The sequence below is a fragment of the Arthrobacter sp. YC-RL1 genome, from assembly GCF_001454985.1.
GTDB classification, from domain to species: Bacteria; Actinomycetota; Actinomycetes; order Actinomycetales; family Micrococcaceae; genus Glutamicibacter; species Glutamicibacter soli.
Genome location: NZ_CP013297.1, coordinates 398,254 through 513,596 on the forward strand (window position 1 = coordinate 398,254; position 115,343 = coordinate 513,596).

Below are 115,343 nucleotides of genomic sequence, written 5' to 3' on the forward strand. Positions count from 1 at the left end.
GCGCTGGTTCCGGCTGCCGGACTTCGCGAGCTCTGGAACGAGGACATGGCGCTGTCGGCGGCCAGAGCACCGGAAGCGTACTGCCGTTCGCTGGCCCGGCGCACGGCCCAGATCAGTGCGGAGCATGCGTTCACGCTGCTGGCGCTGGCCGCCAGTTCGACGCAGTCCGAAGCCATCGCAAGGCTCACGGTCCACCGCAATACGCTGATCCAACGAATGGACCGGATCAAGCAGGTCACCGGCAGCGACCCGCGGGTTCCCGGCGAGCTGATGGCCTTGCTCAACTCCATCTACGCCCGGGTCCGGCTGGGCGAAATGCACATATTCCAGTATTCGAAGCAGCTGAAGTATGGGCTTCGGCCTATAGGACTTGTGGAGGAATCTCCATAGGGTTAATGCATGACCTCAACACCGAACTCTTCGCCGGCCACTGGGTTGCAAATCGCCGTGGTGCCGGATTCCTTCAAAGGCAGCGCTCGCGCCAGCGAGGTCGCCGAAGCCATCAGGACCGGATTCCTCGCAGGTGCCGGCAGCCTGGGCCGTGAAATCTCCGTGACCGCGGTGCCCTTCGCCGACGGAGGCGAGGGAACCCTGGAAGCGCTGATCGACGCGTGGGGCACCGAACCGGTTCCGGTGCAAACCGCTGATGCCTTAGGCAGACCGGTGCAATCACGGCTGGGGCTGTCTGCCGACGGGAAGATCGCGGTGGTCGAAGCAGCCGAAGCAGCCGGCCTGCCGCAGGTTGCCGATGCGCCGCGCCAGCCGCTGTCGGCCACCACCTACGGGCTCGGCGCGCTGGTATCCAAGGCGCTGGACCTCGGGGCCGAGCAAATCATCCTCTGCCTGGGCGGCTCCGCGACCACCGACGGCGGCACCGGTTTGCTTTCCGCTCTGGGCGCCAAGTTCCTCGACGCCGACGGCAACCAGCTGCAATCGGGAGGCGGCCCGTTGAACGAGCTGCACAGCATCGATGTCAGCGGGCTGGATCCGCGCGCCGCCGGGGTAGTGTGGCAGATCGCTTGCGATGTCACCAACCCGCTATTGGGCGAGAACGGCGCCGCAGCGATCTTCGGGCCGCAAAAGGGTGCTTCCCTGAAGGATGTCGCAACCCTCGACGCCGGGCTGGGCCGGCTGGCCGATGTGCTGGAAACCGCCACCGGCCGGGTGCTGCGCGACCGAGAAGGCATGGGCGCCGCCGGAGGCCTGGCCTTCAGCCTGGGCAGCTACTTCGCGGTCGACCTGGTCCCCGGGTGGGAGCTGGTCGCCCGGGTGCTGGACGCCCACCGCATCATGGGCGGCGCGGATCTGGTCATCACCGGCGAGGGCCGGCTGGACTCGCAGTCCCTGCAGGGCAAGGTGGTATCCGGGGTACTGCAGGCCGCCGGGGGAGACGTTATCGTGATCGCCGGATCGGTCAGCCTGGAAGACCAGGTTTTGGCCGACGCCGGAATCCTCGCGGCCTACTCGATCGCTCCGGGCCCGGCGAGTTTGGCCGAGCTGTCCGCCGACGCGCTGAAGCTGCTGGAGCGCACCGCGTTCAGCGTCGCACGGACCTACCTGCGCTGAAGCGCTCGCTGTCGCTTTGCGCAAAACCCTTGCCACCGTCGAGGACCGATGCCTAGCGTGGGAGGCAGCGCGGCAACCGCCGCGCCCCCGTCGGCGAAAGGGCCAGCATGGCAACCGTGAAAGTCGGAGAAGAGAACACCACCGATATCGAGCTGTACTACGAGGACCACGGCTCCGGGCAGCCGGTGGTGCTGATCCACGGCTACCCGCTGGACGGATCCTCCTGGGAGCTGCAGACCGCGACGCTGCTCGGCGCCGGCTACCGCGTCATCACCTACGACCGCCGCGGCTTCGGCAAGAGCTCCAAGGCGGCCGTCGGCTACGACTACGACACCTTCGCCGCCGACCTGCACACGCTGCTGGAAACGCTTGACGTGAAGGACGCAGTGCTGGTGGGCTTCTCCATGGGCACCGGCGAGGTAGCCCGCTACCTTTCCACCTACGGCTCGGCCCGCGTCGCGAAGGCCGCCTTCCTCGGCTCGCTGGAACCGTTCATCCTGCAGACCGATGACAACCCCGAGGGTGTGCCGCAGGATGCGCTGGACCCGATGGCCGAGGCCGCCAAAACCGACCGCTACGCGTTCTTCAGCAGCTTCTTCGAGAACTTCTTCAACACCGAGACCTTCCTGGGCAACCGGCTGAGCGAAGAGGCGCTGGCCGCGAACAAGGCCCTGGCCTATGCCGCCTCGCCCTACGCCTCGGTCGCGGCCCAGTACACCTGGACCACCGACTTCCGCGCCGACATCCCGAAGATCGACGTGCCCGCGCTGATCGTGCACGGCACCGCCGACCGGATCCTGCCCGTGGACGTCACCGGCCGGCGCTTCGCCGAGGCGCTGCCCGCCGCCGAGTACCACGAGGTGGATGGCGCCCCGCACGGGCTGCTGTGGACCCACGCCAAGGAGGTCAACGACCTGCTGCTCGGCTTCCTCTCCCGCTAGCCGCAAGGCCCGCCGGGCCCGGGCACTGCGTGCGCCAATATGACGTCGTGCGACGGCTGGATGCTGCCGCGCGCCGTCGCGATCTGGGCCCGGCGCGGGTTCCAAACTCCCAATATGACGCAGTTTTGCGGTGCGTTCCGCCGCGTGACGGGGCGGTTCCCTCCGGCTTCGGCGGCGTGCTTGAATCGGTGCACACCATCCAGAGCGGCTGAGAGACCTGGCTCCGCGACGCCGCAGCAAGCCTGTAATCCGCAGGGAGTGCTAACGCCAGGTTCGATGGAGCCCGGGCCGCGTCCCGGTATCCCTCGGAAGTCCAATTCCAAGGAGCCCGATCATGACCGTCACCGCATTGCCCCGCGTCCCGTACACCGGCACCGCCAGCGAGGCCGAACTGGAGCGCTGGCGCGCCGTCGCCCGCCAGGTTGCCGGCACCCTGGCCGCCGACGCGCTGGCCCGCGACCGCGCCAACAAGCAGCCCTTCGCCGAGGTGAAGCTGCTGCGCGAGGCAGGGCTGCTGGAGCTGCTGGTCCCGGCCGAGTTCGGCGGCGCCGGCGGGCACTTCGAGACCGCCTTCGAGGTCATCCGCATCCTGGCCGCCGCCGACGGGTCGATCTCCCAGCTGCTGGCCTACCACTACATCAACCAGTCCTCCATCGCGTTCTACGCCCCGGCAGAGGCGCAGGCCGACTGGTGGCGGCGCACCGTGGAGGGAAGCTGGCTGTGGGGCGACTCGGTCAACCCGGTGGACCCGAACCTGGTGCTGACCCGCGAGGGCGATGGCTACCGGCTGAACGGGGCCAAGCGCTTCTCCACCGGCTCCGGGGTGGGCGAGGTCATCGTCGTCAACGCGGAGGTCGAAGGCAGCGGCGAGCTGCTGGCCTTCGTGGTCCCGCGCGAGGCCGAAGGACTGCGCATCGTCGACGACTGGGACTATCTGGGCCAGCGGCTGAGCGCCTCGAACTCGCTGGTGTACCGCAACGTGCGCATCGAGCCGTCCGACGTGCTGGGCCCGGTCACCGACGAGCCGGTGGCCACCCTGCTCACCCCGGGCATCCAGCTGGCCTTCGCGAACTTCTACCTGGGCATCGCGGAGGGCGCGCTGGCGCGGGGCCGGCAGATCCTGCTGGGGCGCACCAACGCCTGGTTCCTCTCGCAGGCCGAAACCTATTCGCAGGACGTCGTCTTCCAGCGCACCGTGGGGGAGCTGAAGGCCCGCACTGCCGCGGTGGCCGCGCTGGCGGAGAAGCTGGGCCGCCGCTTCGATCAGGTGCTGGGCGGGGCAGTCAGCCAGCCGCAGCGCGCCGAGTTGGCGGTGGCGATCGCGGAGCTGAAGGTCGTGGCCAGCGAGGCCGGCGTGGAGGTCGCCAACCGCATCTTCGAGGTCACCGGATCCTCCTCCACCAAGAGCAACGTCGGGCTTGACCTGTTCTGGCGCAACGTGCGCACGCACTCGCTGCACGACCCGGTGGACTACAAGAAGATCGAGGTCGGCGCCTACTTCCTGCGCGGCGAATCGCAGCCGCTCTCGCTGTACACCTAGACACTGGACGCCTACGCCACCCTGCCTGCAACACCGATTGGAACACCAGATGATCGCCCTGTCCACATCCCGTCTGGCCGGGCTGCGCGAACGCTTCGCCCCGCACTTCCAGGCCATCGCCGACGGCGCCGCCGAGCGCGACCGCACCGGCGCCCTGCCCTACCGCGAGGTCGCCGACCTCGCCGCCGCCGGCTTCGGCGCGATCCGCGTGCCCGTCTCCCACGGCGGAGCCGGCGCCACCCTGCCCGAACTGTTCGAGCTGCTCACCGAGCTGGCCGCGGCCGACTCCAACATCGCCCAGGCGCTGCGCGCGCACTTCGCGTTCGTGGAGGACCGGCTGGTCGCCGCCCCGGGCCCCGGCCGCGACACCTGGCTGGCCCGCTTCGCCGCCGGCGAGCTGGTCGGCAACTCCTGGACCGAGGTCGGCGCCGTGAAGGTGGGCGAGGTGATCACCAAGGTCAGCCCGGACGGGGCCGGCGGCTTCAGCATCACCGGCGCCAAGTACTACTCCACCGGCTCGATCTTCGCCGACTGGCTGGACACCTACGCGCAGCGCACCGACACCAAAACCCGCGTCATCGCCGCCGTCCGCCGCCACCAGCCGGGTGTGGCCCTGGCCGAGGACTGGGACGGCTTCGGCCAGCGCACCACCGGCACCGGCACCTCCACGTTCACCGGCGCGGCGGTGGAGGAGCTGATCGAGTTCGACACCCGCTTCAAGTACCAGACCGCGTTCTACCAGCAGGTGCTGCTGGCGGTGCTCGCCGGCTCCGCCAAGGCCGCCGAACGCGAGTTCGCCGCGCAGCTGGCGGCCCGCAAGCGCACCTTCAGCCACGCCGCGGCCAACATCGCCGGGCAGGATCCGCAGCTGCTGCAGGTCATCGGCGAGGTCTCCGCGGCCGCCTTCGCCGCGGCGGCCACCGTGGAACGCGTCTCCCACGCCCTGCAGGGCGCCTACGAGTCGGCGATCGCGCTGCACTCCGGCGGCTCGATCCAGGAGGACGAGGCCGCCAACGACGCGGCCGAGCTCGCCTCCGCCCAGGGTCAGGTGGTGCTGACCCCGCTGGTGCTCACCGCGCTCACCCACGCCTTCGACGCGCTGGCCGCCTCCGCCACCAGCGTGTCCAAGAACCTCGACCGCCACTGGCGCAACGCCCGCACCGCCGGCAACCACAATCCGTGGGTGTTCAAGGCGCGGCTGATCGGCGACCTCGCGGTCAACGGCACGCAGCTGCCGCGCGTCTGGGCAATCGGCGCCTCGAAGTAATCCACAATCCGCAGCTGCGGCGGCCGGCCCTCCCGGCGCCCGCCGCACGCTGGGGACATGCAGACCTCCACAAGCACCGAAGCGGTCGGGAAACTGGCCGAGGCCCGCAGCCTCATCGCCGCGGCCTGGGCGGACGTGGCCGACGCGGACCTCCCCGCCGGCCACGCCGCCTACTTCGCGCTGCTTGTCGAACAGCTGGGCCAGGAGTTCGCCCGCGCCCAGCTCTTCGCCGCCGACCTGCTGCGCCGCACCGGCGCCCACCAGCTGGACGCCGACTCCTTTCAGGTAATCGCTGACGCCAGCGAGCACCCCTCCGCCGAGGACCTCGCCCGCGCTGCCGGGCGCACCACCATGGGCCGCACCCCCTACAAGAACACCGCCGGGCTGCTGCACAACTGGCTGGGCATCCCGCTGGGCACCGCCCGCGACCGCCTGGCCCAGACCGACTGCCTCATCGCCCAGGTCACCACCGCCGGCCACCGCGCGCAGCCGCTGCTGCCTCAGCTGGCCGCCGAATTCACCGCCCCGCGCTCCGACCCGCGCCTGGTGCTTTCCGCCTCCCGCCTGATCCACGGCGCCCAGAAGGACTTCGGCCCCGGCCCCGCCGGGGAGCGGGCCCGCGCCGGCATCCAGGCCGAGGCCGTCGCGCTGATCCGCGAACAACCCGCAACCGCCCGCAAGCACGTCGCCGACCTGATCCACCAGCTCAAATCCGGCAAGCGGCCGCTGGGCGCGCTGCTCTCGGAGATCGGCCTGTTCAAGCTCGGCCGCCGCAAGGGGCTGGAAAACTACCTGCTGCGCATGCTGCCCTCGCAGGCCGAGGTCCTCGACGCGCACCTGCGCAAGGTGGACAACCCCAAAACCGAGGCCGGCAACCGCGAGGACCTCCACCGCCAGGCCGCCGAGGATCTCGCCGCCGAAAACGGCGACCCGGACGACTGGGACAACTCCGAGACCATGCCCGACTGGGCGCAGGACCCGGAAGCCGCCGCTGCCGAGGCGGAGGACCCGGACCACGAAGACCCGGGCCCCGACGACCCCGACGACCCCGATGCCGCCGAATCCACGCAGTCGCAGCCGGAACCCGGCGGAGAAGCTGCCGGGGATGAACCGCCGGCGGCCTCCGCGGCCGCCGAGCTGCTGGTCCCGTTCGAGGACATGCGTCCCGAACTTCGCCACCTGATGGGCCTGCTCGCGACGCTCAAATCCACCGGTACCGGAAAGCGCCAAGGTGCCGCCGCCGAGGTCGGCATCATCATCGACTACGACAAGATGGTCGAAACGGGGCAGGACTTCGCGGTGACCATCACGGGCAAGCCGATTTCCGCAGGCGAAGCCAGGGCCGCGGTCTGCAATGCCGGCATCTACCCGGTGGTGCTGAACGGGCGCGACCGGATCCTCAACCTCGGTCGCTCGCAGCGGCTGTTTTCCAAGAGCCAGGCCAAGGCCCTGCGCACCGCACGACGCGGCTGCGCCTTCCCGGGGTGCACCATGCCCGCCGAACGCTGCGAACTCGACCATTTGGACGCATGGGAAAAGGGAGGCCGGACGGACATCGACCGCGGCGACCTCTACTGCACGGTGCACCACATCGGGCGCCACTGCGGCTTGTTCCATGCAGTCAAGGTCGAAGGCAGCAGGCCCATGGTGCTGCTGCCCAAGAGCGTGGACCCCGAGCAGCGGCTTCACATCAACACGCACTTCCTCACGCCTGCCGAGTCGAAACGCGCCTTGGCCTGGGCCGCCGAAGCGACCCAGCTCTGGAAATCCGGAAAGCTGAAAGTGACCATCGCCGAGGCCTGAGCGCATCTCGGGCGATCGAAACTGCGAGCCGTAAAATCGTCGGGTTCAAAGGTTGTTTTCGGGCGTACAGTGAAAGAACGGGTATTCGGTTTTTCACATCAAAGGAGATGTCCAGCCATGCAAGCTGACGTCAAATTCAAAATGCCGTTTAACTTCGTCCAGGTGTTGATCGCCGCCTTTGGCGCCATGGCCCTGAGCGTGCTCACGTTCTTCATCGCGGAGGCCGCCGGGGCATCCATGAAATTCTCCGACGGGATGTTCCGAAACCTCGATTTCATCCACGTCATCCGGTTCACCGTGCCTCCGATCGTGGTGCTCGGCTTCTTGACCTTCCTCATCGCACGCGGCCGTCCGGGCTTCTGCCGCGTCGCCCAGGTGATCGGGCTTGCCCTACTGCTCCTCTCGGCCGTGACGCAACTGTTCTTCGCCGAAGATGCAGGAAGCGCGGTTGCGGTCGCCGTCATGCACGTGATCGTCGGCGCCAGCTGGTACATCGCGGTGAACAACTCCAACAGGAGGGCCAACGAGCGAGCCATGGCAGGGTGATTGGGCTTGGCACGTTCTGGGGGCGTGTCAATTTGCGGATATTTCTGTGCGGGACGGGTGTTGTAGAAGTCACCCGGCCCAAGGGTTTTGGCTGGATGTGTTCGACTATAGAATCGTTGAGAACTGTCAACGATATCTTAGGGAACGTCAATGGCCCCGCAGGGAACCCCAAATAGCCCATTCAACTTCATCCAGGTAGCGATCGCCGCGCTCGGCGCTGGGTACCTCAACGTCATCATCTTTTTCATCGGCGGCTCGGCCGGAGCCTCCATGCAGATCGGTGAAACTTCGCACGATGTCGTGCACTTCGCCCAGGTTCTGGGTTACACCTGGGCTTCGGTGATTGTCCTTGGCTTCGTGGTGTTCCTGCTCGGCCGCGCCAAGAAGGGCATCACCAAGGTGGCCCAGTGGATCGGCCTGATCATCGCCGTGGCGTCGATCGCCTTCCCGATCATGAATTCCGCCGACGTCGCCACCGCCATCACCCTGAGCCTCATCCACATCATGACCGGTGTGGCGTGGTTCTTCGCCGTGCACTACGGAAACAAGAAGCTGCATGCCGAAGCGCAGGCACTCGCCATCGCCTAATTCAGGCCGCAAGAAATATCGGCATCGGAGGCTAACTCCGGTGCCGATATTTTTGCATCCGGGGTACCTACGGCTTGCCGTGGACCAGATAGACCAGCATCGCGATGATCTTGTGCACAACCACGATGGAGAAGACTCCGGCCAGCAGGAAGAAGCCGATGCCCGCCATGGATAGCACGGTTAGTCCCCATGAGTTGACGGTGATTGCACCAATCAGCAAGAAGTAAGGCTGGGCACTCATGGAAGCAATGCCAAGAACCCAGAGCACGATGGCGAACCAGAAAAAGACCAGCGTGTCATAGCCGGGCTTGCGAGTGGAAGACATGAATTACTTTTTTGGATCTCTGCACCGCATGGCCTGTCCAGGCAGTGCAGCTTCAACGCTAGGCGCGGGCATCTTCGGTAGCCAAACTCTTTTCACCGCATGTCAGCGGACGTTTCTGGACTCGCTGTCCCGGTGTGCTTAACAGGCCGTCACTTTTCACCTTCCACGACGGCCCGGGCTTGGCGTAGCAGCGGCTCGTCGACCATCTGCCCTTCGAATGTGAAGACCCCGGCGTGCTGCGCGGCGGCATCGAGAAGGCGCCGCGCCCTTGCCACCTGTTGTTCGGACGGGGCGAAGGCATCGCGGATGACCTGCATCTGGCTGGGATGGATGCTGGCCTTGGCGGTGAAGCCGCTGGCAGCGGCGTCGGCGGCCTCGACCCGCAGCCCGTCCAGGTCCGCGATGTCCAGGTAGACCGAGTCGATGGATCCCTTGCCGTGCGCTGCGGCCTGCAGCAGCACCTGCGCGCGGGCGAAGCGGGAGACGTCCCGGTAGCTGCCGTCGGGGTGGCGCGATGAGGTGCCGCCCAGCGAGGCGGTCAGGTCCTCGGCGCCCCACATGAGCGCGGAGACGTTGGCGGCCGCCGCAATCTGCGCGGCGGCGTTGATGCCGCGGGCGGTTTCGCACAGCGCGATGACCTCGAAGGGATCCAGCTTCAGCACCTGCTCGGCGGATTCGCACTTGGGCAGCATGATCCGGGTGTACCCGGCCTGCTTGACCGCGCGCAGATCGGCGACGATGTAGTTGGTGTCGAACGGGTTCACGCGCACGATGGTGCGTTCGGGGTCCAGCGAGCTCTCAAGCACCGCCTGCCGGGCGGACTCCTTGTGCTCCGGGGCGACGGCGTCCTCCAGGTCCAGGATGACGGTGTCGGCGCGGTCGGCGGCCTTGGCGTAGCGGTCGGGCCGGTCGGCCGGGCAGAACAGGATCGCAGGTCCGAGTTTCATTGCTCCTCCTTGCTCAGTGCCGCCTCGTGGGCGGCCTTGGTCCACATCAGGCAGGTGCGGGTGGCGGTCGCGACGACCACCCCGTCCTGGTTGCGCCCGGTGTGCCGCATGGTGGCGATGCCCTGGCCGGGGCGGGATTTCGAGGGGCGGACCTCGACGATTTCGGTTTCGGTGTACAGGGTGTCCCCGTGGAACACCGGGTGGGGGAAGCTGACCGCGTCCAGCCCCAGCTGGCCGATGATGGTGCCCTCGGTCAGCTGCGGCACCGACTGGCCGATCATGGTGCCCAGCGTGAACAGCGAGTTGACCAGCGGCTTGCCGAAGGGCTGCGTGGCAGCCCAGGCAGCGTCCAGATGCAGCCCCTGGTTGTTCATGGTCAGCGTCGTGAACAGCACGTTGTCCGACTCGGTGATCGTGCGGCCGGGCCGGTGCTCGTAGAGCTCGCCCACGTTCAGTTCGTCCAGGTACAGCCCGCGCTGCACGATGCGGTTAGCCATTTTCGTCCTTTCGCGTATGCTCATCATCGGCGCTCGGCTCGATGGTGGCAAGGGTCTGCTTGGTGGTGACCAGGTCGCCGGGCTTCAGCGCGGGCATGCGCACGATCCCGTCGGCCGGCGAGGCCAGCTGGTGCTCCATCTTCATCGCCTCCACGATCAGCAGCACCTGCCCGGCGGCGACCGCGTCGCCGTCGGCCGCCTTCACCGCGATCACGGTGCCGGGCATGGGGGAGGTGACATGCGGGCAGACGGTCGCGTCGGCTTGGGCCTGGCGGATCTGCTCGCGCCGGCCCAGGCGGCGCACCGCGGTGCTCCAGCCCTCGGAACCCAGCCAGAGGGTGTCGCCCTCGCGCGCCCAGGAGATGTCGGCCAGCTGCCCGTCCAGCTGCACGCCGTTGGGGGTGTCGAGCAGCTCGTGGGCCTCGCCGTCCACCACCGCTGTGCCGGCGGACAGCGACACCTCGTGCACCCGGTCCCCGGCCTCCAGCTGCATCCGCCGCGGTGCCGGGGCGCCGGGCCGCCAGCCGTCGGCCGCCCAGGGGCCGGTGCCGGGCGCCGGGCTGAGCAGGTGCGCGGCGAGCGCGAGCTGCGCCGGACCGGGCCGGCGGAACTCGAAGCTGCGGCGCTCGATCAGCGTGGTGTCCAGCTTGCCGGCGACGACGTCGGGGTCGGCCAGCAGCAGGCGCAGGTACTCGATGTTGGTTTTCACGCCCAGCACCACGGTGTGCGCCAGCGCCCGGTCCAGGGCGCGCAGCGCGGCGGCGCGGTCGGGCCCGTCGGCGATCACCTTGGCGAGCATCGGGTCGTAGTGCGGGCTGATCTGCTGGCCCTCGCGCAGCGCGGCGTCCACGCGCACGGCGCCGGGCAGCCGCAGCTTTTCCACGGTGCCGACGGAGGGCAGGAACCCGGCGGCCGGGTCCTCCGCGTAGAGCCGCGCCTCGATCGCGTGCCCCTGCAGGCCGACCTCCTCCTGGTTGAAGTCCAGCCGCTGGCCGGCGGCGATGCGCACCTGCCAGGCGACCAGGTCCAGCTTCTGCCCGCGCACGCGCACCACCTGCTCGGTGACCGGGTGCTCGACCTGCAGCCGGGTGTTCATCTCCATGAAGTAGAACTCGTCCGGGTTCGCGTCGCTGAGCAGGAACTCGACGGTGCCGGCCCCGACGTAGCCCACCGAGGCGGCGGCCGCGACCGCCGCGGCGCCCAGCTTCTGCCGCAGCCCGGGGCCAACCAGCGGGGAGGGCGCCTCCTCGATGACCTTCTGGTGCCGGCGCTGCAGCGAGCATTCGCGTTCGCCCAGGTGCAGGACGGTGCCGTGGGCGTCGGCCAGGACCTGCACCTCGATGTGCCGGGGGCTGGGGACCAGGCGCTCCAGGAACAGGGTGTCGTCGCCGAACGCCGAGGCAGCGGTGCGCCGGGCGCTGGCCAGCGCCTCGGGCAGGGCCTCGGGGGAGTGGACCGCCACCATGCCCTTGCCGCCGCCGCCGGCCGAGGGCTTGATCAGCAGCGGGTAGCCGACGCCCGCCGCGGCGGCGGACAGCGCGGCGTCGTCGAGCCCGGGTTCGGCGATGCCCGGGGTGGTCGGCACCCGGTGGGCGGCGACGTGGTTCTTCGCGCGGATCTTGTCGCCCATCAGGTTGATGGCGTGAACCGGCGGGCCGATGAAGGTGATGCCGACGGCCTCAAGGGCGCGGGCGAAGTCCACGTTCTCCGAGAGGAAGCCGTAGCCCGGGTGCACCGCCTGCGCGCCCACGGCCCGGCAGGCGGACAGGATCGCGTCGATGTCGAGGTAGCTCTGGGCGGCCGGGGCGGGGCCCAGGCGCACCGCCACGTCGGCGGCCGCCACGTGCGGGGAGCCGGCATCGGCGTCGGAGTAGACGGCGGCCGAGCGGATGCCCAGCGCGCGCAGGGTGCGGATCACGCGCACGGCGATCTCCCCGCGGTTGGCGACAAGTACTGTGTTGAACATGGTCACATCCTGAACAGGCCGAAGGTGGTGTCCGGCAGCTGCCCGGCGCAGGCGTCCAGCGCCAGGCCGAGCACGCGGCGGGTGTCGGCCGGGGCGATGACCCCGTCGTCCCACAGCCGGGCGGTGGAGTACCAGGGGCTGCCCTGGGTTTCGTACTGCTCGCGGATCGGCGCCTTGAAGGCCTCCTCGTCCTGGGCGGGCCAGTCCTGCCCGGCGGCTTCCAGCCCGTCGCGCTTGACGGTCGCCAGCACGCTGGAGGCCTGCGCCCCGCCCATCACGGAGATGCGCGCGGCCGGCCACATCCACAGGAAGCGCGGGGAGTAGGCGCGACCGCACATGGAGTAGTTGCCGGCGCCGAAGGAGCCGCCGATGACCACGGTGAACTTGGGCACCCGGGCGGTGGCCACCGCGGTGACCATCTTCGCCCCGTGCTTGGCGATGCCGTCCGCCTCGTAGTCGCGGCCCACCATGAACCCTGCGAGGTTCTGCAGGAACACCAGCGGGATGCCGCGCTGGTCGCACAGCTGGATGAAGTGCGCGCCCTTGAGCGCCGACTCGGAGAACAGCACCCCGTTGTTCGCGATGATGCCCACGCGGTGCCCGTACAGGGTCGCGAACCCGGTGACCAGGGTGGTGCCGTACTCGGCCTTGAACTCGTGGAACCCGCTGCCGTCCACCAGCCGGGCGATCACCTCGCGCACCTCGTAGGGGGTGTTGACGTCCACCGGGACGATGCCCGCCAGCTCGGCCGCGTCGTAGAGCGGCTCGGCGTACACGGCGCTCCGGGGCTCCGGCTCGGGCAGGGTGCAGATGATGTCGCGCAGGATCTGCAGAGCGTGCTCGTCGTTCTCCGCCAGGTGGTCCACCACCCCGGAGGTCTTGGCGTGCAGCTCGCCGCCGCCGAGCTCCTGTGCGGTGACCACCTCGCCGATCGCGGCCTTCACCAGCGGCGGGCCACCCAGGAAGATGGTGCCCTGGTTGCGCACGATCACCGTCTCGTCGCTCATCGCCGGCACGTAGGCGCCGCCGGCGGTGCAGGAGCCGAGCACCGCCGCCAGCTGCGGGATCTTGGCCGCGGAGAGGTTCGCCTGGTTGTAGAAGATGCGCCCGAAGTGCTCGCGGTCCGGGAACACCTCGTCCTGCATCGGCAGGAAGGCGCCGCCCGAATCCACCAGGTACACGCAGGGCAGCCTGTTCTCCAGCGCGATCTCCTGCGCGCGCAGGTGCTTCTTCACGGTCATCGGGAAGTAGGTGCCGCCCTTGACGGTGGGGTCGTTCGCCACCACCATCACGTGCCGGCCGTGCACCAGCCCGATGCCGGCGATCATTCCCGCGCCCGGGCTGGCCCCGTCGTACATGTCCTCCGCGGCCAGCGGCGCGACCTCCAGGAAGGGCGAGCCGTCATCCAGCAGCCGGTCCACCCGGTCGCGGGGCAGCAGCTTGCCGCGCTCCACGTGGCGTTGGCGCGACTTCTCCGAGCCGCCGCGCGCGGCCCGGGCCAGGCGCTCATGGAGCTCGTCGACCAGCGGCTTGTACTCGCCGCGGCGGCGGGCGAAATCCTCGGAATCCGCGTCAACGTGCGTGGGCAGGGTCTTCATCGTGCTCCTTCGGGGTCGTGCGGTTCGCTGTCCAGCCGGGCGGGAACCGGCAGCTCTTCGGGGACGGCCGGGTCGGCCGCCAGGATGCGCAGGGCCATCTGGATGAAGTTCAGCTGCACCTGGGCCAGCGGCAGCCGCCCGCCGGGGCGGTACCAGTGCGCCACGCCGGTGCCCATCTCCATGATGGCCAGCCGTGCCATGCCCGCATCCGGGGCGTGGAACAGGCCCGCGCGCTCGCCGTCGGCCAGCGCGTCGGTGAACAGCTGCTCGTATTCGTCGCGCAGGGCCTGCATGGCAGCGCGGTGCTCGCCGGACAGCGAACGCATCTCGTATTCGGCCACGCGCGCAGTCTGCGGGTTGGTGGCAGTGAAGCCGACGTGGAAGGCGACCAGCGCGGCCAGCCGTTGCGCGGGGTCGGCGTCCTCGATGGCGTCCTGCGCGCCGTCGATCATCGCGTCCAGGCAGTTGCGGATCACGCCCAGCAGCAGCTCCTGCTTGCCGCCGACGTAGTGGTAGAGGGTCGCCGAATTCAGCCCGACCGCGGCGCCCAGCTCCCGGATCCCGGTGGCCGCGAACCCCTGCCGCGCAAAGCAGGACACCGCCGCCTTGTGGATCTGTCCCAGTTGCATGCCGCTCCCAATCGATCGATTGACCCCCAGTACACCGCACGCCGCCACGTGATGTCAATCACTTGATTGGGTTTTGCTGTTGAAGCGACGATTCTTGACAGCGAATATGCTGGAGCCCATGGAACAACGTTGGCGGTGGCCGTACCGCGGCTGGCTTCGGGAGGGCGAATGAACCGGATCGACGTGCGGTGGAACGTGCGCGAACAATGCGCAGAACTCGTGGTCGACGGGCGCAGCCTGGAGGAGATCGACGACCCGGAGCGCGCCTGGGGGGGTGTCGCCCTTTGCCCGGAGATTTCTGCGCAGGCCGCTGAAGGAGACGCTTGCGACCTACCGCGCGGACTTCAGTCGTCGTGATGACCGGATGAGCGGGAGCGAAATCGAACTCCACGTCTGCTGCGCCTGCGGCGATCTGGGATGCGGTAATCTGGCGGTCGATCTGGACCTCGGCCCGGAGCAAGTGACATGGTCGCGGCCGCACTGGGCGGCTGATGACGACGAGCCCGAGGAACCAGAGGAGTCTGTGCCCGGGGATCCGCTGGAACTCATGCCGCAGGAGCTGGTCTTCGCGCGCGCCGAGTACGACCGGGCACTGGCGAAGATCGAGGCCTATCTGTCACGGCCCGGGTGGCGCCAGATACCCAAGGACGACCTGGAAAACATCGTGCTGCGCCGAATTTTTGCCTGGGTTTCCGGCCGCGAAGGGCGTCGCTGGCAGGAATAGCGCGAAGGGCGCCGGAACCCTCGAGGTCCCGGCGCCCTGTCAGTCGCTTAGCCGCGCAGCCACGCGGTGGTGGCAGCCGGCAGCCTGCCGTCCACCAGCTCCCCGCTAGCCAGCAAGGGCGCGGAGGGTAGTTGCTGCGGCTCGGCGCTGAAGTTGGTGATGCAGATCCAGCCGTTCGGGCGGCTGAATGCCAGCACCCCCGGTGCGGAGGGCAGCCAGGCCAGCGATTCGCCGCTTTGCAGCTCGCGGCGCAGCGCCAGTGCGGAACGGTAGAGCTCCAGGGTGCTGCCGGGCACCCCGTCTTGGGCGGCGACCGACAGGCCTGCGAACACGGCCGGCTGCGGCAGGTGCGTCCCGCCGCCGCCAAAGCCCAGCGAGCTTCCGGTAGTTGCCCATGGCAGCGGTACGCGGCAGCCGTCGCGCCCCAGGTCCACGTCGCGGTTGCGGAAGAAGGTGGGATCCTGACGCTGCTCGTCGGCGATCTCGTGCACCTCCGGCAGGCCGAGCTCCTCGCCCTGGTAGAGGTAGGCGCTGCCGGGCAAAGCCAGCTGCAGCAAGGTGGCGGCGCGGGCGCGGCGCAGGCCCAGCGCGGTGTCCGCCACCGAGGCATCGGCGCCCCGGAACAGCCACTTGCGGGCGGCCTCCGGATCGCCGGCGGGTTCCAGTGCGTAGCGGGTGGCATGGCGGACCACGTCGTGGTTCGAATAAACCCAGGTGGTGGAGGACCCTGCAGCCGCGGCCTGGTCGAGGTTGAAGGTGATGATGTTCTTGAAGGCCTCGGGGAGGAAGTCGGCCTGCAGCAGGTCGAAGTTGAACGCCTGGCCCAGCGAGGTGGAGCGGGCATAGGCCGGGCGGCGTTCCGCGTCGGTCCAGGCCTCGGCCACGGCGATGCGTGGTGGGGTGTACTCATTGAACAGCGCGCGCCATTCGGCGTAGATCTCGTGCACCTCGTCGCGATCCCAGATCGGGTGGCTTCCGTCCCACGGCATGGCGTCCAGCTGCGCCTTGGTGGGCAGGTCGCGCTCGGCGATGTCCTTGGTCAGCGCGTGGGCGACGTCCACGCGGAAGCCGTCCACCCCGCGGTCCGACCAGAAGCGCAGAGTGGTGAGGAAGTCCTCCCGGACCTCAGGGTTCGCCCAGTTGAAGTCCGGCTGTTCGGGGGCGAACAGGTGCAGGTACCACTGACCGTCGCCCACCGGTGCCCACGCGGGGCCGCCGAAGACCGATTCCCAGTCCGCTGGCGGTAGTTCCCCGTTGGCCCCCAGCCCGTCGCGGAAGATGTAGCGTTCGCGTTCCGGCGAGCCCTTGGGGGAGGCCAGCGCGGCCTGGAACCACTTGTGGCGGTTGGAGGAGTGGTTCGGCACGATGTCCACGATCACCTTGATGCCGGCTTGGTGCAGGGCGGCGGCCATCGCGTCGAAGTCCTCCAAGGAGCCCAGCCGCGGGTCGACGTTGCGGTAGTCGTCAACGTCGTAGCCGCCGTCGGCCAGTGCCGAGGGGTAGAAGGGGGAGAGCCAGACCGCGTCGATGCCCAGCTCCTTGAGGTAGGGCACGCGCGAGGTGATGCCAGGCAGGTCGCCCAGGGAATCGGCGTTGGAGTCCGCGAAGCTGCGCGGGTAGATCTGGTAGACGGCGGCCTGGCGCCACCAACTGGCGTCGATGGTGGAGTGCTTTTCGGTTTCCTGCATGGTCATGGGTTTTCCTTTACTTGATTGCGCCCTGGGTCAGGCCTGACATGACCCAGCGCTGGGTGAAGAGGTAGGCGATGATGCTCGGAGCCATCGCCAGCAGGTAGGAGGCGAACGAGACGTGGTAGTTGTTGGAGAACTGGGTCTGGAATAGCTGCTGGACCACCGGCAGGGTCTGGTTGGCCTGTTCCGCGATGATCAGCGAGGGCATCATGAAGTCGTTCCAGGAGCCTAGGAAGGCGAAGATCGCGACGGTCGCGCTCATCGGGGCGATCAGCGGGAAGATGATGCGCCAGAACGCGGTCCAGGTGCTGGCCCCGTCCATGCGGGCGCTTTCCTCCAGCTCGGCGGGCAGCCCGCGCATGAATGCGGTGAACAGCAGCACGTTGAAGGACAGCCCGAACATCACGTGCAGGATCGCCACGCCGAAGGGGTTGTCCAGGCCAGCCAGGCCGGTGAGCTTGACCTGGGACAGGGCCAGCACCGGGAAGGGCAGGAACATCGCGCCGAGCAGGTAGTAGAAGCTATAGCGGTAGAACTTGCGGTTCCAGTTGCGGTGGATCGCGTAGGAGGCCATGGAGGCCACCAGCACCCCGCCGCAGACGGAGATCAGCGTGATGAACAAGGAAATGGTGAATGCCCGCGGGAAGTTCACCAGCTCCCAGGCCGCGGTGAAGCCCTCCACGGAGAACGGGTCGGGCCAGGAGAAGGCTTTGCCGTCCACTGCCTGCCCGGCGGACTTGAACGCCATGGAGACGGTGACGAACAGCGGCATCAACACACTGAAGGCGCAGGCGGCCAGTATGGCGGTGGCTGGCCAGTTGGTCTTCTCGCGGCCGATGCGGGCGCGGGAGGGACGGGTCAACCGCTGTTGCAGGGTACTCACTTGGACTCCTTGGAGGTCAGGCGCAGCTGGATGAGCGCGATCAGCAGCGAGATGAGGAAGAAGACGGTGGCGTTGGCCATTTGGTAGGCGTAGTCGCCGCGTTCGAACCCGGTGAAGATCGTCATCGCGATGGAGCGGGTGGCAACACCCGGGCCGCCATTGGTCAGGCCGACGATGATGTCATACGCGGCGAGGAAGTTCTTGAACCCCAGGATCATGTTGATGCCGATATACCCGGCCATTAACGGCAAGGTGACGTGGCGCAGCTGGCCCACGGCACCGGCGCCGTCCAGCGCGGAGGCCTCGTAGAGGTCGTAGGGGATCGCCATGAGCCCGGCGATGTATATCAGCATGGCCGAGGGGATCGCCTGCCAAGCGGTGACGATGACGATCGAGATCCATGCCAGATCCGGGTTGGCCAGGATCGAGCTGCCCAGCGTTTCCAGTCCCATCGCCTGGCCGGCGGCGGGCAGCGTGTTGGAGAACAGGAAGTTGAACACGTAGGCGATTACGATGCCGGAGATCACCATGGGCATGACGAACACGGTGCGCAGCACCACTCGGGCGCGGATCTGCGCGGTCAGCCCTAGTGCCAGTAGGAAGGCCAGGGCGTTGGTCAACAGCACCGTGATCAGCGAGAAGCCGATGGTGAAGGCGTAAGCGCCGAGCACAGCGGGATCCGTGACCAGAGCCGCGTAGTTGCGCAGCCCCACCATCTCGAACTCGCCGAAGCCCACCGAATCGGTGAAGCTGAAGAAGATGCCCATGATCGCCGGCACGGTAATCGCCAGCGTGAAGCAGGCCAGAGCGGGCAGCAGGAACAGCAGGTGCATGCTGGGCCGGCGTCGCGGACGGGCCGGGCGGGGCGGGCGGGGCGCTGCGGCCGGAGGCGCGCTGACCGGGGATTCAATTAGTGCCATGGTGCGTTCCTAACTGCGTCGGGCCAGCCGGGCCCAGTCGGCGTCGAGGGTGGCCAGGGTCTGGTGCACGTTGCCGCCGGTGGCCACCGACTGCATGTAGTTCTCGAAGGGGATGGTGCGCGGGATGGCGGTGGACACGCCCTGGTAGATGCGGCCGGCATCAATGTACGGTTGCATCTGCGCCAGGCGCTCGTCGGTAGCCGGCGGGGAGTCGCTGCGCACCCCGAAGCCCAGGGCAAGCTCGTTGTAGGCGTTCTGGATTTCGGGCTGGCACAGGAACTCCAACAGGGCCCGGGCCTCCTGCTGGTGCTCGGACTGCTCCGGGATCCATAGGGCCAAATCGATGTTGGCGCGGACCTTCAGGTCCGCCGGGTCCTCGGTCATCGGCAGCGGGAACGTGCCGATGGACGCGTCCGGGTTGCTCTTGGCGATTTCCGGCAGCGCCCAGGGGCCCTGTAGGTACATCGCTGCCTTGCCCTGGGCGAAGGCGAGGTTGCCATCGCCGTAACCGCGGCTGGTCGCATCCTCGTTGGAGTATCGGGCCAACTGCTGCATCCGGGTGAGCGGTTCGGCGAAGAAGGCGGAAAAGGAGAGCTCTGAGCCCGGGGTGAAATCCGCCCCGGCCTCGCGCAACGCGGCGAACAACGCACCGATGTCCACCGCGCCACCCAGCGAATAGTCGGCCAAGCCCTGGCTGGCGGTCCACGCGTCCTTAAAGGTGGAATAGATCGGGGTGATGCCCAGGTCCTTGAGCTGCTCGCACAGCTCGACGAGCTCCGAGTACCGTTGTGGGATCGGCAGATTGTGCTGCGCGAAGATCTCCTTGTTGTAGAGCACCGCGGCGCCCATCATCGAATACGGCAGCACCGAGGTGCGACCCGGGTAGTCCGGGTACAGGGCCAGCAACTCCGCGATGAACGGCGCGTTCATCTTCACCTGCGGCAGGTCAGACAGGTCGCTGAGCGCGCCGCGCTCCTGGAAGCGGGCCATCTCGAAGTTGTAGTTCAGACAGCCCAGATCCGGCGGATCCTGGCGGGCGAACGCCGCCGAGAGCCCCGCGGTGACTTCGTGGACCGCGGTGATCGAGTCCTGAGAGGTGTTGAACTGCTCCAGCAGCGTGCGGAAGTGCGTGACGACCTCCGGCTTGGACTGGTTGAAGCGGATGGTGGAGCGCGCTTGGGCCGGACTGCACCCGGGTAATCCGGCCAGCGCCACGGTGCTGGCCAGCGCGCCGAGGAAGGTGCGGCGGCCGAAATGCCTTGGTATGCTCATGGGCTCCTCCGGGTGGGGTGATGTGGTTCACATGCTGATCGGATATAAATTTAGCATCTAAATAAAGTCGAGTCTATACTCGAGATTGTGAATTCCAGCGATGCACCAATAGCCCAGCAACCCGGCGCCCACCAGCTGCGCCGGAGCAACTCGCGAAAGATCCTGCATGCCGCCTGGGACCAGGGTCCGGTAACCGCCAGCGAGCTGATTGAAGCCACCGGGCTCACCCGCGCCACCGTGCTGAACCAGGCCAAGGAGCTCGTCGCCGCCGGATGGCTGCGCGAAGCCGCCGACACCCGCAGTGCTGGCGAGTACTCCAAGGGACGCCCTGCCCTGCGCTATGAACTGGACGACAGTTCTGGGCTGATCGCTGGCCTGGACGCCGGCCAGCATCGCATCACCCTGGCCCTGGCCGACCTCACCGGCGCTGAACTGCTGCGCGAGGAGGTCCGCACCGATCCGGAGGTCGGCGCCGAACAACGCATCACAGCGGTCATCGGGTTGCTGCAGCGCACCCTGGGCAGTCTGGGAGTGCAGCGCTTCGCCGCCCTGGTCATCGCCGTGCCCGCCCCCGTGGACTCCGCTGGGCGCTCGCCGGAACACCCTGAAGGCTTCTGGCAGCGGATGAACCCGAATTGGATTACAGCGCTGGAGCCCTACGCCCAGCTGCTGGCGGTGGACAACGACGCGAACCTGGCCGCGGTCGCGGAAATGCGCGCCGGCGCCAGTGGCTCCTTCGCTGCGCTGATGGTCGGAGAACGCTTGGGCGCGGGCATTGTCGTGGACGGTGCCCTGCTGCGCGGAGGCCAGGGTTTTGCCGGGGAAATGCGCGCGCTGTCCTACGTTAGTGGGGTCGGCAACGCGCTGGGCCTGGGATACCTGGCCCGCAAGGAAGCACGGGAGGCACTGGAAAATGGGCGCGTGAGCACCCTGCGCCGCGAGGGCCTGGACGCGCGGCAGGTTTTCCGCGTGGCCGCCGCAGGGGACTTGCTGGCCGGGGAAATCCTGGAGTCACTGGGCGAACGGCTGGCCCGGATCGCTGCGGTGACCGCCGGATTCCTGGGGCTGGAAAGGATCGTTTTGTGCGGGGCCATGGCCGAATACCTGGACCCGGTGCTGTGCATCGCGCACCGCGAGCTGGCCAAGGATCCCGAGCTGGCCGCTGTGCAGCTGGCGGCCTCCAGTCTGGGCGCGGATGTCGCCCTCAAGGGCGCGCTGGCCAACGCCCTGGACCTGGTGCGTCGCGCCGCCCCCTTTGCCAAGTGAACGCACCGGCCGCGCCCACCCGTGAGAACCGCCGTGCCCGCGGGGCCGTCGCCGCGCTGTTTTTGACCAACGGGGCATTGTTCGCCAACATGGCGCCGCGGTTGCCCGAGTTCAAGGCGCAGCTGGGGCTGGACGCCGGGGCCTACGGACTGCTGGTCGCCGCCTGGCCGACCGGGGCGATCATCGCCGGGCTGGCCGCCGGATCGCTGATCCGGAGGTTCGGATCGGCCGCGGTCGCGGTGTTCGGCACGCTGGCCACCGGGCTGGCGGTGCTGGGCGCAGGCTCGGCAGGAAGCCTGGTCCTGGTGGCGGTGGCCTTCGTCGTCGGCGGGGCCATGGACGCGATCACCGACGTCGCGCAGAACGCGCACGGCCTGCAGGTACAGCGGCGCTACGGCCGACCGATCCTGAACTCCTTCCACGCGCTGTGGTCCGTCGGCGCGGTGCTCGGCGGCCTGATGGCGGCCGGAGCCATGGCGCTGGGCCTGCCGCTGGCCGCGCACTTCACGATTTCCGCGCTGCTTTTCGCCGCCGTGGCGCTGACCGCGTTCAAGTTCTGCCTGCCGGCGCGCGGGCCCGTCGAACCGGTCGGGGAGCAGGCCGCCGACGCCGGGCCGGTGCGGGTCTTCACCCGCGCCCGCATCGTGGTGGCGATCGCGGCGCTGGTGCTGATCGCCTCGGCCGGGATCATGGTGGAGGACGCGGGCAACTCGTGGGCCACGCTGTACCTGGGGTCCCTGGGCGCGCCGTCCGCGCTGGCCGCCGCGGGCTATATCGCGCTGGTCGGGGCCCAATTCATCGGCCGCATCCTGGGTGATGGTCTGGTGCACCGCTTCGGCCAGCGGCTCGTCGCGCAGCTCGGTGCGGTGCTGGTGGCCGGCGGCATGGGCCTGGCGCTGGCCTTCCCGAGTATCCCCGGAAGCCTGCTGGGTTTCGCTGCCGCCGGATTCGGGGTGGCCATGCTGGTGCCGGCGGCCATGGATCAGGCCGACAAGATCCCGGGCCTGGCCCCGGGCACGGGCCTGAGCGTGGTCTCCTGGCTGATGCGCCTGGGTTTCCTGCTCTCCCCGCCGCTGGTGGGCTTCATCGCGCAGGCCTTCTCGCTGCGCGCTGGCCTGCTGGTGGTGCCGGCCGCCGGGGTGATCGTGCTCTTGTGCTCGCCGGTGCTGAATGCGCGCCGATCGAAGGGCCGACGGTAGTGGCAGATACCGTTGGCTGTTGTGGCAACATGACTTGAAGTATGTGACCTGGACTCACGGACGAAGCGACTCGAGGCGTTGGGTAAATCGGTAAGGGTCTCGTCATGGTGTAAGCCCTCGATGCTTTGATACTGGTCCATGCTCAGTTCACGCACCTGTGCAAGGAACCCGACAAGGTGACGTCGTGTATCTTCGGTGCTCGGGTATAGGGAAATATAGTGAAGTATAGTGAAAAGTTATACATGTATATATTTTCTTATACTAGGGATGTGAATGATGGAAGCGGAGCTCAATCCTTATCATCCGGGCGCGGGGATGGTGCCTAGGGTTTTGGCTGGTCGCAGCGGTGACATCGATGCTTTTGACGCTCTCATCGCACGAGCAAAACGTTTCTCACCCGTACGTCCCATTATTTTCAGTGGGTTGCGCGGCGTTGGCAAGACGGTCCTGCTTAATCGAGTTCGAAGTCTCGCTGAGCATCACCGTTTTCATGTTGTTCAATTCGAGGCTAGGCCTGGCGATGCAGGTGGCAAGGCTGCACGCAGGGAATTGACCGCAGGCTTTGTGAAAATCTCCGCACGCTTTCGCTCTCAGATATCGAAAGACTTGGTCAAACGCATGCTTGGAACCGTTTCTTCGTTTTCCGTGAGCCTTGGCATTGAAGGGGTCTCTCTGGGAATTGAACGCGACGTAACGCGTGCGTCAAGCGGATTAATCGATCTTGACCTCCAGGACACCATCGAAGACATTTCGCGTTTGCTTCGAAACGAGCGAAGCGCATTGATGATCTTCATTGATGAGATGCAAGAGTTGGACAGTGAGCTCTTGGAATCGCTACTCACCGCCCAGCATTTTGCCTTGCAAAGAGAGCTTCCGTTCTATGTCATAGGCGCTGGACTTCCTAACCTGCCAACAAAGCTGACTGATTCAAGAAGCTATGCCGAAAGGCTCTTCGAATATCGGGGGATTGGAAAGCTCGATGACGCAGCAGCACGAGAATCCTTAGCAGGACCAGCTCGCCAGATGGGGCAAACTTATACCGATGAGGCGCTCGACATATTGGTAGCCGAAGCAGGGAACTACCCTTATTTCTTGCAAGAATTCGGTAGTGCAATGTGGACGGTGGCAACGGCATCGCCGTTCACATCGCAGAACGCCGAAGCTGCTACTGCTCTAGGTCGGGCGAAACTTGATTCTGGTTTCTTTCCTGCTCGTTGGGAACGGGCAACCCCGGCGGAACGAGACTATATGAAGGCAATGGCCTTGGATGGTGACGCAGGTTCACGGAGCTCCGACGTTGCCAGCCGGCTCTCGAAAACCCCGCAAGCGCTGGCGCCAGTCAGGGCTTCGCTAATAACCAAGGGTATTATCTATTCGCCGCAACGAAGCTTCATCGCCTACACCGTTCCGGGGATGGCTAACTTTATTGAACGCTATCGCAGACTCCTCGAGGATTGATCGTCAGTAGTACACCGCCAGCGGTCCCTCCGGCCCGGCGATCACGCGCACCGGGGTCTCGAAGACGTCGGTGAGGATCTCGTCATCCATGATGCGCTCCGGGGTGCCGAACTCGACGACCTTGCCCTGCTTCATGGCGCAGATGTAGTCAGCGTAGTGCCCGGCGAAGTTGATGTCGTGCAGCACGATCACGATGGTGCGGTTCAGCTCCGCGGCGGCGCGCTTGAGGTGGCGCATCATGATGACCGAGTGCTTCATGTCCAGGTTATTCAGCGGCTCGTCCAGCAGCACGGTGTCGGTGTCCTGCGCCAGCACCATCGCCACGTAGGCGCGCTGGCGCTGCCCGCCGGAAAGCTCGTCCAGGTAGCGGCCTTCCAGCTCGGAGAGGTCCAGGAAGTCGATCGAGCGGGAGATGATCTCCTCGTCCGCCATGGTCAGCCGGCCCTTGGAGTGCGGGTAGCGGCCGAAGCCCACCAGCTGGCGCACGGTCAAGCGGGTGACGAAGTGGTTCTCCTGACGCAGGATCGAGACGATCTTCGCCAGGTCCTTGGAATTGGTCTTGGAGACGTCGTAGCCGGCGACCTCGATGTTGCCCGAGTCGATGCCCAGCAGGCGTCCGACCATGGTCAGCATGGTGGACTTGCCGGCGCCGTTCGGGCCGACCAGCGCGGTGATGCCGCCGGCGGGGATCTGCAGGGTGACCGGGCCGATCGAGACCTCGGAGGAGTACTTCTTCTGGACGTCGTTGAGGGTAATCACAGCCGGCCCTTTCGCAGGATGAAGATGAGGAATGTAATGCCGCCGACGGCTTCGATGATGATGCCGACCACGCCCTGGGCGTAGAAGACGTTTTTCATGATGAAGTAGGACCCAGCCAGCACCACGAAGCCGGCCAGGAAGGCCATCGGGTAGATGAAGCGGTGATCGTAGGTGTCGGCCAGCTGGTAGGCCAGGGTCGCGACCAGGAAGCCCAGGAAGGTCAGCGGGCCGACCAGGGCGGTGCTCACAGCCATCAGGATGGAGACGAAGAACAGGGTGACCATGACTTCGCGGCGATGGTTGATGCCCAGGTTGATGGTGGTTTCCTTGCCCAGGGCCAGGATGTTCAGCTTCTTGGAGCTTGCCACCAGGTAGCCGCCGGCGACGATGAGCAGCGGGATGGCCAGCGGCATGTAGCTCATGTCGGCATTGGTCATGGAGCCGAACAGGCGTGCGGTGAGCACGTCGAACTCGCTCGGGGTGAGCATGCGCTGCATGAATGTCGCCACCGAGCCGAGCCCGGTGCCGATGATGATGCCCACCAGCAGCATGATCTGGATATTGCCCAGCTTCCCGGACAGCAGCCAGCCGTACAGCGCCACGGACAGGGCCACCATGATCGCCACCTGCAGCGCGAACTGGCCGACGCCGGTGAAGAAGGTGATGCCGGCGACGCCGAGGAAGAACACCGCGCCGGTCTGCACCACGCGGTACAGCGCCTCGAAGCCCATGATGGACGGGGTGAGCAGGCGGTTGTTGGTGACGGTCTGGAAGGAGACGGTGGCGATCGCCTGGCAGGCGGCGACCACTGCCATGGTCAGGATGCTTCCGGCGCGCATCTTCGCGATGATCCAGAAACCCTCGGAGCCCACCGGCATGGGGTTGTCCCAGGCCAGCAGCCCCGCGCCGAAGACCAACGCGAGGGCGATCATGATCCCCAGGGTGATCCAGTAGCGCTTGCGCACCTTGGAGGTGGGCATCGCGCCGGAGGCCCGGGAGGAGTTGTGGCCGGCAAGTTCCGGCAGTGAAATCAGATTAGCCACGTTTGCGCTGCCTTAGAAGCATGATGATGAAGACGACGGCGCCGACCACACCCAGGATCAGCGACACCGGGATCTCGAACGGCATGATGATGGTGCGGCCCACGAGGTCGCACACGGTGGTGATCGCGATGCCCAGCAGGCACACCCACGGCAGGTTGCTGCGCAGGTCGTCGCCGCGCACCATGGACACGAGGTTCGGCACGATCAGCCCCAGGAACGGCAGGTTGCCGATCACCACGGTCACCACGCCGGTGGCCACCGCGATCAGCGCGGTGCCCAGCAGCATGACGTTGCGGTAGTTCAGCCCCACGTTGGTTGCGATCTCCTCGCCCAGGCCCGCCACGGTGAAGCGGTCAGCGACGATGAAGATCGCCACGGCCACGGCGGCCACGATCCACAGCACCTCGTACTGCCCGCGGATCACCGAGGTGAACGAGCCTGCCAGCCAGATGCCCAGGGACTGCAGCTTGTCGGTGGTCAGCGCCAGGAACGTGGAAAACGCCCCGACCACCGAGCCAAGCATGATGCCCACGATGGGCACGGTCAGCGAGGCCTTCAGCGAGACGCGGCGCAGGAAGAGGAAAAAGAGCATGGTGCCGGCGAAGGCGAAGACGATCGCCACTGCCATCTTGGAGAGGATGGAGGCCTGCGGGAAGAGCACCAGCATCACCAGCAAACCCAGGCCCGCCCATTCGGTGGTGCCGGTGGTGGTCGGCTCGACGAACCGGTTCTGCGTCAGCAGCTGCATGACCAGCCCGCTCATCGCCATCGCCGCGCCGGCCAGCACCAGGGCGATGGTGCGCGGGATGCGGGTGATGGCGAACATCTCGGCGCCGTCCTGCGCGCCGAAGACGTCGTACACGCCGGTGAACAGGGAGAACGCCAGGAGGACGAGCACACCGATGATGCCCAGGAGCAGCTGCCAGCTCAAGAGCCTGCCCTTGGTGCGAGGTGTGGACAACGTGGTAGTCATGAAGCCGCCGATGAAAGTGTGGTGGTGGTGCAAAGTGGCGGGACCGTCGCCGGGCCCGCCACTTCTACGCTGTGATGCGCGGTTGGATTACTTCGCCGCTTCCAGGGCGTCGGCGAATTCGTTGAGGAACTCGGTGTAGGTCTGGATGCCTTCGTTGGTGTAGGTGTCCGCCGGCATGACGACGACGTTGCCTTCCTTGGCGGCGGTGACGTTCTTCAGCGCCTCGGAGTTCTCCAGCAGTTCCTTGGCCGGCTTGTAGCCCTCGGCGTCGGCCTCCACGGCTGCGTCGCGGTCCATCAGGATGATCCAGTCCGGGTTGGACTTTGCGATGGCCTCGACCGAGACGTCGTCGCCTTCGTGGTCGGTGGAAGCTTCGTCCAGCTTCAGCGCCGGGGTCAGGCCCAGCACGTCGAACAGCGGGCCGACGGTGCGGCCGGTGCCCGGCGCGGAGTAGCCGAACTCGCCGCCGGAGGTGATCAGGCCCATGACGGTGTCTTCAGGGTTGTAGGCGTCGGTGACGCGTTTCTCGGCGGCCTGGAGGTCCGCGACCAGCTTGGCCGCTTCGTCCTGCTTGCCGAAGATCTCGCCCAGCACGGTGGTCTGGCGCTCCAGCTCGGCGTCCAGCGGCTCGCCGTCGCGTGGGTCGAGGTTCACCAAGGTGGCCTTCGGGGCCAGTTCCTTGAGCTTGTCGGCGTGCTGGGTGAAGCGCTGGCCGTTGATAATCAGGTCGGGCTGGACCTCGACGACTGCTTCCAGGTTCGGCTCGCGGTGGCTGCCCAGGTCGACGATCTTCTCGTCCTTGGTGTAGGCGATGGTGTCCGGCATCAGCGCAACGGCGCCAGCCTTCAGCTCCACGCCCCAGTCGGAGAGGGTCTCGAAGGTGCGGTTGTCGGTGGCGACGACGGAGGCCGGCGGGGTGGCGATGTTCTTCTCGCCCTCGTTGTCCGTGATGGTCACGGTCTTGGCTACGGCGTCGGTGTCGCCGGAAGCGGCCGAGGTGGTCGAGCCGCAGGCGGTCAGGGACAGGGCTGCGATGCTCAGCAAGGCTGCTGCGCGAAGCTTCATGGAGGCCATGGTTTCCTTCGTGTCGAAGCAACCGTAAAGGTTGCTGGAACAAGTGATCTAAGTATTAGCTTAGCCTTAGCTGCAGGAAATACGTTAAGCCGTTGTCCTGTTGTGTGGGACACATAAAATAGGCCTGCATTGGCTAATTTCGGGCGAAAACCCCGGTTTTCCGGGCATTAATAGACGCACCTAAGATTCATGGTTGATAATTGCAACCGAAAAAAGTTAGCTATTTGTGACTTGCCGTGGCGACCAATGGGCCGAATTCTGGCTCAGGCCGGCTGAAACGCCATGGAATAAGCTTCTTGGTATGGAAGATTCTCTGAATAAAGTCGCCTGGCCCGTAGCCACCGAACGCCTGACCCTGCGCAGGCTCGAATCCGAGGATCTGGAGGCCACCTGGCGGTATCGCCAGCTTCCGGAAGTGACCCGATGGATCACCTCCGCTCCCGGAACCCTCGAGGAGTACCGCGTGTATTTCCACGAGGAGGGCCGCATCGAGCGCGATGTGGCAGTCGAGGTCACCGAGGACGACGGCAGCAAGGTGTTGATCGGCACGGTCATGCTCAAGGTGCATGATGCCTGGGGACAGAGCGAAATCCTTGACCAGACCCGCCACGTCGAAGCGGAGATCGGCTGGAGCTTCGACCCTGCCTACGGAGGCAAGGGCTACGCCACCGAGGCCGTCCGGGCGGTGCTGGAGCTGAGCTTCGGCGCGCTGGGGCTGCGCCGCGTTGTCGCGGAGAGCTTCGCGGCCAACGACCCGTCTTGGAAACTCATGGAACGGGTCGGCATGCGCCGCGAGTCCTACAACCGCCGCAACGGGCTGCACCGCAGCGGCGAGTGGATGGACGGCGTGGTCTACGCGATGCTGGCCGACGAGTGGGGAGAACTGGTCACCGCCTAGGGTAGGTCACCTGGCATTCCGGGCCGATCACCGCGCCCGGGCTGAGTTCGGCTTCCGTAGCCGACTCGACGATATGCAGCACCCTGGCACCGCGGGCCATCAGGTGGTCGGCGATGATGCGCCGGTGGCAGCGCCACCATACGGCCTCGGAGCACATCAGCGCCATGCGCTCGGAGCCTGCCTGCGCCACCAGATCCCGCGTGGCGGCGTCGAATTCCCGTCCCAGCGCATGATCCGCGTAGTTGTGGAAGCTGCGGTTCTCCCACCAGGCATTGGTCTCGAACGGCACCGTTGTGCTCACCGGGCGCCGTCCCTCCAAGGCCGGATCGGCGCGCAGCCCGATGCCGTATTCCGCCAGCGAGGCGCCCAGGGCGTCGGCGTTGAACTGCGGGTATCTGTTCGAACCGCGAAGCTTGCGCACGTCGATGACGGTCTGCACCTCGTTGGCGCGCAGCAGTTCGATGAACTGCTCGATGCTGCGTGTCGAATGGCCGATGGTCAGGATCGTTGGTTCGGCCATGATCTAGTCGTCGAGCAGCCGAAGCGCCTGGCCCTTGTGCGCCGCGATGTGATCGGTCTTGTCGCTCTTGATCTCGTATTGCGGATCCTCCGAGGACGCCCGGTGGGTGTGCCCCTTGTAGTCGAAGTCCCGGTGGTGGACCTTGACGATGCGGCCCGAGACGCGTCCTGCCTCGGAATTCCACGAAACGTGGTCGCCGACCTTGAATGTGCGTGCCATGGGAACCTCCTTGGTGGTTACGGCCATTGAATCAGCCGGGCGCGGAGGCAGCAACCGTTCATGAGGATTGCCCAGATGCAGTCCGTACAGGAGCCGGGAGTTCGGCCCGAGGTGCGCCGCGCACCACCAGGTCCATGGAATAGTGGGCCGAATCGCGAGGTTATGCGAAGTGGAGACCAAGCAGGAAGGAAGGTTTATGACCGAATCACCACGAGTAGTCATCATTGGCGGCCACGGCAAGATCGCATTGCTGGCCGCCCCCAAATTGAAGGCCAAGGGGTTCGCGGTGGACGCGCTGATCCGGAACCCGGAACATGCCTCGGATGTCGAGGCCGCATCGGCCAACCCCGTGGTGCTCGACATCGAACGTGCGGGGATGGACGAGCTGGCCGAGGTGTTCAACGGTGCGCAGGCCATCGTCTTTTCGGCAGGCGCTGGCGGAGGCAACCCCCGGCGCACCAACGCCGTGGACTTCGAAGCTGCAACGCGGGCGATCCGCGCGGCCCAGCAAAGCGGCGTAAAGCGATTTGTCATGGTGTCCTACTCGCGCGCCCTGGTCGATGTCGACAACCTCGACCCTGCGCATTCCTTCTACCCTTATGCCCGCGCCAAGCACGATGCGGACCAAGCGTTGCGCGACTCGGATTTGGACTACACGATTCTCGGCCCCGGAACGCTGACCTTGGGTCCGGCGACGGGCAAGGTCGATGTCGCCGACGCGTCGGGCAAGATCGATGGCAGCGACCCGGCCTCGGCCGATACCTCGCGCGAGAACGTCGCCGAGGCGATCGCGCTGGTGATCGGCAAGGGCCTGCTCATTCGCCAGACGGCGAACTTCTTCGACGGGCAGACGCCGATGGAGGAAGCCTGGAGCTAGCGCCCTTGCAGCCAGGTAGAGCTGATAAACTCCTAGGCCTCCTCGCGAAGCCGCAGGAAAACCCTCCGTCCGCTGCTGTGCTTCTCGAATTTTCATGATGAGCGACGAGACACCTTAATAAAAACGAGTCTGGGTGGGCTTTATGCCCACCCAGACTCATTTGGTAATTGCTAGATGCGTTTAGCGCGTCTGAATCTCGGTAGCCTGAGGACCCTTAGGGCCAGCTTCAAGCTTGTATTCAACGGCTTGGCCTTCTTCAAGGTTTTTGAAGCCGAAGCTCTGGATCGCACTGTAGTGTGCGAAAACGTCGGCGGATCCGTCTGAAGGAGCGATAAAGCCAAAGCCCTTTTCCGAGTTGAACCATTTAACAGTGCCAGTAGCCATGTGTATTCCTAAATCTTTGCCAGCGGTGAGACCGGGGTTTAAGCATGTGCCGCCTGGGCAGCACGCAGTAAGTCTGGGATGCATCAAATGATTTTTCATCGAGCCCAAGTGGGCTCTTCGACCAGAACATCGAATTCTGAGTCCGGGTATACAGAAACTTCGATCCAGATGCATGTGTGAGCGGTCGGATAGGTCCTATAGAAACCAGGTGTCCAACCGAATGCCCGACATAAGAAGTCGGGACGAATATTTCAAGAGACGCGACTCGCTCATATGGAAGTTTCTTCCGAGGAGGCGCTTATTAAAAATCCAAAAAAGAGGCGATACAACTTTTGCTTAGCGGCATAGCATCCACGAGTGAGCCTACCATGCTTAGCACGGTTGACTCATTCAGGTCGGCGGTTAGGCGGATTCGGTGAGCATGCCTGGAGCCATCTTCAGCGTTTCACCTGCTGAACGAATGCTGTTTACGAGAGCCGGTACCCGGAAATCATGGGGCACTCGAACGGGTCGCGGCCCGAAAGCCCGACCTTGTTCAAGTAAGAGATGACCTGGGCGTAGGACTCGCGGACGCTGGCCACGGTGTAGGGGATCCGGTGCTCGGCGCAGTAGCTGCGCACGATCCTTGAAACCCCTGCCAGATTGGCGCGCGGCATCGAGGGGAACAAGTGGTGCTCCACCTGGTAGTTCAACCCGCCGTAGACGTGCGAAAGCACGCTGTTGCCGAAGCTGGAGCGAGCCAACACGTTGCGTCCCGTGAGCACCTGGCGCGAGAAGAAGTCGATGCGGGCGTCCGCGGGCACCAGCGGCATGCCCTTGTGGTTGGGCGCGAACGAGGCGCCCATGTAGATGCCGAAGACAGCCAGCTGCACGCCGAGGAAGGCGAAGGCCATGCCCATCGGCAAGAGGAAGAAGACGGCGCCCAGGTACAGGGCAATGCGCAGGCCGATCGAGATCAGTTCGCGGCGGCGGTGCTTCACCCGCCGGCCGACGAACAGGTACTTGATCGACTGCAGATGCAGGTTCAGCCCTTCCAAGGTCAGCAGCGGGAAGAACAGGTAGCCTTGGCGCTGGGTGATCCACTTGAGCAGGCCGCGCTGGCGCTTCGCGTCGGCCGGCTGGAACGAGATAGTGTCCCATTCGATGTCCGGGTCCTTGCCGATGGTGTTCGGAGTTGCATGGTGTTTGCTGTGCTTGTTCATCCACCGCTGGTAGCTGATGCCGACCACGAAGTTGGCCAGGAAGCGGCCGAGCTTGTCGTTGGTTTTGCCGGAAGCCAGGATCTGGCGGTGCGCCGCTTCGTGGGCCAGGAAGGCGAACTGGGTGAGCAAGAGGCCAAGCGCGGCGGCCATGAGCAGCTGGAACCAGCTCTCGCCCAGCAGCAGCATGCCTGCCACGGTGCCCGCCAGCAACGCGGCAAGCACGATGCCGATGCCCAGGTAATGCCCGGGCCGGCGCCGGATCAGCCCGGCATCGCCGACCAGTTTCTTGACGTGGAAAAAGCTTTGAGGATCACCGGGTTTCACGGTGGGAGCTGGAGATACCAGCAGAGAACTACGAGGCAAATAATGTCCTTGTTTGAAAGTGCTCGCTATGTCGTGGAGGTGTGCTACCAGACCGAGCCTGTAGTTCAAAGTCTACGCGGACCTACGCTGATCCCAGCGACAGTTCCGTAGTCTTCATTCTTCCTTGGGAAATGTACCGGACCGAAGCGGTCAGCCACTGACCGGATTACACATCCACAGAAGGTGCTATCGCTTGCTTCTCTTCTCATGCCAGCCCATGGGCGATCTTCTGGTTCTTCGGATTCTATTCAGCGTTGAGTGCGAGGGATGCTGCTATGCGAGTGAGGGCTTCCTCATCGCTGGTTTGGAGCAGCTCAGCCATCATTCCGACCATCGCTTCTCCGAGTCGTGCAAGGATAGCGACGGCTTGAGCGTTACCGCCTTCGAGCTCGGAAGCGATGATCAGGAATGCTTCTCGGTCTTGGCGAACGAGGGAGGTGAGTAAGGCGATGCCTAATGCTGCTTCAGGGCTGTTGCCCATGCGATATTCCTGTCAGTGAAGATGAAATCGGATGATTCTTCAGTACTTGCGGCGTAACGTCAGCAGCTACTCGAGCCTAACAGGGTATTGAAGACTACAAATCCTCGTGCCTCTCCGAGATGTACCTGTGCGTTACCTCCGCGGTGCAGCCGATTAACTACTTTCAGGTCTAGAGTTCCACAAGTGAGCGAACCAAAGAAACCACCGCCTACCGGAGACCTCTCGGGGCGTAAGTTCAGCTACCGTGGAGCCACCTACGATGTGTTGCGCTTCAATCCAAACAGGAACGCTAAAACGGTCTACTACTCACCTTTTAAGCAAGTTTCAGCAACTCTGCCGATATTGGGAGCCAATGTATGTTTGGAAGCAAGAGCGACCAAACGGGCCCAGGGATTGGTTTATGTCCTTACGACAGACGACAAGGATGAGTTCTTTGGCATCTGGTGCTTCGCCGAGGACGTCATCTACCATGAATGAATCCACGCCAGCACTGCATCACTCCTGTAAGAGATCGAGACAGAGGTAGGGCATCGCTGCATTCTGAAGTTTGCAATGGAGCTGCCAGTCGTCTTGAGGCCGCCATTCGGGTCTCTCGGACCGGCTTGAGAAGAACCATGACACGAATGGCGGACCTGATCGTTCCATCAATCATTCGAGCCTTGTTTTCGCCGGTGCAAATGAACAGCTCATGAAGCCGCGGCCATGACGTGACTTCTTGCGCTCCGCTATTCAACGAAGGCCAGCTGGCAGAACTCGGCCTTGGTCCTGATATCCAAGTTCGTGACTAGCTCGGATAGCTAGTCCCGTGCCTTGGGAAGTTCGTAGTATGCATTCGAAGGGTCCTCGATCTGCACTGCTCATTGGTAGCTGAGATGGAGCGGCACTTCAAGACCGGGAGACCTGTGCTGGTTCGGTCAGGCGATGATACAGCCAACGTCGACGCCTTTTCGCTCTACTGGGCGGCCCGAGAAGACAGTGATGGGCGCAATCCCCGCGGAATGTAGGAATTGATATCCAGCAAACTTCTAGCTGCACACATAATTGGCCATATCTACCGTTCAATTCGCGGATCGCTCCGATTGGAGGGATTGCCCGGTGGGGTTAGGTTGGACTTGGAAACCCGCACATCGTGACAATTGCGCGTTGATTTCTTTTATCTGTTAGTGCTGACGTGAAGAGATCCCCGCTGCATCAGCAGCGGGGATCTCCATGTCATCACTCGCACCTTCATGAGGTACTTACGAGTCTAGGACGGGATTCTGTGCGGCAACTAGGCTGGGACTCCCTGTTTGCTAGGCGCGCGTCCCGGCGTCGGCCGGCTGACGGGTGATGGGCCAGCCGGTGATCTGCTTGGGACGCGGCGGGGCGTAGGTGCGTACCTTGGAGGTGCTCAGCCCCATGCGGACAAGTGATTCGGCGATGGTGACCGCGGCGCGGACTCCGTCGACGATCGGCACGCCCGTGGCCGCAGCGACCTGCTCCTCCAGCTCGGCCATGCCGCCGCAGCCCAGGCAGATGACCTCGGCCTTGTCCTGCTCCACGGCGGCGCGGGATTGCTCGACGATGGCTTCCACCGCGCGCTGCGGGTCGGATTCCAGCTCCAGCACCCCCAGCCCGCTGGCGCGCACCGAGGCCAGCCGGTCGGTGAGCCCGGCCAGCTTCAGCCGGTCCTCGATCAGCGGCACCGCGCGGTCCAGGGTGGTGACCACAGAGTACTTGTGGCCCAGGAATTGGGCGGTGGACGCGGCGGCCTCCGTGATGTCCACCACCGGAACGTCCAGCAGCTCCTGCAGGCCCTCGCGCCCGTGCTCGCCGTAGCCGGCCTGGATGACCGCGTCGAAGGGCTCGGTGTAGTTCGCGACCTTGTCCATGACGGCCAGCGCGGCCAGGTAGCTTTCGAAGTTGCCCTCGCAGCTGTCGGCGCCAAAGTCAGGGGTCAGCTCCACGATTTCGGTGCCGGGGGAGGCGACCTGGCGGGCGGAGTCGCCGATGGCGTGGGTCATGGATGCGGTGGTGTTCACGTTCAGTACAAGAATGCGCATGGTCGGCTCCTAGTGCTTCGGGGTGACGGCGATGGCTTCGCCGTCCAGGTCGACGAGGTTCTGGTGGCGCTTGGCCAAGGCCAGGTAGGTCAGCGCGCCGGCGCCCGATCCCAGGAACCAGGCGAAGGCGCCGAGAACGTGCAGGGCCGGGACGAACGCGAGCAGCAACGCGATCACGGAGCTGATGGCCAGGGCGGCAATCGCGCGGAAGTTGAAGCCGCGGGTGAAGTAGTAGGTGCCGTCCGGCTCGGAGCGGTACAGGTCCATGACGTTGATGCGCGCACGGCGCACCAGCCAGTAGTCCGCCATGATGATGCCGAACAGTGGGCCGAGCAGCGCGCCCAGGCCGCCCAGGAAGTAGTTGATGATCTCGGGTGAGTTGTACAGGTTCCACGGCAGGATGGCCAGGCCGATCGCGCCGGAGATCAGCGCCGCCTTCCGGAAGTCCAGGTGCTTGGGGAACAGGTTGGTCAGCGCGTAGGTCGGGGCGACGAAGTTCGCCATCAGATTCACCGCGATGGTCAGCACCAGCAGCGCGCCGGAGGCCAGCAGCAGCAGGAAGGTGTTCGGGATCGCCTCGACCACGTCGGACGGCGAGCTGATGATGTCCCCGTTGATGGAGAACTGCGTGCCGGTCAGAACCACGACGATGGCGCCGAAGAACAGCATGTTCAGCGGGATGCCGAAGAAGTTGCCGCGCACGATTGCCTTCTTGGAGACCGCGCCGCGGGTGAAGTCGCAGAAGTTCAGCACGAAGGTGCCGTAGATGGAGACCCACAGGGCGGCGGCGCCGAACATGCCGACCCACATGTCCAGCCCGGACTTGGGGGTGCTGGTGTGCATGGAGACGTTGAATCCGGATTCGAAGAGCATCCAGATCGCCAGCGCCAGGAAGGTGACAAGGATGATCGGGCCGGCGAATGCCTCGTACTTGCGGATCATCTCCATGCCGTAGCTGACGATGACCAGCTGGATGCCCCACAGGGCCACGAAGCAGATCCAGCCCAGCGTGTTCAGGCCGAGGAAGCTGGTCTCGGTCAGGCCTGCGGCGCCGGGCGCCAGGGCGATGACCATGACGGACAGCACCTGGGAGGCCAGAAAGGTCTGGATGCCGAACCAGGCGATGGCAACAGCCCCGCGCAGCAGCGCAGGGATCTGGGCGCCGTTGATGCCGAAGGCGATGCGGCTCATGACCGGGAACGGGACGCCGGTCTTCTCGCCCATGAACCCCGAGAGGGTCAGCAGCGCGAAGAGCAGGACCGCGCCGATGCCCAGCGCGCCCAGGATCTGCCAGCCGCTCATGCCCAGGGCGAAGAGCCCGATGGCGAAGGCGTAGTTGCCCAGCGAGTGAACGTCGTTGGCCCACAGGGTGAAGATGCTGTAGGCGCTCCAGGTGCGTCCGGACCGGGTGGTCGGGGCGAGATCCTGGTTGTAGAGCGAGGGGCTGAGCTCATAGGGGTTGGCGGGATCGATTCCCGACCGGTTGTGCCCGGTTTCTGCCGCAAGGGCAGGCGAAGCTTGAGGCGTATTCTGCGCCATGATGGACATCCTTTAACAGGGGCCGCGGCCGGAAGGCGGGAAGTGCCTGGATGATGGCGGGGCGGCGGGATCTACTGGTAGGCGTGCGCGGCGGGTCTGAACGCGTGGGTTCGACGGCGGCGGGAGGGGCGCTACGGGTAGATCGGCATGCCGAAGTTCGAATAGAACTCTGCCGGCGTGCCGGAGAACGGCAGGACCGGAAGCGAAGTTTCGCCGACCGGGTTCATGCTGTGCTCCGTGCTGAAGTGATTCTGCATGGCTGCTCCTGAGTATTGAATCTGACTCCGAGATATGTGCCAATCGTGCTTGGTGAATTAACTGTATGTGATGGGTCACATTACCGCAATAAAAAATACAGATTCCGCAATGCGAGATAACTGGACGCGGGTGAAATATTTCGTTTCGCACTAGTGGGGCGCGGGGGCGCGGCGCCCTGATGCAAGAAATTCATCAGGTCGGGCTGAGGGGTGCCATCGGCCCCCTCGTGCTGCGGGCCAAATTTGGAAAAATCTCGGAGAAATTTGTTCGCCTCGTGGAAAAAAATCAGTTTTTTCGCGCGTCGGCCCGGGCGGTTCGGAGGTGCACGGAGACTTATTTAGCGCCGGCTGCCCGCGATGTTTCGCGGGGTTCCGGGTAGCGCTTGACAGTGACGCGGATCTCGCCCTACAGTTTTCATAAAGCAAAACCCAAATTCCATAAAGCGGAATCTTGGGGCACGGTCTCGAAGGGAAAAACCAGTGTCGTACACTCTGAACTGCTCGATCCTGCTCACCGAACTCCCAGTCCTGGAGCGCGCCGACGCAGCCAAGGCTGCCGGCTTCGACAGCGTCGAGTTCTGGTGGCCCTTCGCAGAGGCCGTGCCGACCGATAAGCAGGTCGACGAATTCGTTGCTTCCATCAAGAACGCCGGCGTGCAGCTGGACGGACTGAACTTCTTCGCCGGCGACATGCCTGCCGGCGACCGCGGCCTGGTCTCCTGGAAGGGACGCTGCGGCGAGTTCAAGGACAATGTGGAAGTGGTCGCCGCCATCGGCGAAGCCACCGGCTGCACCTCCTTCAACGCCCTGTACGGCAACCGCCTGGACGGCTTCACCGCGGCGGAGCAGGACGAGCTGGCAGTGAAGAACCTGCTCGCCGCCACCTCGGGAGTCGCCAAGATCGGCGGCACCGTGCTGATCGAGCCGGTCTCCGGCACCGAGGCCTACCCGCTGAAGACCGCCACGGACGCACTCGCTGTGGTGGACGCGGTCAAGGCGGCAGGCGGCCAGAACATAGCCCTGCTGGCCGACTTCTACCACCTGGCGGTCAACGGCGACGACGTGGCAGCCGTCATCGAGGCGCACGCCAAGGACTTCGGCCACATCCAGATCGCCGACGCCCCGGGCCGCGGAGCTCCGGGCACCGGCAACCTGCCGCTGCTGGACTGGATCAGCCGCTCCCGCGAGCTGGGCTACGCGGGCAAGGTCTCCCTGGAATACAAGCAGGACGCCGCCACCGCCTTCGACTGGCTGAAGACCGCTTCCGCCAGCGACTAAGCACCCATCGCACCACCGCAAATTTTTTGGAGTAGAAACATGTCGCAGAACGTAGCATTCATCGGCCTGGGAATCATGGGCCTGCCAATGGCGAAGAACCTGGTCAACGCCGGCTTCACCGTCACCGGCTTCAACCGCAGCCAGGGGGCCATCGACGCCCTGGTCGCCGCCGGCGGCAAGGGCGCCGGATCCGTCGCCGAGGCCGTGGAGGACGCTGACGTGGTGATCACCATGGTGCCGGACTCCCCGGACGTGGAAGCCGTTGTCTCCGGCAAGGACGGCGTCTTCGCCAACGCGAAGGCCGGCGCACTGTGGATCGACACCTCCTCGATCCGCCCTGACGTCTCGGCCAGCCTGGCCGCAGACGCCCGCGCCGCGGGTCTGCGTCCGCTGGATGCCCCGGTCTCCGGTGGCGAAGCCGGCGCGATCGGCGGCGTGCTGTCCATCATGGTCGGCGGCGAGCAGGCTGACTTCGATGCCGCCGCGGCGGTGCTGGACGCGGTGGGCAAGACCATCGTGCTGGTCGGCCCGTCGGGCTCCGGCCAGACCGTGAAGGCCGCCAACCAGCTGATCGTCGCCGCTAACATCCAGGCGCTGAGCGAGGCAGTGGTCTTCCTCGAGGCCTACGGCGTGGATACCGACGCGGCCATCAAGGTCCTCGGCGGCGGCCTGGCCGGCTCGGCTGTGCTCGACCAGAAGGCCCAGAAGATCCTGGACCGCGAATTCGCCCCGGGTTTCCGCCTGGCCCTGCACAACAAGGACATGGGCATCGTCACCTCCGCCGCCCGCGAGGCCGGCGTGGTGCTTCCGCTCGGCGCACTCGTCGCCCAGCTGGTGACCTCCACCGTGGCCAGCGGCGACGGTGCGCTGGACCACTCGGGCCTCTTCCGCGGCGTACAGCGCCTGTCGGGCAAGGTCGAGGAAACCGTCGGCGCCTAGCCGACCGAAAAACTTCCTGCGGCGGACTCGCCGGGCACCTTCAATCCCTCGGATATCCGGCCGCGCGCCGATCCCACAGATGCTGCTGACTTGCTGCCGGTGATGACACGGCACCGCACGAGAAAACATCAGCGGCGCGCACTGAGCTCTGTTCCAGTTCAGTGCCGGATTCCGATGCTCAAGGGCGCGAAGTCATGGTGACTCATGCGCCCGGGTGTCCGCCGCAGGACACTACCTCTCCCTCTCTCCAAGACCCGCCGCCGGCGTTCCCGCTCAGTTCCGCCGGCACCGGGCACCCGAAAATTCCTAGGAAGTGAAACCCATGGCAAAAATGCGCGCTGTAGACGCCATTGTGCTGATTCTGGAAAAGGAAGGCGCTACCGAGGCCTTCGGCCTGCCAGGCGCAGCCATCAACCCGCTGTACTCGGCGATGAAGCAGCATGGCGGCATCCGCCACACCCTGCACCGCCACGTCGAGGGCGCCAGCCACGCGGCTGACGGCTACTCGCGGGCCACCGGCAAGATCGGTTTGTGCCTGGGCACCTCCGGCCCTGCCGGCACCGACATGATCACCGGCCTGTACGCCGCGATCGCCGACTCCATCCCTATGCTGTGCATCACCGGACAGGCGCCGACCAGCGTGCTGCACAAGGAAGACTTCCAGGCAGTGGATATCGAGTCCATTGCCAAGCCGGTCACCAAGTACGCCTCCACCATCCTGGAGCCGGGCCTGGTTCCGGGGACCTTCGCCAAGGCCTTCCAAGTCATGCGCTCCTCGCGCCCCGGCCCGGTACTGCTGGACCTGCCGATCAACGTGCAGCTGGCGGAAATCGACTTCGACATCGACGCCTACGAGCCGCTGCCGGTTGAGAAGCCCAAGGCCACCCGCGGCCAGGCGGAGAAGATCGTCGACCTGCTGACCAGCGGCACCAAGCCGATCATCATCGCCGGCGGCGGCGTGATCAACGCCAATGCGTCCGGGAAGCTGGTCGAGCTGGCCGAAGAGCTGAACATCCCGGTGTCCCCGACCCTGATGGGCTGGGGCGCCATCCCGGATGACCACCGCCTGCAGTCGGGCATGGTCGGCATCCAGACCCACACCAAGTACGGCAACGCCACTTTCCTGGAGTCCGACGTGGTGCTGGGCCTGGGCAACCGCTGGGCCAACCGGCACACCGGAGCGCTGGACACCTACCGCGCGGGGCGCAAGTTCATCCATGTGGACATCGAGTCCACCCAGATCGGACGCGTGTTCTCCCCGGACCTGGGCATCGCTTCGGACGCCGGCGCGGCGATCGACGCGATCCTGGAGGTCGTGCGCGAGCGCAAGGCCGCCGGATCGCTCCCGGACTACTCGCAGTGGGCCGATGCGGCCACCGCCCGCAAGGGCACCGGCCACCGCAAGACCAACTTCGAGAACATCCCGATCAAGCCGCAGCGCGTGTACCAGGAGATGAACGCGGCCTTCGGCCAGGACACCACCTATGTGTCCACCATCGGCCTGAGCCAGATCGCCGGCGCGCAGATGCTGCACGTCTATGGTCCGCGCAAGTGGATCAACGCCGGACAGGCCGGCCCGCTGGGCTGGACCGGACCGGCCGCCCTGGGCGTCGTGCGCGGCAAGCCGGGCGAGCGCGTGGTCGCCCTTTCCGGAGACTACGACTTCCAGTTCATGATCGAGGAGCTCGCCGTGGGCGCGCAGTTCAAGCTGCCGTACGTGCACGTGGTCGTGAACAACTCCTACCTGGGCCTGATCCGCCAGTCGCAGCGACCGTTCGAGATGGACTACCACGTCTCGCTGGGCTTCGACAACATCAATTCCCCCGAGACCAACGGCTACGGCGTGGACCACGTCAAAGTCGCCGAGGGCCTGGGCTGCAAGGCAGTGCGCGTTCAGGACCCTGCCAAGCTGGCCGAGGGCTTCGCCCAGGCCAAGGACCTGGCCGACGAGCACCAGGTGCCGGTGGTGGTGGAAGTGATCCTGGAAAAGGTCACCAACATCGCGATGGGCGCGCAGCTGGATGCCGTCAATGAATTCGAGGACCTGGCATTGGAGCCTGGCGATGCGCCAACCGCGTTGGTGCCGCTGGGCGGCAGTGTCACCGTGGATGCCTGAAGGCCAGTCGTCACTGCCTAGTCACCACGAAGTTTGGCGCGGGACACCGGTTCACCAAAAGGGTGTGTCCCGCGCCACAACCAATTAGACTCGTTTAGAGCCTGAATCACGAAGTACAGATTTCAAACGAGTAGGAACGCCTCATGAGCATCAACGAAGCTGTTGAACACGACGCACGTTCATCCGCACAGGCCCAGTACGATCTGGTGCTGCGCGGAGAACGCATCTTGACCACCGCGGGGATTTCCGCGCGGGAAATCGGCGTGCGCGACGGCAAGATCGTCGCGATCGAACCCCTGGGCAACAACCTGCAGGGCGAACGCGTGATCGACGTTGGAGCCGATGAGGTGCTGCTCCCGGGCCTGGTCGATACCCACGTGCACGTGAACGAGCCGGGCCGCACCGAGTGGGAGGGCTTCGAGTCCGCCACCAAGGCCGCCGCCGCGGGCGGTGTCACCACCATCATCGACATGCCGCTGAACACCATCCCGCCGACGGTGAATCTGGAAGCGCTGGAGATCAAGAAGGCCGCGGCGCAGCCGAAGGCCTACGTGAACATCGGCTTCTGGGGCGGGGCGATCCCCGGCAACAAGGAGAACCTCCGCGAGCTGCACGACGCCGGCGTCTTCGGCTTCAAGTGCTTCCTGCTGCACTCGGGCGTCGACGAGTTTCCGTCGCTGACCGTGGACGAGATGGAAGAGGACATGGAGGTCCTGAAGTCTTTCGACTCGCTGATGATCGTGCACGCCGAGGACTCCAGCGCCATCGACCACGCCCCGGAAGCCCAGGGCGACCAGTACGACCGTTTCCTGAAGTCGCGTCCGCGCGGCGCGGAGAACGTGGCGATCGCCCAGGTGATCGAGCGCGCCCGCTGGACCGGGGTACGCGCCCACGTGCTGCACCTGTCCAGCTCGGATGCGCTGGCGATGATCAAGACCGCGAAGTCGGACGGCGTGAAGATCACTGTGGAAACCTGCCCGCACTACCTGACGCTGCTGGCCGAGGAGATCCCGAACGGCGCCACCGCCTACAAGTGCTGCCCGCCGATCCGCGAGGCCTCCAATCGTGAGCTGCTGTGGAAGGGCCTGGAAGAAGGCATCATCGACTGCATCGTCTCGGACCATTCGCCCTCGACCATCGACCTGAAGGACGTGGAGAACGGCGACTTCGGCGTGGCCTGGGGCGGCGTCGCCTCGCTGCAGCTGGGCCTGCCGCTCATCTGGACCGAAGCGCAGAAGCGTGGCATCGCCCTGGAACAGGTTGTGCAGTGGATGGCGGTGAAGCCTGCCGAGCTGGCGGGCCTGAAGCACAAGGGCTCCATCGCCCTGGGCAATGATGCGGACTTCGCGCTGTTCGCCCCGGAGGACGCCTTCGTGGTGGACGTGGAGAAGCTGCACCACAAGAACCCGATCTCGCCGTACCACGGCAAGACCCTGGCCGGCGTGGTGCGCCGCTCGATCATCGCCGGCAACGACGTGGACTTCGCGACCCCCCGCGGGAAGCTGATCCGCCGCGGCGAAGCCTAGAACCGCAGAGAGTCGCAACACCCCAGGATGCCGCCGGTGGCCGGCGGCATCCTGGGGTGTTTTTGCTGGAAACCGGCTGGAATTCCGGGCCGCGTTCTCGCACCCGGAAATCCGCCCCGCTACGGTGGAGGAAAAGGAAGGAACGGCACATGGCGGCAAAAGAGGAGATTGAACACCACCGACGCACCGTGGATCGCATGTCGCGGCCGGGCGAGGCGCTGGCGCAGGACTCGGAGAACATCACGGTGTCCAATCCCGAATGGTTCTACCAAGACGGGGGCGACACCATGAAGCCCAAGCCGGAGCGCCGCAAGCTGCACGAACGGCTGAAATCCGACTATCGCCGCAAATGGCCCAGGGCCAAACAGGAGCGGCGTGCTGTCATCCTGGCTGGCGCTCCGGGGGCGGGGAAGAGCACCTTGCTCAAGGAGCTGCTCGGCGAGCATCTGGAGGATTATCTGGTGCTGGACGCCGATGAATTCAAGGAGCTTCTGCTGCGCCAAGCGCAGGCTGACGGCAGCTATGAAGCGACGATCAAGCCCGATGAGGTCAAGCGGCGTGAGACGGCGGGGGAAGAGTTCTTCCCGTTGGAGCTGGCGACCTTGGTGCATGAGGAATCCTCCCAGCTCTCCACCCAGTTGCGCAGCCAGTGCATTGCCGAGGGAGTGAATATCGTGGTGGACAAGGTGCTGCACTCGGCGGATGGAGCGAAGCAGCTGATGGCCGAGCTGGACGAGGCAGGCTACCGTGTCGAGATCGTGGAGGTGCGCGTGCCGTTCGAGGTCTCGCAGCAACGCATCACCCAGCGCTGGGAGGAAGCCTACGAGGCCTCGCTGCACGGCGAGGATGACTTGGGCGCCCGCTGGGTTCCCTACCAGTTTGCGCGCAAGGTCTTCGACGCCCCGGGGGACAAGTCCAAGCCCGAGATCATTGCCGAGAAACTGGCCTTCCAGTCGCCTGCGGTGCTGCGCTACCGCGCGTACCGCACTGCCGACAGCGACACGGCAGATGCTGATGACTTCGGCTCACTGGAAGTGGACATGTCCAGATCCGGTTACGGAGCGGAACTGGCAGCCACGCCGCAACCCTAGCCGCGCGCCACTCTTCCTGAGTATTTCGGCAATGCCATTGATGCGCTTCACCGGATCCTGCTTCAATGTCGGCAAAAGGACACGAGCAGTCGAAGATCTCGCGGAGGTTTGGAAATGGTCAAGTCAACCGGGGCATCTGGTCACCCGTTTGAAGGTCGCCCGGACGTGGATGAAGGAACGGCCACGGATACGCGGCGCAAGTACAAGAATGCCCCTGAACCGGAGGACGACTCGAAACCGGATTCGCCGGTCCAGCTTCACGGCAATTCGTGGAAGTACATTTTCAAGCGTTCGCTGAGCGAGTTCTCCCGCAACAAGTGCACGGACCTGGCCGCCTCACTGACCTACTTCGCGATGCTCTCCATCTTCCCCGGCCTGCTGGCTTTGGTCTCGCTGCTGGGATTGGTGGGTCAAGCCGAAACCACCACCAAGACCATGATCGATATTCTCGATCGGTTTGCCAGCGACCAAGTGGTTGAGACGCTCCGGCAACCGATTGAGCAACTGTCCGCGGCGCCGTCGGCAGGACTGGCTTTTGCCGTCGGTTTGATCGGTGCGCTGTGGAGCGCCTCGGGCTATGTGGGGGCATTTGGCCGTTCCATCAACCAGATCTACGACGTGCAAGAGGGCCGCCCGGCGTACAAGCTGAAGCCGATCATGCTGCTGGTGACCTTGGTCTTGCTCCTGTGCGCGGCGTTGCTGATCATCTTGCTCGTCGTCTCGGGACCAGTGGCCCAGACCATCGGAGATGTCGTCGGGCTCGGGGAAACCACGATCATGGTCTGGAATATCGCCAAATGGCCGGTGATTGTGCTGGCGGCGGTGCTCATGATCGCCTTGCTCTACTACGGCACGCCGAACGTGCGGCAACCAAAATTCCGCTGGATCAGCCTCGGATCGGCTATTGCACTGCTGATCCTGGCCATTGCCACCCTTGGATTCTTCTTCTACGTCGCCAACTTCTCGAACTACAACAAAACCTACGGCGCCATTGGCGGCGTAATCGTGCTCCTGTTGTGGATCTGGATCGGCAATCTGTCGTTGCTCTTCGGCGTCGTGTTCGATTCGGAAGTGGAGCGCGCCCGGCAGCTTCAGTCCGGGATTGCCGCAGAGAGCTCAATCCAGCTTCCTCCGCGGGACATCAAGGCCAGCGAGAAGCAGCTGTCCAAGGAGGAGAAGGACATCCGCGAGGGCAAGCAGCTGCGGATCGCTGCAGAGCTGGAACGCGAGGAAGACCTGGACGAGGCCTCCGACGGCTCGAAGCCGGATACCGGCACCCCCCGGGAGTGAGCGCCGATGGATCTTCCCGTCACAGCGCGTGGCCGAAACCTGTCCGCCGGAGTGTTCCTGGGGCTCGGAAGCGTAGCGTTCCTGGACGAAGTGGTCTTCCACCAGCTCTTGCACTGGCACCACTTTTACGACAGGTCCAGCAGTTCCATGGGCCTGGTGTCCGACGGGCTGTTTCACGCGTTCAGTTGGTTTGCGACCGTCGCGGGCTTGCTGCTGATGGTGGGGCTGGTCCGCGATGCCAAGTTCGCCAAGCTGACATTTGCCGCCGGCATGCTCACCGGAGCGGGATTCTTCCAGCTGTATGACGGCTTGGTCCAGCATAAGCTGCTGGGCCTGCACCAGATCAGGTATGGAGTTCCGCTGCTTCCCTATGATGTGGTGTGGAACGTGGTCGCCGCCGTGATGCTCGCAGCCGGGATTGCCCTCTGGGCCATGACGAGTCGAATGCAGCGCAGGCACGAATCGTGACTAAGGCCGTGGATCAAACGTGGGCCACGGATCCCGCGCAGCTCATCTGGGTGGCGGCAGTTATGTCGGCCATGGTGCTCTACGGGCTGGCGCATAAAAAGCTTCGGGAACAGGGGAGCACTTGGCCAGCGCACCGTACGGTATCCTGGTTTGCCGGTTGCCTGCTGGTGTTGGTTTCCGTGTATGGTCCTCTGGCCCAGCTTGCGCACCATGATTTCCCCGTGCACATGGTCGTCCACGTGTTACTGGGAATGTTGGCCCCCTTGATGCTGGTGCTTGCAGCGCCGGTCACGCTGACCCTGCGGGCGTTGCCGCATGCCACCGCCCGACGGCTTGGACGGCTTCTTTCCGGCAAAGCGGCTGGTTTCGTGGCGAACCCCTTCGTGGCGGCGATCTTGAATGTCGGCGGACTCTGGTTGATCTATAGATCGCCGCTGTTCGTACTGATGCACCACAACCTGCTGGTGGGTGCCTTCATCCAGTTGCACGTGCTGTTGGCGGGTTATCTGTTCTCCTATGCAATTCTCGGCGGGCCGGATCCCGCGCCACACCGGCGAAGCCCCGGAGAACGCGCGGCTGTGATGGTCATGGCCATTGCTGCCCATAACATCTTGGCCAAAAGCCTCTACGCGATGCCTCCTGCAGGCCTGCAAGTAACCGACGCCCAGACGGGCGCACAGATCATGTACTACGCCGGCATGCCCGTCGAGATCGCTCTCCTCATTGGCCTCTGCCTCCCGTGGATTCTGGGGAACCGGGCGAAGTCACATCGCAGGAAGACCGCTGGCCAGCTCTGAGATAGGCATTCATGCCCCCTGAAGCATCAAAAGGACAACCCTCCTGCATTCAACAGGCTACGGAAACTCGCGCCGGACAGCTTGTCGTCCAGAGAGGTCGCGACGATGGATGTCCCGACGTATTTCGTCAAGCAGCCTTCAGTGCATGCACCCGGAACCACATCCGGCTCCGATACCTCCGGACGAGTCAGACGAGGATTTGTATGCGCAGCCGGTGCAGATCTTGATGCAGCGGGCCGAGGGACTTGCGGGCCAGCCCATGACTTCGTGAGCATTCCCGGGGAGCCGGCGCAGAAATACGACGTGAAGCTGCGATTCAAGCCTGCGGAGGTCATCTGGCCGGACCCGACGAAGGATTGCCGGATGACGAAATACAGCCTCAGCGGAATGTCGATTTTCTGTGTCGGCGAAGCCGTCCTGCGGGTGAACATGCCCCATGTGCACGGCGGCCAGGCGATCCGGTTCCTGATGCCGTCCAACCCCGACTTCTACAGGGAGTTCGAGCTGGACGACCAGTACGATGGCCACATGAGCGAACTGCCCGAGCTGAACCTAGAAGCCGCAGAGAAAATGTGGCTCGCGTACCTGTCCGCCCGCTCCATCGCGCCCGAGGACGCGCCGGGCTATGTGGTCGAATGCTACGGCGACAGCGCCGAGCTGGCCGACGAGCTACTGCATGAGGTCATGTACGGAACCAAGCGTGCCACCTCCTCGCTGGCCAAGGAATATAAGCAGCATGGCGAACCCGAACCCAAGGCGGGGGACCGCTGGATAGTGTGCGACGGTTCGGGCGAACCGCGGATCATCCAGCGCGTGGTTTCTGTGCAGCGCTCCAGCTTCTTCGACGTGCCCGCCGAGTTCGCCGCCGCCGAAGGCGAAGGGGATCTCTCGCTTGAATATTGGCGCCGGGTGCACAATGAGTTCTGGACGCGCACCCAGGCGGAGCTCGGCTGCGAATGGTCGCCGGAACAGACCACTCAGCCGGGCGAAGAGCTGCTGCTGGAGCGTGATGAGATCTGCTGGCCGCCGGAATTCGCGGATTCGTCCTCGTCGTGAGGCAGCTGGCCTACTGGATCGGGCTGTAGAGCAGCGCGCCGACCACGGCGATGACCAGGATGACCAGGGTGGACAGCAGTGCCAGCACCAGTGCGCGTCCGCCGGACTTCACGATCGACTTCAGGTGCACTCCCAGGCCCAGCGCGAACATGGCGGCAGCCAGCAGGATGGTCTGCGCGGTGGAAGCCAGCGACAGGAACGACGCGGGCAGGATGCCGGTGGTGCGGATCAGCATGGCGACCAGGAACAGCGCCACGAACAGCGGGACCAGCGGCGGCTTCTTGCCGCCCTCGACGTTGTGCTTGCGACTCATGTAGAGGGACAGCCCGGCCATGATCGGGGCGAGCATGACCACGCGGGCCAGCTTCACCGTGACTGCCACGCTCAGTGCGGTGGCGCCCACGGCGCCGCCGGCGGCGACCACCTGGGCCACCTCGTGGGTGGAGGCGCCGATGAGCACGCCGATGTTCGTCTCGCTCAGGCCCAGCAGCACGCCCAGCGCAGGGGTCAGCGGGATCATCAGGGTACCGAAGAGCACCACTAGGCCGATGGCGGTGGCCACCTGGTCCTGCTTGGCCCGGGTGGCGCCCTCGGCGCCGGCCACGGCGGCCGCGCCGCAGATGGAGAATCCGGCGGCGATCAGCAGACGTTGGGGTAGCTCAATGCCCATGCGTCCGCCGATCCATACGGTAGCCAGGAAGGTGACGCCCACACAAAGGACCACGATGACCAGCACGCCCGGGCCGAGGGCCAGGATGGCGCCCAGCGAGAGCTGGAACCCCAGCAGCACGATGCCGGTACGCAGCAGCTTTTTCCCGGAGAAGGTGACGCCGGGGCCGAAGACCGCCGGCACGGGCGCCAGGTTGCGCCACAGTGCGCCGAGCAGGATCGCGATCAGCAGCGCGCTCATGCCCGGCACCAGCCGGGCCGCGGCAAGCGACACGCCGCCCATTGCCAGGCACAGAATGATACCGGGAAGGAAGCCGCCGATCCGTGTCATGACGGAAGGTTTCGGCTGCGCATCATCGCGTGCCGGGGCGGGGGCGGGGTCCGCCGACATATTTGTTCGCTCGGGTTTATCAAGTGCCATGTAATTGACTTTGCCATGATTCGGCTCCTGCCGGTGATGCCTATATCGCTATCACGGTCATATCGCACTCATATGGGATGTTAATTGCAGGCGGCGGGCACCGAGGAATAGTCTCAATGCCCGCCGGTCCCGCAAGCTCTGGACGGATCAGACGCGGATCGCGTCCACTATCCGCACGCGTGCCGGCATCACACCTGTCAGCGCGCCTACCGCAACGGAAACCCCCATGCCCAGCAGGGGGCACTGACCAGGAAGCCCGGCATTTCGTCCAGGCCGGTGGCCAGCACCGAATTGATCAGCCTCGGGTTGCTGACGATTGCCATGGAGATCAGCACCCCGAGCCTGCCGGCCACCGCGGTGGCCGGCACTATCAGCACGTTCTCGGCCGATCCGGCATCGATGTCCATGCACATGGACAGACGTTCGAAGACCACCCCATGCTCGGGGACGTCGCAGGAGATTTCGCTGCCCGACCCACCGCCGGGCTGCCCTCCGTCGTCCAAGGAGCCCATGCCCGGCTCGATGCCCTGGATCGTGGAGTCGGATTCCAGCTCGGAGCCCGGCGCCGCCTCAAGGGTTTCCTAGGCGGAGTCCACTACGGACAGGTTCTTGCAATCGAATGGTTCGGTACCTCCCTCGATGGAGATCTCGGCGCTCTGGGTGCGTTCCGTGAGCCGGTAGCGGTCCAACGGGTTGATGGTGCCGACTGCCTAGAAGTTCTCCGGCTGCATCTTGCCCAGGGCTGTGCCCTTGGTGACCTCGTCCTCGAGCGCGATGGCGAGTTTGCCGACCTTGCCCGTGGCTGTGGCGCGCACGTCGTGGTACGTCACCACGGCTTTGGCCGGCGTCTGGTGTTGTTCGTCCGCGGACTTCGAGCCGTTGTCAGCGGACCTGGCGGTGTCCGTGGCCTCGGGCTGGATTTCGGCGCGGATCTGGAAGATCCGGGCGCCCTTGCTCACGTTGTCGCCGGGCTTGACGAAGGCCCATTTCACGACGCCGTCCACCGGGGCGTTGAGCGTTTGGGCTTCATCGAGCTTGATGGTCCCGGTAATGGCCAGGGTGTTCTCCACCGTGGCCTTGCCGACCGTGACGGTTTCCGCCGGCACTTCACCAGTGGGATCCAGCTGATCGTCGTTGGCCGAACTGCTGCCGGTGAAGGCGAGGCTGACAAGACTGACGGCGATCACCGAACCGGTCAGCAGCCAGGAAATGGGCAGGACAAAGCGCCTGAAGCCGCGGCGTTGGCTCATTAGACACTAGTTTCCATTCTTCGATGAATAGCGCAACTGCCAAGCGATACCAACGAACGAAATGCCCAACTTCAATCTTATAAGTTGGATTATTACCGCTTGGGTCAAAGCTAAATAGAGAACTCGCCCTCAGCGAATGTTCGGAATGTGAGTCGGGTGCGTTGCCGTGACGTCGAGTACCCGGTTCCCGGTGGCCTGCTCAGTTGCGCCAGACAGACCCTACGACATATTCGCGCGGGAGTGGCCGCCTGCCACCGCAGCCTGCCTGCCCTGCCGGGGCATGCACGATAGCCGCCAAGCGCTCAGGCACTGGGAGATCTGGGAGCTGCCGCTGTTGCCGTGCGCGCCTGAAGCGTGAGCTCCACCCGGGCGCCGCCGTGGTTGGACAGTTTCATCGTGGCGCCCAGGGCCTGCGCCTGTCCGCTGGCGATGGTCAGCCCCAACCCGATGCCGCCACCCTTGGAGACGAAGCGTTCAGGACCGGTGTCGAGGATGCTGCGCGGAAAACCCGGCCCGTGGTCCAGCACGCTGACGCTCGTGCCCCGGGTGCCGACCAGGATTGCCCCGGAGCCATGGGTCGACGCGTTGCTGACGAGGTTTTCCAGAATGCGCTCAAGACGCTTGGGTTCCACCAGCACCGTGCTGCCGCCGGATTGCAGCTGAAGCTCGAGATGTGCGCACTGCTCGGGCCGCCGTTCGCAGATGCGCCCGATGATGTCGGCAACGCAGGAATCAAGGTCCAGCTCCGAGAGCTGGGCGGTTTCAACGCCTGACTCCAGCCGCGAGACCTGGAGCAGGTCCTCGACGAGGTTGCGCAGCTTGGCGACCCGGTCCTGGACAAGCTGCGTGGGACGCGATTCGGGAAGCAGGCTGGCGGCGGTGACCAGCCCGGTCAACGGGGTGCGCAGCTCATGGGCGAGATCAGCGGAGAAACGCTGCTCGGCCGCGAGCTTCGCGTTCAGCTTCTGGGCCATGGCGTCCACTGCCTCGGCGAACTGGTCGACTTCGTCCTTGCCTCCGAAGGGTTTGCCGATCGCGTCTTCCACCAGCACCCGGCGCTCGCCGGAGGCGATGGCGCGCGCCGCCTGGGAGCCCTTGGACAGCCTTTGGACGAGGCGGGAAACGATGAGCGTGCCCAATGCCGAGACCAGAACCAGCGTCGCGACACCTGCCCAGAGCAGGGCGGTGTCAACGCTGTGCCGCATCTGCTGGCTGTTGGCCCAGGACACCGACAGGGACAGGACTGCCGGCTGCGTGCCCAGGCTGACCGGGGCTGCCGCGTAGATGATGTCCTGGCCGTCGAGCCTCGCACGGTAGGTGATGTACTGGCCTGCCTTGGCGGCATCCCGGGCCTCGGCCGGCAGCTGCGGATCGTTGACCTTGGCTCCCAGGATGCTGATTCCCGTCTCATCCAGGATCCGCACCGCCTGCTTCAGCGAGCCGGTGGCCTCGTCGCGCAGCCGCTGTTCCTCGGAAATCGTGATCATCTGGCGCACCAGCAGCGCCGAGATCACCAAGGTCAGCAGGACCGACAGGATGGTCATCCCGGTAATTTTCCACCGCAGGCTCATGGCGCTTGATCCTGCAGCCGGTAGCCGAAGCCGCGGACTGTCTCGATGCGCGATGCTCCGATCTTCCGGCGCAGCCGCTGGACATGGACATCGATGACGCGGTGGTCGGCATCCCAGGTGTAGCCCCAGACCTCGGAGAGGATATCGCTGCGCGAGACGACCACCCCCGGATCCTCGCTGAGCATCAGCAGGATCTTCATCTCGGTGGGAGTCAGGTGGATCTCCCGCGCATCCAGCGTCACCACCAGCCGGTGCGGATCGATGTCCAGCCCCTTCGCGTCCGGCACCGGTTCTCCATGGGCAACGGTGTTGGCCTGCGGCATCGCGGTGCGCCGCAGCACCGCCCGCAACCGGGCGTCGAGCACCTGCAGGTCGAACGGCTTGGCCAGATAGTCGTCCGCCCCGGCGTCCAGCCCGGTGACCATGTCCAGGCCTTCGCCGCGGGCCGAGAGCATGATCACCGGTATGTTGCTGAAGCCGCGCATCTGGCGGCAGACCTGGGTTCCGTTCATGGTCGGCAGCATGACATCCAGCAGTACCGCGTCCACCGGGTCTTCTTTCTGCAGGCGTCGGAAGAGCTCAAGGCCTTCCAAGCCGTCCTCGGCCCCGAGGACGTGATAGCCCAGGCGCTCAAGTCCGATGCTCGTTGCCTCCCGGATGACCGCGTCGTCCTCGATCATCAGCACGCGGACGCCATCGGCCCTCACTGCTCCGTCCCCTGATCCTCGGCCGGATCGACCGGGCTGGCGAAGGAGTCGCCTTGGATGAACTGCCCATCCTGGTAGCGGAACATGCGTACCGACCAGCCCGAGGGGCAGCACATGGGGTCATCGGGTTTGTAGACAGCTTCCTGTGCGACAAGGCTGCCTTCCTTGCCCGCGCTCAGGTACACGTCCGAGCCTCCGACGGCGAGCGCGACCTCCGGTGTGCCCTTGGCATCACGGATGGCGAAGGAAGCGAAGCTGTAGGCGTCCCCGGCGGTGCTCACGGAGTAGATCTGGAACTTTTCGCCTGCAGTTTCGTAGGCGGGCAGCGCGACCAGGCATTTGTCGCATTCGGTCAGGTACTCGCGGATGTCCGCTTCGGAGTTCTCCCGGGTGCTCACGGCGTCCAGGTCGGTGGCCAGCAGGACCTGCCTGACCTGCGCGGGAGAGAAAGGCTGTTCCCAGGCCCTTTCATCGTTGATTGATGGTGCGGAGGACTGCGCGGCAGGCGTGGTCGGGAGCGCCGGAGATTCGATCCGCAGCGGATCGTTGGTGCTGCAGGCACTGGTTCCACAACATAGCAGCAGTGCGCAGAGCATGCCGAGTGCACGCCGTAAAGCCACGGAATCCCTTTCGATTGTCTGCCGGAAGTGTGCGGAGCGCTGACCGGCACTGCCAATTATGCCCGCGGCAGTCCGTGAAAACGCCTGAAACTGCCGTCGAGCAATCTGTCGATTGTGTAACAAAACCGATGGATTGCCGATAGGTGGTCGGGAGCTGGCAGTCGGTGCGTGTTGGAAGCATCTTAACCGTGAATCATCAAGTCTCCCTCGCAGCTCCACCACCGGGTGCAGCCACGCCCGTCCGCGAAACACCGACCCGCAATTTCGCCCTGGACGGACTGCGCGGCATCGCGGTGCTTGCCGTGCTCGTTTACCATTTCTGGCCTGCGGCCTTGTCCGGAGGTTTCCTCGGAGTGGACCTGTTTTTCGTCCTGAGCGGGTACCTCATTACCGGCGGCCTGCTTCGGAGCACGGAAGCCGGACGATTCCCCGACCTGCGCGCCTTCTGGAGCCGACGAGCCAGGCGCCTGCTGCCGGCCATGGTTCTGGTGCTGGTGGTTTCAACGGCGCTGGCACTGCTGGCTGCGGGGCAGCTTCCAGCCGGGCTGCGCTGGCAGTGGGCCGGCGCGTTGACCTACACCAGCAACTGGATGCAGATTGCCCACGGCAACAGCTATTTCGCGTCGATGGAACCGGCGTATTTCCAGCACTTCTGGTCACTTGCAGTTGAGGAGCAGTTCTACCTGCTGTGGCCGCTGGTGTTGGCCGCGCTGGCGTGGCTGCTGCGAAGCCGCCGGGCCTTGATGTGCGGAATCCTGGTCCTGGCCATTGCCTCCGCGGCGAGTATGGCCTGGGGCTTCGACCCGTCCAAGGATTCAAGCGTGCTGTATTTCGGAACCTGGACGCACGGTTTCGGCTTGTTGCTCGGATCCGCGGGCGCCGCAGCCAGCGCGAGCAGAAAACCTGCGGACGCGACGGTGCCGCGCCGGAAGCTGATGTTCATCCAGCTGTCCCAGGTCCTGATGCTCCTGGCCATGCTGGGCGGATTCTTTTTCCTTCCGGACACTTCTGCCGCGGCTTATCAGGGCGGCATGGCGCTGTTCAGCCTGCTCGGAACGCTGCTGGTCCTCACGCTGACGATATCCGGGACCTCCACACGGGCGATGCTGGGCCTGAAAGGCTTGCGCTGGTTGGGCAACCGGAGTTACGGGCTGTACCTGTGGCACTGGCCGCTGCTGCTGCTGGCTCAAACGGTATTCCCGCCCCAGGCGGCCACGGCAGCGGTGCTGTGCACAATCCCGCTGGTGGTTCTGGCCGCCGAACTGTCCTGGCGGTTCGTCGAGGAGCCGATTCTGCGTTACGGTTTCAAAACCGCCGTGGCTGGCTGGTCCGGGCGCATCGCCGAGCGGGTCAAACGGGTGTGGAACGGAACGGCGGGAAGCTTCGCCTCGGTGCTGCCGCTGCTGGCCTTGGTGCTGGTCCCGGCATGCGCTGTGTCCGTGCTCCTTGCGTCTCCGGAGCAAAGCCAGCTGGAACAGCAGCTGACCCAAGCCCAAGATGTTTTGGCGGAACAGCAAGAATCCGCCCGGGTTCCGGAATCAAACGACGCGACGCCTCCTGGCGCAACTGCCCATGAATCGACGAATGATTCGCGAGAACCTGCGCGCAGCCCACGGAACCTCACTGGAAGCGATGTCACGGCGTTGGGGGATTCGGTGATGCTCGCCTCCTCGCAGCAGCTGTTGAAGAGGCTGCCGGGGATTTCTATTGATGCCTCGGTCGGAGCGCAGATCTGGGACGCGCCTGCACAATTGCGGGAGTTGAAAAGCGCTGGTAAGTTGCGCCAAGTGGTGGTGCTTGGCCTTGGAACCAATGGGGACCTGCCGGCGGGAACCCTGGACGAAGTCCGGCGGATCCTCGGACCGAAGCGCGAACTGCTGCTGGTCACGGCGTACGCTCCGCGACAGTGGATCGGCAGCGTCAACGGCAAACTCCACGCGGCCGCCGAAGCCGATTCCAGAACCCATCTGATCGACTGGGCCGGAACCGCGGAGGGTATTGACGACATTGCCCGGGACAAGATCCATCCCGGACCGCATGGCAGCGCCGCCTACGGAAAACTGCTCGCTCAGGCGGTAGCGAGGCTCTGAGACCGCAGTGCGCTGGCCTGTTGCGGCGTCATACGCCGCCCGGAACAGGGTGCTCGCGCGTAGGCTGGGAAATGTAGCATTCAACCCCGGAATCTGCCGGGTCACGAAAGGTGAGACATGTCGATTGTTGTCATTAATGCCCTGTCGATTCCCGGCGAAGCAGGACCGGAGCTGGAAAAGCGCTTCGCAGCCCGCAAGCACTCGGTTGACCAGGAGCCTGGCTTCGAAGGTTTCCAGCTGCTGCGTCCGGTGAATGGCGAGGACCGCTACTTCGTCTACACCCAGTGGGCCACCCGCGATGACTTCGAGAACTGGCGCAACAAGCGTTCCGAAGCTGCCCACGCGTCCAACGACGGCAAGAAGCCGGTAGCCAGCGGTGCGGACCTGATGGAGTTCGAGGTCGTGGAACTGTAGGCACGGCATCCCCTGACTGCGCCCCGGCATCTGATGGTGCTGGGGCGTTTGCCATCACGAGCACGTAATCCTTGGCGCGGGCTGGGTTGGTTTGCATGGGAGGTGACGTGGGAACGGCCCGTGGATAACCTTGGAGCAACCGCGGGGCCATTGCTGCTCCGCGCAGGGTGGCAGTACGGGTCGTTGGGCGAGGGAGATGCGCGTGAAGCTGATAGTTGTCGGGGCGGGGCTCGCCGGATTGCAGGCAGCCCGCGTGGCGCTCGAGCAGGGGCACGACGTCACCGTGCTTGAAGCGGCTGAGACGGTCGGTGGTCGGGTGGCCACCGACATCATTGACGGGTTCCGCTGCGACCGCGGTTTCCAGCTGCTCAACCCCAGCTATCCGGAAGCCAGACGCACTGCGTCCCTGCGAAGTTTGGATTTGCATCCTTTCGGCAAAGGGGTAGCGGTCCGCGGCGAATCCTCGCTGGAGGTTCTGGCCGATCCCTTGCACCACCCCGTACGCGCCGCGCATCTGTTCGGCGGATCCGTGGGGGCACAGGATCTGGCGGCTGCCTGGCGCTGGGTCCGCCTGGCCGGCAACTCTTCGCTGACGCTGCGCGAATCCATTGAGCGGTCAGGGTTCTCCGCCCGGTTCCGGAAGGTCGTCGAGAAATTCTTCTCCGGCGTCGTTGCCGATTCCCAGTTGCAGGTGCCAGCCGCGCTGGCCCGCACGCTCTCGTGGTACTTCGCCATTGGGCGTCCTGCGCTTCCGGCCCAGGGGATGGCGGCTCTTGCCCACCAGCTCGCCGAACCCCTGCGCGAGCGCATCCAGCTGTCTGCACCCGTGGATTCCGTTGCCGTGGATGCGGCCGGCCAGGTGCAGGTGCGCTGCGAGTCGGGTCGCGACCTCGTGGCGGACCACGTGATCATTGCCGCCGGTCCACGCCACAGCGCCAGGCTCTCCGGACAACCGGAACCACCCACGAATTCGCTGAGCACCTGGTGGTTTGCCACGCCGCACCGTCCCTCGGAACTTCCGTTCCTGCACGTGGACGTCCGGGAGGGCGCGGCACTCGCGCATGCCGCGGTGATCTCCAATGTTGCGCCCTCCTACGCCCCGGCAGGTTGGCACCTGGTGGAGGCGACGGCCGTGGGGGACCACGGGCTGGATGACGAGGCGGCGCTGGACCAGGCCGCCGACCTGCTCGGCGAGACCCGCAGGGACTGGCGGTTGCTGGTCCGCCACGACATTCCCGACGCACTGCCGTCCGTGGCCCCGGGACAGGAACCGCTGGATACCAAGCTTCTCGGGATCACTTTGGCCGGGGACTTTGCCCAGCCCTCGATCCAGGGCGCCCTGGCCAGCGGCAGACTCGCGGCAGGGATAGCGGTTCGCCGCTAGACCCGGAGCACAGCCTTCACTGCGCCCCGTTGGCGCGTTCCAGCTCCCCGGCAGGGAACGAAGTTTTGAGATTCCTGTGAGCGGGCAGGGGATCTGGCAAACTCTTCGGAATTCGGTCTTTTCGGGGCCCACAGACCCCGCATAATTAATATTCACATGATGTGGATCGGAGGAAGATACTCCGATCGGAAGGGAACGATGGACGCTTCAGGCGACAGTAGATGTCACAGGCCTAACCCTCTGCCCGGTAGGAATGCCGTTCAGACGCATTGCGGCAGGGGGTGTAAATAATGGAGTGGATATCGTTGCTGCTGGCCATCGTCCTGATCGCGGGATGCGGCCTGTTCGTGGCCGCAGAATTCTCCCTGATCACGGTTAACCGCAATCAGGTCAAGCAGGCCGCGGAATCCGGTGACCGCCGCGCGTCCGGCGTGCTGAAGGGCATGAGCACCCTGTCCACGCAGCTGTCCGGAGCCCAGCTTGGAATCACCCTGACCAACCTGGGTATCGGCTTTCTGGCCGAGCCGGCCATCGCCGCCCTGGTGGTGGGGCCGCTGCAGGACGCCGGGCTGGATCCGACGCTTGCGCGTTCGGTCTCCGTGGCCATCGCCCTGGTGCTGGCCACCATCCTGACCATGGTCTTCGGCGAGCTGGTTCCCAAGAACCTCGCCATCGCCAAGCCTTTCGCTACCGCCAAGGCAGTGGTGGGCTTCCAGCGCGGATTCAGCGCCGTGACCAAGCCGCTACTGGTGTTCTTCAACGGCAACGCCAACTGGATCGTGCGCCGCTTCGGTATCGAACCGCAGGAAGAGCTGGCCTCGACGCGCTCCTCCGAGGAACTGGTGGCGCTCGTGGGCCACTCGGCCCGCGAAGGCGTGCTGCCCTCGCAGACCGCGGAACTGATGCGCCGCACCGTGGCCTTCGGCAACCGCCGCGGCCACGACGCCATGACCCCGCGCTCGCGCATGGTCAGCATCGCCGCCGAGCAGAGCGTGCAGGAAGTGCTTGCGCTGGCCGCCGACACCGGCCACTCGCGATTCCCGATCCTCAGCGACGACGGCCGCCAGGTCGACGGCCTGGTGCGCATCCGCACCCTGCTGGCCGTGCCCTACGAGCAGCGGGAGACCACCGCGGTGGGCACCCTGGCCGAGGAAGCCACGCTGGTTCCCGACACCGTGGAACTGGATGAGCTGATGGACCAGCTGCGCCGCGAGGACCTGCAGATGGCAGTGCTGATCGACGAAACCGGAGACGTGGCCGGGCTGCTGACCCTTGAGGACCTGGTGGAGGAAATCGTCGGAGAAGTGCGCGACGAGCACGACCCGGAAGACGGCACCGTGCAGGTGCTAGGCGAGAACTCGTGGATCCTCGATGCGGCATTGCGGCCGGACGAAGCCAATGAACTGGTCGGCTGCCAGATCCCGCGCGACGCTGACTACGAAACCCTGGCAGGCCTGGTGACCCTGCAGCTGGGCAAGCTCGGCGAAGTCGGAGACCAGGCGACGCTGGTGGTCCCTGGCCTCCCGGGGCAGCCCGAGAAGGAACTGCACTTTACGGTCATTGAAATGGACGGCTCGCGGATCGCCACGGTGGAACTGACCGCGGTGGAACTGGATGAACAGGAGCAGAACCGATGAGCGATTTAACCGGAATCATCCTGACAGTCCTGCTGCTGGCCGCCAACTTTTACTTTGTCGGCGCGGAGTTCGCGCTGATCTCCGCCCGCCGCAGCATCATCGAGCCCAAGGCTCAGGCCGGCAGCCGCAGCGCCAAGATGACGCTGTGGGCCATCGAGAACGTCTCCCTCGTGATGGCCGGCGCGCAGCTGGGCATCACCGTCTGCTCCCTGGCGCTGGGCTACGTGACCAAGCCCCTGGTGAAGTACGCGGTGGCCGGGCCGTTCGAGGCCATGGGCATCCCGGTGTCGTGGATCGATCCGCTGTCCTATGCCATCGCCCTGATCCTGGTGACCTACCTGCACGTGGTGCTGGCTGAAATGGTGCCGAAGAACATGGCGCTGGCCGGACCGGAGCGCATGGCGCTGATCCTCGGCCCGAGCATGGTCGTGCTGGTGAAGATCCTGCGCCCGGTGCTGTGGACCATGAACGCGCTGGGCAACCTGTTCCTGCGCTTGATGGGTGTGACCCCGAAGAACGAGGTGGCCAGCGCGTTCACCCGCAACGAGGTGGCGGACATGGTGGCCGAGTCGCGCTCCGGTGGACTGCTTGACCACCATGACGAGCAGCTGCTGATGGGTGCGCTGAACTTCGACGCGCACAGCATCGAGTCGGTGGCCATCGACTTCGGCAAAGTCCGCACCCTGCCGCGCAGCAGCACGGTGGCCGAAGTGGAGCAGGCCGCCTCGCAGGGCTTCTCCCGCTTCCCGCTGATCGAGGACGGCAAGCCGGTGGGCTACGTGCACATCAAGGACGTGCTGGGACGCGGGGCCGCCGAGCGCTCCCGGAAGCTGGAGCAGGCTGCGGTGCGCGCCTTGCCCGAGTTCACCGCGCAGCAGCCGGTGCGCACCGCCCTGCAGCAGATGCAGAGCAGCGGCGCCCACCTGGCGCTGGTGAAGGACGCTGGCACCGGCCAGGTCACCGGCATCGTGACACTTGAGGACATGCTCGCCGAGCTGGTCGGCCAGATCCGCGACCAGACCACGGTGGCGAGCTGGGAAGCCTAGCGATATGGCCCAGCGTATTCCCATCCGGCGGACTTCCGGTAGTGCGAACTGTTGATGAAGCAGGTGCCTGCGCTTCGGCCACTGTTGCCGCGCATAACCGGCGCGTCTCCAGCCTGAGCGCACTTGGCCGAGCGCTGGGAAACCATCAAAGTAACTCTTGAACGAGAAATGCCGGGCGTCTGGGAAATACGGCCGCGGGGGAGTGCGCCGGTTGTGATGGGGCTGATTTTGCGGTGTTTGACCCCATTTCGGGCAATGGTGACGAAGGTCATTCTGAAATGGGCTGATTTCCGTGAACTGTAAAAGCGGTGACCTACACATCCCTAGTAGACGAAAATCCTTCCGGTCATCCATGGCCACCACAGGCCACCCCTAGGGAAAGGGCAGATCGTGTTCGCACTCTGCAGCAACTGCAACAGCAAGATCCAGCACGACACCACCGCATTCAACCTCTACGTCCGCACCGGCACCGGGCTCGACAACTGCCGCACAGCCGGCTCTGCACCCGCAATCCTCGGGATTGTCATCAGCGAAACCGACGGAGGCACTATCCGCGCCATCGGAGCCAACTCGACCGAAGAAGCACTGGAAGCATTCGACCGGTACAGGCTCCACGTGTACGGAGACCGCCTCCCCAGCTTTGGGGTCGAGGCCTACACGCTCCGCAAGGACTTCGTGCAGACCAGCCCGGAGGAAACCGCCGAGCAGGTCAAGCTCGTCATTGTTCCGGACGCGATTGACCTCGATGGCTACACGCCGGTAGTTACCTTCGGCGAAATCAACTAGCTCTAGGAACTGCAAGGCCCGGGCGAGGAATCGTAAATTCCTCGCCCGGGCCTTGCTCGTGGATCGCGACGTCGCATAGTCGGCCAGTTTCAATCTTGGCTAGCCTAGACGCAGCGCTCTTCTAAAACGGTGCGGCTGGACTCAGCCTCAGCCTTCGTCATCCAAAGATCGTATTTGTGCTTGACTTCGATCTGACGCGTCACATAGTCGCACCAGAAGCCCCTGTTAGGGGGAAGCCATGTAGCCGCGTCTCCATCTCCCTTGGACCCGTTGGTGGGGCCGTCAACCGCCAGCAAATTGAGGGGGTCGTTCGCGAACTCGACGCGCTGCTCAGCAGAAAGCTTCTGCGCTCCCTTTTGCCATGCATCTGAGAGTGCCACGACATGGTCAATCTGCACATCGTTGCTCGTGCCTTGGCCTCGCTGGAATTCGATGGTGTCACCGGTGTAAGGATCATCCAAAGAACCAGTCAGCACGACGCAATCCCGGGTGCCGGCCTTGTGCGATGTCACCGTCAAGTCCCGGTTCAGGATGTCATTTCGAGTGTCGCAACCATTGTGGTCGGTGTCGTCCCAGCCGCTGCCGAACATGCTGCGCTCGTACCCTGTTTTCGGGGCGCGCCCCTTAATGGGGATTTCTTCGAGCATCGTACTGGCCGTTGTCCCGCCTGTTGAAGGGCTTTTGGATTCTGCGCTTGGTGTCAAAGAAGGCTGTTTGGTCGCCGCTGGCGTGGTGGCCGTAGCCGTCGGCGACTCGGTCGTGATAGTGATCGGCGGAGCTTCCGACCGGATCACGATGGGAGGCGCCGACGGCGTCGCTGTCGCCGAAGGCTCTGCAGCCTGGGTAGTCGCCGGCGTGGCACCGCATCCAGAAAGCAACAGAGCCAGAGCCGCTAGCCAGGCTACCGCGGCGTTGTTTAGTTTTCGCAAGCTACGCCGTCCCCATCACGGTCGAGCTTGCGCGAATAACCCGGGTCACCACTGTAAATCGGTGCGGCACCCGCCGCCTTAACTGCGCTGCAGTTGGCGTAGTATGTGCTGCTTGGAGCCTTGGCCGGTGGGGGAGTGTAGGCCTCACGTTCTGCTTTTTCCTGCGCGGCTTTCTTGTCGGCAGCCTTTTTCTCAGCTTCGGCTTTTTCTGCTGCTTTCTTCTCCGCAGCGGCCTTGGCATCGGCTTCTTTTTTCTCAGCCGCGGCTTTCTCCTCGGCAACCTTCTTTTCTTCGGCCTTCTTGGCGGCAAGGATCGCCTTGTCGTGATCGTCCTGAGTAGTCCAAACGAAGACCTTCGACGCGTTTTCGTCGCAGTAGAGCTTGTCGGCTCCCTGTTCCATGACGAGCTCGTCGCCGTCGCATTCCTCACCAACGAAGTCTGCAATGGCCGTGGGTGAAGGGGACTCTGACGGGGAAGGGGTGGGCGACTCGCTGCTTGTCACGATTGGCGAGGGTGGCGGTGACGCGACCGTGGGCGCGGTCTCTGCCGGGCCCATTATGGCGCCCGTGATGGCCATCAGGATTACCATCGCGGCAGTGAGCCCGCCGGCCTTGCCTTTTCCTTGCATGCCGAGCCAAGGGACGCGTCCCTTTACGAGTCCGATAATTCCTAGAATCAGGCCTACGAAGGCAATGATTGCGAACAGCTCAGGGATTAGGAAAAGCAGTGCGATGAGTACTGCAAAAACCCCTAGAATGATCCACCATACTTTGCGGCCCGGCTTTTTCGGCGGCTCAGAATTGCCGGGTGAAAAGGGTGACCCAAGTTCAGACATACTAAATTCCTCAAACGTGCGAATGAATACCGAAGATAATTCTGTGGTTCCGCACCGATAAAGGCAATTCGCGTCCTTCGTAAGGATGTAACGACTCGAAATTGATACTCAAAAACATGCGATGAGACTATGATCAGTGCCGGGCTAACCGCTCCCCAGGTTTGCATCAGTCCAGAGCGATTGGATGGCTAATTTTCGAACCGATTCGCGGCTGGATGAACGCCGGAACCAAGGCCGCGCGTTTTGCCTGTTCAGGGGTTTTCCGGGTAGGTCCCGTCGCCGAGGTCCGGATTGGCCAGAACCTGCAGCGGGTCGTTGAGGAACACTCTGCGTCCATCCAGGCGCAGCCGTCGCAGTCCTTCCAAGGCCATCCGGCGGGCCACCGTGGTGAAGGAATAGACCCGGGAGATGTCCACCAGCACCGCGGTGCGCGAGGTGGAGGCGGCCATCAAATCCAGCAGTTCGGAGGCGGCGGTGAACTGCACGTTGCCCTGCAGGACAAAGATCTCGCGGGTGGCTTCCTGATGGACGTCCACCACGTCCAGCTGGCCGCTGCTGGGTGCGAACAGGTGCAGGCCCATGTCGGTGGACAGCCGCTCGAAGGCCCGGCCCGCGCGCTGGCTGTTGCCGTGGGCGTCGAGCCGTGGCGAGAACGCTCCGATGCCCACCTGGTCGGGAAGCACCCCGACCAGTCCTCCGGCCACGCCGCTCTTGGCGGGGATTCCCACCCGGGTGAGCCAATCGCCGGCCCCGTCGTACATGCCGGCCACCGCCATGACCGACATGACCTGCTGGGCGATGCCCTCGCTCAGCACCCGTTCGCGGGTGCGTGGCTGGACGCCGCCGTTGGCCAGAGTCGCCGACATGAGCGACAGGTCCTCTACGGTGATCAGGATGGAGCACTGGCGGGTGTATCCCGAGACCACCTCATGCGCGTCGGTGCCGAGAATCCCGTAGCTGCGCAGCATATGGGCCGTGGCGAGGTTGCGGTCAGCCGTCTCCATTTCCGAGGCGTATACGCTCTCGTCGATGCGCAGTTCGCGTCCGGCCAGTTGAGAGAACAGTTCCAGCACGCGGGCCACGCGGTCCTCGGTGCTGGCATCCTCGGCGACCAGCAGGCCGTGGGTCATGATGGCTCCGGCATTGATCATCGGGTTCTTCGGCCGGTGAGTCCCTTCTTCCAGTGATAGTTCGTTGAAGGCCTCGCCCGAGGCTTCGACCCCGACGGACCGCAGCACCCGGTCCAGGCCCCGGTCCATGATGGCCGCCGCGTAGGCGAACGGCTTGGAGATGGATTGGATGGTGAATTCTTCGAGGTGGTCCCCGGCGGAATAGGTGCTTCCGGTAGCCGTGGTGACGGAGAGGGCGAAGAGATCCGGGTTGGCCTGCGCCAGTTCGGGAATGTACTGGGCGGTGTTTCCGCTGGTGTCGTTCCGGAGGCTGTCGAGCACCTCGTCGAGGTAGTCAGGAATCGGGGTTTTCATGGATTGTTCCTCGTCGCTGTTGTTCCACGTCACTGGTGCGTTGGCGCCCTGCCGGACGATTATTGGCTCGCACTTCCAACCTAGGTGTTCGCGCGCAGGTCTGTACAGCGGAACATGATGAAGGCGTCCATCCGGCCACAACTCCGGATGGACGCCTTCAGGCATTTTCTACTTCCCCTACCGCGCCTGGCGGTGGATCGACTTGTAGCTCAGGTAGGCCGCCAGGCCTTCCGGCCCGTACTCGGTGCCAAGCCCCGAATCGTGCCGCCCGCCGAAGGGGGCAGCATGGTTGGAGGCGAAAAAGTTCACCCCGACGCTGCCGGTGTCCATACGCTCGGCCACCGACAGGGCGCGGCCCTCGTCCGCGCCGAAGACCAGCCCGCCCAATCCGAATTCGGTGTTGTTGGCTAGGGCGATGGCTTGGTCCTCGGAAGAATACTTCAGCACCGTGATGACCGGACCGAAAATTTCCTCGCGTGAGATCGCCATGTCCGGGGTGACGTCAGCGAAGACCGTGGGCTGGATGAAGAACCCGTCCGCCAGGTCTCCGCCCAGCTGCGCCGTGGCGCCGCCGGTGACCGCGCGGGCGCCTTCGGCATGCCCTGTCTCCAGGTAGCCCAGCACCGTCTGGTACTGGCTGCGGTTGGCCGAGGGCCCGAAGACCGTGGCAGGATCCAGCGGGTCGCCCTGCGGGGCCTCGGCGATGGTGGAGGCCACCACGTCCACCACTTCGTCATAGCGTTCGGCCGGGGCCAGGATGCGGGTGGAGATGTAGCAGGTCTGCCCGGTGTTGCGCATGCAGGAACGGATCAGCCGCGAGCCGAGCAGGTCCAGGTCCGCATCCGGCAGCACCAGCGCGCTGGACTTGCCGCCCAGTTCCAGGGTGACCGGGCGCAGCAGCTCGCCGCAGGCCGCGGCGATGGTGCGGCCCACCGGGGTGGACCCGGTGAACGCCACCTTGGAGACCAGCGGATGGCGCACCAGCTCATCGCCCAGCCGGCCCGGACCGGTGACCAGGTTGGCCACGCCCGCAGGGACTCCGGCGGCGTCCAGCGCATCCATGATGATGCGGAAGGACAGCGGGGTGGGGGAGGCAGGCTTCATGACCACGGTGCAGCCCGCCAGCAATGCCGGGGCCAGCTTGATGACCATCAGGTTGATCGGGAAGTTCCACGGGGCGATCAGCGCGCAGACGCCCACCGGGTCGCGGCGCACCAGGGACTCTCCGGCCCCATTGGGGAACGGACGCAGGTCCTCCTTTTCCAACAGCGGGGCCAGCGAGGCGAAGTACCGGAAGATGCCCGCGGCATTCGCCGCGGCCCCGCCGGTTTCGGAGACCGGCGAGCCGTTTTCCAGCGTATTGGTCAGCGACAGTTCGGCGGCCCGGAGCTCGATTTCCGCGGCGATGCGCAGCAGCAGCTCGGCCCGCTCGGAAGGGGAAGTTCCCTTCCACGGCGCCGCATGCAGCGCGTGGTGGGCGGCGCGGACCGCGGTGTCCACGTCCTGTGCGTCGCCGGAGGGGACCGAACCCCACACGGCGCCGGTGGCGGGGTCGGTGACCTCGATGCGTCCGGTGCCCTGCGAGCGCGTCCACCCGCCGTCGATGAAGTGCGTGTCCACATGGCGGTAGGGCAGCATCAGTTCCTCGCGCCGGGCCGCGGCTCCGGACAGCGTGCTCATCGCAGCACCGCCGTGCGCAGCAGGGCCCGGGAGCGGGCCAGGTCCGCGGTGGCCATCTCCACCGCTGCCTGTGTGATCAGCTCCGGGATGATCTCGGTTTCCAGCCGGTCGGTGTACATGGCGGGGTTCTGCCCGAACCAGCCCGAGGCCAGCGCGATGCCGGCGTGGTCGAAGCGCCACAGCCGGTCCGCGTCGCGCATCAGCGCGTCCTCCAAGGTGTAGGCCTGCGGGCGGGTGTCGTGCCCGTCGATGATCTTGCAGACCTCGTCGATGAACTGCGCGTCGTAGCCCAGGGCGGGCAGCACGCGGCGGGCCACCAGGCAGCCCTCGCGTTCGTGCTCGTAGCGGATGTCCGCGGTGCGCCAGTCGCCGCGGAAGCCGTCGGAGATGATCTTCTCCTGGTCCACGTGCGCCCAGCCGGTGTCGTGCAGCAGCGTGGCGACCAGCACCAGGGTGCGGTCCGCTTCCGGGTGCGCGTCGCACAGCCGGCGGGCGAAGGACAGGGAGATGGGCAGGTGGATGTCGTTGCCGCGGGCGCGGGTCTCGGGGACCACCGCCGCCCACAGGGCCTCCAGCTGGCCGTCCGCGTGGTTGTCCAGGGCGATGGGGCCGGTGTTGATGGGGCCCGTGGCCGGCAGCGGCCGGGCGTCGTTCAGGGTTGTCATGGTGTCCTCAGGCCTATCAAGTCGTGGGAAATCGGCATTGTGGGGAAAACAAGTGTTAGGCAATCAGCGTCTTGAGCATGGTGCCGGGGTCGGCGGCCGCGGCCGGGTCGATGTTCTTCCCGGCGGCCAGGGCCGACTTGACTGCCATGAAGTCCAGCGGCGCGTTCACGCAGTCCGCGGCGATGACCTGCCCGCCGCGGTAGTACAGCACGGTGAACTTGCCCTTCTCCGGGACCTCGCGCTTGACCGTTGAATCGAAGCCCATGGACAGGCCCGCGATCTGCAGTTTCATGTCAGCTTGGTTGGACCAGAACCACGGGATGCCGGCGTAGGCTTCGCGCTGGCCCATCAGAGCGTAGGCGGCGACCTTGGCGTGCTCCACCGCGTTGTTCACGGATTCCAGCCGGATGCGCTCGCCGTCCGGGGCGCCGGGGACCGGGTTGGGCATGTTCGCCACGTCCCCGACCACCAGGGTGTGCCCGTCGGAGGCGATGGCCGCCTCGTCGACCACGATGCCGTTGCTGATGTCCAGGCCCATCTGCTCGCCGAGCTGCGTGTTGGGGATGACCCCGATGCCCACCAGCACGATCTGCGCGGGGATGATTTCCCCGGATTCCAGGTGCACGGAGGAGACCGCGCCGTCCCCGGCGATGCGCGAAACCCTGGCATTCAGGTGGATGTCCAGGCCGCGGGCGCGGTGCTGCTCAAGGAAGTAGGCGCTGGTGTCCTCGCCGACGGCGCGGCCCACCAGGCGCGGGCCGTATTCGATGACGGTGACCTTTTTGCCCATGGCCTGCAGGGAGCTGGCCGCCTCCAGGCCGATGAACCCGCCGCCGATGACCACCACGTCGGTGGCGGCCGGGGCCAGCTCCTTGAGCTTCAGCGCGTCGTCGGCGTTGCGCAGGTAGACGACGCCGTCCAGCTCGCTGCCCGGGACCTCGAACACCCGCGGCCGGGCGCCGACGGTCAGCGCCAGCCTGGTGTAGGGGTACCGCGCCCCGCTGCGGCCGGTGGCCACACCGGAGCCGTCCGGGTTGGAGGCGATGTCTTCGATGCGTTCGCCCTTGACCAGGGTGACGTTGTGCTCGATCCAGTAGTCATTGGAGCGGAAGATCAGCGATTCGCTGCCCACCTTGTCTTGCAGGAATTCCTTGGACAACGCCGGGCGTTGGTAGGGGCGGTGGTCCTCGTCCCCGAGCAGCGTGATGTGCCCGGTGTAGCCCAGGGCGCGCAGCGAGATGGCCAGCTGCACCCCGGACTGCGAGGCGCCGATGATCAGCAGCCCGGTGGCGGTGCCCGCCGCGGGGGCCGGGGCGCCGCCGGTGGAGGGGAGTGTTGCGGTGTTCATGGCTAGACCTGGGTTTCCGGGGTGGCGACGTTGAGGGTCTGACCCTCGCACATCTTGATTTGGCAGGACAGGCGGGAATTCTCCTCGCGGTCCACGGCGGTGCCGTAGAGCATCTCGTCTTCCATCTCGCCCATCGGATCCAGCGACTCGAAGTCTTCCGGGGCCACGAACACGTGGCAGGTGGCGCAGGACAGGGAGCCGCCGCATTCGCCCACGATCCCGGCCACGCCGTTGCGGACCGCCGTTTCCATGACGGAGTCGCCGGCGGCGGCGTCCACGGTGCGGGTCTGGCCTTCGAAGTCGGTGAAGTTGATAGTCGCCATGATGGTTCCTCCTGAACGGTTAGGCGTAAAGCTGGGTTAGATGAACTGGCGTCCGCCGTCGACGACGAGCGTCTGACCGGTGATGAACGAGGAGTCCTCGCTGGCCAGGAACAGCGCGGCGCCCACGATGTCCTCTGGCTGGCTGGCGCGCTTGAGCGCCCCCCGGTCCACCCCGTAGCTGGAGGCGTTCTCCATGAGCCCCAGGCTGGCCTCGGTCAGCGTGAAGCCCGGGGCGATGGTGTTCACGGTGATTTCCCGGCGTCCCAGCTCCTTGGCCATGACGCGGGTGAGCGCAATGACCCCGCCCTTGGAAGCCACGTAGTGGGCCCACTGCTCGGAGCCGGAGTAGACGGTGGCGCTGGCCAGGTTGATGACCCGGGAGCCCGCCGCGAGATACGGGGAGACGGCCCGGGAGACCATCCACGGGCCCTTGAGGTTCACATTCATGACCTGGTCCCACTCGTCCGGGTTGATCTCCTCGAACGGGGTGCGGGTGACGGTGGCGTAGATGGCGGCGTTGTTGATCAGCACCGCGAGGGTGCCGCCGGCGAACTCCGCCGCGTCCTTGGCCAGCGCGTTGGTGGATGCGGTGTCGGTGACATCCACCGTGAAGGCCGCCGCCTCGGCTCCGGCCTGGCGCACCAGGCGGACCGTTTCCTGCGTGCCGGCCGCGTCGATGTCCGCGGCGGCGATGGCGTAGCCGCGGGCCGCGAAGCCCAGGGCGAAGGCCCGTCCCAGGCCGCCGGCGGCGCCGGTGATGAGCACCGTAGGAGAGCTGTTCATGGAATGTGCCTTTCAAGTGGTGGAGAACTGTGGTGTTGCGGGTGCCGGCCGGGGATCGGGGGGGGGGGGGGGGGGAAAGGAACCGGCCGGCACCCTTGCGGTTCCGGAAGCTTGGGGGAACCTCCGGAACCGGTCCGTGGCGCCCGGGGATCAGGCGTGCGAGTGGCTGTGGGCTCCCGGCCCGGTCAGGGCCGGCTCGGCGCCCAGGATTTCCACGGTGCCCTTGGTGCCGTCAACCCGCAGCAGGTCTCCGGTCTTGATGGTGGTGGAGGCGCTGCCGGTGCCGGTGACCGCCGGCAGGTCGTATTCGCGGCAGACGATGGCCGCATGGGACATCATGCCGCCGATATCCGTGACGGTGGCCTTGATCTTGCCGAAGATCGGGCCCCAGCTCGGCGCGGTGACCGGAGCCACCAGGATTTCGCCGGGCTGCACCTGGGTGAGCTCGTCCGCGTGCATGATCACGCGGGCCGGTCCTTCCACCTGGCCCGGGGAGGCCGCCATGCCCTTGAGCGTGCTACCGTCCTGGGTCTCGTCCGCGCCCAGCCACTGCTGCACCTGCTCGGTGGTGATGCCCCAGAGCATGCGGGTGAACGGTTCGGTGATCGACTCCGGCGGGGTGTTCAGCGCCGGGGCCGGGCGGGCGGTCTTCAGCGCGTCCACAATACCCTTGCGGTGGGCGATCTTCTCCGGGAGCACCACCGCGCCGATCGGCGCGCCGGAGCCGACGCCCCAGCTGGTGACCAGGTCGAAGAGCACGTCGCGGACCTCGTTGCGGCTCAGGTAGAGCATGTCCTCGGCCTCGGCGAAGAGCCCGGCGTCGGCGAGCATGCGGCCGAGCTCGCGGACCTTGCGCCAGAAGACGCCCATGGTCCAGTGCTCGATGTAGAAGTTGTGGTTCTCCACGTACGGGTAGGCGGTGGCCGCCAGCGTGCGCTTGGCGTCGAAGACCGCGGCGACCTCCGGATCCAGCAGCTCGCGGTATTCCTCCACGATGCGTTCCTTCTCCGCGATGAGCTTTTCGGTGGGGCGCAGGATCTGCGCGCCGCCGCGGGCGCGGCGGATGTAGTCCGCGATGAAGCCCAGCGGGATCTCCTGGTTCACGTTCCAGTACTTGTCGTGGGCGTAGAAGCCGTTGCCGATGGTGAAGTTGAACCACGGGTCCTGGGCCTGCTCCCACTGCGCCATCCAGCGCTCGCCGCCGGCGGCTGCGGCGATGGACGCCAGGGTGGCGGCCGGGTCATCGGTGTTGGCGAAGTGCTCGTCCAAATCCAGCTCGATGGCCAGCAGCGCCAGCGCCTTGAGCTCGTCGTCCGGGCGGAACAGCTCCATGTCCACGCCCTGCACCATGGTGGCGATGGACTGGTCCGGGATGTTCGGGAAGACTTCCTTGCAGAAGTTGAAGAAGTCCAGGTAGGCGATGTAGCCCAGGTTCAGGAACTCGAAGTGGTACTGCCAGTTCTGGTAGGCCAGCTGGATCAGCCGGTCGTAGTTCTCCAGCAGGACTTCCGAGCCGTCCTTGCCCACGCCGTTCTCGATGTCCTCGAAGGGGACCTTCTCGGGCAGCGGCGCGAAGAACAGCGCCTCCATGTCCGCAATGGTGCCCTTGACCTTCACATGCCAGTTGGCCAGCTTGCTCTCCCAGTTGGCGAAGTAGTGGCCGATGCGCGCCTCGAAGTCCGGCACGCGGGCGGCGATCTGCTCTTCCTGGACCGGGATGGGCGACATGTACAGGTAGCCCAGGTGGATGCGGAAGTCGATGCCGTTGGCGTTGGGGATCATCAGGTGCCTGGCGTTGTACTGGCCCAGGCACTTCACGGCGAATTCGCCGCCGATGGTTTCGAAGGGCTTGAAGACGGTGGGCCAGTGCTGCGAATCGCAGAACCAGAACTTGGCGTCTTCCTGCTCCTTCAGTGCGTCCTGGAACACCAGGTAGTAGGGGTAGATCTCTTCCCATCCTTCGGCGCCGGCGGGCACCGGCAGGTCGGATGGCTTGGGGAAGGACTTCATTGTCATGGTCTTGCACCCTTTCAGGGAAAGTCGGCGTGTTTGCGAGCGGCCGAACGACGGGGTGATGCGAGGTTGGATGGCGTGTGGTGTGGAAGTGCGTTCAGCCGGCTAGCTGACGATCTTCGACAGGGAGGCGGTGATCGAGGAGACGCCGCCGAAGCCCAGCGAGGAGGCGTAGCCTCCGGCGGAGGCCTTGGGCGCCGCGGGCTTGGAGGAGTGCACGGTTTCCGGGCGGGCCTGGAGCAGCAGCAGGTTCTCCCCGTCCGGCAGGTCGGCGTCGATGGCCCACTCGATGTCCTGCGGGGACTTGTAATGCTTCTCCGCCCGCTTGGCCAGCTGGGCCACGGCGGACAGCTCGTCGTTGCTCAGGCAGCGCACCGTGCGGCGCTCTTCCGGGACATCCCTTTCCACCAGGGTGTTGGTGGCCGGGTCGGGGATCATTTCGGCATGCTTGTCGCCGATGTGCTCGGTGATTACCGCCAGGGTGACCTTGTCCAGCTGGATGTTGTCCGGCGTGACGGTTCCGGAGACCACCATCTCGCCCACGCCCCATGAGGCGTCCACGGTGATCTTGGAGCGGTCGCCATTGGTGGGATCCAGGGTCATGGCCACGCCGGCGGTCTTGGCGTTGACCATCTTCTGCACCACCACGGCCATGCACAGCCCGTCATCCGGGATGTTGTTTTTCAGCCGGTAGAGCATGGCGCGGCTGGTGTACAGCGAGGCCCAGCAGGCGCGGATGTGCTCGCCGACCGAATCGAACCCGGTCAGCCACAGGTAGGTGTCCTGCTGTCCGGCGAAGGAAGCATCGGGCAGGTCCTCTGCGGTGGCGGAGGAGCGCACGGCCAGCGGGGCCTCGGAATCGAAGCGGGCCTGCAAGGCGTCGTATGCGGCCCGGGTGACCTCACGCAGGTCGGCGGGAACCGGGCGGGAAGTGATCAGCTCGCGGATGGCGGCGCTGGCGGCGTCCACCGCGGCGATGTCCTCCGGGTCCAGGCCGTCCAGCTGGGCTTTGATGCTGTCTTCCAGTCCGGCGCCCATGAAGGCGCGGAAGGCGGCGGTGTTCACCACGAATCCGGGAGGGACCGGCATGCCGGCGGCGGTCATGGTGACCAGCGAGGCGCCCTTGCCGCCCAGGCTGTCCAAGGTGGGTTCCTTGCCGCCGTCGAAGAATTCAATGAAGTCGTTGTTGCTCATCGTTAAGCCTCAGATCGGGAAGTGGAGTCGGCATTCAGCTCGACATTGACGAAGTCGGGAACGCGGAAGGACAGGTTCTTCCGGAAGGTGATGGCACCGCCGTCGACCAGTTCAAGGTTCGGCAGCGCGGCGGCCAGTTCTTCCAGCGCGATCTTGGCCTGGAGCTTGGCCAGCATGTTGCCCAGGCAGTAGTGGATGCCGAAGCCGAAGGACAGGTGGTCGCGGGCGTTGGGCCGGGTGATGTCGAAGTCCTCGCCGTTCTCGAAGCGGGATTCGTCGCGGTTGGCCGAGCCCATGAGCAGCAGCAGTTCCGCACCCTGCGGGATCTGCACGCCGCCCACCTCGGTGTCCGCCAGCGCCTTGCGGCGCCATCCCACGATGGAGCCCGAGTAGCGCAGCACCTCGTCGATGGCCTTGGGGATCTGCTTGGGATCCGCCACGACGGCTTCCCAGGCTTCGCGGTGCTCCAGCAGCACGCGCACGCAGTTGGAGATCAGCGTGGTGGTGGTTTCATGGCCTGCGAAGAGCAGCGAGTAGAGCAGCGAAGCGATCTCGTGGTCGGTGATGTCAGCGCCGTCCTTCTGGGCCTGGACCAGGTCCGCGGTGAGGCTGTCGCCGCCGGCGGCGTGGGCCTGGGCCACCTGGGCCTGGCAGCGGTTCCAGTACTCGACCAGGTTGTGCGCGTGGGGGATCTGCTCCTCGTCGCTGAGGTCTCCCCAGGTCATGGCAGCGCGGGAGTCGCTCCAGCGCTTGTAGGTGTCCACCATGCCCACGTCCTCGCCGATCAAGGTGAGGATGGTGATGGTCGGCAGCGCGTAGGCCAGGTCCGCCACGATGTCCGAGTGGTTGGTGCCGTTGGCGAGCATCGCGGAGATGGAGTCCTTGACGTTCTGCCGGATCATCGGCTCCAGGGCCTTGAAACGGCGCGGGGTGAAGGCCTTTTGCGCCACGGCCCGGATGCGGGTGTGCTCCGGCGGGCGGCGGGCCGACAGGCCCGAGTAGGTGGTGAATCCTCCCTCGGTCATGATCTGCGTGGCCTGCGGGCCGCGCTTGCGCACCGGGGCCTGGGCGTTTTCAGAGGAGAAGGTCTCCCAGTTTTCGAAGACCGACTTCACGTCATCATAGCGCGTGATGACATACAGCCCGGTGCGCTCGTCGAACATCACCGGCTGTTCGCTGCGCATCCGTGCGTAGGCGGGGAAGGGGTTCTCCATTGCGAACGGCTCGTACCCGTGGTGGTCTGCCGGGGTTTGCGCTCCGAAACCCATTGGGCATCCGCCGGAGACGGCTGGGGTGCTGGTCATGGAATCTGCTCCTTGGGGAAGTCGACGAGTCACGGTGTGACCCGTGCAACATTGATCGACACCCAGTGTTGTCCATGGCGCAGTCGGAAGGGAAGCAATCCCTTCCACTCAGTGGAATCCTAGTTTTTGGAGATGTTCAGCCTTCGGTATCGGGCACGTTCATGTCAGGCCCGGAAATGATGCCCAGCAGCGTCTCCAGCGGAATATGCGAGGTGGCGGCCTCAATTCGTTTGGAGATTCCATAGAGCACCGGCAAATGGCGTTCCATGTTCGCAGCGTGCGAGGTGGGAATGACCAGTCCGATGGAGCAGCCCAAACGGCCGGTGTGGTAGACCGGAACGGCGATCGAGCAGGTTCCCAGCCGCACCTCTTCGCGGGTGATCGCGTAGCCGTTGTGCTTGGCCCGATTCAGCTCGTTGCGCAGCTGCACGGGATTGGTCCGGGTGTGAGGGGTGAGGGCCTCCAACGGCTGGGCAAGGTAGGCGTCCATGACCCAGGGTTCCGAGAATGCAAGGATGGCCTTGCCCACGGCGGTGGCGTGCAGCGGCAGACGCCCGCCGACCCGGGAGGCCCTGGCAACCCTCTTGCTGCCGTAGACGCGGTCGATGTACAGCGCCATGTTTCCGTCGCGGATGGCCAGCTGGCTGGTTTCCCCGGTCAGGGAGAACAGGTCCTGGACGAAAGGGCGCGCGGTATCGCGCAGTTGCCGGCCGGTGTTCTGGGCGATGGCCCACAGCCGCAGGCCCAGCTGGACGCCGCCGTTGCCGGTGCGGCTGAGGATCCCTGCGTCGACCAGCTCGCCGACCAGGCGGTGCGTGGTGGACAGCGGAAGATCTGCCGACTTGGAGATTTCGGTCAGGTTCAAGGACCTGCGAGTGGTTTCGAAGGCGGAGAGAATCGCCAAGATCTTGGACGTGACGCTGCGTCCCGGTTGTGAGCTTCCTCCGGCCATGGATCCTCCGAGGCAATGGTAGTGAATCGGGGTCGGGCCAACCCGACGGCGACAACTCAGAATACCTGTCCTGTCGCGGACGCGACATCCCGGAATTCGGTCTGCGCAGCATGCAGCAGGATTGCTGGGCAGGCCATGGCACCTTGGTTGCCTGCGGATCAAATGAATGCGGCGCGGAGCGCTGCGGGACCACCGGCGGCGCGGCGGCCAAGTGCCAGCCATGAATTCCAGACCTGCAGGTGGGAAGGGCTTGAGCCGCGAACTGGGGAAATGAAACACGAATCCACAAAGCACGTGTGAGGAAGCATTTTCCTGCCCGCTTAACAAATCCGCTAAATTCGAACGCGGGCTGAGGAGAAAATTCTGGTCATGTAATGTTTTTCATGGTCATCGAAAAGGTTGAACCTGATTTCGGGAAAGCCGATTGAATTCAATGTCCGATTTTTTCTTGGATTCAGGTGGTTGATTGTTCGGGAATCATGGCCATTCCAAACAACAGCCGATGCCATCGCCGCTGACCGGTCCATAACTATCGGACATCATCTGAATTCATAGCCGGTCGCAAGACCGTAGAGTAGCCAAACGCCAAGCATTGGAGCATTCGGCATGAACAAGCAGAAGATCACTACGCAGGTAAATTCCTTCAGCAACGGAGTGAGGGTCGCCTTCGGAATCAGCGGCATTGTCGCCTTGGTTTTGGGCCTCCTGATCCTGATTGCGCCCATGAAAACCGCATCGATTATCACCGCAATTGTTGCGCTCTACGCACTGGTCTCAGGCGTAATCTACCTGGGGATCGGAATTTTTTCGCGGACCCAGAGCACCCCGAAACGCATTCTGAACTGTGTATTGGGTGCCATGTTCCTGGCCGCGGGCATCCTGGCCTTCACCGATTTGGACAACAGCACCGTGCTGCTGGCAAGTTTTGTCGCCATCATGATCGGCATCGTCTGGGTGGCCGAAGGAGTCGTGGCGCTGACAACCTTGAGCCGATCGCCAAACCGGCTGGTCAGCGGCGGCTATGCAGTGCTTTGCGTGATTGCCGGAGTGTTGGTCCTCTTCGGACCGTTTACCTTTGCTTCCATCCTGTGGCTCATCCTCGGCATTTCGCTCATGGTGCTGGGAGCGATCCAGGCCCTTCGAGCCTTCAGCTTCAAGGGCAACGTGGTTATTATCGGCCAGAACTAGATTCTGCAATGGCCGGGTCTGCCGGCGGGAATGGCCGTGCACCGCGCACCGAGGCCTACGACTCAGGGTGGAGATGGAGCAGTCCGGATCTACCCCGGTCGGGCGAACCAAAGAACGCGGACGATCAGTAGGCTGGAAACGTCCGCACCGCATCGAACGCACTGACATCACCGCCCGAGGAGCACGAAGAATGCCTGTACCATCAACCGCCATCCGTGGATCTTTCGCCAAGAAACTGGCTCTGGGCGGAGTCGCCATGGCGCTGGCCCTGGGAACCGCCGGGTGCGGCGCCGTTGAGGATTTCGACAAGGCCACCTCGGACTCCTGGGCGGTGACCTTTGAAATTACGGTCTCCGGAGGCGACGCCAGCAAGATCACCGATATCAAGTACCTTGAATCGGAAAAGCGCGGTGAAGCCGGTACGGAACTGACCTTGCCCTCCGGGGAAACGACGCTTGATGCCAAGGAGAACGCAGTCTGGAGCCTTGAAAGCATTGTGACTGCGCAGAAGGACGCGGCCATTTCCGCCATGCCGGGAAAAGAGGCCACGGCCACCTGCCGCATCCTGCTTGACGGCGTCAAGGAGATCGCTGCTGAAACCTCGGCTCCCGGCGAACGTGTGGAATGCGCGGCCACAACCCCGGCATTTTCCAAATAGCTGCCGAAGGTCAGTCGGAAAGCGCCAGTCTCTGCTCAAAGAGATTGGCGCTTTCCACTGCCGCGAAGGCGCTGGCCATGAATCGCGCGGCATCCGTGAAGAGATGATCACTCACCCGGGACTCGACCAGTTGGAAAGCTTCGGAACGGGTGAGGCCGAACCAGTCCATCACGGTGTCCACACCGTGCGGGGTCAGCCTCCAGAGCTTGTCGGCATCCTTCACCAAGGAATCCTCCAGACTGGTTGATTCCTTGCGCGAGTCATGCCCGTCAATAATGAACACGATGCGCTCGCTGCGTTCGGCATCGAATCCTTCGTCGTGCAGCAGTTCTGCGGCAAGTTCCGCGCCGGACTTTTCATGCTGCAACACCAGTTCCTTGTTGCCGGCTCCCGGGGCGATGGCGGACAAGACCAGCTGCGGATCCACCTGTGACCAGCCAATGTCGTGGAGCAGGATTGCCGGCAGCACCACCAGCGGATCCGCCTGCGGATGATGCTTGAGCAGCGACTGGGCGAGTGACAGCGAATAAAGGGTGTGGGCGTCATTGCTGCGCACCGAAAGATAGGTCTTGGCTTTCTCCCACAACCGGGCCAGCAGGGGAAACTGTTCAAAGACGTCCGTTTCCTTGGGCGGAATGGAAGCGCCGACGTCGTGGCCATAGTGGTTGGCCAAAGGCCGCAGCTTGGTCATGGGGCTCATGTTGCCACCAGGACCCCGTCACGGGAAGCCATGTCTTCCATCCAGTGGATGCCCGCTTTCCGGGAACCGGGAATGCAGGGGACGGCTCGGGCGGTCGAAGCGCCGTTGCGGCGCCTAATCCAACCCGTGCCTCGTGCGCACCGCAATGCGAAGTGACGTCCTGGGGCCGGTCAGTCGATGAGACAGTCCGCAATCAGCTGGTAGGCATTCAAGCGGTCTTCGGGATCGTTGACCAGCGTATTGAGCATCAGCTCATCGGCCCCGTGGGACTCGGCCAAGGCCAGGAGCTGAGCGCGCACCGTGGCAGGGGTTCCGACAATCAGTGCTTGGCTGCGTTCTTGGGCACGGGCCCGTTCCTGGGCGCTCCACTGGTAGCTCGCGGCAGCTGCCGTTGAGGGGATCGGGCCGTCGTGCCCGAAATCCTTGCGTACGCGCCAGAGCAGCAGGGCCTCGGCCAGTTCATGGGCTCGCTCCTCGGTGCCGGCAGTGACGAAGCGGACCGCCAAGACGGTGTGCGGCGTATGCCCGGACTGCGCGGCCGCTTCCCGGTAGGCGCTGGTTGCCGCTTCCCCTCCGACAGGACGCAGGAAGTGGCCATGGACGTACCCGGCGCCCAGTGTTCCCGGCAGCGGCGCGGAGGAACCTCCGGCGCCCAGCACCCAGATTCCGCCCACCGGTTCGCCCTCTGGCTGCGGGTGGTTCGCGCCGAATTCTTGCACGAGGGATGCGATTTTCGCGGCGTAGTTCGGATCATTCAGCGCGGCGCGTCCCAGACCGGTATCCACCCTGCCCGGATGAACTTCAGAAAGAAGTCCCATCGTTTCGGAGACCTTCTGCGCCGGGTAGTACGGCAGGAGGATTGCTCCGGTGCCGACCCTGATCGTGCTGGTGCGTTCAAGCGCCAGCGCAGTCATCATTTCCGGCGCGGCACTGGCAAATGATTGGGAGTTGTGGTGTTCGGCAAACCAGATGCGGTGGTATCCCAGCCTGTCTGCATCGTGAGCCAAGGCCAGGCCGCTGGCTAGCGCGGCAGAGCGGGTGGGCGCGTGCTCGGTGAGTGGAACTTGGTCGAGGATAGACAGTTTCATGCGGCGCGATGTCCTGCCTTTTTCCTTGTGGTGCTCGACAGCCGCATGATGGTGTCCTTTCATTGTTGAACGATTCGTGGATGAGCTTACCCGTGATGCCCAGAGGCCACCGCATCCGCCGCATGGAGGCGCTAATCGGAAACCCGCCCTCACGCCATGACGGCACCTACTGCCGTAGGGATGATAGCTTGAAGAATAATCGAGGAAACCCGGCAGGCTTGGCTTTCCCCGGCTGCCGGAATATTGGATGACAGACAGGCTGGACACGATGTCAGGGACGACGGAAATCGATATGAGCGATCTCGCGATTGCCTCACGCGCGGTGCTCAAGCCAATTTCGCAGATCGCCGAAGCCGCGGGGATCCCGGAAGAAGCAGTCGAGTCCTATGGCAGGTACAAGGCCAAGATCGACCCGTCGCATCTTCCTGCCCGCAGCGCCGAGCTCGGCAAGGTGGTGCTGGTCAGCGGAATTTCCCCGACTCCCGCCGGTGAAGGGAAATCCACCGTCGTGGTGGGCTTAGGTGATGCGTTGTCCGCCGCCGGAGCCAAGACGCTCATTGCACTGCGCGAACCTTCCCTGGGGCCGATCTTCGGCATGAAGGGCGGGGCCACCGGCGGCGGGTATTCGCAGGTGCTGCCGATGGACGAGATCAACATGCACTTCACCGGCGACTTCCATGCGATCACCAGCGCCAACAACCTGCTGATGGCACTGATCGACAACCACCTGCACCGCGGCAATGCCCTGGGGATCGACCCGCGGCGGATCACCTTCAAGCGCGTCATCGACATGAACGACCGCGCCCTGCGCAATATCGTCATCGGCCTGGGCGGCCCGACCGAGGGCGTTCCGCGCGAGGCAGGTTTCGAGATCACCGTGGCCTCGGAGGTCATGGCGGTGTTCTGCCTGGCCACCGGGCTGGAAGACCTGCGCACCCGGCTGGGACGCATGACCATCGGGTACACCTATGAGAAGAAGCCGGTGACCGTGGACGACCTGGGCGCGGCCGGCGCCATGACGATGCTGCTCAAGGACGCCATCAAGCCGAACCTGGTGCAGACCATCGGCGGCACCCCGGCGTTCATCCACGGCGGGCCGTTCGCCAATATCGCCCACGGCTGTAACTCGGCCATCGCCACCAACACCGCCCGCTCGCTGGCCGATGTCGTGGTCACCGAAGCAGGGTTCGGCGCGGACCTGGGCGCGGAGAAATTCATGGACATCAAGGCCCGCTACGCCGGGTGCGAGCCATCCGCCGTGGTGATCGTGGCGACCATCCGCGCCTTGAAAATGCACGGGGGAGTAGCCAAAGACCAGCTTAAGGGCGAGAACGTGCAGGCGGTGCGCGACGGCATGGTGAACCTGGCCCGGCACGCCTCCAACGTCAGGAAGTTCGGGATCCATCCGGTCATCGCCGTCAACAAGTTCACCGACGACACCGTGGACGAGCTGGCTGTGGTCACCGAGTGGGCCGCGGAAAACAACATTGAATGTGCCGTGGCGGATGTCTGGGGCCAAGGCGGCGCCGGAGCCGGGGACCTGGCCGCGGCGGTGCTGCGCGCCATCGAAGCACCGAGCGACTTCGCCCCGCTGTATGAGTTGGAGAAGCCGGTGGAGGAGAAGATCCTCACCGTGGTGAAGGAGATCTACGGAGGGGCGGAAGTGGACTACACTCCCGCTGCGAAGCGGGTGCTGGAACAGATCCATGCCAACGGCTGGGACAACCTGCCGGTGTGCATGGCCAAGACGCAATACTCCTTCTCGGATGACCCTACGCTGCTGGGCGCGCCCGAGGGCTTCACGCTGCTGGTGCGCGACCTCATTCCGAAGACCGGGGCCGGTTTCATTGTGGCGATCACCGGCGCAATCATGACCATGCCCGGCCTGCCTAAGGTGCCCGCCGCGATGCACATGGACGTGGACGAGAACGGAAACGCGGTCGGCCTGTCCTAAACCGATGCTGGCAAAGCCCACCCTGCGGAGGGTGGGCTGCCATCCTGCACCAGCTGGCCGTGCCGGTGTAGCACCTTATCGCCTGTTGATCGAAGCGCGGAGCTTGAATACCGAGGGTGAGCCGATGACTGTGTGCTGTGCCCATCAGGATGCATTGCAGGCTTGATCAAGTGCTGGAGGCTAAGGGACTTCGTGGGGATACCAAGTCTCCGCTAGGCGTGCCAGTCATCAACTCGTTGACTACCTGACGGCTTGCCTCCCGACTTAGCCTTCCGAAACTTCCACTCCAGCACCCTGGTATCTGTGGCGATCCGTTCACTGAAGGCACCTTGACCAGTGGTTCGGTTGCCGCCAATAGCTAGCTAGCGCGTAGAGAGTCGAGCGCCACTCCCGCCATTCCCGCCGTTCCCGTTTGCGGATTCCGGGCCCGGCGTGCAGGCATCCAACACTTCATGGATGGATCACTTCTCTGAAGTACCGCGGCGGCGAGCCCGTGCAGGCCGCCGCGGTTTCCATTCGCGCATTCAAAATCCAGCGGGTTGGCCGAGAACTGGCCTCCGGGGCCCTTCGGATTCCCGCACGCCACGCAGAATCTGCGGCAGCCGGCGCCGGACTAATCGGTGGAGTCGCGCTCGATAATGCCGGTACGCGGATTCACCTGAGGCCTCTGGTAGGCCAGTTCTCCGCCATTGCGCCCGCCAAAAGGACGTCCGTGATCGGCATACTCTTCCCGGTAGAAAACCAGCCGCCAGCCTCCAAGCTCGATTCTCGCCCCGCTTCGCAGGACGTACTCTTGACCAGCATTCAACCCTGCGCTTCCCCCAACCCTATGGACGGCTTGGAGGACGTATTCGTCGAGGTCGTCCCTGACGATTCGTGCATGGACAGGTTCCAGACCTTCTAATATCAGTCCGCTATCCTGGGCACTGCCAATAACCACGACGTCGTCAACGAGGTTGACCACTTTCGGCGCCTTCCCATCCCACGACTCGCTGTCCTTGACGAAGATGAGCCTCGGCCTGCCGCCACGATCGGCATAATGCGTGGTGGTAGGCCGCATGCGCTGGTTCCTCTGGAAGGTGGGAAACAGCGGAAACAGGGTGCTCGGAATGCCCAGACTTCCATTCCTTCGATCCTTCTGCAGCAGCCCTTTGACGTTTTTCAACGAACCAATCCGTACGGCGTTCGATTTCATCGCGATGCGACCGGTCAAATTGGGCTTGATATCACCGAGCGTGACGATATTCCCCTTCGGCCCATCGATCACAATCTGGATTCCAGAGCTCTTGAGGCGATGCGCAAGCTGGTCTAGTGCAGGGCGGCTGGCACCTCTAGAGACTCGGAATATTGAGTCTGAATCGGCTTTGATATGGATGATCCGGCCTTCGGCCGTGATAGTTCCATGTACTTGTTCCGAGTCATCAGTGCCCTCGAGTGGCTGGTCGACCGTGAAATTCAGGTCAATGTCGAAGCGCATCAGGCTACCCGTTCACTCGCGGTACTGATCTGAACCCAGTGAGTGGTCATCGCTCGTAGTGACCCTCAGGGTGCCGTTGAACTTCCATGTAGCCCGGGGTGCATCTGGACCGATGTCCCTCGGTACTTCAACCATCATGTCCACAAGTGTGTAGTTCACAGCTGCACCACGCCCGGTCAGGTAGGACCACAATTGTTGGCCGAGATCCGACCAATCGGCAATCTGCAAATCCTCCACTGGCAAATCTTTATTCGTATTAAAATTGTCCACTCTACCCACATTCCTCTGCTATCGAGAATGATTATAAAAACTGGATGAAGCTGCGGGATGCAGGCTCAGTGTGACATAGATTACCCTCTACTTGCGCCCGGGTAAATAACTAATTCTAAATTCAAGGCTGCCAGTCTCGCTGGTACTTTTGTCGGGCGCCCTGCAGGGTGAGGCGGGTTGCGTCTTGGTGCATATTCGCAAGTCAAATTAGAAATTAGTGAGTTATCGGGATGTTGTCACGTGGGTTAGGTTGGGGTTGGCGGCCGCATGATGGAGTAGGAATTAGATATTTCTCGAAAATTATCTTGAAAAGCGAGATTCGTGAATTAAGGTGTTTCTGGTAGCTGAATTCACGATAAGTGAGATATTAGGAAAAAAGTTATTTGATTGCGAGTTTTGGCGTTCAAGGATTCGGATCGCTTCCTGCGAGGACATGTTATGAATCTTTGAAAGTCGAACTATCCTCCATCCCGGACAACTTGCCTTTCAGCCGGGCACCCCAGTCAATGAACCATTGGGGAAACTCTCGCGGAAGAGAAGTGCCGTTTGTAGCTACGGCGAACCTGAACCGCTGGGTATCGACGAAAACCTAAACAACGTGATGCCCGGAGTGCATGCACTGGCCATTGAAGCCCGAGTACACAAACTGCTGATATCAAGTGTCAAGTCTCGGACCAACACGGCAGCGCTGGAGTTACTTAGCGGATATATTCGCCGGTAGCTTCGCCGTAGGGGACGAGCGTGGTCCGCTTGATATTCGTGCGTAGGTGGACTTGTTCCACCGCGGCAGGCATCTGCGCGCCCTTTCTTGGCTCGCGTCCACCTTCTGGCCTAAAGATGAAGAAAACCAAAGGGGATTGCTCCACGGTATGGAAATGACCACCCAACTTTTCATTGACGAGAAGTATCTATCGAGTCGCAGAACGCTAGCCTTTCGTTAACGGGATGATCTGTGATTGCCGCTGCATCAATGGTGCATTACACAGTGGACCTGGGGTAGGCCAACAAACATGAGGAGCGACGCTTTGGAAAAGATCCGCCTGTTAATCGACAATGACACAGGAATCGATGATGCGTTGGCACTGGCGTACCTTTGCGCCTGTGACCACGTGGACATTGTTGCGGTCACCAGCACACCGGGCAATGTGAACGCTGACCAAGTTGCTGCCAACAACCGCGCACTGTTGACCCTCTGTGGCAATCCGGAAGTGCCGGTGCTGATCGGCGCGCGGAAGCCTTTGGAAATTCCGCTAGTCACCACGGAGGAGACCCATGGGCTCCAAGGCGTCGGTTATGCGACGTTGCCAGACGCCGGAGTGGGGGAGGGCGAAGACCGAGACGCTGTGGACTTCTGGATCGACGCTGCCCAGGCGAACCCTGGCGAACTCACGGTGCTGTTGTGCGCACCATTGACCAATTTCGCCTTGGCGCTGCGTCGAGAACCTCGCTTGCCATGGTTGCTACGCAAGGTCGTGATCATGGGTGGGGCGTTCTACTACCAAGGAAATACAACCCCAACCGCGGAATGGAATACGCATGTGGACCCGCATGCCGCGAAGGAAGTCTTTGCAGCCTACACCGCGGCCGCGGAGGCGGGGCTTCCCGAAGGACAGCTGCCGATTGTGTGTGCATTGGAAACAACCGAGCGATTTGAGATGCGACCGGGATTCGTCAACGACCTGGCCTTGAGCGCCGAGCTTGACGAAGAACATGTTCGGGAAACAGATCCAGAGGGTACCCGGAGTAAAGCGGAAAACCCGTTGCTCCGGTATGTCTCCGATGCTTTGCGATTCTATTTTGAGTTCCATAGAAACTACGACCAAGGCTACATCGCCCACGTTCACGATTACTTCGCAGCAGGTGTTGCCGCAGGTACGTTGGAGTATCAAACCAAGCTTGCGACGGTGGATGTGGAAACCGAGTCCACGTTACTTTTTGGAACAACGGTCGCTGACTTCCGCGGACTGTGGGGAAAACCTGCAAACGCGAAGGTGATCACGGAAAATAATCCGGCACGGGGGTTCGACGAGTTGCGCGAGAAGCTGGCGGCATTGGCCCGCGGAATGTAAAGAGAATCTTCGAGAAGACACTTCGTGGGCTAAACTCATGAACCGGGCCAAGGTGACATAGGTCCGGTAATCGGGCGTCCAGCAGTATCTGCGGGACGCGACCCATGCACTGCATCTGAGGATTCTCTTCACCATGTCACCCAATTTGCTCCTTGCCGACGAATCGACCGGCAGCAGGCTCCGTCGTAACCTCTTGGCTATCGCAGGCACACTCCTGCTCATTACGACCTACACAGTCCTCGTGATTTCCCAACCGACAGATCTCACCGGTGGGCTGGGCCAGGGCGTAGCCCTGGCAACGTTTGCCGCGTACTTGCTTTCTGCCTTGTTGCTCCTGGCAGCTGTCCTTCGGGACTTGCCTGTATCGACATTGACTTTGATTCCTGTGGCGCTCGCGTTGAATATCCTCTTGGGGCAGTTTGTCGGCTCGGTGATGGTGCCCCTGTATCTGGACTCGATCGGCACGGTACTGGTCGGATTCCTGGCCGGGCGTCGCGCCGGTGCGGCAACAGGAGTCCTGGGAACCTTGATCTGGTCTCTGTTTGCCCCGACGGTGCTTCCGTTCGCGGCAGGAGCGGCGCTCATTGGCTTCCTTGCAGGCACGGCGGCTCGTTTCGGTGCTGTTCGACGTGTATATCTGGCTCCTATTGCGGGTCTTGTCTCCGGTGTTCTCGTAGGGGCGATCTCTGCACCTGTGGCGGCATTTGTCTTCGGCGGGACCTCGGGTGTGGGCACCGGTGCTGTTGTGACGGTATTCCGTTCCATGGGCGACTCATTGTTGTCAGCGGTCACCAAGCAAGCGTTGCTCTCCGATCCTGGGGACAAGGCAATCGTTTTCCTCATTGCTGCGTTGCTCGTTTATGCCCTTCCCAACAGGATGTCCCAGAGCTATGAGTTCGTGCGTCGCTACCACGTGCTTGGAAAGCGCGGCGGAGAACGAGGCTAAGGGCATGAACCGGTTCCAACGGCTGCATCCGTTCACAGTTCTTGCGGTGGCTGCTGCCGTGGTGACCACTACTACGGCTGCTGGGCTCTGGTGGCTTAGCTGCACGGTGATTGCCTGCGCGTTGATTGTGGCCTGGAGCGCTGGCAAGAGCAAAAAACTTATTGGTCTATCGAGCGCGATCGTACTGCCAACTTTTGCCTCGCAGCTGATGATCCACGGGCTCGCCTCCAACGCGAGCTTCGGGCTGACACAAGCTGGCTTGCAGACAGCCGGAGAGCTGGGCCTGCGCACGGCTGTGCTGGTCGTGGTCGGGCTGCTGTGCGCCTTGGTCATTGACCGCCATCAATTGGTAGCGGCGATTGACCTATCGAAAGCACCTGCGCAACTTGGATATCTGGTGGCAGCGACACTCTTTCTGCTTCCCCAACTTGCTGAGCGGCAGCGAGTCATCAGTGAAGCGCAGATGCTACGACAGGTGAAGTTTCGTCGTGGGCTACGAGGTTGGTTCCAGAAGGTTCGTCTGCAGACCGTTCCCCTGGTGCTTTCATCTTTGGAAGAAACGGCTAATCGGGCACCGCATTTGGCCGCCCGGGGCTTCCCTGCCGCCCAGAGGATGACTCGTTTGCGGGAAGTTCCAGACTCCAAGGCACAACGTGGGCTCCGCCGTGTTTCAGTGATTTGCTTTTTGCTATTGCCTGCTCTGCTGCTTGTTCCAAGCTGGATGGATTTCGCATGACCGGTGAATTGAGCATTGGAAACTTGAAAACGGGGTTAGGCCTCGACATTGATCTTAGGTACTTCAGGTATGCACATGCTGAGGCCGACGTCCTCCAAGACATCAAGCTGAACATTAGCCCTGGGACCGTCACAGTTATTAGTGGTGGTTCAGGGTCAGGGAAATCTACGTTAGGTGCAATCCTGGCCGGAATATTGCCTAGAACTGGTTTGGACCAGTTTGAAGGCGCAATAACCGTTGGTGGCAGGCGCATTGAATTCTCAGAGGACAAAAGGCCTCGAATCGATCCTTCTGGCTGGGCTCAGCACATTTCGTTCCTGCCGCAGGATGTCAATGACTATCTATCAGGAATCAGGGCAACTGTTGCTGAAGAGATGGCGTTCGCGCTGGAGAATCGCGGAGAGCCACGAGAGGACATGCTGACTCGTATACTTGCAGTCGCTGGCATGCTGGATATCAAACATCTGCTCGCTCAGGACGTTGGCAAACTATCTGGTGGGCAAGCACGAATCGTTGCTTTGGGCGCTCTCATGGTCGATAACCCGCCAGTACTGGTCTTGGACGAGCCATTTTCAGGATTGGATAAGAATGCCCGAAAAATGGTGATATCCGCCATCCAGAAGTTGAAATTGCTGGGCAAAGCGATTGTCATCTTGGCCCGGAACTATGTACATGGCGCGGATCTTGCCGATAAAGTCCTTAGGATGGAACGCGGGGAACTATCATCGTTCGAGCGGAAATCTCTCTCATCGAATCAAGAACCAAATCTGGACAAGAAGCCACCTCAATCCACTGGGAGAAATTGCTCGCGGGTGCTTCTGGAGTTTGCCGGAACAAACCTCGGTTACGGATCATCAACACCACCGACCATTAGTGGATTCAACCTCAAGATCTATGCGGGCGAATGCGTGGCGTTATTGGGACCCAACGGTGTAGGAAAAACGACGATTCTCAAAGCTGCTGCTGGATTGATCAAACCCACAGCAGGAACAGTGCGCACGAGCGCAAAGCCGGGTCTCCTGCTGCAGAACCCGAATGACCAACTTTTCAAACGAACAGTGTTCAAAGAAGTCGGCTACGGACTTCGATCTGGCGCTAAATCTCAACAGCAGGTGGCAGCGGTGCTTGACCGGCTGGATCTGCGGGACAAAGCAGAAACGCACCCATACGAACTGTCCATGTCGGAACGCAAACTAGTGGCTCTTGCTAGTGTTCTTGTGCATGAACCGGAGATCTTGCTACTGGACGAACCAACAGAGGGATTGGACGAATACGGAATAAGGGTTCTTCGCGAAATACTCGAAGTATGCACGTCAAAGGGCCATGGCATCTTGTTCACGAGCCACGACGATTCGTTCACCGCTCAAGCGGCTAGCCGAACAGTGCAACTGAACACCAACGAAAATGCGAGATAGATCAATCCAACCCTCTCCGCCCCCATTCAGTATGAAGTCCTGAATCCTGCAGGAAATCTTCTTGGACGGTCTGGCGAGATCTCTTGAAGATGCAGGTGAGCTCTGCTCAGCTTTGGTGGGAGTTCATCGCCGCGAACGGCGAGTTCCAACGCGAAAGGCCGATGGTCAGGAGGGTGCCGACCACGGCGAAACCGCAGGTGATCCACCATGTCGAGTTCCATCCACCGGTGAGCGTTGCAATGCCGGCTAGCAACATGGGGCCGGTGAAATTGCCTATGTTGAAGATCTGCTGGATCAGACCCATGGACGCTGGTGCGGAACCGCCTGCAGGGGCCAGATCTACGGCTACGCGAGTCATGGTGGTGGGAATTGTTGCCCCGCTGATGGAGAACAAACCGACGGCGATCATCTGGATCCACAGCAGATGCGGCGGGTAGGTGAAGACGAACGTAACGGTTGAGGTTGCTGCCATCAGGACAAAGCCCACCAAGAGCATGGTCCTGCCGTTGGCACCCCTGTGCAGCAGAGAGCCGCTAATGATTGCCCCGACCGCATTGAGCCCGCCGACTACCGCGGTGATCAGTCCGCCGGTGACGGGGGAGAGGCCGAAACCTTCATAGATGGTCGGAAGGAATCCTACGACCGCCATCCACTGCACTGTATAGCAACCGAAGATCAATCCGCTGACCCAGACTCGTCCAGATTTCGCGGTGATGCCGATCCGGCGTGCGGCCTCGCGCATACCAGCGGAACCCGCAGGAGCGTCAGGACCCACGAACTTCAACACCAGCGGAATCGGCAACAACGTCAGCGCAGCTAGAATCCACCACCAGGTGCTCCATGAAATGTGCTGCAGGACAAGCGCAGTGCTGAAGACCCCGAGGAACGTCGCCATACCCATGTAGGCAGCCCACCAGCCGACAGCCATGTTCAGGTTCTTCCACGGCGCGTGCAGGCGGACCAACCCTGGGCCCATCACGGTCGTCATGATGACACCGGCTCCCTCGATGATACGGGTCGCCAGAAGTTCGTAAGCGTCTTGGGACGCGCCACCGAGCGCGGAGCCCAGGACGAGTAGCAACAGCCCGAGCAAGAGCGTTCGCCGCTGGGAAATCACTTCTGAAAGCAGCGAAACGGCCAGACCGCCGAGCATGCCGGCCACTTGGACCACACCCAGCAGGATTCCTGCGAACAGCAGGGAGAAGCCCAGTTGCTCCTGGATCATGGGCAGGGCCGGAGCGAGTTTCCAAATATGGAGACCTGCAACCACACCGGAAGTCACGATGATGACCCAGGCGGCATTGGTGCGCTGTTGGACTTGTTGCGATGCTGCGGACACCGAATGGACTCCTTCTTCGTGCGGGTCCGCCATCAGCTTTATGATGTGAAGACCCCATGGGATTCTTCCACGCATTGATAACTATCCCCAACGTTGTGTCGTTGAACGGGAAATAATGCGGTGCGATACGAAAGCAACGGTTATTCGTTTTCAATTCAATTTCAGAGGAGGATAAAGCTGCTGAGCATTCAACGAAACCCATTCGGCGTTCTCCAGCCGCAGAGAGGCCTAGACCAAGGTGACGGACTTGCTAGATCAGAAGACGGCCATATTCGAGCAATGGTGGGCTGAGCTCTCAAGCGGTTCTGGGTTTGTAGGAAGAGAAGAATTCTCATGTTTCCGCGACCTGCGCCATTTGAAATCTATAAATGGGGGTTGTCCAAGATAGATTGATGTATTGAAACTACGAGTGAGTTGGGAGAAAATGTCTAACAATCATGTGCAGCGGGCAATGACTTTATTAAGTTCGGGTTTGGACGAGTTCATTACCGGCTCTTCAGAAATAAGAGTGTAACCGCCTAAACCCAACACCCCGGATCCCGGGCATGTCGCCAAAGCACGAAAAAGTCGAGGATTTCGCGAAGAATGGAAGTTACCACACAAACATTCTCGAATGACCTCGACGTTGCACAATCCTATCTTCAAGCTACTAGACCTCACGACCTTCGCCGGCCTGGACCCGCTGGGCCTGACCGCGATCGGGCAGCATCTGGGCGCAGCGAAAGCCGAGATCCTCTGCCAAGTCACCCGGCAGCGGGTCCAGCGCGAACAGCATGGCCGGTGAGCACGCGAAAGGTGACCCCTGTATCAGTGCCGGCGCCCCTGATCACGGGGCTTTCCTAGCCACTGACAAGCAGAAAGCCAAGCTCGAAAACCTGTTCAAGGCGCCGGAGTATGAGCCGGTGCATCTGGTCTGGAGCGTGTATCAAAAGATGGTCGATGCCTACCGGTAGCCGAAACTCGGCATCGGCCGGTGGGCCTTGGAGCAACTGATCAACGAAGCAGGCACGAAGTTGGCACGAAGATGCAGAAGGGGCTGCCGGAACTGAAGAAGCTCGGCGGCACCTTGCGTCGCAGGAAAACGGATATCCTCGATTACTTTGACCATGCAGGTAGCTCCAACGACCCAACTGACGCGCTAAACGGCCGCTTGGAACACCTTCGGGGTATCGCGTCGGGGTTCCGGAATTCGGCGCACTATATCGCATGGTCACTGTTGGGGCCGGCGGTTTCAGACCCCGTTTACCCCCTGAATCCTGAAGAGCCTTACACGGCTCCGAGCATCGAAGCCGCGGGCATGGCCCTGGATGATTTCGCAGGGCCCGAACTGGGGCGGAAGTATCCGTCGGCGGTGGCCACATGGCGCAACACGTGGGAACGCTTCACCCCGTTCCTGGCATTTCCGCCCGAGCTGCGCAAGGTCATTTACACGACGAATGCGATTGAGTCGATGAACTACCAGCTGTGCAAGGTCACCAAGTCCCGTGGGCATTTTCCGTCGGATGCGGCGGCGATGAAGATGCTCTGGCTGGCGATCTGCACTATTGAGGACAAGCAGGCCCGGGAGCGGTTCAAGAACGCGCAAAGAAGGGGCGGATCCCGCGGGCCGGTGCTGGGGCGCATCTGGTGGAAGGAGCCGGAACGAACGGCTGGAAGCAGGCTTTGCAGCAGCTGGCGATGGCGTACCCGGAGCGGATTGAACCGTATTTGAAGTGATTGTTACGAAGCCCTGAATAACCCTTGTGACTAGAGGGCTTACACAAACAATCTGACAAGCTCTACCTCTGCTAAACAGTTGCAGAGAAATACGATTACGTCATCGGAATCGATACTCACGCGCGAACCCACACCTACGCCATCATCAACACCCACACCGGCAGCAGGGAAGCTTGCCAAACCTTCCCCGTCAGTACCCCGGGGATGAACAGAACCGTCGCCTGGATCCAGCGCAACACCCAAGGGCAATGCATCGCCGCAGTCGAAGGAACCCGATCCTACTGGGCGACGATCACCCACGCCCTGACCGAGCACCAGGTAGCAGTTGTCGAGGCGAAACCGCCACGGAGAAAAGACCAGGCCGGCCGAGGAAAATCCGACACTATCGACGCGACCACCGCGGCCATGAGCCTGTTACCGAAAGACATTACCAAGCTGTTGCAGCCCCGTGATGAAGGCGCTAGAGCGGCGTTGAGCATCATCTCGGCCAGTCGCGCACGGATTGATGTCCACCGAACTGCGAACCGCAACGCGCTCTCAGCGCTGCTGCGTACCTACGATCTGGGAATGGATGCCCGTAAGCCTTTGAGCGTCCGCCAGATCAAGCAGGTCAGCAGGTGGAGAGAGCATGAGGCTGACACGATCGATCAAAAGTTCGCCCGGGACGAAGCGAAGTTCTTGGCGACAAGCATCATGGCTGGTGATCAGATGCTGAAGGAGAACAGTCGAGCGATGTCTGAGCTCGATGAGCAGCTGGCTCCGGAACTGCAGCAGGTCTTTGGCTTGGGGCCTGTGACCACAGCATGGATTCTCATGGTCTATTCCCACCATGGGCGTGTTCATTCTGAAGCCGCGTTTGCCGCTCTGGCTGGCGTTGCTCCGTTACAAGCTTCCTCCGGAAACCACGAACGTCACCGGTTGAACCGTCATGGAGACCGGCAGCTGAACAAGGCGTTGGACGTGGTCGCGCGGACGAGGATGGGACATGATGAGGCGACGAAACGCTATGTTGAGAAACGTACGGCTGACGGTTTGAGTCCGAAGGAAATCAAACGGATTTTCAAGCGCTATATCGCTCGGAGCATCTATCGTCAGTTGCAGGTGATTATGGCTTGACCAAGGTCATAGAAGGGTTGTGGACACTGAATCTCATGGCTTCGTAGACAACCGATCTCATGGCTTCGTGTGTCCTGTCTCATCACTTTGTGGACACACGAACTCATAACTTCGTGGACACCATGTCTCAACAGTTCGTGGACAAATCAAGCCCGCTTTCTGGCACTGTCGAAATCATGACAACTGCCCTTCCGCCGCGCGTGCGATCCATGATCATCAACTTCGACCCCACGCAACCAGATGCCCTGAGCATCAGCGAATGCTGCAAGATGAGCTGGTCAAGTTTCTGAGACACAATCTTTGATTTTTCCTAAATACCCTCAAGCCGCAAGGGCCAAAGAATTCCTTTCCCAATACGAGTCCAGCACTGTCTGGGGACTGACCCCTCCATTGGCCGTATGAGGCCGTTTCCGGTTGTACCAAACCTCGATGTACTCCATCACCGCGGTCCGCGCCGCCACCCTACTGGTGAACGCCCGGTGATGGAACATTTCGTTCTTGATCGTCGAGAAGGTCGACTCGGCGACGGCATTATCCCAACACACCCCGGTGCGGCCCATCGACTGCCGAACCCCCTGCCCGGCGCACCACCCCTGGAACGCATCCGAGGTGTACTGTGTGCCTCGGTCTGAGTGGAAAACGCTGCCAGGACGGATGAAACCCCGGGATACAGCCATTTCCATCGCGTCGATGACTAACTGCGTTTGCATGTTCTCCGCCATCGACCAACCCACGATCTGACGCGAGTACAAATCGATCACCGTCGCCAGATACAACCAGCCCTCCCCGGTTCGCAGGTAAGTAATGTCGCCAACCAACTTCGCCCCAGGACGCGAGGAACGGAAGTCGCGCCGGCCGAGCTTATCGACCATATGGTTCTTGATATGTGCCGTCCGAGCCTGATGATCACGCACAGTCGTGGTCTTGAACGCGCTCATCCGCTTAGCCTGGATACCCAGGTCTTTCATGATCGACAGGATTGTGGATTTCGGAATCTCTTCGTCCTGGTTATTGCGGATCAAGTTCACCAACTGGCCGGCGCCAGCAACCTGATTGGACGCCTCGTATTCGTCCTGAACCAGTTTCGTCCGGTGCGCCCGCAAAACTTTGGCTTCGCTCAGCTGTTCGGAGGGGTTCAGCCACCGATAGTAAGTAGCTCTGGAAACGCTGAGTTTCTGGCACATCCACTTCACCGGATACTGGCCGGTATGGGATTTGATGAAGTCGAAGATTGCGCTTATTTCTTGCTGTTTGACGCGAAATAGGCGCTGACATCTTTTAAAAATTCGTTCTCCCGTTTCACCTCCAGCAGTTCCTTGCGCAGTTTCTCGTATTGAGCCCACTCCACCGGGCTTCGTTCTTCGGTTTCCGCTTCAGGGTGCTCAGCGCGATAGGCGCGGACCCAGTTGCCCAGGGTTCCTTCGTTGATGCCTAAGGATGCTGCGACCTCGATGAGGCTCTTCTGGGACGAGATCACCAATTCGACCGCTTCGGCGCGGAATTCCGGGGTGAACTTCTGACGTTTGGTCATGCACTCATTCTCCTACGAACGCGTGTCTCACAACATCATGACAGCTCAAGACTCAAAAAATCTCCCGAAGTATTTTCTATCGACTTCGGCACAGAGCAATCAACGAATCGGCTGCGGCTCTCCACCCGCAATCCAGAGCACCAAGAGAACCAGCCAGGAAATACGGCCCAGAAGTGATCAACGAGCTGGTGAAGATCCGCCAGAAACTCACAAAGGATGGGTGGGACTACGGACCCAAAACCATTCACTACGAAGCAACGATCAACGAAGACACTTTCCCAGGCGGCAAGATTCCGTCAATTGCTACAATCGGCCGCTTACTGGCCGGCGTGGGTCACGTGGACCGCAACCCTCGCAAGCGACCCAAATCTTCCTACGTTCCCTTCGCACGGTCAACGGCCATGGCCCTGTGGCAACTTGATGCCTTTAAATACCGAACAGCCAAGAACCAGCTCATCACCGTGTACCAGCTCAGACAGACCCGGAAAGCGTACTTCTTCGTGGCGTCCTTGCCGTATTCCGGGCTGGTGTTCTGCAAAGCGTTTAGCACGATGAAGCAGGAGTCCTGGAATCAGGCGCACGTGAACGCGCTGTCCTTCTATGGTGGGGTTCCCCAGCTGATCGTTCCGGATAACGCGCACACCGCTACGCGTAGGCGTCGAGGCAAGGACTCCGAGGTTGTCGTGACCGCAGCGTACCGCCAGCTGGCAGAGCATTACCAGTGCGCCATCGTGCCAGCCAGAAAGAATCGCCCCCGCGACAAGGCACATGTTGAGCGGATGGTCCAGGCGGTGGAAACCCGGATCATCGGCTATCTGGCCTCCCAGACATGGTCGTGCTTGGACGAGCTCAATGATGCGGTGCATGAGCGGCTGGTGGATCTGAATGACCGGTTGCGCCGGGTCAACGGGAGCACCCGGCGTGAGCTCTTCGAGGCGGAGGAAGCCGCGTTGCTGGCGCCATTGCCGGATGATCCGTTCGAATCGGTGGAATACAAGCAGTTGAAGGTGGGCAGGAATTACCACGTCACTAGCGACTACCAGCATTATTCGGTGCCCTATGAGCTGGCTGGGAAGATCCTCTCGGTGCGGATGACCGCGCGCACGGTGAGCATGTTTGATGGGCAGGTTTAGGTCTGCGAGCATGCGCGCAAGACCGGGCGGCGGGGGCAGTATTCCACCGAGCTGGCCCACGCTCCTGAGCATCATCAGCAGGTGCAGGGATTATGGTCCAGGGAATGGTTCGTCGCCGGGGCTAGGGCGTTCGGTCCGGCCACGGTCCAGGTGATCACGCAGATCCTGGATCGCAGCAAGATCGAGGCTCAAGCCTTTCTGGCCTGCCGCAATATCCTTTCGGAGCTGGGCAAGAAGAAGACGCTGCTGGAGCAGGCATGCCAGGAGCTGCTGAACGTGAACGGTTATCCCACCTACACCTCGATTAAACGGATCATGGCGACGCTGGCCCTAGCCAGGGAGCAGGCCGCCGCCGTGCCGCCGGCGCCGCAGAACGTGAAGGATCTGAGCGGGGTGCAGGACCTGCCAGGGGTTTTCGTGCGCGATGCCCAGCTCTACCGGGGGTTCGGTGGGCATGATGCTTAACAGCGAAGATCACCAGAAAATCAAGGAGCTTCGCCTGACGGTGTTTGCCCAGAAGTTCTTCGAGCTGGTGCAGGATGAAGCCAATGACAAGCTACTGCCGGAGGAAGTGTTCATGGCCGCGGTGGAGCATTCCTTAGATGCACGCCGGTCGAACCGGGTCGACCGATTGATCAAGCAAGCTCGCTTTCCGCTGCCGCAGGCCTCGATTGCCGAACTGCATTACGGGCCGGGACGGAAGATCGATGAGGCGCGGATGAAACGCTACGCCATGCATCAGTGGCGGCACGATCCGACGAATTTGCTAATCATCGCGCCCAGCGGCGGCGGGAAAACCTATGTTGCGTGCGCTATCGGCATAGCCGCCTGCCACAGCGAGCATTCGGTGATCTATACACGGATGGACGTGCTGGCCAGGAAGTTGCTGATCGCGCGCGAGAACGGTCGGGACCATGACGCGTTGTTGGAGAGATTACGGGAGGCTGACCTGTTGATCGTCGATGGCTTCCTCACGGTGGGTTTGGACCAGAACATCGCCAGTGATGTTTACGGCGTGCTGGCGGATCGGGAGCACCGGCTGCCAACGGTGATCGCCAGCCAGACCGACCCGTCGTATTGGGTGCAAGTGATGCCAGACCGGGTGGCCGGGGATTCCATCGTGAACAGGTTGGCGAACAACACCAGGTGGCTGCTGTTGGGAGATGCCGACATGCGCAAGTTGAAGCATGAAAAGGCGCGGGAGTCGGCTGACTTCTGGGAATAGGTTTGCCGTCCGTTCCCTGATAGCTCGTCCCGAGCCTTCTCCCTCATAGCGTAGTGGCTCAGAGCCCCTCACGGGGTTCTGAGCCGTTACGGAGCGCCGCTTCCAGCGCTACCAACTGCCCGGAATCGCACTATCAGGTAGCCGGGGTCCGTCCTACCAGGTCGCCGGAATACAACTACCAAGTGACGCTATTTGGCAAGCAGATGCAAACGGCTGACATTTGGCCAGCTTTCTGGATTCCTTTGACTTCCTCAGGGCAATGAAGGCAAGCTCTTTCTTACTACCGAGTCGCTCAGATAGACAGGTGAGGATGGATCATGGTTGTTGAGGTAGTACGGGATCCTGACGACTAACCGGAGAATACTTATTGAGTAATATCGGTAAGAAACTTACAAATTCGAGCACAATTGATTCAAGCAGATCAGACGCATTTTCTGGTAAGTCACGTGCTTGGTGAAAAAGGAAGTTCCTGACCATATAAAAGTGAGAATCTAGTGTATCTCCTTGCTCAATATTTACGGATTCGAGAAAGTTATTGCACGCTTCTCCGAGAGGTTTTATATCGACATTATCTTCAACATATTTATTGATTAATTTGCCAATTCGAATATTTTCTTTGCTGACTTCTTGTAGTTTGCGAATGTATTTTCGATAATTTGCGGAATCTCTTGCGTCCGTAGAAACACTTATCTCACCCAAGATAGATTCGACTTCCAACCGGTAGACTTGCTCGATGAGCAATTCAATTATTTGATACAAGAAGAAGAACTTTAGAATTGGGTTCTTGTTGTAGGCTACTGCGGACGTTAGCAGCTTGGATACTACATGCGTCTCGGCAAATTTCTTTGAGACAGGTCGAATCTTAATCGCATTAGATTGCTCCAACTTTGGGGGATTCCAAGCGATTTTTGTGCTGCTGCCGTGTCGGTCGTATATGTACCCATGCTCAACTAGACTAGGAATGTATCTATCAATAGAAAATTCACCATTGGGTACATTGCTTAGGCATATTACAAGAAAGCACAGATCCTCGTGAAATAGTTCAGAAAAATTTATTTCTTGTTCTCCGTGAGGAACAGAAATAAGTCCCCTGAACTCTTCGTCGGAAAGTCCATGGTTAATTGCTTGGTAGGCGTAACTGACGAAAAGTCGCTTTTGAGCAAAATCATGGTCGATAGATCCCAGTGATGCTGAAGGAATACACATTCCAACGCGTTCTTTTTTATCCTGATCGAAAACTTCTCGAATATCGTTCTCTGCGATGGCCCGATAGAATAGTGGAACTACTTTATATTTGTGAGATAAGGTAGGTTTGAATAGATCGAGGGGTGTAGTCACCTCGAGAAAATTAGTTGTATCCTGATCGTTTTCGGTTACCGTGAAGTTATGTGTACCATTGTGGATTTTACCAATCCATCTAATTTTTTCATCTTTCATGGAAATCTAGAAATTCTGCGCTTGGTATTTGCGAAGCGCGGTTTTTGCTGCAAGTTGCAGATTCAAGTAACTTTCCGAATCTGGGTTGAATAAATCTCTGAAGTAGAAGCTGAAAAAAGTTCGTTGGGCATTGCCAATTTTCTTGGCGTTTGACTTTAGCCATGAAAGAGAGCGATTGATTTCTTCGAGATAGGTGTCGCCCCCGGGTTCGATGCGTGGGATAACGTCGAAGACGGATTCAAGTCCCGCGATGATCTCAAAGTCGATAAGCTTTCCCAATGCAGCTCCGAGGCCCGACATCGCCTGCGGTTTCTTGAATACCTGCATCGAGCTCTTACCAAATGGGGCAGAGTCGAGTTCAAGATACTCTTCTGACAAGTAACCCGCGGTTTCCTCGGAGGCAATTTTTTCGATTAGTGCGTTTACTATTCGCACAAACTGTTCGAATAGTTCTGAAGTCTCATCCTCGCGAGAGAGTTTTTCTAGACTATTGATGTTCTCAAGAATATCCGCTTTATCGATATGGTTGGGTCCCTTTAAGCAGTCCAGCAGCTATGCGATAGCTAACTGATTCTCTCTAACCCACTCATCCCAAAACCGGGACGGCGTCAACCCATCCAAAGACCCATGGGGACGCTCATGATTGTAAATGTCTTTCCATTCATCAGCCAAATACTTCGCTTCCACCATAGTGTCCATAATTTCCCCGGAAAGCTGTTCACGCCGGAACTGCGCATTGAACGACTCGATAAAACCGTTCTGCCAAGGTGAGCCCGGATCGATAAACGCAGTGGACACCCCCACAGTGTTGCACCAATCCACCAGCGCGTCAGCAGTGAACTCAGGCCCGTTATCACACCGCACAAACGTTGGCTGGATCCCAGTTTCAGCAATGATGTCCTCCAAAACAGCCACCACATCAGCAGCTTTAAAAGACCTGCGGGGAATGATCGCCAAAGCGGTCCGCGTGTACTCATCAATGACATTGAAGAACCGGATATGACGGCCACAAGAAGTGACATCCGACTGGAAATCAAAGCTCAGTACATGCATCGGGTACTCGGCGGTCAACCGCTTCTGTTCCCCAGCGTCTGGGCCGGTGCGCCGCTTCTTTCGACGCTTGGGCTTACAGACCAAGCCTTCTTCTCGCCATAATCGTCGGATGCGCTTGCTGTTCAAGACAGTGTCATTCCATCGTTCGGTGGCCAGCAAGTGCCAGCGGGCTTTGCGCCACCCCCACGTTGGATGCTTAGACGCGACAGCCCTCAAGTCGGCTCGTAGCTGCGCTTCGTCAAAGCTCATCGGTGTTTTTTTCTTACGTAGTGCCGAGCGGTTCTGGCCCAGAACGTGGCAAGCGAAGCGTTCGGACGCCCCGAATTTTTCCATCGCCATCCGTACAGCACGGCGGCGTGGTTCGGGGCTTAGAATTTTCCCTTGGCAACCTCAGTAAGGATGTCGTTGGCGAGCATCTGATCAGCGAGCAGCTTCTTGAGGCGCGCGTTTTCCTTCTCTAGCTCCTTGGTACGTTTGCTGGCTTCAGCGTTTTTCTCGGACCCGTACTGGTTGATCCAGCGGTACCAAGTAGCTTCGGTGATCTGAAGTTCCTTGATGACCTCGATCATCGGGTGTCCGTCGTTGAGCATCTTTTGTCCTTGACGGACTTTAGCGATGACCTGGTCTGGTGTGTGTCTGCGTGCCATTGTTTCTGTGATTCCTCCTGTGTCCATTGTCGGACACGAGTACTCGCATAGTCACTGGACTACTTTCCGGGGACCCAACCAGATAGGCAGCTCATCGCGATCAAGGTAAGCATTGAAGCCGTCGATAACGTCTTTAAAGTTATACTTTCCAGGACCATTGGCTGTAGTTCCATCTGCCTCGCGAACTAGTTGAATTCCTTCTATATCTTTATCCAAATAACCCAAATATAGCATTTCAATTTGTTGACGTAATGACATCGGGGTTTGACCGGTATTAAGTGTCAACATTCTGTAAAGAATTCCTAGTCGGTTGATTCCGATATATATTTCTATACGAATGGTCGCGCTGAGCACCTCCTTCAGGCCCTGTTCATCTTCACTGCGCCGAAGTTCCTTTAGAAGGTCAAGAATTGTGTACGTTCTTTGTAGCCCATCAAGAATGATCAGGTCTTGTGCATTTTCCTTTATGTACTCACTGAGTTCTGAGTCATCGATGCGAGATGCATCGGTTGCTGAGTTGGTCAAAGCCAATACGACTGGTGGAATTATACAACCGCGTTTGAGGTCTTCTCGGAGCAATGAATATACGGTTTTTGATGATCCCACGCGTTTTCGTTGGTACACATTATTAGTCAATACGCCGGCGACTAGTTCTTCGTAGTCGCCGATTTTGATTTCAAGAAGAATGTTCCACGCATTAATGCGTCCGTCATGCAGTTTCGATGATACCTTCATTGTGTTTCTTTCTGTTGCGACGCTGTTGAATGGTCGGTTGCGTGGTTGAGCAGTTTTCTCTAGACTTGGCTTAATATGGGCTTGTTTTATTCTAGTCATAACTGATCGCTCCTGGTCTTGTGTTACGTGTTACAGTGCGTTCATGGCGCGAGACTTTATTTCTGGTTTAGCTACTTTAGTTTTACATAGAGGTGTAATTGAGCATCTGAACCTGGCTGTTTCTCCTTTGGGCCAATGGCCGTTGAGTTCCCCACCTTCCGGGGCTCAGCGGTCTTTCTGCATTTCCGGCACGCTCGAATCGGCTGAATAGCGCCGATCTTCGGGCATCGAGGTCCACTTCTTCGACATATGATTGATTCAGTTTTGATGATCTAAGTGCAATCCTGGAGTTCTAGTCTCGCGGTTCCCCTGCTCACGCCACTACAGCAGCGTCCTGCCGTTCACTGTGCACCAGTCCGCCAGCGAGCGCGTAGCCCCGGTATCCACCGCTTTTCGTATTGTCATGGGCAGGCCTGGAACGCGAAGACAAGACAAACACAACCGCAGTTATATGACCCAACACCGCTTCCTTGCCGGCGAGGATAACTGTCTATGAACCGGTGGTCTAACTCAGCCCTGGAAGACAGGGGTCTGGTTCATCTCGGTAACGTAATTAGAATGTTGTCCGCTCCCGGAGGAATCTTGACTCGTCAAAGTATTGTTCCGAAGTGACTCTTCCCGGGCTGTTACTGGCAACTCGTGGCAGCTCGTATCGCGATGTCAGAGAACTTGGAGCCGCCGCTCTTCGTCAGGCTGTAAGTGAGTCAGCAGAGATCCACCACAGACCAGAAGGAAATCCCTCATGAGTACAGTCGGCGTCACCCGCGAAGAAATCAGGGAATACGTCCACCAATACAACCTGCAGCCCCACAGCACCCTGATCGAATGGCTGCAACAGCAGCCCTTCTCCTGGGCCACGTTCTACCGATGGAACAAGGTGGTCTTCGAAGGAGACCTCGACCGCAACCTCGTTCCACGAGATCATGGAAGCATGAACACCAGCCCGAGCCAGCGATCGGCTTTCGAAAAAGCCCGTGCCAATGAACAAACAGCACATGAAGCAGAGCTTAAAGCATCGCGTGAACCCGTCCGCCAGCTCGAGGGACCAACGAGGCCCTTTGAAAAGCTATCGGGCTCTTGCACAAGCTGAACGAGCGAGTGCCCGCCATTTCGATGACCGAGGGGCGCAAGAATTCATCGCTTCGGAAAACGAACTGATCCGAACACTGGCTAGCCTGACCGGTTCTCAACGCCAAGCCCTCAAAATCACCGGGGTCTCCCGTTCGACCTGGCATTACCGGCTGAACCCACGTCCCAGAAAAGCGCCCCCGATCCACCAGAGTCAGCCCGGCTGACCGGGAATGCATCGAAGAGCGCATTCTTGTCGACTGGGCTGAGGGACTCGGTGGACCATTCTTTCGCCACGGCCTGGGATGAGGGCTTCATGCTCGTTTCTCGGCGCGCATGGTGGTGTATCGCTGCAGCGCTCGAAGTACAGATGCTCCGTCCGAAGGCGCTATGCGAGTCCGAACCGGGTATCTTTACTAGGAATCCGTGACTAAATCTGTGAACTGCATGTAACAGCCATGGAAACCAAGTTCCATGGTACGGCTGGCCTACCGCTGCAGATAATATCTCTCTACGTAGCTAATGTGTGTGCGGAATTTCTTCAAGTAGAACTCGAACTACGAAGCGTTGCTGGCCACCGGGTAAACAGCCGGTGGCCAGCAATGTGATACATCAATGCTCTGTGTTGGTGTTTTGAGAAGGCAAAGGTCGAGCTACAGCTGCTTGACCGATGCCAGCGCATCATGGTGTCGCTTGGCGCGCGCGCCCGGGTTCCAGATCGCGTAGATTGTCGCGGCCAGGACCGGCGTGATGAAGACGCCGAGGTTCGCGCCCCATGCGCTACCGGATTGGACCATGGCGATGCCCACGGCGGCGGAGATGACCCAGGCGCTGACGCCGGCGGCGTTGAATGCCGGGAACGTGCGGTCTGGCAGGTTCGGGCTGTCCGGCTGGAGCGAGAACTTCTTCTCATAGCGGATATGAACCAGGGCAATGGCAACCCAGCCGGTGACCAGCGCGCCCTGCCAGGACAGCGCCAGCAACAGGTACTGGACTACTGGCAGCAGCATGAGCAGGTAGATGATGACCGCACCGATGAATACCCACGCCAGGCTCGGCAGCTTCAGGCCCAGAGCCCGGGAACCGAATTCCTTCAGGTTGGAGATGCCCAGGGCGTAGTTCGCGGTGTTGATGCGGGTCTGGGAAACGAAGATGACCAGCAGGCCCAGCGGTCCCATGAGCTGCACCAGTGCGCCGGCGACTCCGGTTTCGGTGGCTTCTGCACCCGGGATGGTGAAGGTCAGGTAGATGCCGATCAGCGAGTTGGCGCCGAAGGCCAGGGTGTAGAAGAGCCAGCCGAAGGTGTATCGCTGGTGGACCTTGACGTCCTTGGCGCGTCCCAGCGAGGCGAAGTCCACGGTGTACATCATCAGGATCCATACGCCCATGAAAGCGGCGCAGGTGGCCAGCCAGCCGGGGCCGCCGGCGGTGAAGGGCAGGGGGCCGGTGGAGTGGGTCAGCCAGGAGCTGCCGCCGGGGTGGGCGATGGAAGCCCAGATGACCGCGGTGAGCAGGCCGCCCCAATAGATCGGCAGCAGCCAGCCGTTGATCTTGTCCAGCCAGCGCTGGATGCCTCCGGCAATCAGCGGGAGCGTGTAGAGCACCACGAGCGCGTACCAGAGCTGGATCGGTCCGCCGAACTGCGCCTGGAAGGCGTAGCCCAGGATGGCTCCTTCGAAGACCGCATAGTAGATGGCGGTGGCGGCGAAGATCAGGGTGGCCAGGACCGCGCCCTTGCGGCCCAGCAGCGTGCGGGAGAACTGCGCGACGGTCAGCCCGCTGCGCAGCGCGTAGCCGGCCAGGATCCGGTTGATGGCGCCGTAGATGACAATGGTGATGGCTAGGCCGATGAGTGTATCGATGGTGCCGTAGGCCTGGGCGAGCGATGCCCCGATGTAGATGAAGAACATGGCCGATACCAGGCCGTACCAGGCCATGGACAGCGAGCCTGCGCTCATCTTCTCCCCGGTGGGCTGCTCCACCTCGGGTAGATCGGTGGACGAGTTTGTTGACATGGAACTTCTCCTTTGGATATGGCGCGAGCCATCACATCCCGAAGCGAGTGCGCGGGTATGGCCTGGGCCTGATGTGGGTGATGCAAGGAAGAACTGCCGGGGCCGCGGGGAACCAAGAATGTCCGGGCGGGGTGGCCGGGTGAAGCGTGTCGAACGGTGTGCCGCGAGTGTCGGCGGGTGTTTGAGGCGGTGCGGGGAATGATCTTAGTGGGATCTTCCCCGCACCGCCTCGGCTGCACCTAATGGTGCAATGGGTGGTGCAATGTTGCGGATTCAGTTGAGGCTAGGCGTCCCAGTGGGCGGCCGAGCGGCGCTGCATCAGCTGGCGGTACTGGGTGGTGGAGTTCCCCAGCAGTTCGCCGGTGCCCCAGTGCAGGATCACGCCGTGGCGGCGGATGACATCCAGCATGTCCACGGTGCCTTCGCGGTAGCGGGCGGCCACCGCTTCGGCGTCCTCTTCCAGCCAGCCGCGGCGGCTGGCGCGGATCTGGGTGCGCAGCGCCTCGGTGTCCTCGGCCAGGATGCGGTAGTCGTCCAGTTCGGCGTCGACTTCCTCGATGACCACGCCGTAGTCGGCCGCGGCGCGGTCGATGGAGACATAGCCGTCAATGATGTCCTCCAGCACTTCCTCCGGGGTGCGCTCCAGCGGGTCGCCGAAGCCTCCGCCGCCGGCGGACGGGCGGGTGAACACGTCCCCTGGCTGGATCGGGACCGAGGAGAAGATGGAGCCCAGGAAGCGCTCGTCCTCGGTGCCCTGGTTCAGCCACACGCCGTGCGGGATGGAAGGCAGGCCGCCCTCGATGCCCCAGGTGATGGAGCGCGAACGGTCGCAGCAGTAGCTCATGACGGTGGAGTGCGCATCGGTGAGCATGCCGCCCTTTTCGATGCCCAGTCCGCCGCGGAAGCGTCCCGGTCCGGCCGAGTCGATGGCGATCTCGTGCTTGGTGGTCAGCACGGGGGACAGGCGCTCCTGGCCTTCCACCGGCTGCACCGCCAGGCCCGGGCCGAAGACCGGCGCGGTGGCGGACGAGCCGTCCTTGGAGGAGCGTCCGCCCCAGCCTCCGGCCATCCAGTCGTACCACATGAAGTAGTTCTCCTCGCTGGTGCGGGCATCGCGGCCGCCCACCAGCAGGTATTCCAGGTTGAACGCGCAGGCCATGGCGCGCTCCGGCATGATCTGGCTCCACAGCTCGAAGATGCCGTTCATGATCTTCTCGTACGGGCCGGAGCAGAAGCCGGTCACCGCGTGCGGCCAGCCGGCGTTCACCACCGAGCCCTCCTCGCCGATCTCCGCCTGCACCGCGGCGTAGAAGCCGGAGTTCAGCGGCACCTCGGGGAAGAAGGTCTTGGTTCCCGCATAGATGGCCGAGTGGCTGGTGCCGTAGCCGGAGTTCAGGAAGGTCGCCACCGCCGGGGCGGATTCGGACAGGTCGTAGTGGATGCCCGTGCCGTCCAGGGTCAGCTTGATCTTGATCGGCACCAGGCCTTCGCCCTTGCCCGGGTCCACGTCCAGGTAGTCGGTGGTCTCCCAGGTGCCGCGCGGCAGGTCCTCCAGCTGGCGCAGCACGATGCGCTCCACGTAGTCCTGGGTTTCCTGCATCGCGGTGACCACGGTGTCCTTGCCGTACTTCTCCACCAGGCGCAGGATCTCGCGCTCGCAGACCGCGGTGGCCTCCGACTGCGCGTGCAGGTCTCCCATGGCCTGTTCCGGGGCGCGGGTGTTGGAGACCAGCAGCTGCGCCACGTCGTGCAGGAACACGTGCTTGGAGTAGACGCGCACCGGGGTGATGCGCAGGCCCTCGCCGAAGTGCTCCTTGGCGTTCACATCGAAGGAACCCGGCACGTTGCCGCCGATATCAGCCCAGTGCCCCTTGTTCTGGGCGAAGCCGATGATTTCCCCCTGGGAGAAGATCGGGCGGATAAAGGAGACGTCGTTGAAGTGGGTGCCGCCGCGGTACGGGTCGTTGATCGCGAAGACGTCCCCGTCGTGGATGTCGGTGCCGAACTGTTCCAGCACCGCCTTGCACTGGAAGTGCAAGGTGCCCACGTGCACCGCGATGTCGCCCGAGCCCTGCATCACCGTGTTGCCCGCCGCGTCGCACAGGGCGGAGGAGAAATCGCGGGAGTAGATGACGAACGAGTAGCAGGTGCGCAGGATCTGTTCGCTCATCAGGTCCACGGAGGTGGCGAACGCGTTCTTCAGCACCTCGAAGGTGACCGGGTCCAGCGCTGGGCCGGAACTGCGGACAGCTGGGGTCTGGATAATCTGAGTCACTTTAACCCTCCGAAGAATTCTCTAGGTTGTGCAGGTGGATGCGGATGTTGCCCCAGCCGTCGATTTCGGCGGTGGTGTGCGGCGGGACCACGGTGGTGGAGTCCAGCTGGTCGATGATCGCAGGGCCTTCGAAGGTGGCGCCGGCCGGAAGCAGGCTGCGCTCGTAGACCGGGGTGTCCACCCAGCCGTCGGCGCCGAAGTACACCTCGCGGCGGGAGGCCGGTGCGCCCGGATCCGCGGTGAGCTCGGTGGCAGGCACGAAGCCCGGCTTCGGGGTCTTGCCGATGGCGCTCAGGCCCAGCTGGTAGATCTCCACCGGCTGGTCTTCCTGGCTGAAGGCGAATTCCTTCTCATGCTGCTGGTGGAAGGTCTGAACCGCCTGCTGCAGGGCGCCCGGGCCCTGGCCCATCGGCACCGCCAGCGAACGCCACTGGCCGGCGTAGCGCATGGAGATCTCGCGCTGCAGCATGGCGTCCTCGTCCGCCACGCCCTCGTGGCGCAGGCGGGCGGTGGCTTCCTTTTCCAGGGCGGCGAATTCGGCTTCCACGTCCTTCGGGTCGACCTGGTTGGCCGGGGCGTTGTACATCAGCGAGAGGTCGTGGCGGATGTCCACCAGCAGGCAGCCCAGCGCCGAGGTGACACCCGGGTTGGCGGGGACCACCACGGTCGGGATGGACAGCTCGCGGGCCACTTCCGCGCCGTGCAGGGCTCCGGCGCCGCCGAAGGCGATCAGGGCGAAGTCGCGCGGGTCGTAGCCGCGGCGGATGGAGACCAGGCGGACAGCGTCGGCCATGTTGGCGTTGGCGACCTGGACGATTGCGTGCGCCGCCTGCTCGGTGCTCATGCCCAGCGGCTTGCCGATGACCCGGTCGATGGCTTCCAGCGACAGCGAGCGGTCCAGCTCGCGGGCGCCGCCGGCCAGGGTGGTGCCCAGGCGGTTCATCGCGACGTTGGCGTCGCAGTTGGTCGGCGCCTCGCCACCGGTGTTGTAGCAGGCGGGGCCCGGGGCCGCGCCCGCGGACTGGGGTCCGTTGCGCAGCGAGCCGGCGATGTCCAGGTGGGCCAGCGAGCCGCCGCCGGCGCCGATGGTCAGCACCTCGATGGATGGGAAGACGATCGGGTGGCCGTATTCGACCTGCCATTCCTTGGTGATGCGCAGCTCGCCGCCGGAGACCAGGCAGATGTCGGTGGAGGTGCCTCCCATGTCCAGGCCCACCGCGTTCTCGAAGCCGCACTGGGCGGCGACGTGCTTGGCGGCGATGGCGCCGGCCGCGATGCCGGAGGCCGCCAGGCGGACCGGGTAGCGCTTGACCATGCGCGGGGTCATGGAGCCGCCGCCGGAGTGCAGCAGCAGCAGGTCGCCGGCGTAGCCGCCGGCCTTCAGCTCAGTGGCCAGGCGGTCCACGTAGCCGGTGACCAGCGGGGCGAGCACCGCGTTGGAGACGGTGGTGTTGAAGCGGTCGTGCTCGAAGATCTCGGGCAGGATTTCCGCGGAGGCGGAGATCGCGGTGTCCGGCAGCTCCTCCTCGAGGATCTCGCGCATGCGGATCTCGTTGGCCGGGTTGGCGTAGGAGTTCAGGAAGCAGACCGCCACGGTGGTGACCCCGCGCTTGCGCAGCAAGGCGGCGAGCTGGCGGGCCTCGGTCTCATCCAGTTCGGTAATGATATTGCCGGCGTAGTCGGTGCGCTCGGTGACCTCGAAGCGGTCGCGGCGGCGGATGTACGGGCCGGAGACGTCATTGTAGGCGTCCCACAAATCGTCCTTGGTGCCGTCGCCGATTTCAATGGCGTCGCGGAAGCCGCGGGTGGTGACCATGGCGGCCTTCGGGAAGCGGCGGGTGATCAGCGCGTTGGTGGCAACGGTGGTGCCGTGCGAGAACAGCGAGACGTCGGCCAGGTTGACCTCGGCGCGGCGCACGCCGCTCATCACCGCTTCCATCGGATCATGCGGGGTGGAGGGAACCTTGGTGACGCGCATGCTCTGGGTTTCATCATCAAAGATGCAGACGTCGGTGAAGGTTCCTCCAACATCTACGGCGACTCTTAGGTTGGCCATGATCTCTCCTCGTGGTGACGCTTGGAACTTGTGGTATCCACTGTGATGTGTGACCCACATCTCTGTCATTGGTGGAATTCAAAGCTCGGCGCGCGTAGATTGTAGTTTCTACAACGGCCCCGGAGTTCCGCGGGAATCAGGGCCGGCCGGGACAAGAAAGTTGGTGCGGTGGGCGAGCGCGAGCCATTGACGGTGCAGGAATTGCTTCACGTGAGGTCACTGGGATTGCACGCGGAAGTGCTGCCGCACCCCGAAATCGAGGTCAGCGGGGCGCACACCTCCGAGATCCACGACCCCGGGCGCTGGTTCGATCCGGGAAACATCATGCTCACCACCGGGCTGCGCCTGCAAGGCGAGCAGGACCTGGAGGCGGCCGCCGCGGGCCTGGCCGCCGCGCTGCGCCGGGCGCGGGTCTCCGCGTTGTGCTTCGGGCTGGGCATCTACTTCGAGGCGGTTCCCGTGGAACTCATCGAGGCCTGCCAGCGGGCGGACGTGAACCTGCTGACCGTGGCCCGGGACGTGCCGTTCAGCCACGTGGAGAAGTACGTCAATGCGCTGGGCCCGGTGGCCGAGGACTACGGCATGAAGCGCGCCATGTGGTTGACCAACGACCTGCTCGATTCCATCGCCTCCGACCAGCCGATCGCCTCGCTGATCCAGCGCGTGGCGGCCAACTGCCGCGGCGCGGCGATGCTCTACGAGGACACCGGCAAGCTGGTCGAGTCCAGCGGCGACGGCCCGGTGCACCTGGTGCTGCAGGCCATCACCAACCACGGGGTGCACTACGAGAAGATCAGCATCGGCCGCTGGCAGGTCATGTACCGCACCATCGTGATGCGCGGGCGCGGCTACCACCTGGCCATTGCCAGCCGGAACGAGCAGGTGCTGGGCGAGGTGGGGGACATCCTGCTGGACACCACGCAGAAGATGCTCGGCGCCATCAAGGGGCTGCAGCACCTGGATGCCTCGCGGCGCCGCCACGAGAATTCGCAGCTGGTCACCAGCCTGCAGGACGGCATCGAGGTCTCCCGCGAACTGCGCTACTGGGAGCTGCTGCAGCCCTTCGGCTTCGAGGCCTACCAGCCGGTGCGCAGCGTCGCGGCCGTGGTGCTGCATGAGGGCAGCCTGGGCCCGCGCCGGGTGGAAACCCTGCTCAGCTCCGCGCAACGCGCCGGGGTGCCGCTGCTGTTCGCGGAAAACGGGCGCAGCAATGACATCCGCGCGGGATTCAACGCGCTGATCCCTGACACCAAACAGGCGGTCGGGTGGCTGGCGGAGCAGCGGGAGAACTTGGCCATCGGCCTGGGCGAGGCCTCCGGGTCGCTCTCGCGGATCCCGGAGCTGCTGCGCGGGGCGGAGCTCGCGGCCAAGGTGGCGCTGCGCGACACCGAGCACGAACCGGGCACCGAAGGCCTGCTGCTGCGAGCGGACGACCTGGACCCGGCCACCTGGATGCTGGCCCGCGTGGACAGCCCGCTGGATCGGCAGCGGCTGGTGCGTTTCATCGCCCCGCTGCGCGAAGAGCCGGAGCTGGAGGAGACGCTTATCGCCTATCTGGCGCTGGACCAGGACATTTCACGGGCGGCGGCGGCGCTCTTCGTGCACCAGAACACCGTGCGCTACCGGATCAAGAAGGCCGCCGAGCTGCTCGGCGGCAGCATGGCCGAGGTGCGCTTGGTGGCAAGCCTGTACCTGTCCTATGAGCGGCAGATTACCGAGACCCGCAATCGGCAGCGCACGGACAAGTATAAGTAAACCTGCAAGTTGGTTCCTTCCGACCGGCTCCTAATCCTTGGAGGTTATGGGCGGATTCCCTGAAGCAAGGGAAGTAATGAAGGGTTGTGAAGGTACGCCAGCGATCATTGGGCCCCTGCATGCGTAGCTTAGAGACAATTCTGGTACTAGGTCATCTGAGGGTGCGAACCATATTGCTGAAGGTAGATATTCCTGTAGGACTATCCGGCATCGCACAGGGAGCGCTGCCGCCGTGCGAGCCTTGTGACGATGGGTGAAAGTTCATGCGAACTAAAGATCCGCAGGGTCCGTCCAGACCGGGGTGTTGGACAGTTGAAGGATCACGATTAGTGCGCAAGTTAGAAGTGCTCGGAAAGCCATTTGGGTGTGGGTGCATCCCAGGGTGGCCGTCTAGCAGATCCATGCCATGGCCCTCTCCGATTTCGTGGCCCGCTACCGAAATCGGAGTTAGGGATTTCGCAGCGCCAGAAGCAGATCACCTCGGCATGCTGCCAGCTCCAGAAACCTGTTGTTCCCACCAAAGCCCGCAATTCCGCGGCCACTCGCTCGTTTTCTGGATGTCCACATCACGCGTCTACCAAGTACGCGTTGTGTTCGAGGAACTTCTTGATGTCTTTCAAAACCCCAAGGTTGGCAGTGGTCGTGCCGGTTCGAGCACCACGGCCATGGTGCGCTTTCGCCACCGTCCTTTGCCCTCGGGTCGGTGCGTTCATGGTCCTGTTTATGGGGCGGCCACTCGACGCGTTCGGGTGAGCTTGCAGGGTGTTGGCCCACATCTATCCAGTTGTCACAACTTCCAGCGAGCATTGGCAAAGGACGGCTCTACCACGACGCGGATGTGGTGGTGGAGCCGCCCTGATTTTTTGACAGGTCCCGGATTCCCCGGGACTAGGAGGAGGTTGGCACCTGTGCGGCGCGGGCATCGCGCGCACTCATCTTGCGGTGCAGGCCCCAGACGCCGCCAATGGTGACCAGCGCGATGATCGCGTAGAACCCGGCCACGCCCCACGGACCCAGCGAGCCGAGGACCGCCTGGGCGATCAGCGGGGTCGAGCCGCCGATCAGCGAAGCGCACAGGCCGTTGGCCAAGGCCACGCCGGTGAAGCGCACGTTGACCGGGAAGGCCTGGGACAGGAAGGAGGAGAGCATGGCGTAGTAGCCGGTGCCGCCGAGGATCGAGACGCCCAGCACCAGGGAGATGGCCACGGCGTTGGCGCTCATGATGGCCAGGAACAGCGGCACGATGATCAGCAGGTTCAGGAAGAGGCCCCAGAGCATGACCGGCACCCCGCCGATGCGTTCGGCGATCTTGGCCGCAATGGGCTGCCAGATGAACTGCAAGATGGCCATGGCCAGCAGGATGTTCAGGATGACCTGGCGGTTCATGCCCATGCCGCCGTTTTCCACGGACGTGGTGGTCCAGGACAGCAGGAAGGTGTTGTTGAAGAAGGCAATCGCGATGCCCAGTACCGAGGCGGCCACGCCCAACCAGACGTAGGAGGAAGCGGTCTTGAAGACCTGCACCAGCGGCACCTTGACCACTTCGTGGGCGGCGCGGGACTCGGTGAAGTCGGCGGACTCCTCGACCTTGGCGCGGATCACCAGGCCCACGATGACCAGCACCGCGGAGAAGAGGAACGGCACGCGCCAGCCCCAGGACAGGAAGGCCGCGTCATCGAGCGTACCCACCAGCAGGAACATCAGCGTGGCCATGATGGCGCCGGCGGGGGAGCCCTGCTGGACCCAGGCGCCGGCCATGCCGCGCTTCTTCTCGCTGGCGGACTCCGTGGCCATCAGCGTGGCACCGGCCCATTCGCCGCCCACCGCCAGGCCCTGCAGCGCACGCAGCACGACCAGGGCGACTGGGGCGAAGACCCCGATGGTTGCATAGCCCGGAAGCAGGCCGATCAGCGTAGTGGCGCTGCCCATGAGGAACAGGGTGGCCACCAAGACGTTCTTGCGCCCAAAACGGTCGCCCAGGTGTCCGAAGAGCACCCCGCCCAGCGGACGGGCCAGGAAGCCGACCCAGAAGGTCGCGAAGGAGGCCATGATGCCGGCGCCCGGGGCGATGTCCGGGTAGAACACCTTTCCGAAGACCAGTGCTGCGGCGGTGCCGAAAATGAAGAAGTCGTACCACTCGATGGCGGTGCCCACGAAGGCGCCGGCGGTGGCCCGGGTTTGACGCTGTTGGGGCGTCAGGGAGCGAGATGTTTTCATGCGGTTGTCCTTGGGTGATGCGCGTTCTTGTTCAAGTGAGCCGCGCCATAGATTTGCGTCACTTTCAGTATTGCCGGGCCGTGCTGTCTGCGTCTAAGACCAGATAGGAAGTGAAATCATGCCGTTTGGTTATGGATTGTCGGATTCTCGATTGCACTGGTCGCCATGTTGCTATCTTCTTAAGCATGAACATTCGCCGACTGCAGTATTTCATCGCCGTTGTCGAGCACGGTACCGTGACGGCCGCCGCGGAGGTCCTCCATATCGCCCAACCGGCCCTGAGCCGACAGCTGAAGACCCTGGAGCGCGAATTGCGCATCGAGCTTTTCCAGTCTGCGGGCAACCGGCTCGTGCTGACCAACAGCGGGAGGGCCTTCGTCCCCATGGCGCGCAAGCTGCTGGCCGAATCCCGTGACTTGGACGCGGCCGTTCAGGTTCTGCGTACGGGCCAGGTTCAGCGTCTCTCTTGCGCGGCAACGACGGCCTCTCTGCGTGGATTCTTGTCGAACTTCATTGCCGAGCTCGGGCCGGACCAGCCGACAATTGTGGCCCGGGAAACGGGGCACTTCGAGCTGGAATCGGCCCTGCTCGATGACCTCGACTTCATCATCACCCCGACTATTCCCACTGGCGATCTGGCAACCGTCATGCTGGGAGATGTGCCGATCCGCGCCCAAGTGCCAGCAGGGCACCGCTGGCTGGGGGAAAGCCGCCGAGGGATCGAACTCTCGGAGCTGGTTGACCAGCCGCTGATCCTCTCTCCGGAACACTCGGTCAGTCGCCGGATTTTTTCTGAAGCGCTCGAACGCCAAGGGCTGCGGATTGAGCGCGCAGAGGTGTGCGACGACGGGTTGGTTTCCCACGCCTTGGTCGCCTCCGGCCGCGGCATCGCGGTCAATACCGAATATCCTGCCTTCGGGGTGCGCGGAATACCCCTTTTCGAGCAACTAGGCGTGCCAGATGCCAGTCCGTTGACGCTTCACATGTACATGGCCTGGCGTCGAGGCCACTACGCGGAAGCGAAGCTTCGCGAACTGGCCTCAGGGCTGATGGAAATGGTGGGAGGGCGGCAGGAGTCCTGGGATGTTCCAGGGCGCGATGCATAACTTTTGAGCATGTTAAATAGATCTTTTATGCATTAGACAGCATGGACTTTGCGTGCGGATACTTGAGGCAGATCACTTCAAGCTCGACGCAGGAGGACCCATGTTCGACGTGCTCTACACCAACGGAACCATCCACACTCAAGACCCGCGACGTCCGATGGCAAAGGCACTGGGGGTGCATCAAGGACGCATCATCTGCCTGGATGACCAAGTGGAGACCCGCCACTTCGCGCAGGTGGTCGACCTCGGCGGCGCGTCAGTCGTTCCCGGCTTCAACGACGCCCACCTGCATCTGACCTTCATCGGGGATGCCCTGCGCCAGGTCGACCTTCGTCCGCAAGCAGTGAAGACCATGGACGAGTTGCTGGCCGCTGTGGATTCCGCGGCTCGTGAGGCCTCCGATGGTGCCTGGGTCATCGGCACTGGCTACGACCAGAACTTCCTTGGCGATGCACACCCCACCGCGCTGGCGCTGGACGCGGTCAGCCACGGCCACCCGGTCTTCCTGTGGCACGTATCACGCCACATGGCCGTGGCCAACACCCACGCCTTCGAGCGCTCCGGCTACCCGGAACGCCGCAACGTGCCGGTGCCCGACGGCGGCGCGGTGCCCAAGGATTCCGCCGGCCTGGCCCTGGGCCTGCTCCAGGAAACCGCCCGCAGCCTGGTGCTGGACCACATCCCGGCCAAAACGATTGAGGACGTGGCCGAGCTGGTTGCGGCCGGCTCGCAGGAAATGCTCAAGCTGGGCGTCACCTCCATCACCGAGCCCGGCGTGGGTGCCCCGGACCACATCGGGCAGAGCACCGTGGATTTGGCCGGCTACCAGCTGGCCCGCGAGCGCGGCCAGCTGGGCGTGCGCGCCACCCTGATGCCCTACCTGACCACCCTGCACCCGCTGGACACCGACAAGGTTGACGGACACACCCGTTACGGCCTGGATTTGGGCCTGCGCAGTGGCTTGGGCGACGACTTCTTGCGACTGGGCCCCACCAAGGTGCTCTCCGACGGTTCGCTGATCGGGCGCAGCGCATTCATGTGCTGCGACTACGCCATCGACGAAGGCAACCGCGGGCTGCTGCAGTTTCCCGAGGACACGCTGCGCGAAAAGCTGATCGGCGCCCACCTGGCCGGCTGGCAGCTGGCCGTGCACGCCATCGGCGACGCCGCGCTGGACGTGGTGATGGACATTGTCGCCGAGGCGCAGTCGCTGCTTCCGCGCACCGACGCCCGCCACCGCATCGAGCACGCCTCGATGGCCTCCGACGCGCAGATCGCCCGCATGGTCCAGCTGGGACTGGTCCCGGTCCCGCAGGGCCGGTTCATCCACGAGCTGGGCGACGGGGTGGCCACCGCGCTGGGAGCCGAACGCCAGCCGCTGGCCTACCGAGTGAAGTCCTTCCTGGACGCCGGCCTGGTCATCCCCGGCTCCACCGACGCCCCGGTGGTCAGCGCGGATCCGATCCTGAACATCGCCTCGCTGGTGCAGCGCACCACGCAGGGCGGTGCCCCCTTCACCGATTCAGAGAAGCTCACCGTGGCCCAGGCGGTGCATGCCTACACCGTGGGCAGCGCCTACGCGGTGCACGAGGAGCACTACAAGGGCAAGCTGGTCCCCGGACAGCTGGCAGACTTCGTAGTGCTCTCCCAGGACCTCTACGAGATCGACGCCGAGCAGATTGCCGAAACCCGCGTGCAAGCCACCGTGGTGGGCGGGGCGCTGGTTTATGGCGACCTCTAGCTCGGCCGCGGCCGCACCGGCCGCCCCCGCACATCCCACCGATTCCATCCCCGCACACCGCACAGCAGCACACAGGAGCAACCCCATGAGCAACTCCCCGAGCAACCCCACCCACGCCGGACAGGCTATCGTCGACTCGCTGGCCCTCCACGGGGTCGACCGCGTCTTCACCGTCCCGGGCGAGTCCTACCTGGCCGTGCTCGACGGCCTGCACGGGGCGAACATCGAGAACGTGATCGCCCGCCAGGAAGGCGGCGCCTCCTACATGGCCGAGGCCTACGGCAAGTTCACCGGACGTCCCGGCGTGGCCATGGTCACCCGCGGCCCCGGCGCCTCCAACGCCTACGTGGGCATCCACACCGCCTGGCAGGACGGCACCCCGATGGTGCTGTTCGTGGGCCTGATCCCGGTGGCGGACCGCATGCGCGAATCCTTCCAGGAATTCGACCCCTACGCCTGGTTCGGCACCCAAACCAAGCGCGTCTTCGTGCTCGACGAGCCGAACCGCGCCTCCGATGTCGTGGCCGAGGCCTTCTTCGCCGCCTCCTCGGGGCGCCCCGGCCCGGTGGTCGTGGGCCTGCCCGAAGACGTAATCACCAAGGAATTCACCGCCGCGCTCACCGCGCCGATCCCGGTTGCCGAGGGCGCAGTGGACGCCGCGCAGCTCGAGGCGATCACCCAGGCGCTGGACGGCGCGCAGCGTCCGCTGCTGATGGTCGGCGGGCAGCGCTGGAGCGCACAGGCCGCCGCCCAGGTCACCGCCTTCGCCGAGAAGAACAACATCCCGGTGGTGCAGGACTGGCACGCCGCGGACCGCATCCCGTTCGGCTCCCCGGTCAACATGGGCTCGCTGGGCTACGGACGCTCGGCCGCCGCGGCCACCATGCTCGCCGACGCCGACGTGCTGGTAAGCATCGGTTGCGTGCTGGGTGATGTCTCCTCCGACGGCTACACCCTGCGCCAGGACCCGGACGCCGTGAACTACGTGATCAGCCCGGACACCACGCTGCGCGGACGCTCGGGCAACCTCAGCGCCCACGTGCTGGCCTCCCCGGTGGCCTTCGCCGCCGCGCTGGAAGGCATCGAGCTGGGCGCCGGTGAACGCTGGGAGGATTGGCGCGCCGCCGGCCGCGAGGCCCAGGTGAAGGTTTCCACCATCCCGGGCGACGAGCAGCTTCCGGCCACCGCCCCGGGCACCGCCCGCATGTCCGTGGTGATGCGCGAACTGATCTCGCGCCTGCCCGATGACGTGGTGAACTCCGTGGGCGCCGGCAACCACACCGCCTGGGCCCAGTGGTACATGCCGACCAACGTCTTCCCTTCGGCGCTGTCCACCCGCAACGGCTCCATGGGCTACTCCATCCCGGCCGCCGTGGTGGCCGCCAAGCAGGCCCCGGCGCGCCTGTCGGTGGCCGTGTGCGGCGACGGCGAGTTCCTGATGAACGGCCAGGAGTTCGCCACCGCGGCGCAGTTCGGCGCCCCGATCCTGGCCGTGGTCATGGACAACCGCCAGTTTGCCACGATCCGCGACCACCAGGAGCACCACTTCCCGGGCCGCGTCTCCGGCACCCAGCTGCAGAACCCTGACTTCGCCGCCTTTGCCCGTGCCTTCGGCGGGCATGGCGAATACGTTGACGACGATGCCCAGGCCGCCGAGGCCGTGCAGCGTGCGCTGGCCGCCGTGGCCGAAGGCCGCCCGGCCCTGATCCACGTGGTCACCGACCAGGCCATCGCCCTGCCCTAGCGCAGTCCGGTCCGCCGAGAACATCCCAACTTTTCCAAGGAGCACGTCAATGAGCACCTATGCAGTCACCAATCCCGCCACCGGACGTGTGGAGGCCAGCTACGATACGGCCACCGATGCGCAGGTCGCCCAGGCCGTCGCGCAGGCCGATGCGGCCTTCCGCACCTGGTCGAAGTCCGCCATCCAGGACCGCGTGGACCTGCTGAACCGCGTCGCGGACCTGTATGCCGAACGCCGCGAGCAGCTGGCCGCGATCATCACCCGCGAGATGGGCAAGCCGATCTTCCAGTCTGGAATTGAGATCGATATCGTTGTCTCGATCTACCGCTACTACGCGGCGAACGGCCCGAAATTCCTGGAAGACGAGGAACTGGAAGTCGCCGCCGGGGGCAGGGCTGTCATCCGCAAGGAGGCGGTCGGCGCGCTGCTGGGCATCATGCCGTGGAACTTCCCGTACTACCAGGTGGCCCGCTTCGCCGCGCCGAACCTGATGAACGGCAACACCATCGTGCTCAAGCATGCCCCGCAGTGCCCGGAATCCGCGCTGGCCATGGAACAGATCTTCCTGGACGCAGGAGCCCCACAGGGCGCTTACGTCAACATCTTCGCGACCAATGAGCAGGTGGCCGACGTGATCGCCGACCCCCGCATCCAAGGTGTCTCGCTGACAGGTTCGGAACGGGCCGGTGGCGCGGTGGCGGAGATCGCCGGACGCAACCTGAAGAAGGTGGTGCTGGAACTGGGCGGCTCGGATCCGTTCCTGGTGCTGGATGATGCCGACGTCCCGGTGGCCGCGAAGCAGGGCCTATTCGGCCGCTTCGGCAATACCGGCCAGGCTTGCAATGCTGCCAAGCGCTTTATCGTCGACGAGTCTGTGTACTCCGAGTTCGCCGCGAACTTCGCCGACGCGGTGGCCGGGATCATCGTGGGCGACCCCACTGACCCGAACACCTTCATGGGCCCGCTGTCCTCGATTGCGGCCCGCGATTTGCTCGCTGCACAGGTGCAGGACGCCATCGACAAAGGCGCTACGGTTCTCGCCGGCGGAGCCAAGATCGAAAGCACAGGCGCATACTACGCTCCGACTATCTTGGCCGACGTCACCCCGGACATGCGTGCGTATTCGGAAGAGCTGTTCGGCCCGGTGGCAGTGCTCTACAAGGTCTCCGGCGACGACGCCGCGGTTCAGTTGGCCAACAGCTCGGACTACGGGCTGGGCGCCTCGGTGCAGACCCAGGATCCTGCGCGTGCGCAGGCCATTGCCGCCCGCCTGGAAACCGGCATGGTTTCCATCAACGAGCCGTCCGGCACCGCCGCGGAGCTGCCCTTCGGCGGCGTGAAGCGCTCTGGAGTGGGTCGTGAGCTGGGCAAGTTCGGGATGGCCGAATTCGTGAACCACAAGCTGGTGAAATTTCCAGGCTAGCGCGCACGATCATGCGCCCGCGGTTGCCTAGAGATAGTTCCGCTCCCGCCTACTTCCCGAATTCCTTGGAAGTAGGCGGGGGTCTGCAGTAGAGAGGCATGTGGCACGTTCCCTTGCTATACATGCTCGTTGGCGTAGGCTCATATATGTCCTTTCTGAACTTGAGGTCTAGCTGGGCCACTCCTAAACTTGGTACTTTCCCGACTGTGCAGTGTTGAACGCTCCAACAGACGTGACTCTTATTGCTTCATGTCGAGGTTGCATTCAATCTCTTGACTAGTCGACTCACGCGTCACTAGTCGGCGCGCGCGAATTTAAAGGTCAACCACTCCAGAATCGCCCGGGTGGGCCTGCTCTCCGGTCAGCTTGTGCTTGACCCAGCTAGCGGCCAGGCTGACCGGCCCTCCCGGATTTTCCCAGTACTCGGCGGATTCGGAACTCACATGCAGCAGCGCGACATTCGGCGATTTGGCTCCGCCGCGGGCGA

General features: G+C 63.3%; 102 protein-coding genes, 3 pseudogenes and 1 riboswitch (2 of these 106 only partly in view). Of the genes and pseudogenes, 50 read left to right on the top strand and 55 right to left on the bottom strand.

Features of this window, described 5'->3' with window-relative positions; translation table 11 throughout:
- From ATC04_RS01810 to ATC04_RS01845, 8 genes are all read left to right on the top strand, one after another.
- Positions 1-390: the end of a sugar diacid recognition domain-containing protein gene (locus ATC04_RS01810; protein ID WP_160309108.1), read on the top strand. The gene continues 687 nt to the left of window position 1, outside the view; 390 of the gene's 1,077 nt are visible here — the last part of the coding sequence; its start codon lies off the left edge, out of view; the stop codon is at positions 388-390.
- A gap of 9 nt (positions 391-399) precedes the next feature.
- Positions 400-1,566: a glycerate kinase gene (locus ATC04_RS01815; protein WP_047120378.1), complete on the top strand. Its 1,167-nt coding sequence runs from the start codon at positions 400-402 to the stop codon at positions 1,564-1,566.
- A 107-nt stretch (positions 1,567-1,673) separates the two neighbouring features.
- A complete protein-coding gene (locus ATC04_RS01820; RefSeq protein WP_047120377.1) occupies positions 1,674-2,507 on the top strand; it encodes an alpha/beta hydrolase in 834 nt (277 codons plus the stop codon).
- A gap of 192 nt (positions 2,508-2,699) precedes the next feature.
- A riboswitch (SAM riboswitch) is annotated at positions 2,700-2,790 on the top strand.
- Positions 2,791-2,841: 51 nt separating this feature from the next.
- A complete protein-coding gene (locus ATC04_RS01825) occupies positions 2,842-4,047 on the top strand; it encodes an acyl-CoA dehydrogenase family protein (protein ID WP_197413504.1) in 1,206 nt (401 codons plus the stop codon).
- Between the two features lie 49 nt (positions 4,048-4,096).
- A complete protein-coding gene (locus ATC04_RS01830) occupies positions 4,097-5,314 on the top strand; it encodes an acyl-CoA dehydrogenase family protein (protein WP_047120376.1) in 1,218 nt (405 codons plus the stop codon).
- 57 nt (positions 5,315-5,371) lie between these two features.
- Positions 5,372-7,117 carry an HNH endonuclease signature motif containing protein gene (locus ATC04_RS01835; protein WP_060616986.1) on the top strand — a complete coding sequence of 582 codons (1,746 nt, stop codon included), beginning with the start codon at positions 5,372-5,374 and terminating at the stop codon, positions 7,115-7,117.
- A gap of 117 nt (positions 7,118-7,234) precedes the next feature.
- Entirely contained in the window at positions 7,235-7,663 is a 429-nt protein-coding gene (locus ATC04_RS01840) for a DUF6069 family protein (protein WP_047120374.1), read from the top strand.
- 150 nt (positions 7,664-7,813) lie between these two features.
- Positions 7,814-8,251: a DUF6069 family protein gene (locus ATC04_RS01845; RefSeq protein WP_047120373.1), complete on the top strand. Its 438-nt coding sequence runs from the start codon at positions 7,814-7,816 to the stop codon at positions 8,249-8,251.
- Positions 8,252-8,318: 67 nt separating this feature from the next.
- Here the strand turns inward: ATC04_RS01845 and ATC04_RS01850 are convergent, their stop codons facing one another.
- From ATC04_RS01850 to ATC04_RS01875, 6 genes are all read right to left on the bottom strand, one after another.
- Positions 8,319-8,576, bottom strand: coding sequence for a hypothetical protein (locus tag ATC04_RS01850; protein ID WP_047120372.1), 258 nt, complete (start codon positions 8,574-8,576; stop codon positions 8,319-8,321).
- Between the two features lie 149 nt (positions 8,577-8,725).
- Complete coding sequence (locus tag ATC04_RS01855; protein ID WP_047120371.1) at positions 8,726-9,523, bottom strand: CoA ester lyase; 798 nt, start codon at positions 9,521-9,523, stop codon at positions 8,726-8,728.
- Positions 9,520-10,020 carry a MaoC family dehydratase gene (locus ATC04_RS01860; RefSeq protein WP_047120370.1) on the bottom strand — a complete coding sequence of 167 codons (501 nt, stop codon included), beginning with the start codon at positions 10,018-10,020 and terminating at the stop codon, positions 9,520-9,522. The genes ATC04_RS01855 and ATC04_RS01860 overlap by 4 nt, the downstream gene beginning before the upstream one ends.
- A complete protein-coding gene (locus tag ATC04_RS01865; RefSeq protein WP_047120369.1) occupies positions 10,013-11,986 on the bottom strand; it encodes a biotin carboxylase N-terminal domain-containing protein in 1,974 nt (657 codons plus the stop codon). Before ATC04_RS01865 ends, ATC04_RS01860 begins: the two co-directional genes overlap by 8 nt.
- A gap of 2 nt (positions 11,987-11,988) precedes the next feature.
- Positions 11,989-13,584: a carboxyl transferase domain-containing protein gene (locus ATC04_RS01870; RefSeq protein ID WP_047120368.1), complete on the bottom strand. Its 1,596-nt coding sequence runs from the start codon at positions 13,582-13,584 to the stop codon at positions 11,989-11,991.
- Positions 13,581-14,213, bottom strand: coding sequence for a TetR/AcrR family transcriptional regulator (locus ATC04_RS01875; protein ID WP_047120367.1), 633 nt, complete (start codon positions 14,211-14,213; stop codon positions 13,581-13,583). Before ATC04_RS01875 ends, ATC04_RS01870 begins: the two co-directional genes overlap by 4 nt.
- Before the next feature lie 168 nt (positions 14,214-14,381).
- Between ATC04_RS01875 and ATC04_RS01880 the strand changes: the two genes are divergently transcribed.
- Together ATC04_RS01880 and ATC04_RS01885 are read left to right on the top strand one after the other, a co-directional pair.
- Positions 14,382-14,570, top strand: coding sequence for a hypothetical protein (locus tag ATC04_RS01880; RefSeq protein WP_157359270.1), 189 nt, complete (start codon positions 14,382-14,384; stop codon positions 14,568-14,570).
- Positions 14,571-14,577: 7 nt separating this feature from the next.
- Positions 14,578-14,937 (top strand): hypothetical protein, encoded by a 360-nt coding sequence (locus ATC04_RS01885; protein WP_047120365.1) that lies wholly within the window; start codon positions 14,578-14,580, stop codon positions 14,935-14,937.
- Positions 14,938-14,984: 47 nt separating this feature from the next.
- On the opposite strand, the gene ATC04_RS01890 is transcribed toward ATC04_RS01885, so the two are convergent.
- The 4 genes from ATC04_RS01890 to ATC04_RS01905 form a co-directional block, all read right to left on the bottom strand.
- Positions 14,985-16,631 carry a glycoside hydrolase family 13 protein gene (locus tag ATC04_RS01890; RefSeq protein ID WP_047120364.1) on the bottom strand — a complete coding sequence of 549 codons (1,647 nt, stop codon included), beginning with the start codon at positions 16,629-16,631 and terminating at the stop codon, positions 14,985-14,987.
- Positions 16,632-16,641: 10 nt separating this feature from the next.
- Entirely contained in the window at positions 16,642-17,502 is an 861-nt protein-coding gene (locus ATC04_RS01895) for a carbohydrate ABC transporter permease (protein WP_052772596.1), read from the bottom strand.
- A 5-nt stretch (positions 17,503-17,507) separates the two neighbouring features.
- Positions 17,508-18,344: a sugar ABC transporter permease gene (locus ATC04_RS01900; protein WP_152666943.1), complete on the bottom strand. Its 837-nt coding sequence runs from the start codon at positions 18,342-18,344 to the stop codon at positions 17,508-17,510.
- Between the two features lie 96 nt (positions 18,345-18,440).
- Positions 18,441-19,703, bottom strand: a complete 1,263-nt coding sequence (locus tag ATC04_RS01905) for an ABC transporter substrate-binding protein (RefSeq protein ID WP_047120361.1) — start codon at positions 19,701-19,703, stop codon at positions 18,441-18,443.
- Positions 19,704-19,790: 87 nt separating this feature from the next.
- On the opposite strand from ATC04_RS01905, the gene ATC04_RS01910 reads away from it, so the two are divergent.
- From ATC04_RS01910 to ATC04_RS01920, 3 genes are all read left to right on the top strand, one after another.
- Positions 19,791-20,969: an ROK family transcriptional regulator gene (locus ATC04_RS01910; protein ID WP_052772536.1), complete on the top strand. Its 1,179-nt coding sequence runs from the start codon at positions 19,791-19,793 to the stop codon at positions 20,967-20,969.
- Complete coding sequence (locus ATC04_RS01915; protein WP_047120360.1) at positions 20,966-22,168, top strand: MFS transporter; 1,203 nt, start codon at positions 20,966-20,968, stop codon at positions 22,166-22,168. Before ATC04_RS01910 ends, ATC04_RS01915 begins: the two co-directional genes overlap by 4 nt.
- Before the next feature lie 273 nt (positions 22,169-22,441).
- Positions 22,442-23,626: an ATP-binding protein gene (locus tag ATC04_RS01920; protein ID WP_231735879.1), complete on the top strand. Its 1,185-nt coding sequence runs from the start codon at positions 22,442-22,444 to the stop codon at positions 23,624-23,626.
- Between the two features lie 3 nt (positions 23,627-23,629).
- On the opposite strand, the gene ATC04_RS01925 is transcribed toward ATC04_RS01920, so the two are convergent.
- The 4 genes from ATC04_RS01925 to ATC04_RS01940 form a co-directional block, all read right to left on the bottom strand.
- The gene (locus ATC04_RS01925) at positions 23,630-24,385 is read right to left on the bottom strand and encodes an ATP-binding cassette domain-containing protein (RefSeq protein WP_047120359.1); all 756 of its coding nucleotides are present in this window, start codon (positions 24,383-24,385) and stop codon (positions 23,630-23,632) included.
- A complete protein-coding gene (locus ATC04_RS01930) occupies positions 24,382-25,365 on the bottom strand; it encodes an iron chelate uptake ABC transporter family permease subunit (RefSeq protein ID WP_152666941.1) in 984 nt (327 codons plus the stop codon). The genes ATC04_RS01925 and ATC04_RS01930 overlap by 4 nt, the downstream gene beginning before the upstream one ends.
- A 55-nt stretch (positions 25,366-25,420) precedes the next feature.
- Positions 25,421-26,401 carry an iron chelate uptake ABC transporter family permease subunit gene (locus ATC04_RS01935; RefSeq protein WP_060617053.1) on the bottom strand — a complete coding sequence of 327 codons (981 nt, stop codon included), beginning with the start codon at positions 26,399-26,401 and terminating at the stop codon, positions 25,421-25,423.
- Between the two features lie 87 nt (positions 26,402-26,488).
- Complete coding sequence (locus ATC04_RS01940) at positions 26,489-27,475, bottom strand: ABC transporter substrate-binding protein (protein WP_152666909.1); 987 nt, start codon at positions 27,473-27,475, stop codon at positions 26,489-26,491.
- 301 nt (positions 27,476-27,776) lie between these two features.
- Between ATC04_RS01940 and ATC04_RS01945 the strand changes: the two genes are divergently transcribed.
- Entirely contained in the window at positions 27,777-28,373 is a 597-nt protein-coding gene (locus ATC04_RS01945; protein WP_047120358.1) for a GNAT family N-acetyltransferase, read from the top strand.
- On the opposite strand, the gene ATC04_RS01950 is transcribed toward ATC04_RS01945, so the two are convergent.
- Positions 28,363-28,893: a DUF488 domain-containing protein gene (locus ATC04_RS01950; RefSeq protein ID WP_047120357.1), complete on the bottom strand. Its 531-nt coding sequence runs from the start codon at positions 28,891-28,893 to the stop codon at positions 28,363-28,365. The two genes, ATC04_RS01945 and ATC04_RS01950, sit on opposite strands and share 11 nt — an antisense overlap.
- 3 nt (positions 28,894-28,896) lie before the next feature.
- On the bottom strand, positions 28,897-29,112 hold the full coding sequence (locus ATC04_RS01955) for a DUF2945 domain-containing protein (RefSeq protein ID WP_047120975.1): 216 nt from the start codon (positions 29,110-29,112) through the stop codon (positions 28,897-28,899).
- A gap of 196 nt (positions 29,113-29,308) precedes the next feature.
- Between ATC04_RS01955 and ATC04_RS01960 the strand changes: the two genes are divergently transcribed.
- On the top strand, positions 29,309-29,989 hold the full coding sequence (locus ATC04_RS01960) for an SDR family oxidoreductase (protein ID WP_047120356.1): 681 nt from the start codon (positions 29,309-29,311) through the stop codon (positions 29,987-29,989).
- Between the two features lie 180 nt (positions 29,990-30,169).
- Here ATC04_RS01960 and ATC04_RS01965 read toward each other — a convergent pair whose 3' ends face one another.
- From ATC04_RS01965 to ATC04_RS01975, 3 genes are all read right to left on the bottom strand, one after another.
- A complete protein-coding gene (locus ATC04_RS01965; RefSeq protein ID WP_047120355.1) occupies positions 30,170-30,373 on the bottom strand; it encodes a cold-shock protein in 204 nt (67 codons plus the stop codon).
- A gap of 467 nt (positions 30,374-30,840) precedes the next feature.
- Positions 30,841-31,899 carry an acyl-CoA desaturase gene (locus tag ATC04_RS01970; protein WP_231735880.1) on the bottom strand — a complete coding sequence of 353 codons (1,059 nt, stop codon included), beginning with the start codon at positions 31,897-31,899 and terminating at the stop codon, positions 30,841-30,843.
- 283 nt (positions 31,900-32,182) lie between these two features.
- Positions 32,183-32,419 (bottom strand): hypothetical protein, encoded by a 237-nt coding sequence (locus ATC04_RS01975; RefSeq protein WP_047120353.1) that lies wholly within the window; start codon positions 32,417-32,419, stop codon positions 32,183-32,185.
- A 183-nt stretch (positions 32,420-32,602) separates the two neighbouring features.
- Between ATC04_RS01975 and ATC04_RS19155 the strand changes: the two genes are divergently transcribed.
- The gene (locus tag ATC04_RS19155; protein WP_152666908.1) at positions 32,603-32,896 is read left to right on the top strand and encodes a hypothetical protein; all 294 of its coding nucleotides are present in this window, start codon (positions 32,603-32,605) and stop codon (positions 32,894-32,896) included.
- An 815-nt stretch (positions 32,897-33,711) separates the two neighbouring features.
- Here the strand turns inward: ATC04_RS19155 and ATC04_RS01980 are convergent.
- The 3 genes from ATC04_RS01980 to ATC04_RS20000 form a co-directional block, all read right to left on the bottom strand.
- Positions 33,712-34,461, bottom strand: coding sequence for an aspartate/glutamate racemase family protein (locus ATC04_RS01980; RefSeq protein WP_047120352.1), 750 nt, complete (start codon positions 34,459-34,461; stop codon positions 33,712-33,714).
- 9 nt (positions 34,462-34,470) lie between these two features.
- On the bottom strand, positions 34,471-36,000 hold the full coding sequence (locus tag ATC04_RS01985) for an NCS1 family nucleobase:cation symporter-1 (protein ID WP_113607219.1): 1,530 nt from the start codon (positions 35,998-36,000) through the stop codon (positions 34,471-34,473).
- Positions 36,001-36,131: 131 nt separating this feature from the next.
- Positions 36,132-36,257: a hypothetical protein gene (locus tag ATC04_RS20000; RefSeq protein ID WP_272926293.1), complete on the bottom strand. Its 126-nt coding sequence runs from the start codon at positions 36,255-36,257 to the stop codon at positions 36,132-36,134.
- A gap of 480 nt (positions 36,258-36,737) precedes the next feature.
- On the opposite strand from ATC04_RS20000, the gene ATC04_RS01990 reads away from it, so the two are divergent.
- The 9 genes from ATC04_RS01990 to ATC04_RS02030 all read left to right on the top strand — a co-directional run bounded on the left by ATC04_RS01990 (position 36,738) and on the right by ATC04_RS02030 (position 46,818).
- Positions 36,738-37,535, top strand: a complete 798-nt coding sequence (locus tag ATC04_RS01990; RefSeq protein ID WP_047120350.1) for a TIM barrel protein — start codon at positions 36,738-36,740, stop codon at positions 37,533-37,535.
- Between the two features lie 39 nt (positions 37,536-37,574).
- On the top strand, positions 37,575-38,474 hold the full coding sequence (locus ATC04_RS01995) for a 2-hydroxy-3-oxopropionate reductase (RefSeq protein ID WP_047120349.1): 900 nt from the start codon (positions 37,575-37,577) through the stop codon (positions 38,472-38,474).
- A 322-nt stretch (positions 38,475-38,796) separates the two neighbouring features.
- Positions 38,797-40,590: a glyoxylate carboligase gene (gcl, locus tag ATC04_RS02000; protein ID WP_047120348.1), complete on the top strand. Its 1,794-nt coding sequence runs from the start codon at positions 38,797-38,799 to the stop codon at positions 40,588-40,590.
- 143 nt (positions 40,591-40,733) lie between these two features.
- Entirely contained in the window at positions 40,734-42,116 is a 1,383-nt protein-coding gene (gene allB, locus ATC04_RS02005) for an allantoinase AllB (protein WP_047120347.1), read from the top strand.
- Between the two features lie 149 nt (positions 42,117-42,265).
- A complete protein-coding gene (locus tag ATC04_RS02010) occupies positions 42,266-43,207 on the top strand; it encodes a zeta toxin family protein (protein WP_052772535.1) in 942 nt (313 codons plus the stop codon).
- 165 nt (positions 43,208-43,372) lie between these two features.
- Positions 43,373-44,497, top strand: coding sequence for a YihY/virulence factor BrkB family protein (locus ATC04_RS02015; RefSeq protein ID WP_047120346.1), 1,125 nt, complete (start codon positions 43,373-43,375; stop codon positions 44,495-44,497).
- A gap of 6 nt (positions 44,498-44,503) precedes the next feature.
- Positions 44,504-44,965 (top strand): DUF2243 domain-containing protein, encoded by a 462-nt coding sequence (locus ATC04_RS02020; protein WP_047120345.1) that lies wholly within the window; start codon positions 44,504-44,506, stop codon positions 44,963-44,965.
- Positions 44,962-45,762 carry a cytochrome c oxidase assembly protein gene (locus ATC04_RS02025; protein WP_047120344.1) on the top strand — a complete coding sequence of 267 codons (801 nt, stop codon included), beginning with the start codon at positions 44,962-44,964 and terminating at the stop codon, positions 45,760-45,762. Before ATC04_RS02020 ends, ATC04_RS02025 begins: the two co-directional genes overlap by 4 nt.
- Before the next feature lie 303 nt (positions 45,763-46,065).
- Positions 46,066-46,818 (top strand): ASCH domain-containing protein, encoded by a 753-nt coding sequence (locus ATC04_RS02030; RefSeq protein ID WP_231735881.1) that lies wholly within the window; start codon positions 46,066-46,068, stop codon positions 46,816-46,818.
- A gap of 10 nt (positions 46,819-46,828) precedes the next feature.
- On the opposite strand, the gene ATC04_RS02035 is transcribed toward ATC04_RS02030, so the two are convergent.
- The 6 genes from ATC04_RS02035 to ATC04_RS02060 all read right to left on the bottom strand — a co-directional run bounded on the left by ATC04_RS02035 (position 46,829) and on the right by ATC04_RS02060 (position 52,056).
- On the bottom strand, positions 46,829-47,818 hold the full coding sequence (locus ATC04_RS02035; RefSeq protein WP_047120971.1) for a putative sulfate exporter family transporter: 990 nt from the start codon (positions 47,816-47,818) through the stop codon (positions 46,829-46,831).
- A 296-nt stretch (positions 47,819-48,114) separates the two neighbouring features.
- Entirely contained in the window at positions 48,115-48,420 is a 306-nt protein-coding gene (locus ATC04_RS02040; RefSeq protein ID WP_047120343.1) for a hypothetical protein, read from the bottom strand.
- A 198-nt stretch (positions 48,421-48,618) separates the two neighbouring features.
- Positions 48,619-49,158: a hypothetical protein gene (locus ATC04_RS02045; protein ID WP_047120342.1), complete on the bottom strand. Its 540-nt coding sequence runs from the start codon at positions 49,156-49,158 to the stop codon at positions 48,619-48,621.
- A 302-nt stretch (positions 49,159-49,460) separates the two neighbouring features.
- Entirely contained in the window at positions 49,461-50,729 is a 1,269-nt protein-coding gene (locus tag ATC04_RS02050; protein WP_047120341.1) for an ATP-binding protein, read from the bottom strand.
- On the bottom strand, positions 50,726-51,436 hold the full coding sequence (locus ATC04_RS02055) for a response regulator transcription factor (protein WP_231735882.1): 711 nt from the start codon (positions 51,434-51,436) through the stop codon (positions 50,726-50,728). Before ATC04_RS02055 ends, ATC04_RS02050 begins: the two co-directional genes overlap by 4 nt.
- Positions 51,433-52,056, bottom strand: coding sequence for a hypothetical protein (locus ATC04_RS02060; RefSeq protein WP_146955981.1), 624 nt, complete (start codon positions 52,054-52,056; stop codon positions 51,433-51,435). The genes ATC04_RS02055 and ATC04_RS02060 overlap by 4 nt, the downstream gene beginning before the upstream one ends.
- A gap of 188 nt (positions 52,057-52,244) precedes the next feature.
- On the opposite strand from ATC04_RS02060, the gene ATC04_RS02065 reads away from it, so the two are divergent.
- The 6 genes from ATC04_RS02065 to ATC04_RS02090 all read left to right on the top strand — a co-directional run bounded on the left by ATC04_RS02065 (position 52,245) and on the right by ATC04_RS02090 (position 59,413).
- Positions 52,245-54,146: an acyltransferase family protein gene (locus tag ATC04_RS02065; protein WP_052772531.1), complete on the top strand. Its 1,902-nt coding sequence runs from the start codon at positions 52,245-52,247 to the stop codon at positions 54,144-54,146.
- Between the two features lie 117 nt (positions 54,147-54,263).
- Positions 54,264-54,560 carry an antibiotic biosynthesis monooxygenase gene (locus ATC04_RS02070; protein WP_047120339.1) on the top strand — a complete coding sequence of 99 codons (297 nt, stop codon included), beginning with the start codon at positions 54,264-54,266 and terminating at the stop codon, positions 54,558-54,560.
- Between the two features lie 202 nt (positions 54,561-54,762).
- Positions 54,763-55,944, top strand: a complete 1,182-nt coding sequence (locus ATC04_RS02075; protein ID WP_160309107.1) for an NAD(P)/FAD-dependent oxidoreductase — start codon at positions 54,763-54,765, stop codon at positions 55,942-55,944.
- Positions 55,945-56,234: 290 nt separating this feature from the next.
- Positions 56,235-57,581 (top strand): hemolysin family protein, encoded by a 1,347-nt coding sequence (locus ATC04_RS02080; protein ID WP_047120337.1) that lies wholly within the window; start codon positions 56,235-56,237, stop codon positions 57,579-57,581.
- On the top strand, positions 57,578-58,627 hold the full coding sequence (locus tag ATC04_RS02085) for a hemolysin family protein (protein ID WP_047120336.1): 1,050 nt from the start codon (positions 57,578-57,580) through the stop codon (positions 58,625-58,627). Before ATC04_RS02080 ends, ATC04_RS02085 begins: the two co-directional genes overlap by 4 nt.
- Positions 58,628-59,017: 390 nt before the next feature.
- Positions 59,018-59,413 (top strand): hypothetical protein, encoded by a 396-nt coding sequence (locus tag ATC04_RS02090; RefSeq protein WP_047120335.1) that lies wholly within the window; start codon positions 59,018-59,020, stop codon positions 59,411-59,413.
- A gap of 104 nt (positions 59,414-59,517) precedes the next feature.
- Here ATC04_RS02090 and ATC04_RS02095 read toward each other — a convergent pair whose 3' ends face one another.
- The 12 genes from ATC04_RS02095 to ATC04_RS02150 all read right to left on the bottom strand — a co-directional run bounded on the left by ATC04_RS02095 (position 59,518) and on the right by ATC04_RS02150 (position 72,924).
- Positions 59,518-60,060, bottom strand: coding sequence for an HNH endonuclease family protein (locus tag ATC04_RS02095; protein ID WP_197413506.1), 543 nt, complete (start codon positions 60,058-60,060; stop codon positions 59,518-59,520).
- A gap of 269 nt (positions 60,061-60,329) precedes the next feature.
- Positions 60,330-61,178 (bottom strand): excalibur calcium-binding domain-containing protein, encoded by an 849-nt coding sequence (locus tag ATC04_RS02100; protein WP_052772529.1) that lies wholly within the window; start codon positions 61,176-61,178, stop codon positions 60,330-60,332.
- A 251-nt stretch (positions 61,179-61,429) separates the two neighbouring features.
- Entirely contained in the window at positions 61,430-62,662 is a 1,233-nt protein-coding gene (locus ATC04_RS02105) for a glutaminase (RefSeq protein WP_047120334.1), read from the bottom strand.
- 177 nt (positions 62,663-62,839) lie between these two features.
- Complete coding sequence (locus ATC04_RS02110; RefSeq protein ID WP_047120333.1) at positions 62,840-64,342, bottom strand: aldehyde dehydrogenase family protein; 1,503 nt, start codon at positions 64,340-64,342, stop codon at positions 62,840-62,842.
- Positions 64,339-65,007: an HD domain-containing protein gene (locus ATC04_RS02115; protein WP_047120332.1), complete on the bottom strand. Its 669-nt coding sequence runs from the start codon at positions 65,005-65,007 to the stop codon at positions 64,339-64,341. Before ATC04_RS02115 ends, ATC04_RS02110 begins: the two co-directional genes overlap by 4 nt.
- A gap of 55 nt (positions 65,008-65,062) precedes the next feature.
- Positions 65,063-66,355: an FAD-dependent oxidoreductase gene (locus ATC04_RS02120; protein WP_047120331.1), complete on the bottom strand. Its 1,293-nt coding sequence runs from the start codon at positions 66,353-66,355 to the stop codon at positions 65,063-65,065.
- A 2-nt stretch (positions 66,356-66,357) separates the two neighbouring features.
- Complete coding sequence (locus tag ATC04_RS02125; protein WP_047120330.1) at positions 66,358-66,678, bottom strand: 2Fe-2S iron-sulfur cluster-binding protein; 321 nt, start codon at positions 66,676-66,678, stop codon at positions 66,358-66,360.
- Between the two features lie 36 nt (positions 66,679-66,714).
- Positions 66,715-67,461: an SDR family oxidoreductase gene (locus tag ATC04_RS02130; RefSeq protein ID WP_047120329.1), complete on the bottom strand. Its 747-nt coding sequence runs from the start codon at positions 67,459-67,461 to the stop codon at positions 66,715-66,717.
- 150 nt (positions 67,462-67,611) lie between these two features.
- On the bottom strand, positions 67,612-69,477 hold the full coding sequence (locus ATC04_RS02135; protein WP_047120328.1) for a PEP-utilizing enzyme: 1,866 nt from the start codon (positions 69,475-69,477) through the stop codon (positions 67,612-67,614).
- A 102-nt stretch (positions 69,478-69,579) separates the two neighbouring features.
- Positions 69,580-70,668: a PEP/pyruvate-binding domain-containing protein gene (locus ATC04_RS02140; RefSeq protein WP_047120327.1), complete on the bottom strand. Its 1,089-nt coding sequence runs from the start codon at positions 70,666-70,668 to the stop codon at positions 69,580-69,582.
- A 2-nt stretch (positions 70,669-70,670) separates the two neighbouring features.
- Complete coding sequence (locus ATC04_RS02145) at positions 70,671-71,972, bottom strand: cytochrome P450 (RefSeq protein WP_082124012.1); 1,302 nt, start codon at positions 71,970-71,972, stop codon at positions 70,671-70,673.
- Positions 71,973-72,108: 136 nt separating this feature from the next.
- On the bottom strand, positions 72,109-72,924 hold the full coding sequence (locus ATC04_RS02150; RefSeq protein WP_047120325.1) for an IclR family transcriptional regulator: 816 nt from the start codon (positions 72,922-72,924) through the stop codon (positions 72,109-72,111).
- A gap of 606 nt (positions 72,925-73,530) precedes the next feature.
- Here ATC04_RS02150 and ATC04_RS02155 point away from each other — a divergent pair.
- Both ATC04_RS02155 and ATC04_RS02160 read left to right on the top strand, forming a co-directional pair.
- Positions 73,531-74,112 (top strand): DUF308 domain-containing protein, encoded by a 582-nt coding sequence (locus ATC04_RS02155; RefSeq protein WP_052772528.1) that lies wholly within the window; start codon positions 73,531-73,533, stop codon positions 74,110-74,112.
- 190 nt (positions 74,113-74,302) lie between these two features.
- Complete coding sequence (locus ATC04_RS02160; RefSeq protein ID WP_052772527.1) at positions 74,303-74,770, top strand: hypothetical protein; 468 nt, start codon at positions 74,303-74,305, stop codon at positions 74,768-74,770.
- Positions 74,771-74,780: 10 nt separating this feature from the next.
- Here ATC04_RS02160 and ATC04_RS02165 read toward each other — a convergent pair whose 3' ends face one another.
- Positions 74,781-75,461, bottom strand: a complete 681-nt coding sequence (locus ATC04_RS02165) for an HD domain-containing protein (RefSeq protein ID WP_052772526.1) — start codon at positions 75,459-75,461, stop codon at positions 74,781-74,783.
- A 179-nt stretch (positions 75,462-75,640) separates the two neighbouring features.
- Positions 75,641-76,558: an LLM class flavin-dependent oxidoreductase gene (locus tag ATC04_RS02170; RefSeq protein WP_047120324.1), complete on the bottom strand. Its 918-nt coding sequence runs from the start codon at positions 76,556-76,558 to the stop codon at positions 75,641-75,643.
- A gap of 268 nt (positions 76,559-76,826) precedes the next feature.
- Here ATC04_RS02170 and ATC04_RS02175 point away from each other — a divergent pair, with 268 nt between their 5' ends.
- Complete coding sequence (locus ATC04_RS02175) at positions 76,827-78,512, top strand: formate--tetrahydrofolate ligase (protein WP_047120323.1); 1,686 nt, start codon at positions 76,827-76,829, stop codon at positions 78,510-78,512.
- 613 nt (positions 78,513-79,125) lie between these two features.
- Here the strand turns inward: ATC04_RS02175 and ATC04_RS19825 are convergent.
- Complete coding sequence (locus ATC04_RS19825) at positions 79,126-79,989, bottom strand: hypothetical protein (RefSeq protein WP_047120322.1); 864 nt, start codon at positions 79,987-79,989, stop codon at positions 79,126-79,128.
- Between the two features lie 12 nt (positions 79,990-80,001).
- Positions 80,002-80,259: a hypothetical protein gene (locus tag ATC04_RS02185; protein ID WP_047120321.1), complete on the bottom strand. Its 258-nt coding sequence runs from the start codon at positions 80,257-80,259 to the stop codon at positions 80,002-80,004.
- 1,010 nt (positions 80,260-81,269) lie between these two features.
- Here ATC04_RS02185 and ATC04_RS02190 point away from each other — a divergent pair.
- The 4 genes from ATC04_RS02190 (at position 81,270) to ATC04_RS02205 (ending at position 85,425) form a co-directional block, all read left to right on the top strand.
- On the top strand, positions 81,270-82,328 hold the full coding sequence (locus ATC04_RS02190) for a nucleoside hydrolase (RefSeq protein WP_047120320.1): 1,059 nt from the start codon (positions 81,270-81,272) through the stop codon (positions 82,326-82,328).
- Between the two features lie 133 nt (positions 82,329-82,461).
- Positions 82,462-83,274, top strand: coding sequence for a hypothetical protein (locus tag ATC04_RS02195; protein ID WP_047120319.1), 813 nt, complete (start codon positions 82,462-82,464; stop codon positions 83,272-83,274).
- 4 nt (positions 83,275-83,278) lie between these two features.
- On the top strand, positions 83,279-84,010 hold the full coding sequence (locus ATC04_RS02200; protein WP_047120963.1) for an energy-coupling factor transporter transmembrane component T: 732 nt from the start codon (positions 83,279-83,281) through the stop codon (positions 84,008-84,010).
- On the top strand, positions 84,007-85,425 hold the full coding sequence (locus ATC04_RS02205) for an ABC transporter ATP-binding protein (RefSeq protein ID WP_047120318.1): 1,419 nt from the start codon (positions 84,007-84,009) through the stop codon (positions 85,423-85,425). Before ATC04_RS02200 ends, ATC04_RS02205 begins: the two co-directional genes overlap by 4 nt.
- Before the next feature lie 106 nt (positions 85,426-85,531).
- On the opposite strand, the gene ATC04_RS02210 is transcribed toward ATC04_RS02205, so the two are convergent.
- The gene (locus ATC04_RS02210; protein WP_231735883.1) at positions 85,532-86,764 is read right to left on the bottom strand and encodes an MFS transporter; all 1,233 of its coding nucleotides are present in this window, start codon (positions 86,762-86,764) and stop codon (positions 85,532-85,534) included.
- A gap of 724 nt (positions 86,765-87,488) precedes the next feature.
- On the opposite strand from ATC04_RS02210, the pseudogene ATC04_RS02215 reads away from it, so the two are divergent.
- The 3 genes and pseudogenes from ATC04_RS02215 to ATC04_RS02225 form a co-directional block, all read left to right on the top strand.
- A pseudogene (locus ATC04_RS02215) lies at positions 87,489-88,024 on the top strand (transposase); the annotation flags it as partial.
- A 7-nt stretch (positions 88,025-88,031) separates the two neighbouring features.
- Positions 88,032-88,480 (top strand): annotated as a pseudogene (locus tag ATC04_RS02220) (transposase); the annotation flags it as partial.
- Between the two features lie 102 nt (positions 88,481-88,582).
- Complete coding sequence (locus ATC04_RS02225) at positions 88,583-89,596, top strand: IS110 family transposase (RefSeq protein WP_047120315.1); 1,014 nt, start codon at positions 88,583-88,585, stop codon at positions 89,594-89,596.
- Between the two features lie 320 nt (positions 89,597-89,916).
- On the opposite strand, the gene ATC04_RS02230 is transcribed toward ATC04_RS02225, so the two are convergent.
- A protein-coding gene (locus tag ATC04_RS02230) for an IS3 family transposase (protein ID WP_152666824.1) occupies positions 89,917-91,127 on the bottom strand; the annotation gives its coding sequence in 2 pieces (ribosomal slippage) (positions 89,917-90,881 and positions 90,881-91,127; 1,212 coding nt in all).
- A gap of 47 nt (positions 91,128-91,174) precedes the next feature.
- Between ATC04_RS02230 and ATC04_RS19160 the strand changes: the two are divergent.
- The 3 genes and pseudogenes from ATC04_RS19160 to ATC04_RS02250 all read left to right on the top strand — a co-directional run.
- Positions 91,175-92,260: pseudogene (locus ATC04_RS19160) on the top strand (DDE-type integrase/transposase/recombinase); the annotation flags it as partial.
- Between the two features lie 150 nt (positions 92,261-92,410).
- Entirely contained in the window at positions 92,411-92,725 is a 315-nt protein-coding gene (locus ATC04_RS02245) for a hypothetical protein (RefSeq protein WP_152666907.1), read from the top strand.
- Positions 92,715-93,485, top strand: a complete 771-nt coding sequence (locus tag ATC04_RS02250) for an ATP-binding protein (RefSeq protein ID WP_231735884.1) — start codon at positions 92,715-92,717, stop codon at positions 93,483-93,485. Before ATC04_RS02245 ends, ATC04_RS02250 begins: the two co-directional genes overlap by 11 nt.
- A 315-nt stretch (positions 93,486-93,800) precedes the next feature.
- Here the strand turns inward: ATC04_RS02250 and ATC04_RS19165 are convergent, their stop codons facing one another.
- The 4 genes from ATC04_RS19165 to ATC04_RS19170 form a co-directional block, all read right to left on the bottom strand.
- Positions 93,801-94,922: a hypothetical protein gene (locus ATC04_RS19165; protein ID WP_152666906.1), complete on the bottom strand. Its 1,122-nt coding sequence runs from the start codon at positions 94,920-94,922 to the stop codon at positions 93,801-93,803.
- A gap of 6 nt (positions 94,923-94,928) precedes the next feature.
- Positions 94,929-95,300: a hypothetical protein gene (locus tag ATC04_RS02255; protein ID WP_152666905.1), complete on the bottom strand. Its 372-nt coding sequence runs from the start codon at positions 95,298-95,300 to the stop codon at positions 94,929-94,931.
- Positions 95,301-95,474: 174 nt separating this feature from the next.
- A protein-coding gene (locus ATC04_RS02260; RefSeq protein ID WP_149597804.1) for an IS3-like element ISAar3 family transposase occupies positions 95,475-96,622 on the bottom strand; the annotation gives its coding sequence in 2 pieces (ribosomal slippage) (positions 95,475-96,349 and positions 96,349-96,622; 1,149 coding nt in all).
- 51 nt (positions 96,623-96,673) lie between these two features.
- The gene (locus tag ATC04_RS19170; RefSeq protein ID WP_152666904.1) at positions 96,674-97,456 is read right to left on the bottom strand and encodes a hypothetical protein; all 783 of its coding nucleotides are present in this window, start codon (positions 97,454-97,456) and stop codon (positions 96,674-96,676) included.
- A 742-nt stretch (positions 97,457-98,198) separates the two neighbouring features.
- On the opposite strand from ATC04_RS19170, the gene ATC04_RS02270 reads away from it, so the two are divergent.
- Positions 98,199-98,546 carry a hypothetical protein gene (locus tag ATC04_RS02270; RefSeq protein WP_082124011.1) on the top strand — a complete coding sequence of 116 codons (348 nt, stop codon included), beginning with the start codon at positions 98,199-98,201 and terminating at the stop codon, positions 98,544-98,546.
- A 631-nt stretch (positions 98,547-99,177) separates the two neighbouring features.
- On the opposite strand, the gene ATC04_RS02275 is transcribed toward ATC04_RS02270, so the two are convergent.
- The 3 genes from ATC04_RS02275 to ATC04_RS02285 form a co-directional block, all read right to left on the bottom strand.
- Positions 99,178-100,539 (bottom strand): permease, encoded by a 1,362-nt coding sequence (locus tag ATC04_RS02275; RefSeq protein WP_047120313.1) that lies wholly within the window; start codon positions 100,537-100,539, stop codon positions 99,178-99,180.
- A gap of 283 nt (positions 100,540-100,822) precedes the next feature.
- Positions 100,823-102,814, bottom strand: a complete 1,992-nt coding sequence (locus tag ATC04_RS02280) for a hydantoinase B/oxoprolinase family protein (RefSeq protein ID WP_152666903.1) — start codon at positions 102,812-102,814, stop codon at positions 100,823-100,825.
- Position 102,815: 1 nt separating this feature from the next.
- Positions 102,816-104,870, bottom strand: a complete 2,055-nt coding sequence (locus ATC04_RS02285) for a hydantoinase/oxoprolinase family protein (RefSeq protein ID WP_047120312.1) — start codon at positions 104,868-104,870, stop codon at positions 102,816-102,818.
- Positions 104,871-105,080: 210 nt separating this feature from the next.
- On the opposite strand from ATC04_RS02285, the gene ATC04_RS02290 reads away from it, so the two are divergent.
- Complete coding sequence (locus tag ATC04_RS02290; RefSeq protein WP_231735885.1) at positions 105,081-106,625, top strand: PucR family transcriptional regulator; 1,545 nt, start codon at positions 105,081-105,083, stop codon at positions 106,623-106,625.
- 888 nt (positions 106,626-107,513) lie between these two features.
- On the opposite strand, the gene ATC04_RS02300 is transcribed toward ATC04_RS02290, so the two are convergent.
- Positions 107,514-108,842 carry an MFS transporter gene (locus ATC04_RS02300; RefSeq protein WP_047120309.1) on the bottom strand — a complete coding sequence of 443 codons (1,329 nt, stop codon included), beginning with the start codon at positions 108,840-108,842 and terminating at the stop codon, positions 107,514-107,516.
- A 185-nt stretch (positions 108,843-109,027) separates the two neighbouring features.
- On the opposite strand from ATC04_RS02300, the gene ATC04_RS02305 reads away from it, so the two are divergent.
- From ATC04_RS02305 to ATC04_RS02320, 4 genes are all read left to right on the top strand, one after another.
- Positions 109,028-109,948, top strand: coding sequence for a LysR family transcriptional regulator (locus ATC04_RS02305; protein WP_160309106.1), 921 nt, complete (start codon positions 109,028-109,030; stop codon positions 109,946-109,948).
- A gap of 52 nt (positions 109,949-110,000) precedes the next feature.
- Positions 110,001-111,689, top strand: coding sequence for an amidohydrolase (locus ATC04_RS02310; RefSeq protein ID WP_231735886.1), 1,689 nt, complete (start codon positions 110,001-110,003; stop codon positions 111,687-111,689).
- Between the two features lie 85 nt (positions 111,690-111,774).
- Positions 111,775-113,433, top strand: coding sequence for a thiamine pyrophosphate-dependent enzyme (locus ATC04_RS02315; RefSeq protein WP_047120306.1), 1,659 nt, complete (start codon positions 111,775-111,777; stop codon positions 113,431-113,433).
- A gap of 49 nt (positions 113,434-113,482) precedes the next feature.
- Complete coding sequence (locus tag ATC04_RS02320) at positions 113,483-114,856, top strand: NAD-dependent succinate-semialdehyde dehydrogenase (RefSeq protein ID WP_047120305.1); 1,374 nt, start codon at positions 113,483-113,485, stop codon at positions 114,854-114,856.
- Positions 114,857-115,170: 314 nt separating this feature from the next.
- Here the strand turns inward: ATC04_RS02320 and ATC04_RS02325 are convergent, their stop codons facing one another.
- Positions 115,171-115,343 carry the final stretch of a pyridoxamine 5'-phosphate oxidase family protein gene (locus ATC04_RS02325; protein WP_047120304.1) on the bottom strand. It continues 304 nt past the right edge of the window, so only the last 173 of its 477 coding nucleotides appear in the window; its start codon lies off the right edge, out of view; its stop codon occupies positions 115,171-115,173.

Excerpts from the sequence above, each read along its gene's own strand:
- ATC04_RS01815 (WP_047120378.1), top strand. The coding sequence starts at position 400 with ATGACCTCAACACCGAACTCTTCGCCGGCCACTGGGTTGCAAATCGCC.
- ATC04_RS01820 (WP_047120377.1), top strand. The coding sequence starts at position 1,674 with ATGGCAACCGTGAAAGTCGGAGAAGAGAACACCACCGATATCGAGCTG.
- ATC04_RS01825 (WP_197413504.1), top strand. The coding sequence starts at position 2,842 with ATGACCGTCACCGCATTGCCCCGCGTCCCGTACACCGGCACCGCCAGC.
- ATC04_RS01830 (WP_047120376.1), top strand. The coding sequence starts at position 4,097 with ATGATCGCCCTGTCCACATCCCGTCTGGCCGGGCTGCGCGAACGCTTC.
- ATC04_RS01835 (WP_060616986.1), top strand. The coding sequence starts at position 5,372 with ATGCAGACCTCCACAAGCACCGAAGCGGTCGGGAAACTGGCCGAGGCC.
- ATC04_RS01840 (WP_047120374.1), top strand. The coding sequence starts at position 7,235 with ATGCAAGCTGACGTCAAATTCAAAATGCCGTTTAACTTCGTCCAGGTG.
- ATC04_RS01845 (WP_047120373.1), top strand. The coding sequence starts at position 7,814 with ATGGCCCCGCAGGGAACCCCAAATAGCCCATTCAACTTCATCCAGGTA.
- ATC04_RS01850 (WP_047120372.1), bottom strand. The coding sequence starts at position 8,576 with ATGTCTTCCACTCGCAAGCCCGGCTATGACACGCTGGTCTTTTTCTGG.
- ATC04_RS01855 (WP_047120371.1), bottom strand. The coding sequence starts at position 9,523 with ATGAAACTCGGACCTGCGATCCTGTTCTGCCCGGCCGACCGGCCCGAC.
- ATC04_RS01860 (WP_047120370.1), bottom strand. The coding sequence starts at position 10,020 with ATGGCTAACCGCATCGTGCAGCGCGGGCTGTACCTGGACGAACTGAAC.
- ATC04_RS01865 (WP_047120369.1), bottom strand. The coding sequence starts at position 11,986 with ATGTTCAACACAGTACTTGTCGCCAACCGCGGGGAGATCGCCGTGCGC.
- ATC04_RS01870 (WP_047120368.1), bottom strand. The coding sequence starts at position 13,584 with ATGAAGACCCTGCCCACGCACGTTGACGCGGATTCCGAGGATTTCGCC.
- ATC04_RS01875 (WP_047120367.1), bottom strand. The coding sequence starts at position 14,213 with ATGCAACTGGGACAGATCCACAAGGCGGCGGTGTCCTGCTTTGCGCGG.
- ATC04_RS01880 (WP_157359270.1), top strand. The coding sequence starts at position 14,382 with ATGAACCGGATCGACGTGCGGTGGAACGTGCGCGAACAATGCGCAGAA.
- ATC04_RS01885 (WP_047120365.1), top strand. The coding sequence starts at position 14,578 with ATGAGCGGGAGCGAAATCGAACTCCACGTCTGCTGCGCCTGCGGCGAT.
- ATC04_RS01890 (WP_047120364.1), bottom strand. The coding sequence starts at position 16,631 with ATGACCATGCAGGAAACCGAAAAGCACTCCACCATCGACGCCAGTTGG.
- ATC04_RS01900 (WP_152666943.1), bottom strand. The coding sequence starts at position 18,344 with ATGCACCTGCTGTTCCTGCTGCCCGCTCTGGCCTGCTTCACGCTGGCG.
- ATC04_RS01905 (WP_047120361.1), bottom strand. The coding sequence starts at position 19,703 with ATGAGCATACCAAGGCATTTCGGCCGCCGCACCTTCCTCGGCGCGCTG.
- ATC04_RS01920 (WP_231735879.1), top strand. The coding sequence starts at position 22,442 with ATGATGGAAGCGGAGCTCAATCCTTATCATCCGGGCGCGGGGATGGTG.
- ATC04_RS01930 (WP_152666941.1), bottom strand. The coding sequence starts at position 25,365 with ATGCCCACCTCCAAGGTGCGCAAGCGCTACTGGATCACCCTGGGGATC.
- ATC04_RS01935 (WP_060617053.1), bottom strand. The coding sequence starts at position 26,401 with ATGACTACCACGTTGTCCACACCTCGCACCAAGGGCAGGCTCTTGAGC.
- ATC04_RS01940 (WP_152666909.1), bottom strand. The coding sequence starts at position 27,475 with ATGGCCTCCATGAAGCTTCGCGCAGCAGCCTTGCTGAGCATCGCAGCC.
- ATC04_RS01945 (WP_047120358.1), top strand. The coding sequence starts at position 27,777 with ATGGAAGATTCTCTGAATAAAGTCGCCTGGCCCGTAGCCACCGAACGC.
- ATC04_RS01950 (WP_047120357.1), bottom strand. The coding sequence starts at position 28,893 with ATGGCCGAACCAACGATCCTGACCATCGGCCATTCGACACGCAGCATC.
- ATC04_RS01955 (WP_047120975.1), bottom strand. The coding sequence starts at position 29,112 with ATGGCACGCACATTCAAGGTCGGCGACCACGTTTCGTGGAATTCCGAG.
- ATC04_RS01960 (WP_047120356.1), top strand. The coding sequence starts at position 29,309 with ATGACCGAATCACCACGAGTAGTCATCATTGGCGGCCACGGCAAGATC.
- ATC04_RS01965 (WP_047120355.1), bottom strand. The coding sequence starts at position 30,373 with ATGGCTACTGGCACTGTTAAATGGTTCAACTCGGAAAAGGGCTTTGGC.
- ATC04_RS01975 (WP_047120353.1), bottom strand. The coding sequence starts at position 32,419 with ATGGGCAACAGCCCTGAAGCAGCATTAGGCATCGCCTTACTCACCTCC.
- ATC04_RS01980 (WP_047120352.1), bottom strand. The coding sequence starts at position 34,461 with ATGCGCATTCTTGTACTGAACGTGAACACCACCGCATCCATGACCCAC.
- ATC04_RS01985 (WP_113607219.1), bottom strand. The coding sequence starts at position 36,000 with ATGGCGCAGAATACGCCTCAAGCTTCGCCTGCCCTTGCGGCAGAAACC.
- ATC04_RS20000 (WP_272926293.1), bottom strand. The coding sequence starts at position 36,257 with ATGCAGAATCACTTCAGCACGGAGCACAGCATGAACCCGGTCGGCGAA.
- ATC04_RS01995 (WP_047120349.1), top strand. The coding sequence starts at position 37,575 with ATGTCGCAGAACGTAGCATTCATCGGCCTGGGAATCATGGGCCTGCCA.
- gcl (WP_047120348.1), top strand. The coding sequence starts at position 38,797 with ATGGCAAAAATGCGCGCTGTAGACGCCATTGTGCTGATTCTGGAAAAG.
- allB (WP_047120347.1), top strand. The coding sequence starts at position 40,734 with ATGAGCATCAACGAAGCTGTTGAACACGACGCACGTTCATCCGCACAG.
- ATC04_RS02010 (WP_052772535.1), top strand. The coding sequence starts at position 42,266 with ATGGCGGCAAAAGAGGAGATTGAACACCACCGACGCACCGTGGATCGC.
- ATC04_RS02020 (WP_047120345.1), top strand. The coding sequence starts at position 44,504 with ATGGATCTTCCCGTCACAGCGCGTGGCCGAAACCTGTCCGCCGGAGTG.
- ATC04_RS02035 (WP_047120971.1), bottom strand. The coding sequence starts at position 47,818 with ATGACACGGATCGGCGGCTTCCTTCCCGGTATCATTCTGTGCCTGGCA.
- ATC04_RS02040 (WP_047120343.1), bottom strand. The coding sequence starts at position 48,420 with ATGGGCTCCTTGGACGACGGAGGGCAGCCCGGCGGTGGGTCGGGCAGC.
- ATC04_RS02045 (WP_047120342.1), bottom strand. The coding sequence starts at position 49,158 with ATGAGCCAACGCCGCGGCTTCAGGCGCTTTGTCCTGCCCATTTCCTGG.
- ATC04_RS02050 (WP_047120341.1), bottom strand. The coding sequence starts at position 50,729 with ATGAGCCTGCGGTGGAAAATTACCGGGATGACCATCCTGTCGGTCCTG.
- ATC04_RS02070 (WP_047120339.1), top strand. The coding sequence starts at position 54,264 with ATGTCGATTGTTGTCATTAATGCCCTGTCGATTCCCGGCGAAGCAGGA.
- ATC04_RS02080 (WP_047120337.1), top strand. The coding sequence starts at position 56,235 with ATGGAGTGGATATCGTTGCTGCTGGCCATCGTCCTGATCGCGGGATGC.
- ATC04_RS02085 (WP_047120336.1), top strand. The coding sequence starts at position 57,578 with ATGAGCGATTTAACCGGAATCATCCTGACAGTCCTGCTGCTGGCCGCC.
- ATC04_RS02095 (WP_197413506.1), bottom strand. The coding sequence starts at position 60,060 with ATGCTCGAAGAAATCCCCATTAAGGGGCGCGCCCCGAAAACAGGGTAC.
- ATC04_RS02100 (WP_052772529.1), bottom strand. The coding sequence starts at position 61,178 with ATGTCTGAACTTGGGTCACCCTTTTCACCCGGCAATTCTGAGCCGCCG.
- ATC04_RS02105 (WP_047120334.1), bottom strand. The coding sequence starts at position 62,662 with ATGAAAACCCCGATTCCTGACTACCTCGACGAGGTGCTCGACAGCCTC.
- ATC04_RS02110 (WP_047120333.1), bottom strand. The coding sequence starts at position 64,342 with ATGAGCACGCTGTCCGGAGCCGCGGCCCGGCGCGAGGAACTGATGCTG.
- ATC04_RS02115 (WP_047120332.1), bottom strand. The coding sequence starts at position 65,007 with ATGACAACCCTGAACGACGCCCGGCCGCTGCCGGCCACGGGCCCCATC.
- ATC04_RS02120 (WP_047120331.1), bottom strand. The coding sequence starts at position 66,355 with ATGAACACCGCAACACTCCCCTCCACCGGCGGCGCCCCGGCCCCCGCG.
- ATC04_RS02125 (WP_047120330.1), bottom strand. The coding sequence starts at position 66,678 with ATGGCGACTATCAACTTCACCGACTTCGAAGGCCAGACCCGCACCGTG.
- ATC04_RS02130 (WP_047120329.1), bottom strand. The coding sequence starts at position 67,461 with ATGAACAGCTCTCCTACGGTGCTCATCACCGGCGCCGCCGGCGGCCTG.
- ATC04_RS02135 (WP_047120328.1), bottom strand. The coding sequence starts at position 69,477 with ATGACAATGAAGTCCTTCCCCAAGCCATCCGACCTGCCGGTGCCCGCC.
- ATC04_RS02140 (WP_047120327.1), bottom strand. The coding sequence starts at position 70,668 with ATGAGCAACAACGACTTCATTGAATTCTTCGACGGCGGCAAGGAACCC.
- ATC04_RS02145 (WP_082124012.1), bottom strand. The coding sequence starts at position 71,972 with ATGACCAGCACCCCAGCCGTCTCCGGCGGATGCCCAATGGGTTTCGGA.
- ATC04_RS02150 (WP_047120325.1), bottom strand. The coding sequence starts at position 72,924 with ATGGCCGGAGGAAGCTCACAACCGGGACGCAGCGTCACGTCCAAGATC.
- ATC04_RS02155 (WP_052772528.1), top strand. The coding sequence starts at position 73,531 with ATGAACAAGCAGAAGATCACTACGCAGGTAAATTCCTTCAGCAACGGA.
- ATC04_RS02160 (WP_052772527.1), top strand. The coding sequence starts at position 74,303 with ATGCCTGTACCATCAACCGCCATCCGTGGATCTTTCGCCAAGAAACTG.
- ATC04_RS02165 (WP_052772526.1), bottom strand. The coding sequence starts at position 75,461 with ATGACCAAGCTGCGGCCTTTGGCCAACCACTATGGCCACGACGTCGGC.
- ATC04_RS02170 (WP_047120324.1), bottom strand. The coding sequence starts at position 76,558 with ATGAAACTGTCTATCCTCGACCAAGTTCCACTCACCGAGCACGCGCCC.
- ATC04_RS02175 (WP_047120323.1), top strand. The coding sequence starts at position 76,827 with ATGTCAGGGACGACGGAAATCGATATGAGCGATCTCGCGATTGCCTCA.
- ATC04_RS19825 (WP_047120322.1), bottom strand. The coding sequence starts at position 79,989 with ATGCGCTTCGACATTGACCTGAATTTCACGGTCGACCAGCCACTCGAG.
- ATC04_RS02190 (WP_047120320.1), top strand. The coding sequence starts at position 81,270 with ATGAGGAGCGACGCTTTGGAAAAGATCCGCCTGTTAATCGACAATGAC.
- ATC04_RS02195 (WP_047120319.1), top strand. The coding sequence starts at position 82,462 with ATGTCACCCAATTTGCTCCTTGCCGACGAATCGACCGGCAGCAGGCTC.
- ATC04_RS02200 (WP_047120963.1), top strand. The coding sequence starts at position 83,279 with ATGAACCGGTTCCAACGGCTGCATCCGTTCACAGTTCTTGCGGTGGCT.
- ATC04_RS02205 (WP_047120318.1), top strand. The coding sequence starts at position 84,007 with ATGACCGGTGAATTGAGCATTGGAAACTTGAAAACGGGGTTAGGCCTC.
- ATC04_RS02250 (WP_231735884.1), top strand. The coding sequence starts at position 92,715 with ATGATGCTTAACAGCGAAGATCACCAGAAAATCAAGGAGCTTCGCCTG.
- ATC04_RS19165 (WP_152666906.1), bottom strand. The coding sequence starts at position 94,922 with ATGAAAGATGAAAAAATTAGATGGATTGGTAAAATCCACAATGGTACA.
- ATC04_RS19170 (WP_152666904.1), bottom strand. The coding sequence starts at position 97,456 with ATGACTAGAATAAAACAAGCCCATATTAAGCCAAGTCTAGAGAAAACT.
- ATC04_RS02270 (WP_082124011.1), top strand. The coding sequence starts at position 98,199 with ATGAGTACAGTCGGCGTCACCCGCGAAGAAATCAGGGAATACGTCCAC.
- ATC04_RS02275 (WP_047120313.1), bottom strand. The coding sequence starts at position 100,539 with ATGTCAACAAACTCGTCCACCGATCTACCCGAGGTGGAGCAGCCCACC.
- ATC04_RS02285 (WP_047120312.1), bottom strand. The coding sequence starts at position 104,870 with ATGGCCAACCTAAGAGTCGCCGTAGATGTTGGAGGAACCTTCACCGAC.
- ATC04_RS02300 (WP_047120309.1), bottom strand. The coding sequence starts at position 108,842 with ATGAAAACATCTCGCTCCCTGACGCCCCAACAGCGTCAAACCCGGGCC.
- ATC04_RS02305 (WP_160309106.1), top strand. The coding sequence starts at position 109,028 with ATGAACATTCGCCGACTGCAGTATTTCATCGCCGTTGTCGAGCACGGT.
- ATC04_RS02315 (WP_047120306.1), top strand. The coding sequence starts at position 111,775 with ATGAGCAACTCCCCGAGCAACCCCACCCACGCCGGACAGGCTATCGTC.
- ATC04_RS02320 (WP_047120305.1), top strand. The coding sequence starts at position 113,483 with ATGAGCACCTATGCAGTCACCAATCCCGCCACCGGACGTGTGGAGGCC.